The 115,343-nt window shown below is 41.6% G+C and carries 98 protein-coding genes and 4 tRNA genes (1 of these 102 running past the window's edge); 62 read left to right on the top strand and 40 right to left on the bottom strand.

Annotated features, from left to right (window positions below; translation table 11 throughout):
- Together acs and HUS61_RS15035 are read left to right on the top strand one after the other, a co-directional pair.
- On the top strand, positions 1 to 931 hold the 3' end of the coding sequence (acs, locus tag HUS61_RS15040; protein ID WP_175078418.1) for an acetate--CoA ligase. 1,010 nt of this gene lie to the left of the window's left edge; the window shows 931 of its 1,941 coding nt (coding positions 1,011-1,941); the start codon falls outside the window, past its left edge; the stop codon is at positions 929 to 931.
- Between the two features lie 96 nt (positions 932 to 1,027).
- The gene (locus tag HUS61_RS15035; RefSeq protein ID WP_054551155.1) at positions 1,028 to 1,678 is read left to right on the top strand and encodes a response regulator transcription factor; all 651 of its coding nucleotides are present in this window, start codon (positions 1,028 to 1,030) and stop codon (positions 1,676 to 1,678) included.
- Between the two features lie 52 nt (positions 1,679 to 1,730).
- On the opposite strand, the gene purU is transcribed toward HUS61_RS15035, so the two are convergent.
- The gene (gene purU / locus HUS61_RS15030; RefSeq protein WP_055021009.1) at positions 1,731 to 2,561 is read right to left on the bottom strand and encodes a formyltetrahydrofolate deformylase; all 831 of its coding nucleotides are present in this window, start codon (positions 2,559 to 2,561) and stop codon (positions 1,731 to 1,733) included.
- A 340-nt stretch (positions 2,562 to 2,901) separates the two neighbouring features.
- Here purU and HUS61_RS15025 point away from each other — a divergent pair, with 340 nt between their 5' ends.
- Together HUS61_RS15025 and HUS61_RS15020 are read left to right on the top strand one after the other, a co-directional pair.
- Complete coding sequence (locus tag HUS61_RS15025) at positions 2,902 to 4,263, top strand: hypothetical protein (RefSeq protein ID WP_175082972.1); 1,362 nt, start codon at positions 2,902 to 2,904, stop codon at positions 4,261 to 4,263.
- A 106-nt stretch (positions 4,264 to 4,369) separates the two neighbouring features.
- On the top strand, positions 4,370 to 6,973 hold the full coding sequence (locus HUS61_RS15020) for a DUF2339 domain-containing protein (RefSeq protein ID WP_175082971.1): 2,604 nt from the start codon (positions 4,370 to 4,372) through the stop codon (positions 6,971 to 6,973).
- A gap of 36 nt (positions 6,974 to 7,009) precedes the next feature.
- Here the strand turns inward: HUS61_RS15020 and HUS61_RS15015 are convergent, their stop codons facing one another.
- Positions 7,010 to 10,450 (bottom strand): PAS-domain containing protein, encoded by a 3,441-nt coding sequence (locus HUS61_RS15015; protein ID WP_175082970.1) that lies wholly within the window; start codon positions 10,448 to 10,450, stop codon positions 7,010 to 7,012.
- Between the two features lie 387 nt (positions 10,451 to 10,837).
- Between HUS61_RS15015 and HUS61_RS15010 the strand changes: the two genes are divergently transcribed.
- The 12 genes from HUS61_RS15010 to HUS61_RS14955 all read left to right on the top strand — a co-directional run bounded on the left by HUS61_RS15010 (position 10,838) and on the right by HUS61_RS14955 (position 24,234).
- Complete coding sequence (locus tag HUS61_RS15010; protein ID WP_054551160.1) at positions 10,838 to 11,101, top strand: DUF4212 domain-containing protein; 264 nt, start codon at positions 10,838 to 10,840, stop codon at positions 11,099 to 11,101.
- A 10-nt stretch (positions 11,102 to 11,111) separates the two neighbouring features.
- Positions 11,112 to 12,836 carry a sodium:solute symporter family protein gene (locus tag HUS61_RS15005; protein WP_175078414.1) on the top strand — a complete coding sequence of 575 codons (1,725 nt, stop codon included), beginning with the start codon at positions 11,112 to 11,114 and terminating at the stop codon, positions 12,834 to 12,836.
- Positions 12,837 to 12,955: 119 nt separating this feature from the next.
- Positions 12,956 to 14,794: a DUF294 nucleotidyltransferase-like domain-containing protein gene (locus tag HUS61_RS15000; protein ID WP_175082969.1), complete on the top strand. Its 1,839-nt coding sequence runs from the start codon at positions 12,956 to 12,958 to the stop codon at positions 14,792 to 14,794.
- An 8-nt stretch (positions 14,795 to 14,802) separates the two neighbouring features.
- Positions 14,803 to 15,426 (top strand): 3'-5' exonuclease, encoded by a 624-nt coding sequence (locus HUS61_RS14995; RefSeq protein ID WP_119852378.1) that lies wholly within the window; start codon positions 14,803 to 14,805, stop codon positions 15,424 to 15,426.
- Positions 15,423 to 15,884, top strand: a complete 462-nt coding sequence (locus tag HUS61_RS14990; protein ID WP_175082968.1) for an isoprenylcysteine carboxylmethyltransferase family protein — start codon at positions 15,423 to 15,425, stop codon at positions 15,882 to 15,884. Before HUS61_RS14995 ends, HUS61_RS14990 begins: the two co-directional genes overlap by 4 nt.
- 219 nt (positions 15,885 to 16,103) lie before the next feature.
- Positions 16,104 to 17,120, top strand: a complete 1,017-nt coding sequence (gene epd, locus HUS61_RS14985) for an erythrose-4-phosphate dehydrogenase (protein WP_175082967.1) — start codon at positions 16,104 to 16,106, stop codon at positions 17,118 to 17,120.
- 42 nt (positions 17,121 to 17,162) lie between these two features.
- Positions 17,163 to 18,338: a phosphoglycerate kinase gene (locus HUS61_RS14980; RefSeq protein WP_054551165.1), complete on the top strand. Its 1,176-nt coding sequence runs from the start codon at positions 17,163 to 17,165 to the stop codon at positions 18,336 to 18,338.
- Positions 18,339 to 18,535: 197 nt separating this feature from the next.
- Positions 18,536 to 19,600: a class II fructose-bisphosphate aldolase gene (fba, locus tag HUS61_RS14975; protein ID WP_054560883.1), complete on the top strand. Its 1,065-nt coding sequence runs from the start codon at positions 18,536 to 18,538 to the stop codon at positions 19,598 to 19,600.
- A gap of 399 nt (positions 19,601 to 19,999) precedes the next feature.
- A complete protein-coding gene (locus HUS61_RS14970) occupies positions 20,000 to 20,950 on the top strand; it encodes a porin (RefSeq protein WP_175082966.1) in 951 nt (316 codons plus the stop codon).
- 146 nt (positions 20,951 to 21,096) lie between these two features.
- A complete protein-coding gene (gene phoB, locus HUS61_RS14965; RefSeq protein WP_054551169.1) occupies positions 21,097 to 21,786 on the top strand; it encodes a phosphate regulon transcriptional regulator PhoB in 690 nt (229 codons plus the stop codon).
- Between the two features lie 56 nt (positions 21,787 to 21,842).
- On the top strand, positions 21,843 to 23,174 hold the full coding sequence (gene phoR / locus HUS61_RS14960) for a phosphate regulon sensor histidine kinase PhoR (protein WP_175082965.1): 1,332 nt from the start codon (positions 21,843 to 21,845) through the stop codon (positions 23,172 to 23,174).
- 91 nt (positions 23,175 to 23,265) lie between these two features.
- The gene (locus HUS61_RS14955; protein WP_054560880.1) at positions 23,266 to 24,234 is read left to right on the top strand and encodes a PstS family phosphate ABC transporter substrate-binding protein; all 969 of its coding nucleotides are present in this window, start codon (positions 23,266 to 23,268) and stop codon (positions 24,232 to 24,234) included.
- Between the two features lie 52 nt (positions 24,235 to 24,286).
- Here the strand turns inward: HUS61_RS14955 and mdoH are convergent, their stop codons facing one another.
- From mdoH to sfsA, 10 genes are all read right to left on the bottom strand, one after another.
- Complete coding sequence (gene mdoH / locus HUS61_RS14950) at positions 24,287 to 26,269, bottom strand: glucans biosynthesis glucosyltransferase MdoH (RefSeq protein WP_175082964.1); 1,983 nt, start codon at positions 26,267 to 26,269, stop codon at positions 24,287 to 24,289.
- On the bottom strand, positions 26,241 to 27,959 hold the full coding sequence (locus HUS61_RS14945; RefSeq protein ID WP_175082963.1) for a glucan biosynthesis protein: 1,719 nt from the start codon (positions 27,957 to 27,959) through the stop codon (positions 26,241 to 26,243). The genes mdoH and HUS61_RS14945 overlap by 29 nt, the downstream gene beginning before the upstream one ends.
- 346 nt (positions 27,960 to 28,305) lie before the next feature.
- The gene (locus tag HUS61_RS14940; RefSeq protein WP_058585751.1) at positions 28,306 to 28,545 is read right to left on the bottom strand and encodes a hypothetical protein; all 240 of its coding nucleotides are present in this window, start codon (positions 28,543 to 28,545) and stop codon (positions 28,306 to 28,308) included.
- Positions 28,546 to 28,602: 57 nt separating this feature from the next.
- Positions 28,603 to 29,454, bottom strand: coding sequence for a pantoate--beta-alanine ligase (gene panC / locus HUS61_RS14935; RefSeq protein ID WP_175082962.1), 852 nt, complete (start codon positions 29,452 to 29,454; stop codon positions 28,603 to 28,605).
- Positions 29,455 to 30,249 (bottom strand): 3-methyl-2-oxobutanoate hydroxymethyltransferase, encoded by a 795-nt coding sequence (gene panB, locus HUS61_RS14930; RefSeq protein ID WP_063530220.1) that lies wholly within the window; start codon positions 30,247 to 30,249, stop codon positions 29,455 to 29,457.
- A gap of 29 nt (positions 30,250 to 30,278) precedes the next feature.
- A complete protein-coding gene (gene folK / locus HUS61_RS14925; RefSeq protein WP_175082961.1) occupies positions 30,279 to 30,767 on the bottom strand; it encodes a 2-amino-4-hydroxy-6-hydroxymethyldihydropteridine diphosphokinase in 489 nt (162 codons plus the stop codon).
- A gap of 2 nt (positions 30,768 to 30,769) precedes the next feature.
- Positions 30,770 to 32,056, bottom strand: a complete 1,287-nt coding sequence (gene pcnB / locus HUS61_RS14920) for a polynucleotide adenylyltransferase PcnB (RefSeq protein ID WP_282658811.1) — start codon at positions 32,054 to 32,056, stop codon at positions 30,770 to 30,772.
- Between the two features lie 292 nt (positions 32,057 to 32,348).
- Complete coding sequence (gluQRS, locus tag HUS61_RS14915) at positions 32,349 to 33,293, bottom strand: tRNA glutamyl-Q(34) synthetase GluQRS (protein ID WP_175082960.1); 945 nt, start codon at positions 33,291 to 33,293, stop codon at positions 32,349 to 32,351.
- 20 nt (positions 33,294 to 33,313) lie between these two features.
- Positions 33,314 to 33,757, bottom strand: a complete 444-nt coding sequence (gene dksA, locus HUS61_RS14910; protein WP_054551179.1) for an RNA polymerase-binding protein DksA — start codon at positions 33,755 to 33,757, stop codon at positions 33,314 to 33,316.
- A gap of 252 nt (positions 33,758 to 34,009) precedes the next feature.
- On the bottom strand, positions 34,010 to 34,729 hold the full coding sequence (gene sfsA, locus HUS61_RS14905; protein ID WP_175082976.1) for a DNA/RNA nuclease SfsA: 720 nt from the start codon (positions 34,727 to 34,729) through the stop codon (positions 34,010 to 34,012).
- Positions 34,730 to 34,878: 149 nt separating this feature from the next.
- Here sfsA and pepB point away from each other — a divergent pair, with 149 nt between their 5' ends.
- Entirely contained in the window at positions 34,879 to 36,174 is a 1,296-nt protein-coding gene (gene pepB, locus HUS61_RS14900; protein ID WP_175082959.1) for an aminopeptidase PepB, read from the top strand.
- A 462-nt stretch (positions 36,175 to 36,636) separates the two neighbouring features.
- Entirely contained in the window at positions 36,637 to 37,203 is a 567-nt protein-coding gene (locus HUS61_RS14895; protein WP_054560872.1) for a phosphoribosyltransferase, read from the top strand.
- Between the two features lie 214 nt (positions 37,204 to 37,417).
- Here the strand turns inward: HUS61_RS14895 and HUS61_RS14890 are convergent, their stop codons facing one another.
- Together HUS61_RS14890 and HUS61_RS14885 are read right to left on the bottom strand one after the other, a co-directional pair.
- A complete protein-coding gene (locus tag HUS61_RS14890; protein ID WP_175082958.1) occupies positions 37,418 to 39,337 on the bottom strand; it encodes a hypothetical protein in 1,920 nt (639 codons plus the stop codon).
- Between the two features lie 361 nt (positions 39,338 to 39,698).
- Complete coding sequence (locus HUS61_RS14885; RefSeq protein WP_054560870.1) at positions 39,699 to 40,355, bottom strand: Crp/Fnr family transcriptional regulator; 657 nt, start codon at positions 40,353 to 40,355, stop codon at positions 39,699 to 39,701.
- A gap of 268 nt (positions 40,356 to 40,623) precedes the next feature.
- On the opposite strand from HUS61_RS14885, the gene HUS61_RS14880 reads away from it, so the two are divergent.
- The gene (locus tag HUS61_RS14880; protein WP_054560869.1) at positions 40,624 to 40,854 is read left to right on the top strand and encodes a YgjV family protein; all 231 of its coding nucleotides are present in this window, start codon (positions 40,624 to 40,626) and stop codon (positions 40,852 to 40,854) included.
- 2 nt (positions 40,855 to 40,856) lie between these two features.
- Here HUS61_RS14880 and HUS61_RS14875 read toward each other — a convergent pair whose 3' ends face one another.
- From HUS61_RS14875 to HUS61_RS14855, 5 genes are all read right to left on the bottom strand, one after another.
- The gene (locus HUS61_RS14875; RefSeq protein WP_175082957.1) at positions 40,857 to 42,497 is read right to left on the bottom strand and encodes an amidohydrolase; all 1,641 of its coding nucleotides are present in this window, start codon (positions 42,495 to 42,497) and stop codon (positions 40,857 to 40,859) included.
- Positions 42,498 to 42,590: 93 nt separating this feature from the next.
- On the bottom strand, positions 42,591 to 42,824 hold the full coding sequence (locus tag HUS61_RS14870) for an EF-hand domain-containing protein (RefSeq protein WP_054560867.1): 234 nt from the start codon (positions 42,822 to 42,824) through the stop codon (positions 42,591 to 42,593).
- 4 nt (positions 42,825 to 42,828) lie between these two features.
- Positions 42,829 to 43,062, bottom strand: a complete 234-nt coding sequence (locus HUS61_RS14865) for an EF-hand domain-containing protein (protein WP_175082956.1) — start codon at positions 43,060 to 43,062, stop codon at positions 42,829 to 42,831.
- 129 nt (positions 43,063 to 43,191) lie between these two features.
- Positions 43,192 to 43,419: a hypothetical protein gene (locus HUS61_RS14860; RefSeq protein ID WP_175082955.1), complete on the bottom strand. Its 228-nt coding sequence runs from the start codon at positions 43,417 to 43,419 to the stop codon at positions 43,192 to 43,194.
- A gap of 9 nt (positions 43,420 to 43,428) precedes the next feature.
- Entirely contained in the window at positions 43,429 to 43,656 is a 228-nt protein-coding gene (locus HUS61_RS14855; protein WP_175082954.1) for an EF-hand domain-containing protein, read from the bottom strand.
- A gap of 312 nt (positions 43,657 to 43,968) precedes the next feature.
- Between HUS61_RS14855 and HUS61_RS14850 the strand changes: the two genes are divergently transcribed.
- From HUS61_RS14850 to HUS61_RS14835, 4 genes are read left to right on the top strand one after another with little or no spacing between them, the layout of a single operon-like run.
- On the top strand, positions 43,969 to 45,426 hold the full coding sequence (locus tag HUS61_RS14850; RefSeq protein ID WP_175082953.1) for a HAMP domain-containing sensor histidine kinase: 1,458 nt from the start codon (positions 43,969 to 43,971) through the stop codon (positions 45,424 to 45,426).
- Position 45,427: 1 nt separating this feature from the next.
- Positions 45,428 to 45,955: a hypothetical protein gene (locus HUS61_RS14845; protein ID WP_175082952.1), complete on the top strand. Its 528-nt coding sequence runs from the start codon at positions 45,428 to 45,430 to the stop codon at positions 45,953 to 45,955.
- 2 nt (positions 45,956 to 45,957) lie between these two features.
- Complete coding sequence (locus HUS61_RS14840) at positions 45,958 to 47,301, top strand: sigma 54-interacting transcriptional regulator (protein WP_175082951.1); 1,344 nt, start codon at positions 45,958 to 45,960, stop codon at positions 47,299 to 47,301.
- Between the two features lie 8 nt (positions 47,302 to 47,309).
- A complete protein-coding gene (locus tag HUS61_RS14835; protein WP_054560861.1) occupies positions 47,310 to 47,810 on the top strand; it encodes a DUF1543 domain-containing protein in 501 nt (166 codons plus the stop codon).
- Position 47,811: 1 nt separating this feature from the next.
- On the opposite strand, the gene HUS61_RS14830 is transcribed toward HUS61_RS14835, so the two are convergent.
- The 4 genes from HUS61_RS14830 to pdsR all read right to left on the bottom strand — a co-directional run bounded on the left by HUS61_RS14830 (position 47,812) and on the right by pdsR (position 51,171).
- Positions 47,812 to 48,021, bottom strand: a complete 210-nt coding sequence (locus HUS61_RS14830) for a hypothetical protein (RefSeq protein ID WP_054551195.1) — start codon at positions 48,019 to 48,021, stop codon at positions 47,812 to 47,814.
- A 50-nt stretch (positions 48,022 to 48,071) separates the two neighbouring features.
- Entirely contained in the window at positions 48,072 to 48,242 is a 171-nt protein-coding gene (locus tag HUS61_RS14825; RefSeq protein ID WP_156426462.1) for a hypothetical protein, read from the bottom strand.
- A 113-nt stretch (positions 48,243 to 48,355) separates the two neighbouring features.
- Positions 48,356 to 50,482 (bottom strand): proteobacterial dedicated sortase system histidine kinase, encoded by a 2,127-nt coding sequence (pdsS, locus tag HUS61_RS14820; RefSeq protein WP_175082950.1) that lies wholly within the window; start codon positions 50,480 to 50,482, stop codon positions 48,356 to 48,358.
- The gene (gene pdsR / locus HUS61_RS14815) at positions 50,482 to 51,171 is read right to left on the bottom strand and encodes a proteobacterial dedicated sortase system response regulator (RefSeq protein ID WP_063527939.1); all 690 of its coding nucleotides are present in this window, start codon (positions 51,169 to 51,171) and stop codon (positions 50,482 to 50,484) included. Before pdsR ends, pdsS begins: the two co-directional genes overlap by 1 nt.
- A 219-nt stretch (positions 51,172 to 51,390) precedes the next feature.
- On the opposite strand from pdsR, the gene pdsO reads away from it, so the two are divergent.
- Genes pdsO through HUS61_RS14800 form a run of 3 tightly spaced genes read left to right on the top strand, consistent with a single transcriptional unit; the run spans position 51,391 to position 54,730 of the window.
- Positions 51,391 to 52,128: a sortase-associated OmpA-like protein PdsO gene (pdsO, locus tag HUS61_RS14810; RefSeq protein ID WP_175082949.1), complete on the top strand. Its 738-nt coding sequence runs from the start codon at positions 51,391 to 51,393 to the stop codon at positions 52,126 to 52,128.
- 26 nt (positions 52,129 to 52,154) lie between these two features.
- Complete coding sequence (locus HUS61_RS14805) at positions 52,155 to 54,155, top strand: marine proteobacterial sortase target protein (protein ID WP_175082948.1); 2,001 nt, start codon at positions 52,155 to 52,157, stop codon at positions 54,153 to 54,155.
- The gene (locus HUS61_RS14800) at positions 54,143 to 54,730 is read left to right on the top strand and encodes a class GN sortase (protein ID WP_175082947.1); all 588 of its coding nucleotides are present in this window, start codon (positions 54,143 to 54,145) and stop codon (positions 54,728 to 54,730) included. Before HUS61_RS14805 ends, HUS61_RS14800 begins: the two co-directional genes overlap by 13 nt.
- On the opposite strand, the gene HUS61_RS14795 is transcribed toward HUS61_RS14800, so the two are convergent.
- Positions 54,637 to 55,584, bottom strand: coding sequence for a DMT family transporter (locus HUS61_RS14795; protein WP_175082946.1), 948 nt, complete (start codon positions 55,582 to 55,584; stop codon positions 54,637 to 54,639). The two genes, HUS61_RS14800 and HUS61_RS14795, sit on opposite strands and share 94 nt — an antisense overlap.
- 125 nt (positions 55,585 to 55,709) lie before the next feature.
- Between HUS61_RS14795 and proB the strand changes: the two genes are divergently transcribed.
- From proB to HUS61_RS14760, 7 genes are all read left to right on the top strand, one after another.
- Entirely contained in the window at positions 55,710 to 56,813 is a 1,104-nt protein-coding gene (gene proB / locus HUS61_RS14790) for a glutamate 5-kinase (protein ID WP_054560854.1), read from the top strand.
- 64 nt (positions 56,814 to 56,877) lie between these two features.
- Positions 56,878 to 57,849 carry a GGDEF domain-containing protein gene (locus tag HUS61_RS14785; protein WP_175082945.1) on the top strand — a complete coding sequence of 324 codons (972 nt, stop codon included), beginning with the start codon at positions 56,878 to 56,880 and terminating at the stop codon, positions 57,847 to 57,849.
- A 67-nt stretch (positions 57,850 to 57,916) separates the two neighbouring features.
- A complete protein-coding gene (locus HUS61_RS14780; protein WP_054560852.1) occupies positions 57,917 to 58,276 on the top strand; it encodes a glutathione S-transferase N-terminal domain-containing protein in 360 nt (119 codons plus the stop codon).
- An 80-nt stretch (positions 58,277 to 58,356) separates the two neighbouring features.
- The gene (gene gltX, locus HUS61_RS14775) at positions 58,357 to 59,841 is read left to right on the top strand and encodes a glutamate--tRNA ligase (protein WP_175082944.1); all 1,485 of its coding nucleotides are present in this window, start codon (positions 58,357 to 58,359) and stop codon (positions 59,839 to 59,841) included.
- Positions 59,842 to 60,064: 223 nt separating this feature from the next.
- Positions 60,065 to 61,591: an arylsulfatase gene (locus HUS61_RS14770; RefSeq protein WP_175082943.1), complete on the top strand. Its 1,527-nt coding sequence runs from the start codon at positions 60,065 to 60,067 to the stop codon at positions 61,589 to 61,591.
- A 431-nt stretch (positions 61,592 to 62,022) separates the two neighbouring features.
- Positions 62,023 to 67,344, top strand: coding sequence for a S8 family serine peptidase (locus HUS61_RS14765; protein WP_175082942.1), 5,322 nt, complete (start codon positions 62,023 to 62,025; stop codon positions 67,342 to 67,344).
- A gap of 320 nt (positions 67,345 to 67,664) precedes the next feature.
- Positions 67,665 to 68,507: a MipA/OmpV family protein gene (locus HUS61_RS14760; protein ID WP_175082941.1), complete on the top strand. Its 843-nt coding sequence runs from the start codon at positions 67,665 to 67,667 to the stop codon at positions 68,505 to 68,507.
- On the opposite strand, the gene HUS61_RS14755 is transcribed toward HUS61_RS14760, so the two are convergent.
- Genes HUS61_RS14755 through HUS61_RS14745 form a run of 3 tightly spaced genes read right to left on the bottom strand, consistent with a single transcriptional unit; the run spans position 68,491 to position 70,768 of the window.
- The gene (locus tag HUS61_RS14755) at positions 68,491 to 69,681 is read right to left on the bottom strand and encodes an ATP-binding protein (protein WP_175082940.1); all 1,191 of its coding nucleotides are present in this window, start codon (positions 69,679 to 69,681) and stop codon (positions 68,491 to 68,493) included. The two genes, HUS61_RS14760 and HUS61_RS14755, sit on opposite strands and share 17 nt — an antisense overlap.
- Complete coding sequence (locus HUS61_RS14750) at positions 69,678 to 70,367, bottom strand: response regulator transcription factor (RefSeq protein ID WP_054560845.1); 690 nt, start codon at positions 70,365 to 70,367, stop codon at positions 69,678 to 69,680. Before HUS61_RS14750 ends, HUS61_RS14755 begins: the two co-directional genes overlap by 4 nt.
- A complete protein-coding gene (locus tag HUS61_RS14745; RefSeq protein ID WP_062564876.1) occupies positions 70,367 to 70,768 on the bottom strand; it encodes a DUF3019 domain-containing protein in 402 nt (133 codons plus the stop codon). Before HUS61_RS14745 ends, HUS61_RS14750 begins: the two co-directional genes overlap by 1 nt.
- Before the next feature lie 538 nt (positions 70,769 to 71,306).
- Here HUS61_RS14745 and HUS61_RS14740 point away from each other — a divergent pair.
- The 3 genes from HUS61_RS14740 (at position 71,307) to HUS61_RS14730 (ending at position 74,356) form a co-directional block, all read left to right on the top strand.
- Entirely contained in the window at positions 71,307 to 72,008 is a 702-nt protein-coding gene (locus tag HUS61_RS14740; protein ID WP_175082939.1) for a DUF3581 domain-containing protein, read from the top strand.
- Positions 72,009 to 72,103: 95 nt separating this feature from the next.
- A complete protein-coding gene (locus tag HUS61_RS14735; RefSeq protein WP_175082938.1) occupies positions 72,104 to 73,339 on the top strand; it encodes a DEAD/DEAH box helicase in 1,236 nt (411 codons plus the stop codon).
- A 48-nt stretch (positions 73,340 to 73,387) separates the two neighbouring features.
- Positions 73,388 to 74,356 (top strand): sensor domain-containing diguanylate cyclase, encoded by a 969-nt coding sequence (locus tag HUS61_RS14730; RefSeq protein WP_175082937.1) that lies wholly within the window; start codon positions 73,388 to 73,390, stop codon positions 74,354 to 74,356.
- Here the strand turns inward: HUS61_RS14730 and HUS61_RS14725 are convergent.
- Positions 74,353 to 75,309 (bottom strand): methylenetetrahydrofolate reductase, encoded by a 957-nt coding sequence (locus HUS61_RS14725; RefSeq protein WP_175082936.1) that lies wholly within the window; start codon positions 75,307 to 75,309, stop codon positions 74,353 to 74,355. The two genes, HUS61_RS14730 and HUS61_RS14725, sit on opposite strands and share 4 nt — an antisense overlap.
- A gap of 247 nt (positions 75,310 to 75,556) precedes the next feature.
- Here HUS61_RS14725 and HUS61_RS14720 point away from each other — a divergent pair, with 247 nt between their 5' ends.
- Positions 75,557 to 78,442 (top strand): pitrilysin family protein, encoded by a 2,886-nt coding sequence (locus HUS61_RS14720; RefSeq protein ID WP_175082935.1) that lies wholly within the window; start codon positions 75,557 to 75,559, stop codon positions 78,440 to 78,442.
- Between the two features lie 35 nt (positions 78,443 to 78,477).
- Here HUS61_RS14720 and HUS61_RS14715 read toward each other — a convergent pair whose 3' ends face one another.
- The 3 genes from HUS61_RS14715 to HUS61_RS14705 form a co-directional block, all read right to left on the bottom strand.
- Positions 78,478 to 79,419 (bottom strand): sensor domain-containing diguanylate cyclase, encoded by a 942-nt coding sequence (locus tag HUS61_RS14715; RefSeq protein WP_175082934.1) that lies wholly within the window; start codon positions 79,417 to 79,419, stop codon positions 78,478 to 78,480.
- A gap of 330 nt (positions 79,420 to 79,749) precedes the next feature.
- Positions 79,750 to 80,067, bottom strand: coding sequence for a helix-turn-helix transcriptional regulator (locus HUS61_RS14710; RefSeq protein ID WP_063527559.1), 318 nt, complete (start codon positions 80,065 to 80,067; stop codon positions 79,750 to 79,752).
- Positions 80,068 to 80,070: 3 nt separating this feature from the next.
- Entirely contained in the window at positions 80,071 to 80,475 is a 405-nt protein-coding gene (locus HUS61_RS14705; RefSeq protein WP_306464837.1) for a hypothetical protein, read from the bottom strand.
- Positions 80,476 to 80,813: 338 nt separating this feature from the next.
- On the opposite strand from HUS61_RS14705, the gene cysE reads away from it, so the two are divergent.
- Positions 80,814 to 81,638 carry a serine O-acetyltransferase gene (gene cysE, locus HUS61_RS14700; RefSeq protein ID WP_054560835.1) on the top strand — a complete coding sequence of 275 codons (825 nt, stop codon included), beginning with the start codon at positions 80,814 to 80,816 and terminating at the stop codon, positions 81,636 to 81,638.
- Between the two features lie 86 nt (positions 81,639 to 81,724).
- On the top strand, positions 81,725 to 82,315 hold the full coding sequence (locus HUS61_RS14695) for a hypothetical protein (protein WP_175080302.1): 591 nt from the start codon (positions 81,725 to 81,727) through the stop codon (positions 82,313 to 82,315).
- An 11-nt stretch (positions 82,316 to 82,326) separates the two neighbouring features.
- Here the strand turns inward: HUS61_RS14695 and xseA are convergent, their stop codons facing one another.
- Positions 82,327 to 83,661: an exodeoxyribonuclease VII large subunit gene (xseA, locus tag HUS61_RS14690; protein WP_175082933.1), complete on the bottom strand. Its 1,335-nt coding sequence runs from the start codon at positions 83,659 to 83,661 to the stop codon at positions 82,327 to 82,329.
- Positions 83,662 to 83,795: 134 nt separating this feature from the next.
- Here xseA and guaB point away from each other — a divergent pair, with 134 nt between their 5' ends.
- The 5 genes from guaB (at position 83,796) to rimI (ending at position 87,970) form a co-directional block, all read left to right on the top strand.
- Positions 83,796 to 85,265, top strand: coding sequence for an IMP dehydrogenase (gene guaB, locus HUS61_RS14685; RefSeq protein ID WP_054551225.1), 1,470 nt, complete (start codon positions 83,796 to 83,798; stop codon positions 85,263 to 85,265).
- Between the two features lie 100 nt (positions 85,266 to 85,365).
- Complete coding sequence (guaA, locus tag HUS61_RS14680) at positions 85,366 to 86,943, top strand: glutamine-hydrolyzing GMP synthase (protein WP_058585715.1); 1,578 nt, start codon at positions 85,366 to 85,368, stop codon at positions 86,941 to 86,943.
- A 146-nt stretch (positions 86,944 to 87,089) separates the two neighbouring features.
- Positions 87,090 to 87,166: transfer RNA gene (locus HUS61_RS14675), tRNA-Trp, on the top strand.
- A gap of 68 nt (positions 87,167 to 87,234) precedes the next feature.
- Positions 87,235 to 87,537, top strand: coding sequence for a hypothetical protein (locus HUS61_RS14670; protein WP_175080297.1), 303 nt, complete (start codon positions 87,235 to 87,237; stop codon positions 87,535 to 87,537).
- Positions 87,524 to 87,970 carry a ribosomal protein S18-alanine N-acetyltransferase gene (gene rimI / locus HUS61_RS14665; protein ID WP_175082932.1) on the top strand — a complete coding sequence of 149 codons (447 nt, stop codon included), beginning with the start codon at positions 87,524 to 87,526 and terminating at the stop codon, positions 87,968 to 87,970. Before HUS61_RS14670 ends, rimI begins: the two co-directional genes overlap by 14 nt.
- Here the strand turns inward: rimI and HUS61_RS14660 are convergent.
- Positions 87,967 to 90,621 carry a hybrid sensor histidine kinase/response regulator gene (locus HUS61_RS14660; RefSeq protein ID WP_175082931.1) on the bottom strand — a complete coding sequence of 885 codons (2,655 nt, stop codon included), beginning with the start codon at positions 90,619 to 90,621 and terminating at the stop codon, positions 87,967 to 87,969. The two genes, rimI and HUS61_RS14660, sit on opposite strands and share 4 nt — an antisense overlap.
- Positions 90,622 to 90,872: 251 nt before the next feature.
- On the opposite strand from HUS61_RS14660, the gene prfC reads away from it, so the two are divergent.
- From prfC to HUS61_RS14640, 4 genes are all read left to right on the top strand, one after another.
- The gene (gene prfC, locus HUS61_RS14655; RefSeq protein ID WP_175082930.1) at positions 90,873 to 92,456 is read left to right on the top strand and encodes a peptide chain release factor 3; all 1,584 of its coding nucleotides are present in this window, start codon (positions 90,873 to 90,875) and stop codon (positions 92,454 to 92,456) included.
- A 61-nt stretch (positions 92,457 to 92,517) separates the two neighbouring features.
- Entirely contained in the window at positions 92,518 to 94,260 is a 1,743-nt protein-coding gene (gene argS, locus HUS61_RS14650; RefSeq protein WP_138599630.1) for an arginine--tRNA ligase, read from the top strand.
- A gap of 458 nt (positions 94,261 to 94,718) precedes the next feature.
- A complete protein-coding gene (pdxH, locus tag HUS61_RS14645) occupies positions 94,719 to 95,357 on the top strand; it encodes a pyridoxamine 5'-phosphate oxidase (protein ID WP_055020972.1) in 639 nt (212 codons plus the stop codon).
- Positions 95,358 to 96,131 (top strand): TatD family hydrolase, encoded by a 774-nt coding sequence (locus tag HUS61_RS14640; protein ID WP_175082929.1) that lies wholly within the window; start codon positions 95,358 to 95,360, stop codon positions 96,129 to 96,131.
- Here HUS61_RS14640 and HUS61_RS14635 read toward each other — a convergent pair.
- Entirely contained in the window at positions 96,098 to 96,718 is a 621-nt protein-coding gene (locus tag HUS61_RS14635) for an AhpA/YtjB family protein (protein WP_054560826.1), read from the bottom strand. The genes HUS61_RS14640 and HUS61_RS14635 overlap by 34 nt on opposite strands.
- 125 nt (positions 96,719 to 96,843) lie before the next feature.
- On the opposite strand from HUS61_RS14635, the gene serB reads away from it, so the two are divergent.
- Entirely contained in the window at positions 96,844 to 97,863 is a 1,020-nt protein-coding gene (serB, locus tag HUS61_RS14630; protein WP_175082928.1) for a phosphoserine phosphatase SerB, read from the top strand.
- On the opposite strand, the gene HUS61_RS14625 is transcribed toward serB, so the two are convergent.
- The gene (locus HUS61_RS14625; RefSeq protein WP_175082927.1) at positions 97,846 to 100,326 is read right to left on the bottom strand and encodes a PilZ domain-containing protein; all 2,481 of its coding nucleotides are present in this window, start codon (positions 100,324 to 100,326) and stop codon (positions 97,846 to 97,848) included. The genes serB and HUS61_RS14625 overlap by 18 nt on opposite strands.
- 353 nt (positions 100,327 to 100,679) lie before the next feature.
- Between HUS61_RS14625 and radA the strand changes: the two genes are divergently transcribed.
- Both radA and HUS61_RS14615 read left to right on the top strand, forming a co-directional pair.
- Complete coding sequence (gene radA / locus HUS61_RS14620; RefSeq protein ID WP_175081021.1) at positions 100,680 to 102,065, top strand: DNA repair protein RadA; 1,386 nt, start codon at positions 100,680 to 100,682, stop codon at positions 102,063 to 102,065.
- 50 nt (positions 102,066 to 102,115) lie between these two features.
- On the top strand, positions 102,116 to 103,048 hold the full coding sequence (locus tag HUS61_RS14615) for a hypothetical protein (protein WP_175081022.1): 933 nt from the start codon (positions 102,116 to 102,118) through the stop codon (positions 103,046 to 103,048).
- A 27-nt stretch (positions 103,049 to 103,075) separates the two neighbouring features.
- Here HUS61_RS14615 and HUS61_RS14610 read toward each other — a convergent pair whose 3' ends face one another.
- Complete coding sequence (locus tag HUS61_RS14610) at positions 103,076 to 103,414, bottom strand: BON domain-containing protein (RefSeq protein WP_175081023.1); 339 nt, start codon at positions 103,412 to 103,414, stop codon at positions 103,076 to 103,078.
- A 221-nt stretch (positions 103,415 to 103,635) separates the two neighbouring features.
- Positions 103,636 to 104,868, bottom strand: coding sequence for an ATP-dependent RNA helicase SrmB (srmB, locus tag HUS61_RS14605; RefSeq protein WP_175082926.1), 1,233 nt, complete (start codon positions 104,866 to 104,868; stop codon positions 103,636 to 103,638).
- A 76-nt stretch (positions 104,869 to 104,944) separates the two neighbouring features.
- On the opposite strand from srmB, the gene HUS61_RS14600 reads away from it, so the two are divergent.
- On the top strand, positions 104,945 to 105,643 hold the full coding sequence (locus HUS61_RS14600) for a tRNA1(Val) (adenine(37)-N6)-methyltransferase (RefSeq protein ID WP_175082925.1): 699 nt from the start codon (positions 104,945 to 104,947) through the stop codon (positions 105,641 to 105,643).
- 3 nt (positions 105,644 to 105,646) lie between these two features.
- Here the strand turns inward: HUS61_RS14600 and HUS61_RS14595 are convergent, their stop codons facing one another.
- Positions 105,647 to 106,330 (bottom strand): hypothetical protein, encoded by a 684-nt coding sequence (locus HUS61_RS14595; protein ID WP_175082924.1) that lies wholly within the window; start codon positions 106,328 to 106,330, stop codon positions 105,647 to 105,649.
- Between the two features lie 57 nt (positions 106,331 to 106,387).
- Positions 106,388 to 106,822: a hypothetical protein gene (locus HUS61_RS14590; RefSeq protein ID WP_175082923.1), complete on the bottom strand. Its 435-nt coding sequence runs from the start codon at positions 106,820 to 106,822 to the stop codon at positions 106,388 to 106,390.
- 104 nt (positions 106,823 to 106,926) lie between these two features.
- On the opposite strand from HUS61_RS14590, the gene HUS61_RS14585 reads away from it, so the two are divergent.
- Complete coding sequence (locus HUS61_RS14585) at positions 106,927 to 107,355, top strand: DUF2147 domain-containing protein (RefSeq protein WP_175081026.1); 429 nt, start codon at positions 106,927 to 106,929, stop codon at positions 107,353 to 107,355.
- Positions 107,356 to 107,397: 42 nt separating this feature from the next.
- Here HUS61_RS14585 and fldB read toward each other — a convergent pair whose 3' ends face one another.
- Positions 107,398 to 107,919 (bottom strand): flavodoxin FldB, encoded by a 522-nt coding sequence (gene fldB, locus HUS61_RS14580; RefSeq protein ID WP_054551247.1) that lies wholly within the window; start codon positions 107,917 to 107,919, stop codon positions 107,398 to 107,400.
- Positions 107,920 to 108,047: 128 nt separating this feature from the next.
- Between fldB and xerD the strand changes: the two genes are divergently transcribed.
- From xerD to HUS61_RS14535, 9 genes are all read left to right on the top strand, one after another.
- Complete coding sequence (gene xerD / locus HUS61_RS14575) at positions 108,048 to 108,935, top strand: site-specific tyrosine recombinase XerD (protein WP_371319662.1); 888 nt, start codon at positions 108,048 to 108,050, stop codon at positions 108,933 to 108,935.
- Between the two features lie 59 nt (positions 108,936 to 108,994).
- A complete protein-coding gene (gene dsbC / locus HUS61_RS14570) occupies positions 108,995 to 109,729 on the top strand; it encodes a bifunctional protein-disulfide isomerase/oxidoreductase DsbC (protein ID WP_054560813.1) in 735 nt (244 codons plus the stop codon).
- A 77-nt stretch (positions 109,730 to 109,806) separates the two neighbouring features.
- Positions 109,807 to 111,528, top strand: coding sequence for a single-stranded-DNA-specific exonuclease RecJ (recJ, locus tag HUS61_RS14565; protein ID WP_175082921.1), 1,722 nt, complete (start codon positions 109,807 to 109,809; stop codon positions 111,526 to 111,528).
- 143 nt (positions 111,529 to 111,671) lie between these two features.
- Positions 111,672 to 112,770, top strand: a protein-coding gene (prfB, locus tag HUS61_RS14560) for a peptide chain release factor 2 (RefSeq protein ID WP_105181232.1) whose coding sequence is annotated in 2 segments (ribosomal slippage) — positions 111,672 to 111,746 and positions 111,748 to 112,770 — 1,098 coding nt in all. Because the reading frame shifts where the segments join, the coding sequence is not laid out codon by codon here.
- Positions 112,771 to 112,796: 26 nt separating this feature from the next.
- Positions 112,797 to 114,332 (top strand): lysine--tRNA ligase, encoded by a 1,536-nt coding sequence (lysS, locus tag HUS61_RS14555; protein WP_175082920.1) that lies wholly within the window; start codon positions 112,797 to 112,799, stop codon positions 114,330 to 114,332.
- 252 nt (positions 114,333 to 114,584) lie between these two features.
- Positions 114,585 to 114,782: a hypothetical protein gene (locus HUS61_RS14550; protein ID WP_055020963.1), complete on the top strand. Its 198-nt coding sequence runs from the start codon at positions 114,585 to 114,587 to the stop codon at positions 114,780 to 114,782.
- Between the two features lie 112 nt (positions 114,783 to 114,894).
- Positions 114,895 to 114,987, top strand: a tRNA-Ser gene (locus tag HUS61_RS14545).
- 38 nt (positions 114,988 to 115,025) lie between these two features.
- Positions 115,026 to 115,102, top strand: a tRNA-Arg gene (locus HUS61_RS14540).
- A 168-nt stretch (positions 115,103 to 115,270) separates the two neighbouring features.
- Positions 115,271 to 115,343: transfer RNA gene (locus HUS61_RS14535), tRNA-Arg, on the top strand.

Below are 115,343 nucleotides of genomic sequence, written 5' to 3'. Positions count from 1 at the left end.
GGGCCGTATGGGTGAAGTAATTGACAAGCACAACGTGACTATCCTTTACACAGCACCAACTGCTATTCGTGCTCTAATGGCGAAAGGCGATGAGCCTACAGCGACTTCAACTCGTAAAAGTCTTCGTGTTATGGGTTCTGTAGGTGAGCCAATTAACCCAGAAGCGTGGGCATGGTATTACGAGCATATTGGTAACGAAAACTGCCCAATCGTAGATACCTGGTGGCAAACAGAGACTGGCGGCATCATGATCACACCATTACCAGGTGCGACAGATATGAAGCCAGGCTCAGCAACACGTCCATTCTTTGGTATTGCACCAGCACTATTTGATGCTGAGGGTAATACACTAGAAGGTGCGGTTGACGGTAACCTTGTTATTTTAGATAGCTGGCCATCACAAGCACGAACAGTTTATGGCGACCATGAACGCTTTGAACAAACCTATTTCTCAGCATACCCAGGCGTGTACTTCACAGGTGATGGTTGTCGTCGTGATGAAGATGGCTACTACTGGATCACAGGCCGTGTAGATGACGTACTTAACGTATCAGGTCACCGCCTAGGTACTGCAGAAATCGAAAGTGCATTGGTTGCTCACGAAGCAGTAGCAGAAGCTGCAGTCGTAGGTTACCCACATGATATTAAAGGTCAGGGCATCTATGTTTACATCACTCCAAATGAGGGGATTGTAGTAAGCGATGAACTAACAAAAGAGGTACGTAACTGGGTTCGTAAAGAATTAAGCCCAATTGCTTCACCTGATATGATCCAATGGTCTCCAGGTTTACCGAAAACTCGTTCTGGTAAGATCATGCGTCGAATTTTACGTAAAATTGCGGCAAATGAGCACCAACAGCTTGGAGATACTTCTACACTAGCCGATCCGAGCGTTGTTGATGAGCTAATCGAAAACCGATTAAATCGTTAAAATCGCGTTAAAAACTTGATTAGAAGTTGATTCTAAACGTAGTATATCGGCTGTCACTTAGAAATAGGTGTCAGCCGAATTTATTAGGAGTGAACCATGAGTCAGTTTTTAATAGCGGACGATCATCCGTTATTTCGTGAAGCGCTGAAAGGGGCATTGAGTGCTAAGTTCGCTGATTTAGAAGTGTTTGAATCGGAAAACTTTGATACCACCTTGCAGGTGCTGAGCGAACAAGAAGATCTTGATATCTTACTACTAGACCTTCACATGCCAGGCAATGGCGATTTATACGGCCTTATTCGCATTCGCGAAGACTATCCAAGCTTACCAATAGCTGTTGTTTCTGGCAGCGAAGACATCAATGTAGTTTCTAAAGTAATGGGTTATGGTGCGATGGGATTTATTCCTAAATCATCTTCATCAGATGATATTGCGCTGGCAATTAACCACATTCTTGAAGGCGATGTTTGGCTTCCACTTGAGCTTAAAGATAAAGTGGCTGCCGTAGATGGCGAAGACAAGGAAATTGCAGCGCAAGTGGCTTCACTGACGCCGCAGCAATACAAGGTGTTGCAATACTTGCACGAAGGCTTGCTAAACAAACAGATTGCTTACGAGTTACATATTTCTGAAGCAACAGTCAAAGCACACATTACAGCAATTTTTAGAAAGCTAGGTGTGTATAACCGTACTCAAGCGGTATTAATTGCCTCTAAGTTACAATTAGAGCCTATTGAGTCGGCATAACAAACGATAATAAAAACAATAAAGAGGCCACTCAGCCTCTTCATTTTATTGCCTAAGCGAACACCACGGTTCGATTTCCATTGATAAACAGTTTATGTTCAGATGCGAGTTGCAACGCTTTGCAGAACACTGTTTTCTCTACATCTTTACCCATTTTTGCCATCATCTCTGCGGTATCAGCATGACTGACATGCGTCACATCTTGTAAAATAATTGGCCCTTCATCGAGCTCATTATTAACAAAGTGAGCGGTCGCACCAATAATTTTTACACCGCGCTCAAATGCCTGATGGTAAGGCTTCGCACCAATAAAGGCAGGCAAAAATGAATGGTGAATATTAATAATCTTACCTTCAAAGCGCGCCACAAATTCAGGGCTTAAAATACGCATATATTTAGCAAGGCCGATGATATCAGGCTGATAGCTGGCTATTAAATCACCGACTTGTTGATCATGCTCTGCACGGCTTAAACCTTCGTGCGATACCACATGAAATGGTACACCAAAGCCTGCAGCCAGTGGCGCTAAGTCGGCGTAGTTGGCAATCACTGCCAGTACTTCGATGTTTAAGGCTTTTTCGAATTGCTTTAGTAATACCCCACCTAAACAGTGCGCTTCTTTAGTTGCAAGCAATACCACTTTCGTTTTTTCGCTGCTGTGCAGGGCAAGCTCTGCGCCATCAGGAAGTAGCTCAGCAAGGCTAGGTAAAAAGTCATCTGAAATAACGCCGCTTAACTCTGTACGCATAAAAAAGCGTTTAGCGTCTTTATCTACAAATTCGTTATTACGTGTAATGTTTAAATTATGCTGATGACAAAGGCCGGTGATCTTGGCAATTAGACCAACATCATCATCGCATTGTGTGGTTAAAATCGTGTTCATAGTCCTCATTCTAATCCCGTTTGTGTGAACACCATTATTTGCTAATTTTTTTGTGCTGCATAGCGCAAATTTAACTATCTAATAATTTATCTGATTTGATTGCATAAGCGCCTAAAATGTAATCATTATTTACTTTTCGTGTAAAAGTAAGCTGCTTTCACTATAAATGTGATTTTCTGTCCATAATTATGATTAACTAAGTGCTTTTCTACATCATTTTCTACACTTTTTAACCTTATCGTAAGTAACTGTAATTGAAGGTAATAGTTTGTAAAACATAGAATTTTTTCGCACTATTCGAGTCAGAATGGGGTATTACAAACAATAAGGAAAAAATTCCATGAAAAGCACTCTGCTTAAAACAATTGTTGCCTCAAGTTTGCTTTCGGTACTGGCTGCCTGTTCAAGCGATGACAGCAGCAGTAGCAACAGTGGCTATGTGCAACTGTACAATGGCTCTTACAACAGCCCATACACACGTTTATTTGTTGATGACACTGAACGTTCGGGCGCAGATTTTGGTGATGTATCAACTCGTCATAACTACAGTTCGGGGGAGTATGAACTCAGTTTTGAATATGTTGATGCCAATGATAGCTATATCACCATCGATGAAGAAACCATCAAAATTAAAAATGATCAAACTCAGTTGCTAGTAATGATCGGTGATTTTGCTGAGCCAATTTTTACTGAGCTCAGTGTGCCGACGTCAAGCGATGAAGATGAATTCAATGTTGGCTTTTTTAATATCGTTGGTGAAGATAACCTTTACGATGTATACGTTGCTACTGACGACGGGTTATTTGATACCGCTGAGTTATTAATGACTTCGCAATACCTCGTTGAGCCAGAATTAGCGACGCTTGAGCAAGGTTATTACACTATTTATATTACCGCTAGCGGCAGCACTGATGTGATTTTTGAATCACCAACCGTGTACTTTAATGATGAAGCAACGTACATGGCGATGATCCGCCCAAGTTATGCAACAGAAGAAGATGGCATTACGCTTGACGTCGTGACGGCAAGTAGTTCAGTAACACAACTAAACCACCAAGACGCGCAAGGTCAGCTGCGTTTTATCAATACTATTGATGATTACACACAAACCCAGTTTAAAGTAACCCGAGGCACAACGGCGACTAACACCGAAGTTGTTAGCAACGATAGTTACTCTGAATACATGAGCATGTCGCCAAATAGTTACAGCGTCGCCATGTTAGATGAAGCGGGTGACACGATTGTAGATAACTTCTTAATGACATTAGAACGTGAGCAAAGTGCGGTTGGTCTTTTCTACAATGACAAAGATTACGGGCCTCGTATGATGACCATTGAAGAAAACCTAACTCCAAGCAGCTACAGCCACGCAGTTACTGTGGTTAACTTAATTGATAGTTATGCAGGGCAAGAGATTGACGAAGTTGATGTGTACTTCACCCTCAATGGTGAAACGGTTGAAGATACTAGCAATGTTGTAGAAGGGTTAGATCAATACGACCAACAAGAGCAGGTGGTTGATAACGAAGTTTATACAACTTATGTGGTGTTTGAAGATAACGGTCAACAGATTGTGTTATTACAACAAAGCGATATGGATTTTACTGAAGAAGGTAACTATATCTTGGTGATTGAACACGATGAAACCACAGACTCAGGTTTTAAAATGACCTTAGAGCGTACGGTGACTGAACAGTCTTAACCGGCTAAAACGCAATATCGTTGTTTATTTACTCTTGCTAAGTGTTTATTGTATAAACAATTAAGGCTTTTTGCTTTTTTGTTTAAAGCGTACACAAGGAGAGGATATGGACGGCGGTATTGCGTTACTAATATTACTAGCACTAGTTGTTGTAGGTGGCTCAATTGCTGGTATTTTTGCCTTTTTTCAACTCTCTAGTTTAAAGCGAGAGGTAGCTGCTCTTCGAGTCAAACTTAACGCGACATATACCCAACATCCACAAACAAATACTGCAAACCAGTTTGATAATTCAAACGACGATCTGACTGACACAGCAAAATTTGAACCAGAGCCTGTAATCATTAGTAAGCCGATTGAGGCTATCCCTAAAAAGCCCGAGCAAACAAAACCCAAGCCTGCGACTTTAAATCCGCTAGTAAGCCAACTCGTTACACAAATCAAAGCCAATTGGCTAACTTGGGTAGGAGCGGTTGCACTTGCCTTTGGCGGTATCTTTTTAGCCCGCTATTCACTGGAGGCAGGCTTATTATCTGAAACCATGCGACTTACGCTTGGCGCTATTTTTGGTTTGAGCTTAATTGTTGCGGCGGAGGTTTTACATCGTAAAGGTATTATCTTTGATGGGTTTAGCAACTATATTCCCGCGGCGCTGGCAAGTGGCGGCTTTATTAGTTGTTTTGCATTGACCTTGCTGGCCTACAGCCATTATGGCTTACTGCAAGCTTTACCTGCATTTAGCATTTTAACCTTAGTTTCTGTAGCAGCAAGCTGGATGGCTCTACGTTTTGGTCCTGTGCTAGCAGTCATTGGCATTATTGGCGCCTACAGCGTGCCGGTTTGGGTTAATACCGGGAGCAATGACTTTATAGCACTGCTAACTTATGTTGCGTTTGTTAGTGTATCGGCTTCGCTAGTTGCTCATTACGTAAAACGGCATTGGTTGTGGTATCTGTTATGGGCGGGTCATTTAGGCTGGTATTACCTAGTTGCAATGAGTGCAGCTAAAAACCTGCATTGGTTTATTAATCTTTATGCTCTATTTAGCATCGTATTGTTAATTGCGATTCCGCGCCTAGGGCTGAGTATTAAACAAATAGAATACCGTCCACATCGCTTTAAAACACTACTTAAGCAACTGCCCGACAACCCTCTGTTGATAGCTGTTGTCGTGCCACTTTATCTTTTACTCATGAGCAGTAACCAACTGCTTACTTGGCAGCTTAGTATGTTGTCGTTAGTGGCTTTACTGCTTCTTTTGGTATTAAAAAACAGTGCATGGGATCACTGGCTGATACTAGCTGTTGTGAGTGTAATGTGTTTGCTCACAGGGCAATACAATGCTGTTGATTACTCTGAGCAGCTTTTTGTATTTCGGCAAAATTACGGAGCAGGGCTGCTTTTTATTGCTTTGTTTACGGGTTATGGGTTTTTGTTTGGTCGTAAATACTCCAAACGCTTAGGTTTTGCTTTACTCGCTTCACTTTCAAGTTTTGTTATTATTAGTTGCTTATATGTCATCACTCCTGATCATGCCTTGATGACGGCGTATCCGGTTTGGTGCTTTGTATTACTGGCACTGTCTGCTGGGTTATTTAAGTTATCACTTAATAGCACAAATCCAATGCGGGTATTTAGTTACTGGCTTGGCGGTAATGCCAATATTAGCTTAGCGTTAACCATGCTGCTTGAAGGCAGCAGCTTGACCTTAGCGCTTGCTGTGCAGGTGTTGTTGATCAGTTTTTATGTCAATAAACAGTCACTCAGCATACCTACTTGGCCGCTTAAGGGCTTAGTTGGCGCTTTACTAGTTAGGTTAAGCTTTGCACCTTGGTCAGCTGATTACAGTGGTGCGTTGCTGCTCGGTGTGCACTGGAGTTTGGTTGTATACCCAGTATGCGCTTGCTTATTTTACTTTGCAGCGAGGCACTGGCAGCAGCAATCTGTTCGGGTGTGGCTAGAAGGTGCAACGCTTCATTGTATTGCTTTATTTATTACCACAGAGACGAGCTATCAGTTGGTGGGGCACTACCCAGACTTTGAGAGCTTGTCTGTGTATGAGCATATTTTATTAACCTGTAACTGGGGTATATTAGGTTGTGTTTATTTACTGCGTTCACGCTTTACTGCGCAATTGGCAAAACTCTATCAAGTAGCAGGTTTTGCGTTATTAACACTGAGTGGCTTACTAATACTGAAAAGCTTTACTGCTGTAAATCCGTTTTTTGAGCCGATAAATATAGGCAGTTGGCCGATTATTAACTGGTTGCTATTACTTTGGTTAGTCCCCGCCTGTATTGCAATTTGGGCAAGCCAACTGACTCAATCTCAGCACTATTTACAAAAGCTGTTTACAGCACTTGCAGGTGTGATGAGTGTTTTATATATCAATGCGGAAATTCGCCATAACTGGCAAGGTGAGTTTATAAATATTGCTTTGCCAACCTCAGATGCCGAGCTTTACAGTTATTCTTTAGTTTGGCTTGTTATCGGTGCCTTGGTGGTTGTGGTGGGGCAGTTAAGAACCATTACGGTATTACAAAAGCTCGGCCTTGGCTTATTGGCGCTGGTGGTGTTAAAAGTGTTCTTGATTGATATGGCAAACTTAACCGGGTTGCTGCGGGCTATTTCGTTTATCGGCTTAGGCTTGTCGTTAGTTGGGCTTAGTTGGTTGTTCCAAAAATTTAAGGCAAAGCCTACTGCTTTGCCTTAAATCGATGTTGTTAAATACGTTGGTTAAGCACTATTGTTAAGTACTGTGGTTAAGCAGTGCTTTGAGTTTTGCGGGCTTAACGGGTTTACTAAGGTAATGAATTTGTTCTTCTTTGGTTTGCTGTTTTAGGGCTTCATCACGCACCGCTGTGATTAAAATGGCAGGCACTGGACTTTGCCAAATTTCTCTTAGGGTTTTAATAAGGGTTATGCCATCGCAATCATGACCCAGCTGGTAATCCATTAAGATCACATCGGGCGCTCGGTGCTCTTTGGCATAGGCCATCACGGTTTCAACTTGATCAAAGAGCTGATAATTTGCCTGCCACTTTTGCAATAGGCTTGCCATGGCATTAAGGTTTTCAGGGTCATCATCCACTGCAATAATGTTCATCGCACTGCGGTTCTCAACCCCTTTTTTAGGCATATCTTTTTGTTGAATAAATTGGCTTTCACCATAAGGTACTTCAATACTAAAGCGGCTACCTTTGCCAGGCGTTGAACTGACATCTAAACGTAAAGAGAGTAAGTCGGCCATTCGTTTTACAACTCCTAAGCCAAGGCCAACCCCTTTGTTATCTCCCGCTTCAATACGGTAAAAGTCATTGAAGATTTTCGCTTGCTCTACTTCTGTAATGCCGGGGCCTGTGTCCCATACTTCAATCCGTAAATGATGTTTGCGTTTGCGACAAGCAATTAAAACTCGGCCACTATCGGTGTATTTAACCGCATTTGACACCAAGTTTTGAATAATTCGTCGTAAATAAGTGATATCACTGTGAACGATAACTCCCTTTGAACGTACCGTCAGTTTTAAGCCTTTTTCGCTCGACATAATAGCGTATTCATTTTTCAGCGGGGCAAGTATGTCATCAATACTAAAGTGACGCGGAGTAGGGGTCATTGCTCCTTGTTCTAGCTTGGCAATTTCTAACAGCGCCGACATCAAATGCACCGTTGAATCTAAGCTTGCACCCAGCTTTTCAAAGTTATTTAAGTTGTTGCTCGAAAGGGTTTTATCATCAATAGCTGCAAGATATAGGCGCGCCGCATTCAGCGGTTGTAAAATATCGTGGCTAGCCAAGGCTAAAAATCGCGTTTTACTGTCATTAGCTTGCTCAGCCTCTTTTTTGGCTAAAGTAAGTGCTTGCTCAGTTTGTACTCGGCTATCGATTTGTGCTTGTAAATCTTTATTGATAGTACGGATTTCTTGAGTACGCGCTTCAATACGGTTTTCAAGATCCATGTTTACTTCTTCAAGCGCATTTTGCGTTTCGATATGCGTGGTAATATCAGAGAAACTTGTCACAAAGCCACCATCAGGCAGTGGGTTACCAATCATTTCGAACACTTGGCCATTACGGCGGTGACGAATAAAGTGATGGGGCGTGCCGTTTTTAAGATGCTGCACGCGCTTTTCTACATGGCGTTCAACTTCACCGGGGCCACATTCACCGCGCTCGGCATTGTATCTAAGCACATCTTCAATTGGTTGGCCTACTTCGAGAAAGTCATCTGGGTAAGCAAACATTTCTGCGTAGCGCTTATTCCACGCCACTAAATTAAGTTCTTTATCAACAACCGAAATACCATGGCTGAGGTTTTCGAGAGAGGTAAATAATAAGTTTTGATTAAATTGCAGGGCTTGTGTGGTTTCATCAAAAAAGTTAACCACTTCTTCAAAGGCCATACGTTTACCAGAAGCAACCGTGTGGATCAGCGCTTGTGCTGAAGAGGCGCCAAGTACACCGGTTAAGGCGCGCTCACAATAAGCAATAAACTCAGGTTCTGGGTGCGCGTTGTTGTCATCTAAGTTATGCGACAACGCAAAGTGAGCCAGCACTTGCTGCGAGCGCTGCACACCTAAGAAGGTTTGCAGCAGTACTTTAAAGTCGTAAACAGTGGCTTTTACGTTTTTATTTAAACGTCTGGCGAATACCGCTTGCTCTTTTGGATTAACAAAAGCAGCTGCTTGAATTTTATCAATTAAACGCTCATCTGCACCGAGCGAAAAACTTATGTAACAGCCAATATTGGCAAATAAGGCGATTAGGGTGCCACGAGTAATAAGTGTTTGTTGCAGCTCTGCGTTTAAGGTATTGCCTGCATCTAAAATAGGCAGCATTAAGAACAAAACCCAGCAAATAAAGCCTGCTAATAACCCAGCATAAACACCATAAGCATGGCCTTTTCGCCAGTATAAGCCGCCAACAATAGCTGGGAGTAATTGCGATACCAAAGAAAAGGCCACTAAACCCATACTAGCCAGCGCTTTACCATGGCCAAACCATTGCTGGTAGAAATACGACAAAATCAAAATGCTAGCAATTGTGAAGCGTCTCACTAACAGGATTTGCGACTTATAGCTGCTAGTAATGAGGTTACGTTTAAACTTACGACGCAGCATTAACGGCAACACTACATCGTTTGAAATCATGGTACTGAGCGTGAGTGTGGCTACAACAATCATCGCCGTAGCCGCTGATAGACCGCCGATAAATACAAAGGTCGTTAAAAAGGCGTTTTCGTGCATCAGCGGTAGGGCTAATACAAAACTATCTGGTGAGAAGCCACTGCCAATGCCTGGGTGAATAGCTGCCGTTGCAATAGGGAAAATCATTGCAGCAGTTAGTAACAAATACAGGGGGAATGCCCAGCGGGCTGTATAAAGGTGGCGTTTATCTTGGTTATCGACCACAGTTACGTGGAATTGCCTTGGCAAACAGATAATCGCCGCTGCGGCCATTAATGACTGACCGATAAAGTTAAAGCTAAAAAAGTCGAAGTTCTGCCAATGTTGCCAAATTGAGCCCGTTAGCTGCTCGGTCTGCACCGTAGTTAAATTAAATAATGTGTATAAAGCAAGCCCAGCAACGGCCACCAAAGCTAATAACTTAATCATAGATTCAAAGGCGACAGCGAGCATTAGCCCTGAGCGATATTCGGTTACATCGACTTTACGAGTACCAAAGAATATCGCAAACATCGCCATAATGAGTGTTGCCGAAAGGGCCAGCACAGAGCCAGAAATACGATCGTCGTTTTGCAGCAGTAAGAAGCTGCTACTCAGTGCTTTTAATTGCAGAGCGATATACGGAATCGTCGCCAATAAAGCGATAATTGTCACCATAATGGCGGTGGTTTGCCGTTTACCATAGCGAGCTGAAATAAAGTCGGCGATGGTCGTAATATTTTGTTTTTTACTGACCAGTACTAATTTGCGTAAAAACCCTTGGCCAAAGAAAAAAAGCAACGCAGGGCCGATTAAAATAGGTAAGTAATTCCAACTGCTGGTGGCTGCTGTACCAACTGAACCGTAGTAGGTCCAAGACGTACAGTAAATCCCTAATGAAAAAGAATAAACAAATGGGTGGTGACTAATTCTTTTAGCAAGAGGAGTGGTTTTGTCTCCCCAATTTGCCAACCAAAACAACACGCCAATATAGGCGAGTGCAACAAATAAAAGCGCAGCTGTCATGTTTAAATTCAGTAATTATTGTAATAACACTACCTTACCAGAATTATGCGCGATTTCGATGGCAAGATTTTTTGTAATAATAATTAATTAAATGCAAGTTATTGAAAATTAATGAATAGTACTGTTTTATGTATCTTTATTAGACTAATGTCGCAGATCATTCGTTTTTACTATTTTCGCTATTTCGCAAATTTATCTTTATAGGTTAAGTTGTTGTTAACTATTGTTTTTTACCATCCATTAACAAATGGTGTTTTGCAGTTTACGTAAACGTAAATCAGCTGTTACGACTATGGTCTCAATTCCATAAATCAGAACCCTTGCTAACTTAGTTAATGACAACTAATACCACTCATTACTTTCTTGTAATGCATAAGGGGATAAAAAATGGCTTTTAAAGATGAAGAACAAGCAAAAGCTTATTGGGCGGAAAACCTCGCACTGCTATTTAAATTATTAGCAATTTGGTTTGTCGTGTCATTTGGCTTCGGCATTTTACTGGTAGACGTACTTAACGAGATACGTTTCTTTGGGTTTAAACTCGGCTTCTGGTTCTCCCAGCAAGGCGCTATTTACACCTTTGTTGCTTTGATTTTTGTTTACGTTTTCAAAATGAATACGTTAGATAAAAAATATGGCGTAGACGAATAGGAGCTAAGCAATGGATGTTCAAACACTCACATTTATTATCGTCGGTTTAAGCTTCGCGCTTTATATCGGCATCGCAATCTGGGCTCGTGCTGGGTCAACAAATGAGTTCTACGTTGCAGGGGGCGGTGTACCGCCGCTAGCAAATGGTATGGCAACTGCTGCTGACTGGATGAGTGCGGCATCGTTTATCTCAATGGCGGGTATTATCTCGTTTGCGGGCTATGACGGTGGTGTATATCTAATGGGTTGGACAGGTGGTTATGTACTACTTGCACTTTGTTTAGCTCCTTATCTACGTAAGTTTGGTAAGTTCACGGTGCCAGATTTCATCGGTGACCGTTATTACTCACAAGCTGCACGTGTTGTTGCAATTTTATGTGCCATCTTTATCTGTTTCACATACATCGCAGGTCAAATGCGTGGTGTGGGCGTAGTTTTCTCTCGCTTCTTAGAAGTAGATATTGAGACCGGTGTTTACATTGGTATGGTGATTGTATTCTTCTACGCTGTATTAGGCGGTATGAAGGGGATTACATATACGCAAGTCGCTCAGTACTGTGTACTAGTATTTGCTTACCTTGTTCCAGCAATCTTCATTTCAATGATGATGACAGGTCACTTCTTCCCACAAACAGGTTTTGGTGCAACGCTTAGCGATGGCTCAGGACAGTTTGTACTCGATAAATTAGATGGGCTCAGTACTGAGCTTGGCTTTGCGCAGTACACCGAAGGCTCGAAGAGCATGATTGATGTATTCGCAATCACAGGCGCGCTAATGGTTGGTACTGCAGGTTTACCGCACGTAATCGTTCGTTTCTTCACTGTTCCACGTGTTAAAGACACGCGTATCTCAGCTGCATGGACACTTGTTTTCATTGCAGTTGTTTATACAACAGCACCTGCTGTAGCGTCATTCGCTCGTGTAAACATGATTGATACAATTAACGGTAAAGATGGTAGCGGTACAGAGTACGCAGAAGCACCAGCTTGGGTTAAAAACTGGGAAAGAACAGGCCTAATCACCTTTAACGATAAAAATGGTGACGGCAAAATGTTCTACTCAGCAGGTAAGATTGATGATCCAAACAGCGCAAACGAAGTTAAAGTTGACCGCGACATCATGGTACTTGCAAACCCTGAGATTGCAGACTTACCAGCATGGGTGATTGCATTAGTAGCAGCAGGTGGTATCGCAGCAGCGCTATCAACAACAGCAGGCTTACTATTGGTGATCTCGACCTCGGTATCGCATGACTTATTAAAACGCACCTTAAAACCAGATATAAGTGACAAACAAGAGCTACTAGCAGCGCGCCTAGCTGCGATGATAGCGATTGTAATTTCAGCTTACTTTGGTATTAACCCGCCAGGATTCGTGGCCTCGGTTGTTGCCTTTGCCTTCGGCTTAGCAGCGGCGAGCTTCTTCCCAGCCATCATTATGGGTATCTTCTCTAAGAAGATGAATAAAGAAGGTGCGATTGCGGGTATGGTGACAGGTATTACATTTACAGCGGCTTATATTATCTACTTCAAGTTCGTAAGCCCTGAATTGAATGCACCTGCAAACTGGTTATTTGGTATCTCACCAGAGGGTATCGGTCTAATTGGTATGATAGTTAACTTTGTGGTTGCAGCTATCGTACTTAAACTAACGGCTGAAACACCAGTTGAAATCCAAGAAATGGTTGAAGGTATCCGTAATCCTAAAGGTTCGAGCGCAGCACACGCGCACTAATAAAACCATTTTATAAGAACACACTCTTGAAGTTCAAAAGCCCGACTTAAGTCGGGCTTTTTATTTATTTCAAACAGGGGTAGTGTAGATATTGTCTCTATTTTATAGCGAGAATGACCATGAATACCGAGCAACAGGAAGTCGCCCAATTTGTGATGCAACAAACGCCATTTAATCAGCTTGATGGCGCTGCCAGTGAGTATTTTGTAAACCATCTCGATATTATTTATCTGACCCGTGAGAATCAAAATCAGTGGTTAAGTTCAGATAATCTCAGATTATTTTTAATTCGCTCTGGCGATTATGATTTAGTCGACCCAAAAGGCGATGTGATTACTAAGTTATCGAGTGGCGATTACTTTGGTTTTCCTTCACTGTTAACTGGCGAAGCGATTCAAAATAGCATTTCAGTGCAAAAGGAAGGCATTGTTTACATGCTAAACCAAGCGGCATTTGATTACTTACGCCGTGAGTATAAAGTGTTTGAGCAATACTTTGTTCGCGCCCACAAAAACCGTTTATTGTCTTCTCATTATAAAAGTCAAAACGACAGTTGGTCGGAGAAGAAAATTTGCGAATTGATGAATCGCAAAGCCGTCACCTTGGCGCCAGATGCAAGTATTCGTCAAACCGCTAAAAAAATGAAACAACAGGGGGTTTCGTCGATTATGCTAACTGAACATGATCGCCTCGTTGGGGTTGTCACCGACCGAGATTTACGCAATCGCGTATTGGCCGATGAGGTTGACCCTCAAGAGTCAGTAAGTAGCATCATGACGTGTAAACCCAAGTTTATTTTTGAAAATAACCGCGTGTTTTCGGCGCTACACTTAATGCTTAAGCACAATATTCACCATTTACCTGTGCTTGATGAACATCACAAACCGCTTGGTATGCTCACCAGTACTGATTTACTGCGTCAGCAAAAAAGCGACCCAGTACAATTAATTGGGCGAATTTATAAAGCGCATAGCGTGGTTGACTTAAAACGTTATTCGCAAGAGATACCCGGTTTATTAAAAGGCTTTTCGAACAATATTGATGACATCTCCTTGATTGGTAAATTATTAAGTGGTTTAACCGATGCACTGACTTCGCGTTTGATCCGTTTATTTCAAGAAGATAATGGCGCGGCACCAACCAGCTTTAGTTTTATTTGTTTTGGTTCACAAGCAAGGGAAGAACAAACGCTGCATTCAGACCAAGATAATGGCCTGTTGCTACCTGATGATTTAACAGAAGAACAACAAGATTACTTTAAACGCATGGGCGAGTATGTCTGTGAGCATTTAATTGAGTGCGGTATAAAACGTTGCCCTGGCAATATTATGGCGAGCAATGCAGCGTGTCGAATGGGCATTAACGATTGGACAGAAAAGTTTTATAAGTGGATCACCTCACCGACACCAGAGGCGATGCTCAATTGTAAGATATTTTTTGATTTACGGTTTATTGAAGGTTCCACTACCTTATATGCGCGCTTTTGTGAGCAGCTAAAACGCATTTCTAAAAATGACTTATTCTATGCAGCTATGGCGAGCGACATTAAAAATACCCCAGTGCCCATTGGTTTGTTTAATCAATTTAAATTAGAAACTGACGAAAAGCAGCATAAATACCTCGACTTAAAAAAACGTGGTGTGGTGATCATCAACGACATAGTACGTTTATATTCCCTCAAAGCGGGTATTCAGCGTGCTAATACGCAAGAGCGTATTGACGCGTTAATGAAGTTTTCGCTACTCAATAAAGATGACTTATATAACCTAAAAGACTGTTGGCGCTTTTTAACCCAGCTGCGTTTAGGCACACAAATTAACGAAGAGGGATTGCCTAGCAACTGTATTAACCCAAATGCTTTGAATTCATTGGAGCGACATCAATTAAAAGAAGCATTTTATTTGGTTAAACAGGCACAGCAAGCGGCCGCCTTTAAATTTGCTCGCGGTAGTTTATAGGAGGCGTTATGGTTAAACGCTGGTTAAGTCGGTATTTAGCGCGCAAGCAACTTTTGGCAGCCGATGCCTATAAAGAGCGCTACGTAGTGATAGACATGGAATTAACGGGCCTTGACCCTCGCCAGCACGAAATTGTCTCGGTGGCGTGGGTAATGATAGAAGATCAATGCATTAAACTCAGTGGTGCACAGCACTTAATAAATAAAGACGTGCAAAGCTTAGAGCAAAGCCCGATTTATCACGGTATTGCAAAACAAGATATAGATACAGGTGAAAGCCTCGAAAGCATTCTTGGCAAGCTGCATCAGCATTTTGGTGAGTGCATTTTAGTGTTTCATAACGCGGCACTTGATTGGGGGTTTTTAAAACAGGCTTGCAGAACGCTTGGCTTAGATGCAAAAGCGCGTTTAATTCTTGATACCTTTGTTATTGAAAAAAAACGCCTGCACCAGCAAGGCCACGAAATTGGCCACGATGATTTAACACTTAGCGAATGCCGTAAACGCTACAACTTACCGCATTACAGCTCGCACCATGCCCTTACTGATGCCATGGCAACGGCCGAATTATTCTTAGCACAGTGTCATCAAATTAGTCGTGGTAAGGCATTGAAAGTAGGGGAGCTAGTGTGAATCAGTTAGAATTAAAAGTGCCCCCAGTTTTGCTGCTGCTGATCATTGCGTTGATGATGTGGGGCATAGCAGACTTGTTTACGAGTTTTAGCTTCTCGTTTTTCGCATCATCTTTTGTAGCACTACTCATTGCATTTTTAGGTGTGGTGTTTGCTTTATTAGGTGTTTATCAATTTCGTAAACAAGGTACGACCGTTGACCCTCGAATTCCAGAAAAGTCGGCGAGTCTTGTTACAAGTGGTGTTTATCAAATTAGCCGTAACCCAATGTATGTTGGTATGTTATTAATGCTAGTCGGTTGGGGAATTTATCTTGGTAATATTGCGAGTTTTATTATGTTGCCGATATTTATTCTTTATATGAATCGATTTCAAATTATGCCAGAAGAAACGTTTATGGCAGAGAAGTTTGGGTCAGCATACCAGCAATACCAAAAATCTGTTCGTCGCTGGCTATAAAAGAAAAAAGTAAGATTGAGCTCGCTAACGCAGTTTTACTTACCTTGCCCTCTTATAAAAACTTCAAAGGTCGATTACCAAAACAGCGCCATCTAAAACATGCTAAGCAATTTTTATTTTGGCTTACCTCTTATAATAATGTGTAAGGTCGATTACAATACCGCCATCTAAAAGGCAGCTGCCTTTATCTGCAAGCAAATAGAGTGGATTTTCTTCTTCATGGCAATCAAACTTGCAATTAATGGTTTTGGTCGAATCGGGCGCAATATCGTCCGTGCACTGTATGAATCAGGGCTTGAAGATCAAATCAAAATTGTCGCTATTAACGAATTAGCCGACCCTAAGGGCATTGCCCATCTCCTTAAATACGATACATCTCACGGCCGCTTTTCATTTCCAGTTAATCTTGGCGAAGATACTTTAACGGTTGCAAACGACTCTATAGCCTTATTTGCAGAAGAAAACTCTGCAGAACTACCTTGGCAAACTCTTGATGTTGATGTAGTTCTTGAATGTACTGGGGTGTATCACTCTCGTGAACATGCAGAACTACACTTAGCTGCTGGTGCAAAAAAAGTATTGTTTTCACAGCCTGCAGATGCTGATGTTGATGCCACAATTGTGTATGGTATTAACGATGATGAGCTAAAAGCTGAACATACGATTGTTTCAAACGGTTCATGTACCACAAACTGTATTGTGCCAGTAATTAAAGTGCTGGATGACGCATTTTCGATTGAATCTGGGGCTATTACAACGATTCATGCCTCGATGCATGATCAGCAAGTGATTGATGCGTATCATCATGATTTACGTCGTACTCGCGCTGCAAGCCAGTCTATTATTCCGGTAGATACAAAGCTTGCTCGTGGTATTGAGCGTATTTTGCCTAAGTTTCATAGTCGCTTCGAAGCCATTGCTGTTAGGGTACCAACTATCAATGTGACGGCGATGGATTTAAGTGTAACAGTGAATACCGATGTGAATTTAGCGACTGTCAATCAGGCACTTAAGTTAGCTGCAAAAGACCGCCTTGACGGTATTTTAAGCTACACAGAAGAGCCATTGGTATCGGTAGATTTTAATCATGACCCACATTCTTGTATCATAGATGGCACTCAGACACGTGTTAGTCATAAACGGCTGATAAAGTTGTTAGTGTGGTGCGATAATGAGTGGGGCTTTGCGAATCGTATGCTCGACACTGCGCGTGCGATGATGGCTGTAAGCCAATAATTTATAAATATAATATTAGTATCGTTAACTAAGGAGAAGTCCATGTCGGTCATTAAAATGGCAGATTTAGATTTAAACGGCAAACGCGTGTTAATTCGTGAAGATTTAAATGTGCCTGTAAAAGAAGGTAAAGTGACCTCTGATGCACGTATTCGTGCAGCATTACCAACTATCAAATTAGCGTTAGAAAAAGGCGCTAAAGTAATGGTGATGTCACACCTTGGCCGCCCTACGGAAGGGGAATATGATGAAGCGTTTTCGCTTGCCCCTGTGGTTAATTATTTAAATGATGCCCTTGAGCAAACAGTTCGTCTTGAAAAAGACTACCTAGAAGGCGTAGACGTTGCTGATAACGAAGTGGTTGTTTTCGAAAACGTGCGTTTTAACGCTGGCGAAAAGAAAAACGACGAAGCACTGTCTAAAAAACTAGCTGCATTATGTGATGTTTACGTAATGGACGCATTTGGTACGGCTCACCGTGCACAAGCATCGACTCACGGTGTAGGTTTATTTGCTGATGTTGCATGTGCAGGTCCACTACTTGCGGCAGAGCTAGACGCACTAGGTAAAGCGCTTGATAACCCAGCTCGTCCTTTGGTTGCTATCGTTGGTGGCTCTAAAGTATCGACTAAGTTAACTGTACTTGATTCACTTTCTAAAGTGGTTGATCAACTTGTAACGGGTGGTGGTATCGCTAATACCTTCATCGCAGCGGCAGGTCACCCAGTAGGTAAATCTTTATTTGAAGCTGATTTAATTGATGAAGCAAACAAATTAAGTGCTGCGGCAAAAGCTAATAACGGTGAAATACCGGTACCAACTGATGTTGTTGTAGGTAATGAGTTCTCAGAATCTGCAGTGGCAACATTAAAAGATGTGAATGAAGTAACAGACGAAGACATGATCTTCGATATTGGTCCTGATACAGCAAACCAATTAGCAAAAATCATTGCTAATGCGGGCACTGTTGTATGGAATGGTCCAGTTGGTGTATTTGAATTTGACCAATTTGGTAATGGCACACGTGCTATTGCTGATGCGATTGCTAACTCAAGTGCATTCTCGATTGCTGGTGGCGGTGATACGCTTGCAGCGATTGATAAATACGGCATTGCCGATAAAGTTTCTTACATTTCAACCGGTGGTGGTGCTTTCCTTGAATTTTTAGAAGGGAAAAAATTACCAGCAGTTGCTATGCTTGAAGAACGTGCTAAGTAATTAGTGCGTATGCCAGCGTAGTTATTAGGTAATTACGCTGGTTTAGCTGTTAATAAAATACCTCTCACCCTCGTTTTATTTACAGCTGTTACGGTAGGCGCGAGCTTTTCGTGATGCAGTGATGCATCAAAAAAATAACTTATCCGTTCAAACTAGATAGTAGGGAACTACTGTCGATACAATTTGGAGAATACCAAATGGCTTTAATCAGTATGCGACAACTTCTTGATCATGCAGCTGAAAATGGTTACGGCGTACCTGCGTTTAACGTTAATAACCAAGAGCAAATGCGTGCAATTATGGAAGCGGCTGACAAAACAAACAGCCCGGTAATTGTACAAGGTTCAGCAGGCGCACGTGCCTATGCTGGTGCCCCTTTTATTCGTCATATGATTTTAGCAGCCGTTGAAGAATGGCCTCATATCCCAGTTGTAATGCACCAAGACCACGGAACTTCACCAGGTGTATGTCAGCGCTCAATCCAGTTAGGCTTTTCATCAGTTATGATGGATGGCTCATTAATGTCTGATGGTAAAACTCCTTCAAGCTACGAATATAATGTTGATGTAACTCGTCAAACCGTTGAAATGGCTCATGCTTGTGGTGTGTCTGTTGAAGGCGAGTTAGGTGTTTTAGGTTCACTGGAAACAGGTGAAGCAGGTGAAGAAGACGGCGTGGGTGCAGAAGGTAAATTGTCTACTGATCAAATGCTAACAGATCCTGAAGAAGCCGCTGATTTCGTTAGTAAAACTAAGGTTGATGCACTTGCTATTGCTTGTGGTACATCACATGGTGCGTACAAATTTACTCGTCCACCAACAGACGATATCTTAGCGATTGATCGCATTAAAGAAATCCACGCGCGTATTCCTAACACACACTTAGTAATGCATGGTTCTTCTTCTGTTCCACAAGAGTGGTTAGAAGTGATTAACCAATACGGTGGCGAAATTCCTGAAACGTATGGCGTGCCAGTAGAGCAGATCATCGAAGGTATTAAGTACGGTGTTCGTAAAGTTAATATCGATACCGATCTTCGTTTAGCATCAACAGGTGCAATTCGTCGTCACTTAGCTTTAAACCCAGCTAACTTTGATCCACGTAAATACTTAGCTGAAGCAACGAAAGCAATGACAGAGATCTGTGTTGCTCGCTACGAAGCATTTGGTACGGCAGGTCAAGCTGGTAAGATCAAGCCTATCTCTTTAGATGATATGCATCTTAAATACTTATCAGGTGAACTTGATCCACAAATTAAGTAATTGATAGTAAGTTGAAAAAGCCGGCTTTATGCCGGTTTTTTTATGATTCGATCAAGGCGGATCAGCGATATACTTACTCGTGTTTTTCAGGATCACTGTTTTACTAACCTTCGCTTTCACGGATCATTATTTTACTAGTTGTATACTGATCACAGGCTTTTCTTTGCTCATCTTTTAAACGAAATGCTGAGCGCCTTAACATTAAATCAACAAGTTATCTTATTCTCTAAGTAAAAAACTGATCTGAAGTTGATCTTCTTAGTAAAAATCTGATCCTGATCTGATTAAGTTGGTAGATCAGTGATCCGTGATTTTTATTTGAAATATCTCCTCCTCGCCTTGACCAAAAGCCCTTTATGTTCGATTTTTAAGTTATTGCTTAAATTGAGGATCGCTACCATGAATAAACCTGCCATGATGTTGTCGAGCTTTGCAATGTGCATTATTTCTTTTCATAGTGCTGCCGAAGCTGTAGATGTGTATGGTCGGGCCCATTTAGGGGTTGCTAATAGCGACACTGGCGATGGCAGTGAAACGTCTATTGAGAGCTATAACTCACGTATGGGGATCAAAGGCAGCGGTGAAATAAGCGATGGGTTAAAAGCCGTATATAAGTTTGAATTTGCAGTAAATGCGGCAGATCAAGATAGCGATGGTAAAACTGAAGAGAATATTACCGCGCGTAATCAATATGTTGGTCTACAAGGCAGTTATGGGCAGGTAGTGCTTGGTCGTCACGATACTGCGTTAAAAGTATCGCAGGGTAAAATTGATTTAATGAACGACTTTGATGGTGATGTTAAAGCCTTGTTCAATGGTGAAAATCGCCTTGGTGATGTGGTTCATTACAGTTCGCCAATTGTTGGCAATATGCAATTTGTGGTCACCTATATTGCTGAAGATAACTCCAAACAAGATGAAGAAACCGGTGTTTCTGCGGCATTTATGTATGGTGATAGTAAATTTAAAAAAGCGCCTTATTTTGTAAGTGTTGCCCACGACAGTAAAGTAGCCGGTTATGATACAACACGGTTTACGGCGCAAGGCAAATTAGGCGATTTAACCTTAGGCGGTATGTATCAACAAAGCGAAAAAGTTACAGGTTCTGACAAAGAAGATGGGTTTTTAGTGAGCGCATCTTACAAAATAGATAAATATAAGTTGCTGGCGCAATATCAAGATACTGATGGCAGCTTTGGTAAATTGAAAGATTCGGGTAGTGGTACTTCTATTGGGGTTGAACGAAGCCTGTCAAAACAAGCACGTATGTACATGTGGTATACGCAATTTTCACTAGATAATAATGCTGATGAAGATCATCTTGCAGTCACTTTAAGGTATGACTTTTAATCCGAAATTTACTATTTAAGCGTAAAAAATGGCTATTTTTGCATTGATTTTTTTGCGCTTTTTCAATTACTCGTTAGACTTTCATAAAAATGTCATACTTAGTCATAATAATGAAACCAGTTCGCTAACGAAAGAGATAAATTGGAATGTCACGTAAAGTACTAGTCGTCGATGACGAAGCGCCTATCAGAGAGATGCTGGTTTTTGTTTTAGAGCAAAATGGTTTTCAAGCAATTGAAGCAGAAGATTATGACTCTGCGATTGAAGCTATGGTTGAACCATACCCAGATATGGTTTTATTAGATTGGATGTTACCTGGTGGTAGCGGTATTCAAATTGCTAAGAAATTTAAGCAAAACGAATATACTCGTCAGATCCCTATCATTATGCTGACTGCTCGCGGTGAAGAAGAAGACAAAGTACGCGGCCTTGAAGTAGGTGCTGATGATTACGTAACCAAACCATTTTCTCCTAAAGAATTAATGGCGCGCATTAAAGCGGTTATTCGCCGTGTTTCACCAACCTCATTAGAAGAAGCCATTGAAGTTCATGGCTTACGCCTTGACCCAATCTCACACCGTGTAACATCAGAAGGTAGTGAATTAGATATGGGGCCTACTGAATTTAGATTACTACATTTCTTCATGACGCATCCTGAACGTGTTTACAGCCGTGAACAATTACTTGATCATGTATGGGGAACAAATGTATATGTAGAAGACCGTACTGTTGATGTACATATTCGTCGTCTACGTAAAGCGATTGCACCATTAGGGCATGACCGTTTAGTGCAAACCGTTCGCGGTGCAGGCTATCGTTTTTCAAGTAAATTATAAGTGTCATTGCAATGACCTTAACAAGCTAATTTACATACTTAAGGTAAAGTGAGTGTATGTATCGAGTAGTGAATAAACAGGCGTTAGCAAAACGCCTGTTTATGTATTTCTTACCCTTGTTATTAGTTGGCGTACTTGTAGGTGCGCCTTTTTTGCTTTTATTTTTAGGCTCTTTTGCACTTTTAATTTGGCATTATCATCAATTATATCGCCTCAGCGATTGGCTTCTTAATCAACGTAGTTTTAACCCACCCGAAGGGGAGGGAGCATGGGAGCAAGTCTTTGAAGGGATCTATCATTTACAGCATCGAAACCGTAAAAAACGCAATGAATTGGCAGACTTAATACGCCGCTTTCGTGACGGCGCCGAGGCTGTGCCTGATGCGGTTGTCGTATTACAAAAAGATCTTAGCATCATTTGGTGTAACCAATTGGCTTTAAAAGTTTTAGGGTTACAGTGGCCTACTGATCATGGGCAACGCTTAGATAATCTTATTCGCGATCCTAAGTTTGCAAAGTACATGCATAAAGCCTGTTTCGATGAACCGCTCGAGCTTGATGGTGGCCACAGCTACGATCAAACCTTAGAGTTTCGTGTTATGCCCTATGCAAGTTCACAGTTGATGATGGTGGTGCGTGATGTTACTCGCTTAAAGCAACTTGAGCAGATGCGTAAAGACTTTGTGGCCAATGTTTCTCATGAGCTGAGAACACCACTTACGGTGGTAACCGGTTACTTAGAAATGCTTGATTCAGATAGCTTACCACCTCCTGCAATGTGGCAAAAAGCGCAAACAACCATGCTTGAACAATGTAAGCGTATGGATAGCTTGGTCAATCAATTACTTTCGTTGTCGCGTATTGAAGGGGCACGTCGTCAAGATAACGATAAACCTGTCAATGTGCCGCAGCTTCTTACCTATATTCAAACCGAAGCACAGTCATTGAACCAAGACAAAGGCCATGAGCTTATATTTAATGTTGATACGAGTTTAGATATTAAAGGGGCCGAAGACGAATTACGTAGTGCCTTTTCTAACCTTGTTTTTAATGCCATTCATTACACCAAGCCAGGTGGCAAAATTGTGGTTGATTGGCAGCTTAAAGATAACCAAGCCGCATTTAGTGTGACCGATAATGGTGATGGTATTGCCGCAGAGCATATTAACCGTTTAACCGAGCGTTTTTATCGTGTCGATAAAGCTCGTAGCCGTACGACAGGTGGGTCTGGGCTAGGTTTAGCAATTACAAAACACGTACTTACAAGGCATGATAGTCGTTTAGATATCAGCAGTAAATTAGGACAAGGCTCGACCTTTGCGTTTGCATTTGGTAGCGAAAAAGTCGTGCGTATTGCAGAAAAAATTGAAAAAACTGCAAAGTCATAAAAATGTCATTTAAGGGTAATCTAACTGTCATCTAGTGTCATTAGAGTAGACCGCAGTTAGGAAATGGGACGAACAAATCGGAGTAACCCCTATGAAATTCAAAAATCTCGTTGCCGCAATGGGTGTGGCTGTAACAACATTTGTATCAGCACAAGCAGCTGCAGTTGATAAAGATATGCCTGAGTACACTAAAACAAGTGGTATCTCTGGTAACTTCTCATCTGTTGGTTCTGACACTCTTGCAAACATGATGACGTTCTGGGCAGAAGAGTACAAACGCTTCTATCCAAACGTAAACATTCAAATCCAAGCAGCGGGTTCTTCAACTGCTCCTCCAGCATTAACTGAAGGTACAGCAAACTTCGGCCCAATGAGCCGTCGTATGAAGTCAAAAGAAATCGAAGCATTCGAAAAGCGTTACGGCTACAAGCCAACTGAAGTTCGCGTTGCAATCGATGCTCTAGCTGTATTCGTACACAAAGATAACCCAATCAAAGGTTTACGTATTGACCAAGTTGATGCGATTTTCTCTTCTACACGTAAATGTGGTGCAAGTGAACAAGTTAATCGTTGGAGCGAAGTAGGTCTTGAGGGTGATTGGGCTGCAAAAGATATCCAGCTTTACGGTCGTAACTCAGTATCAGGTACTTACGGTTACTTCAAGAAGAAAGCACTTTGTAAAGGTGACTTCCGTAACAACGTAAACGAACAACCTGGTTCTGCATCTGTAGTACAGTCAATCTCTTCTTCAGTGAACGCGATTGGTTACTCAGGTATCGGTTATAAAACATCAGGTGTACGCACAGTTCCACTTTCTAAGAAAGGTGACAACTTTGTTGATGCAACATTAGAAAACGTAGCAACAGGTAAATACCCACTATCTCGTTTCTTATACGTTTATGTGAACAAGCACCCTAATAAGCCACTTTCACCAATCGATGCAGAGTTCTTAAAAATGGTTCTTTCTGTAGACGGTCAAAAAATTGTTGAGAAAGATGGTTATGTGCCACTTTCAGGTAAAATGGCAATGGCTGAACTTAAAAAGCTAGGCCTTCTGTAACAACCATACAGACATAGATGAAAAAACCGCTCATTGAGCGGTTTTTTTTCGTTTAGCTTTTGGCAAAGAGCTTGGCTTTAATACGTTGCTGAGCAATACGTACTTGCTTGCGCTTTTTACCCGAGGGTGCCTTAAAGCTTTGAATAGGCATTACCGTTGGGTATTCATTGGGTAATGCTGGTACATTAAAGTCAGCGTGTTCATCTTTTGGCAAGCCAATTTCTTGTTGATGTACACGAAGTGCCGCTAAGGTATCATCGTTTTCAACTTCACTTGGGCATAAAAATAAACCCACTTTACGCATTTTCACTCCTAAGCCGATGCTGCTTGAATAGCGTACAATTGGCGCTGCTAAAATAAGGCCTACTAAAATTGGTGATAACCACCAAAAGAAGGTCGGTGTGTAATAGTAAGCAACCGAGCCCCAGATAATCGCGGTAATAGTCGAAAATAACGTATAACCAATCGCTTCTTTCCACGGTACCATTCTGCCTTCGCGAGGCTGTGCATCCCAGCTAACTTTTTTACCTAAAAATACGCACACTACAAAGTAGCTATGAAACACCATCATTAAAGGGGCAATCACAATCGCAAAAATAGTTTCGATGAGTGAACCGGCAATTAACTTCATCGTACCGCCAAAGGCTTTATTACGATGCACTAAAGTCACAATTACGCCCATTAATTTAGGCAGTAACAACAATACAGCTGTAATAAATAACAACGAATCAATTAAATCCGTTTTGGCAATTTGCCAGGTTGGGAAAAGTTGATAAGCATGGTTAAAGTACACGTCGCTATTAAGTGCACGAGTTACTGCATCTAAGGTACTTAATGCCAGCATAGATAACCAAATTAACGATGAAATATATGCTGTGGCACCAAATAAAAAATGCATTTTACTCATTAGCTTAAGACCTGATTTAGGCAGTAAACCTAAATGCTGGATATTACCTTGCACCCAGCGTCTATCACGAATCGCGTAATCGAGAATGTTACTTGGTACTTCTTCGTAACTGCCTTCAACATCGCTAAGCAGTAACACATCCCAACCACTGCGGTGTAGCAGAGAAGCTTCTACAAAGTCATGACTTAAGATCTCACCACCAAATGGGGCATTACCTTTTAGAACAGGTAGGCCGCAGCACTTTGTGAATGCTTCAACGCGAATAATCGCATTGTGGCCCCAGTAGTTTGCTTGGTTTGTTTGCCAAAAAGCAGAACCAGTTGCCAGCATTGGGCTATATAAAATTGATGCAAACTGTAAAAAACGACCAAAAAACGTGTCTTGGCGAACCGGAATCGGGATCGTTTGGATCAAGCCTGATTTTGGATTGCTGATCATGCTAGAAGTCAGTTCAAGCATACATTGACCCGTCATAATGCTATCGGCATCAAGCACAATCATGTGATCGTATTGGCTGCCCCAACGTTCACAAAAATCAGTTAAGTTACCCACTTTACGGTGTTTATTATCTTCACGGCGACGATAAAAAGTATGCTTTGCTAAATCACCTAAGCGCTCAGTAAGTGCATTCCACGCTTTAAGTTCATTACGTGCAATTTCAGGGTCTTGCGTATCACTTAGCAAGTAAAAGTCGTAATGCGGCATTTGCCCTGTTTTAGCCAGCGAGCGTAAACTTACTTCAAAACCGGCGATGACACGCTCTGTATCTTCGTTGTAGATAGGCATAACAATGGCTGTTTTAGTTTGACTCAAGGCATGCTGATTAATCTCGATTGGCTTTTGACGTTTTAAGGTCAACGGGTCAATACGAAATAATTGCAGGATGAAGCCCATACAGCCACTACAAAAGGCTGTAACAATCCACGCGAAGGTAACTGTAAATAATGCCAGTAAAGCGTACTCAAGCGGTGTCATGCCGTTAGAATTTAAAATATCGAACATGATCCACACGCCATAGGCAGTAATGGTAAGCGCTAGGCTTGAAAAAAGCCAAGCGCGGGTCTTCTTAAATGGCATTGTTGTTGCCTTTAATGCTTTACTATTGGACGTCGTTTGGATACCAGACATAGCTCCATACCTCGCTGATTTCTTTATCACGTAGTTTTAACGATAAGCGCATATCAACAGGCTTATCTCCCTCTGGCGCCACTTTAAATGCTACGCGCCATCCTTGATTGTTTGGTAACTGCTGTACCGTTTTATCGCTTATTTGCCCAGCAGAGAGTGTAAGATCCGCCTGCATGGCAAAATTAGCTGATAGTTGATTAATGGTTTCGCCACTAAAATCAACGGTAAATTGGCGGTGGCTTTTTGGTGGTGGATTGTCTTCACCAGGTAATGCTGCACTACCAATTCGGGTTCTTAACACACTCGCTTTATCTTGAGTTGCAAGCGTGGCATTGAAAGTCGAAAGCTTGTAACTAAAGCTTAAGCTGTCACCAGCTTTCATAGGCTGCTCTGGCACCCAATAGCTAACAATATTGTCGTTAGTTTCGGTATCTGTAGGGATTTCTACTAACTCAACACGCCCTTTACCCCAATTACCCACTGGCTCAATCCACATGCTTGGACGATTGTGATAATGCGCTTCGGTATCAAGGTAGTTATTAAAGTCTCGGTCTCGCTGTGCAAGGCCAAAGCCTTTAGGGTTCTCGTAGCTAAACGAAGTGACACTTAATTTTTTTGGGTTATTCAGTGCACGCCAAATCCATTGACCTTGTTCTGATTGCATTAATAGGCCATCAGAATCATGTACTTCAGGGCGGTAATCATCAAAAAACTTAGTACTATTTTCACCGTGGTAAAACATACTTGTTAGCGGGGCTATGCCGAGCTTTTTAATGTCTTTACGGGCAAAAATTTGCATCTCGGTTTTTACTTCAGTGTTAGTAGAAGGTGTTAGTTCAAAACGATAGGCTCCCGACACTGAAGGGCTATCTAATAATGCATAAAGCACGATGGTAGTATCTTCGGGTGCAGGTTTTACTAACCAGAACTCTTTGAAAACAGGAAATTCTTCGCCTGAGCTCAGTGCTGTATCAACTGCAAGACCTCGAGCTGACAGACCATATACTTGATGCGGGCCAACTAAACGAAAGTACGAAGCACCTTGGAACACAGCCACTTCGTCTTTGTACTCATTGTTATTTAGTGGGAAATGCAAACGAAAACCTGCATGGCCAAGTTGTGTATTGGCAATCGCGGTACTGATCTCTTGCTCTAACGGGGCTGCAGTTGCATCGTAACGATAGTAATCTGTTTTAAAAGGTAAACTTTTTACTTCGGCATTTTGCTCAAGAGTATTAATTGCAACCGGTGAGCGATATAAAAAGCCAGGGTGGAATAACTGCACTTCATACAGGCTTTGATCTTTCCAAATTGCTTGCTCAGTACGAAAACGAATCGCACGGTAGTCCTGATAACCAATATTAGTTAATGCTTCAAGCTCTAACTCTTTAGGCGCTACATACGGCTCAGAGGCTAATTTTTTCGCACGTGCAGTGATAACTTCAAATAGCTTTTCTTCTGGAATCGTGATCATTGCAGGCTTAAGCTCAACAGCAGCAGTATCCTCTATTTGCTGTTTTTCATTTGCGGTTGCTTGAACCTCAGCGGCTGTTTGTTCTGTTTCAGTTGCTTTTGGCTGCTCTGGGTCTTCAACTGCGTAACTATGACCTGCGCTGATGGCTAATAATACGCCCAAGAAGGTCTTCTTTTTAATAGCGCTGAAGAGCTTAGTTCGGGTTTCTGGTTTCATTCAATTTTCCTTTAGCCGTAAATCACGTTAATTCTTTCATATCTCATAGCAATTGCTGGGCCCAAAATAAAAACTAATAATCTCAATGGCTTTGAGTTGGTGCAGCTAAATGCGAAGAGTAAAATTTTGAAATTAGTGAGAAACAATTACACAGTTGCAGTTGTTTATTCGTCACCAATATGGAGAAGTTTAATGAACGAAAGCTTGCCCTAATATGAATAGCTTAAAGGGTAAACAAAAATATGAACAAAATTACCAGAGGCTTAATTGTGAAAGCGAAATTGTTATCGGGAGGGGGAGTGCAGGCACCGAATAGGTTATCAGTGCCTTAAAAAGCGAGCTGTTGTTATTTAACTTCGCCTAACTTTTCTGCATTAGCTTTACATTGGTTGTAAGCTTCAATGCACTTGTTGCTACAGACTTTATGAACTAAGCCATCAGCAGTGCTTTGTTGCTCACAGCTTGCTTCGCATTGATAGTTTTGCTGAGCACATTGCTGCATTTCTGGGTTGTCAATTTTGCTTGAGCAGGCAGACAGTAATGTCATAGCAAACAATGTTGCTGCAATTGCTGGTAGTTTTTTCATGCTTATCCCTAGTTTATGTCTTTTCTTTGCAATCCATCTTACCCAGATTGTTGCTATTTAATCCAGCTCAACTTGTAAATTGTCAATTAATCGTACTGAGCCCAAATAAGCAGCAGCTAAAATAACAAGTTGTTTATCAGCCGCGGTGGCTGGTTTTAGTGTTGAGCGCTCTGCAATCGAATAATAGTCAGGTTTTAGTCCAGCCTTTTCAAGCTGTACTTTTGCATCTGCCTCAAGTGCTGCAATGTCTGCGCTGCCTTGTTTAAGTGCAGTTGCAGTATTATTTAGTGTGGCAAACAGTACTTTTGCGGTGTCTTTTTGCTCATCAGATAAATAGCCATTACGAGAGCTCATTGCTAAACCAGAGATTTCGCGGCAAGTAGGTACGCCAATAATTTCAACTGGAATAGATAGGTCGCGCGTCATGGTTTTAATAACCTGTAGCTGCTGAAAATCTTTTTCACCAAAACAAGCAAAGTCAGGTTGAACCAAATTAAATAGCTTAGTGACAACGGTTGCAACGCCTTTGAAGTGGCCAGGTCGCGAGCCTCCACAGTAACCCATAGAAACACCCGGTACATCGACAAAGCTTTGCTCGCCTAAACCATTTGGGTAAATCGTTTCAACGGATGGGGTAAACACGATATCAGTACCAAGATCTGCTAAACCTTGTTTATCTTCGTTTAGTGTGCGCGGGTAACTATCAAGGTCTTCATTGGCACCAAATTGCATCGGATTTACAAAGATACTCACAACCACTTTATCAGCCAATGTTTTGGCTTTTTCAACAAGTGAAAAGTGACCTTGGTGTAAATTGCCCATGGTAGGCACTAGTGCAATGCTCAGGCCCGCTTGACGCCAAGCTTTGATTTGGCTGCGTAACGATTTAATTTCAGTGATTGATTGCATTTATTTAAACTCGTGTTCGGTACTTGGGAAAGCACCACTTTTTACATCTTCACAATACTTTTGCACTGCTGCTGGCATATTGCCGGTTTCTAATAAAAAGTTCTTTGAAAACTTAGGAATATAGCCTGCCGAAATACCAACTAGGTCGTGCATTACTAAGATTTGCCCATCAGTTTGATTACCTGCACCAATACCAATGGTAGGAATGTTTAGCTCATCAGTAATACGTTTAGCAAGCTCACTTGGAATACATTCTAAAACAAGTAACTGTGCACCTGCCGCTTCAAGTGCTTTCGCATCGCTGACCATTTTATCGGCTTGAGATTGCTCACGACCTTGAATTTTAAAACCGCCAAAAACATGCACTGACTGAGGTGTTAAGCCTAGGTGGCCACATACTGGAATACCTTGTTGGGTCATCGCACGAATGCTGTCGTGCAGCCATTCGCCACCTTCAAGCTTAACCATGTTTGCCCCCGCACGCATCAGCTCTGCTGCATTTTTACAGGCATCAGTTGGGTTGGCATAGGTCATAAATGGTAAGTCAGCAATCACAAATAATTCGCGGCTACCGGCACGCACACAGCGAGTATGGTATGCAATATCTGTGTTGGTTACAGCAAGGGTGTCATCAGCACCTTGTAGTACCATGCCTAGTGAGTCACCGACTAAAATCACCTCGACGCCATTATCATGAAACAATTTTGCAAAACTGGCATCGTAGGCCGTTAATGCGGTGATTTTTTGTTGTTCTTGTTTCATTTTATTGAGAGTTGAAACGGTGATTTTAGACATAATTTCCTCTAAGGCTTAGCCTTGGTTGATTACTGCTGAGGGAGTTGTTGTAAATCGTTTAAAGGCAACGTTTTTTTTATATCAGCAAGTGATTGATTATTCGGTAGTACAAGCGTTGGTGCTATCTCAAATAATGGATAAACAACAAATTCTCGCTCTGTTAAGCCATAATGAGGCACAGTTAAGCGAGGGGTGTCTATCACGTCATTACCGAACAATAAAATATCTATATCAAGGGTACGCGGACCCCAGCGTTCTTCTTTTCTAACACGGCCATGTTCAAGTTCAATGGCTTGAGTTAAAACAAGCAATTGTTCAGGCTCAAGTGCAGTTTTAACACACGCGACCGCATTTACATAATCGGGTTGATCTTGCGGTCCCATGGGTTTGCTTGCGTAATCATGAGATACACAAACAAACTCAACATCTTTTAATGCTTTTAGGGCAGCAACAGCAGCATGAATTTGTTTACGTGGCGCGTTTAAATTGGCACCTAAACCTAAATAAACGGTATGCATACTTAGTCTACTTTTTTCTTGCGTGGGCGACGACGGCGCTTAGGGCCACCTTGGTGTCCTAAATTTTTAACCATCTCTTTTTGGCCATTGATGTCTTGGCTTAGGTAGGCTGTCCACCAATCAGCAAGCTCTTTTTGTTGCTCTTCGCCAGCTTGCACACGCAGTAATAAGAAATCATAAGCGGCTTTGAATCGAGGCTGTTGAGTGAGCCTATAAGCGCGCTGACCACCTCGTTTATCAAGGCGTTGCTGAATATGCCAAATATCGCGTGCACCCAAGGTGAAGCGTTTTGGTACTGCTACCTGTTGCGCGTTTTCACTCAGTACTTTGTTCATTGCTTGTGCAAATGCATCGTACTCTGAAAGTTGATCGCGTTGTTGTAACTTCTTCGCAATGCTCTGCAATGGGAACCACAATAAGGCTGCAAAAATAAAGGCTGGGGTGACTTTTTTATCAGCATTAATACGTTTATCGGTGTTTTTAAACATTTGCAGAATAAACGTATGCTCAAAGCCTTCAGGGTTGGCATCTAAGATTTTATCCAGCGCAGGGAATAATGCTTTGAATAAACCATACTGGCGTAGCATTAAGTAGTTTTCTTCTGCTTTGCCGTTTAAGAACAATTTGAGTGATTCTTCAAATAAACGAGCAGGCGGGATATGATCAAGTAAGTTAGCAAGGCCTTTAATTGGCTTTTCGGTGCCAGGTGCAATGCTCATTCCCAGTTTGGTGGCAAAACGCACTGCACGTAACATGCGCACAGGATCTTCACGGTAACGTGTTTCTGGGTCGCCAATTAGCTCAATTTGTTTTGCTTTTATCGCGCTAATGCCATTGGCATAGTCATAAATACAAAAGTCATTAATTGAGTAATAAAGTGCATTAATCGAAAAGTCGCGGCGCTCAGCATCTTCTTCAATACTGCCATAAACATTGTCGCGCAGGAGTTGGCCGTGTTCACTTGATTGGCTAATTTGATTTTTGCTTTCTTCAGCTTCGTGATGGCCACGCATGGTCGCCACTTCAATAATTTCTCGACCAAACACGATATGGGCTAAACGAAACCGACGACCAATTAAGCGACAGTTACGAAATAGCTTTTTGATTTGCTCTGGGGTTGCGTTTGTTACAACGTCGAAGTCTTTGGGTTGTTGGCCTAACAATATATCTCGAATACAACCACCTACAAGGTAGGCATCAAAACCACCTTCTTTAAGGCGGTACAATACTTTGATTGCATTTGGGCTAAATTGTTTGCGCGAAATACCATGTTCACTGCGTTCGATCACCAAAGGTAACTCGCTCGCTGGCAAAGCACCACTTGATGTCGTGGCATTTGGGCCAATAATCTGCCGACAAAATTGAAAAAGCTTAGAAATAATAATCTGTCTCCTACGACGCGGACTTTGCGACTCATCAAGTATAGCGTTTGTTTGATACTTCGCCGATGTGAGATTGACGTGTAATCAGTGTGTTTTAAATGGCGCTAAATTAAGGTGTTGATGATTCGCACACTTTGGGTCGCTATCATATACCAGCAGGGCTGAAAAATTAAGTTACTCGGCCTTTAAAATTGGCAATTTATTTTTCAATAGTAACAAAGTTACAAAAAGGAGAGTTTGGATCCTCGCTAACTTGTATTTCTTGCACCTTTGGTATGTGTTCAAGGCGGTAAGTTTCAATAGCCCAAGCTAACATCTGTTCGATATTTAATGATAAAAGTGAGCTTTCTGGCTTTAAGCCTAAAAAGCGCAAGGCATCGAACATCGCGGGCTTTGGATCTGATTTTGCTATTGCCGGAGCGTAATTTTGTTTTGATAGCTTAAAACCGGGTTTAGCTACTGCTAAAGGTAGGTGGGCGTATTCTGGGGCCGGTTTATTTAGCTGCTTAAACAAACTGAGTTGTCGTGCGGTCGGTTCGAGTAAATCAGCTCCGCGAACGACTCTTGTAATACCTTGTGCAATATCATCGGCGACTACGACCAGTTGGTAAGCAAATAAACCATCGCTGCGCTTTATTAAGTAATCTTCTTTGGCAAGTTGGCTATCAACATAGACTTCACCTTGAATTAAATCATGGTAGTGACTGGTTGCAAATTGCTGGGTTAAACGTAGCGCTGAATCAGTTAAAGCGTGGTTTTTATACCGGCAGTGGCCTTGGTATATTCCACCGATTGCTTTAATTTCTTTGCGCGTGCAATGACATGCATAAACAAGGTTTTGCGAAATTAACTCGTCAACAATGGCTTGGTATTGCTCATGACGCTGGGTTTGGTATATGACAGGCTCGTCCCAGTAAAGACCGTAAGCCTCTAAGGTATGTAATATATCGTCGCTAGCACCGCTTACAACACGCGTTGTGTCGATATCTTCAATGCGTACTAACCATTTTCCTTGATTGGCTTTTGCATCAAGGAAGCTACCCACAGCCGCTATAAGTGAGCCAAAATGTAATGGCCCTGAAGGGGATGGCGCAAAGCGGCCACGATATTCACGCATTGGCGTGTTAACGGCTGTGGTAGACATGGGCTAATTAAAGGATGTAATTAACCGCGTCCAGATTGCTTTTCTTTAATTTCCGCAAGCGTTTTACAGTCTACACATAAATCAGCTGTAGGACGCGCTTCTAGGCGGCGGATACCAATTTCGATACCACATGATTCACAGAAACCAAAATCGTCTTCTTTGATTAATTGAATCGTTTTTTCAATTTTCTTGATCAGTTTACGCTCACGGTCACGAGTACGAAGTTCTAATGAGAATTCTTCTTCTTGTGCTGCACGGTCTACTGGATCCGGAAAGTTAGCTGCTTCGTCTTGCATATGCGATTTAGTACGGTCTACTTCGTTACGTAAATCGTTACGCCAAGCTTCTAAAATTGTTTTGAAATGAGCACGTTGTGCTTCATTCATATACTCTTCACCTGGCTGTTCCTGATATGGTTCTAACCCGGCCTGAGCCAATAACCCTAGTCTTTTTTGGTCTGGCATAACTTTCTCCTAAATCCTTAATATTTTGCCCAGCGTTAGCCGGCGGCTATAAATAGCAGAATCATTAGACTGAGGCAAATTTATTTTTAATTAATCCTCTTGACCTTGCGCTAATGATTGCTCAAATAATTATGGGCGGTTTTGTAAGCCCTTAACTATCCATAAATTTTTTAAATTTGCTAAGTTATATGGGCAAAAAAAAATAATACAACTAAAATAGTGCTTTTATTGTCGTTTTCGTAAAAGAGTAGCTTAGTTCAGAAAATCACATTTTTCTTGCAACTTAATTTCTTCTGCCGAAATTTTTGCTTTATAAGCAATCACTTCAACACCATTATCTATAGCTTCAGTTAAAAGTTGGGCGTATTTTGAGTCGATATGTTTTGCCGCACTCACTTGATTGATACCTTCATGTAAAACTGCAAAAAATAGCACTGCACGATGCCCTTGTTGCACCATCTCTATTAGCTCTCGCAGATGTTTTTGGCCTCGCTCAGTTTTTGCATCCGGAAAATACCCTTGCCCAGATTGTGGGTCTGTTTGCGAAAGCAATGTCACTGATTTTACTTCTACATAGCAATGGGGTTTGTGTTCACCTGTTAATAAAAAATCGATACGGCTATTTTCTTGGCCGTATTTTACTTCTGCAGCAATGGTTTGATAGTCAACAAGTTCAGTAATCGCGCCTTCATTTAAGGCTTCTTGTACAACATTGTTTGCAATCGCGGTATTAACACATATTAAGTGATCGAATTGGTTCTGAGTTAATTGCAAGGATTGAGGGAACTTACGTTTGGCGTTATCACTGGTTGAATAAAACGCTTTAAATCCAGGCTCTGCACAGCCCGTCATTTTGCCGGTATTAGCACAGTGAGCTGTAAACTCTACGCCATCGACAGTTTTTAAGTCGGCTAAAAAACGTTTGTAGCGTTTAATTAAGGTAGCTGTTTGTAATGCGGGAGTAAACTTCATGGCTTTTATAAATTCGTTTTTCTTTATTGTAAGTGATTCATTACGAGGATTGAACCACATCTCATAATGCTATTTATCGCAAGCTGTTGGGAACTGACGTTGGCTGTAGTAAACTCGAGCAACATTTTTAGCGCAAAGAGTATTCTAACATGTCAGAAAAATTTCTAGTTCAACTTAGCGAGCAGGGCGCTGCCGCACATTGGGGCGAAAAAGCCGCTCTTTCTTTTACTGAACAAGGCGCAACTGTTCATTTAACTGAGCAAGATACACTTAAAAACGTACAGAAAGCAGCACGTACGTTAGCTAATCAAGGCATAAAAAATATTGCCTTAGTGGGCGATGTTTGGTGTACAGAAACACAATGGGCTTTCTACCAAGGCTTTGTTTCACCAAAGAATTTAGATGCTATTGAGTTTGTTGAAAATGCAAAAACAGACGGCAAAGAATTGGCTTCTTTAAAGCAAGCTGCGACGTGGGCTCGTCAAATGATCAATGGCACAGCTGATGATATTTTCCCAGAGAGCCTAGCTGGTAAAGCAGCTGAGTTTATTCAGTCACTAGCACCTGAGCACGTAAGCTACCAAATTATTAAAGGTGATGCTTTATTAGAGCAACAGTGGATTGGTATCCATGCGGTAGGCCGTGGTAGTGAACGTCCACCAGTATTATTAGCATTAGATTACAACCCAACTGGTGATGAAAACGCGCCTGTTGCAGCCGCTTTAGTTGGTAAAGGCATTACGTTTGACTCAGGTGGTTACTCAATCAAAGCAAGTGAAGGCATGTTAGGCATGAAATGCGACATGGGTGGTGCAGCAACTGTGACTGCAGGCTTAGCACTTGCTATTAGCCGTGGTATCAACAAACGCATTAAGTTGTTCTTATGCTGTGCTGAAAACTTAATTTCAGGTCATGCCTACAAACTTGGTGATATCTTAACGTATAAAAATGGCACCACAGTTGAAATCGTTAATACCGACGCTGAAGGTCGTTTAGTGCTAGCTGATGGCTTAATGGCTGCAGGTGAGTCTGGCGCGCCATTAATCATTGATGCAGCAACGCTAACAGGCGCTGCGCTTGTTGCTGTTGGTCAAGAGTACAACGCATTGTTCGGTCTTGATAAAGAGCTTGTACGTGACGTACAAGACTTTGCAGAGCAAGAAATGGAAGCTGCATGGCCATTACCACTTGAAAAATGGCACCAACAAAATTGCCCGTCGCCATATGCTGACACAGCAAATAGCCGCCCACAAAAAGGCGGTGGTTACGGTGGTGCTTCTAATGCGGCTGGTTTCTTATCACGCTTTGTGCCAAATGAAGGCAAAGGCTGGGTGCACATTGACCTTGCTGCTGCATTTAACATGGGCAGCACAAGCGAGTGGGCTGCTGGCGCAACAACTCAAGGTATGCGTACCGTTGCAAGAACATTACTAGAAAAAGCATAAGCAAATATCTATAGGGCGTGTTGACCCTTTATGATTAACTTTGCAGCAGTGTGTTTGGTATTTAGGCAAGGCAGAGCCTATGTAGTGCGGTTGTTCCACATAAATAGGCGATAACGCAGCATTAATGCCAAACACGTGCTGCCCTTCGGGTTCTTCCTAGGGGCGATTAACTCTTTGTTGCTCGATTTTTACTTAGCCCACTAGGTTACAAATCTCGCGCCGTGATTAAATCGCCCCTAGAGTGAACAAATTTAATCCACAAAGGTCAACACGCCCTTATTAAGCCCCTTAACTTTATCTAAGTTAAGGGGCTTTTTTGATCTAAAGGGGAATTTTACAAACTGATACAAGCTTTTTTGAGTAAATTAGTATAAAATCACGCCCCACATTTTCTCATCCTGTGGTTAGTTTTTATTAAATTAGCTACACTTGAATGATCAATTCACACTGGGGTCTCTATTTATGTCAGATAAGTGCTATATCACTGCGCAGCAGCTTCTTGAAGATTCATTTCGTGTTGCGGCACAAGTTTATGAAGATGGTTTCCGTCCTGATTTCATCATTGGTATTTGGCGTGGTGGTGCTCCAATTGGTATCGCAGTTCAAGAATATTACGATTACAAAGGTATAGAAACTGACCATATCGCAGTGCGTACTTCTTCGTATTACGGTATTAACCAGCAATCTAAAGAGATTAAAGTTCACGGTTTGCATTACATCATTGAAAATGCCAATGCAGACAATTCATTACTAATCGTTGATGACGTGTTCGATTCTGGCCGCAGTATTTTTGCATTAAAAGAAAAGCTTTCGGAGTTAATGCGTTTAAACCTACCACGTGATATTCGCGTTGCATGCCCATACTACAAGCCGAAGAACTCAAAGGTAGACATGGTGCCAGATTACTTCATTCATGAGTCTGAAGAGTGGTTAGTGTTCCCTCATGAACTTTCAGGCCTAACGCCAGACGAAATTATCGAAGGTAAATCTGATTTAGCGAACATCCACGACATTTTACTTGAAAAGTAACCTTGTCCAAATTTTTCATAAAGGCTCTTAGTGAGCCTTTTTTATTGCCTTTAATTAAGTGCGTAAAACTCCCCATTGATAATAGGGTAGTTTAAGCAGCGAAAATGCATTGATGCTTATCACAAAAGAGAAACTTGGTGTTTATGTATATTTTTTAAAGGCAATAAAAAACCGCGCATAAGCGCGGTTTTAAAAGCTTTATTAGCGTTGTGGACTAGCCACCGTTACCGCCTGAGCCAGATGAACCTGTACCACCAGTGATTGGTTGCTCAACAACTTCACAAACTGTAGGAATATCAAGAGTTACAGGTGTTGTGTTTACCTCTAAATCTTGAGAAAGCCATTGTCTATTACCATAGTCATAATATCTAATTGAATAGCTTGAACCTTCTTCTAAAGCAACATTAAATGTAGCACCTTCTCCATAGTAAGTATTTACAAGTGCATTACCTGAGAATAGACGAGAATATGTAGGTGTAGGAACTGGATCAGCGTTAACATCAAAGTCTTCAGTGTTACTACAAACTAACTGAGTAGTAACTTGCTTAGAAATAATGCCAGGGTTTGAAGTAGTTAGCTTTAAAGTTTCGCCATCTAAATCACAAATATTACTAACGCTCAATTTCGTAGCAGTAGTACCCGCATCACTTGCTAAACCGGCTAAAACGTTTGCACCCTTTTGACGTATTTTCAATGTTACAGGGAAGCCAGGAGGATTAGCTATATTAGCTTGTGAATAATCGCCTCTATTAGCTCTTAAATTACGAACATTACGGCGGAAACCGTTATTCTCAATTACTAGACTATATCGGCCTGCATTTGGTTGGTCGTTACTGTCAACAATATCGAATGATACGCTAGAACATTGGTTATTGTTGAAGTAATCTAAGTTCCAATAAGATAAGTGATTAACGTCTACAGAAACGTCAAACGTGTCTGCACTATCATTGTCTGTAACTTCACCATAGCTTTCAAAAGACCACTTACCAGCGTCTTCATCATAACTCCAAACTGGGAATACATCACCTACAGCGATTTTACGAGCTGTTGGAGAAGTTAACGTACAAACACCCATGCTGTAGCCATTAGCTTCTGCATATGCCGAAAGGTCAGTTGTACCAGCCGGAACTGAAACTGGACATGGGTTTGAAGTATTCTGATCTACCTGCATTGCAACAGTAAGAGAGTTTCCTTCACCGAATGTTTTTACTTTATTACCAGCATCATCAGTAAGCTCGATTGCAACGAAACCACCTGATGTAAATGAACCAGAAACATTTGAATCTGAGCCATCAGGGTTTGCAACAGAAAGGGCTAAACCACCAGGAAATGCATCAAGAGATGAATTTTCAACTGTAGCGCTATCAGCTTCAGTTTCATTACGTGTTGCTTCGTTAGCAAAGTAAGCCACAGTGATTTCAGGCACTGTTTCTAAAGCTGTACCGTCAGCAGTTAAAAACTGAGTACCGTTTTTAATTTTAACAGTAGTACCACCAACAGCAACGCCGGCTTTGTTTACAGATTGAGGAAGTTCAATTTCGTCTTTATCACCAGAAACACTTAAGCCGGTTGTTGGATCATAGGCTACAGTTGTATTTTCACCTTCAGGTACTAAAGATTCTAATGACTTTGTTTCCGCAACAATAGGAACATCAGAATCAGCTAAATTACGTGGCGTTAGTCGGATTTCATCAGCTGCTACGTTTTCAGTAGTTGTTACTGTGAATGAGCCAGAATTATTTAAGTATCCTTCAGCAGAAACAACATAATCGTAAGTTACGCCGTCAGCAGGGATCGACTCAAGAGTAAAGCTGAAAGCTCCATCTGTAGTTGACTTGTCTTCATCAGAAAGTGCATCACCAGCAACACTTAGTAAGCCATCTTCAGAAGATGTAAATGTGATGGTTGCCGTCACTGATTCATCAAGCAATTCGCCTGTAGCATCAATTAAGCTAACAGAGATAGCACCTGCTTGAGTCTCAGCTGCCGTAGGTGGAACTGCTACATCTTGTGTTGGAACTGGTGGCTCAGGCACTGTGTCGTTTTTGTCGTCATCACTCAAACAACCACTTAAGCTTAAAGTGACACCTAACGCTAGCGCTAGCTTGGTTAGTTTAAATTCATTGTTTCCCATAATCGTTACCTTTCTTTCCTTTCTCGTAAAGTAATCAGACTTTTATTAGAGCAAATAGTACCGGTTTGTGCACCGAAAAAACGCCACACATGGTTATCTGTTATTGAAGGATAAGCGTACATTATATATACGTCAAGTGAACATTATATATACTTTCATTAATAAAATAAGAAAGTTCTGTCTTATCTTTCAAGTGCAACTGCTGATAACACACCGCTTTGCAAAATTATAATATAGAGCTTTGCAGTAAAGAAGCTTAACTCTATGAATATTTATAGATTATCCAACTGAACTTGTGCTGACTTTGCTTTTCAGTTTGGTAATATTATTTTAAAGCATTTAAGAAAAATTTGTAACACATTTATAACTGTGCAAAGCTTTCGACGTAGTCGCTAAGCTTGTCAATATCTACCACTTGTAAACCTTGATTACTTCTCTGCACTAAACCTTTTTCAACTAGTTCTGTAACTACGCGTCTATAAGCTCTTTCTGTGGTGGCAAAGCGCTCTGCTTCAGCATTTACGGTAGGGTAGGCACGCAGTAGTGTTGGGTTGCTGTTTTCAGCTCTTAATAAGCAATCTTTAGCTATATTGTAGCTAAGTGGTAATAGCAGCTTATCTAAGTTTATTTTTTGGTTTTCTTGGAATTTAGCGGCAATTGTTTGCGCCGTGTATAAGCTTAACTCAGGCTTTTCTAATAGTAGTGCGCGCCAATGTTTAAGTTCAATTAGGTTATAACTTACATCGCTAAAGCACGTAACTGTATAAATACAGGGGTAGTTATTCAGTGCTTCAATCTCACCAATCAATGTGTTGTTACAATCAAGCTGGCCCAAAAGAAGGCGTCGGCCATTACCCACGTCATAGCTGAACGACACTGTGCCGCTTCTAACTAATACGAGTTTTGACAAGGGTTGATCTTGATGGATCAGCACTTCTTTTTTAGCTTGTTGAAAACTGCTGCCAGCAAATGTCAGCAATTGGTCAACAAGATAGCTTGAAAAATGATATTGAAACATTAACGCCGCTCTTCGGACAATTGTCCTATTTATTACATCTTAATGACGCTAGCATTAAGATTCTAAGAATTTACGCTAACTTGCTAGTAAGGTGATTCACGTTACTGATACCTTCATTTCCCGTGTAATGATTTTAAAGCTAAGATTATTCTTAAGCTTTACAAGGTTTTTAGTAAGTTAGCTTTTTTATTTTATTGTCAAACTAGCACTGAGTGCGTCAAAAAAAATGACAAGCTCCAATGCTAACCTAAAGCCTAGGAGAGAACAATTGAGTTGGGAATATTTAGGCTATTTAGCGTCAGCACTTTTGGTTGCTTCTTTGACAATGAGCGATGTAGTAAAACTACGCTGGCTCAACCTAGCAGGATGTATTGCATTTACCTTCTACGGGCTGGCAATTGGTGCCGTTCCGGTGGCCTTCACCAATGGTTTACTGGCGTTTGTGAATATTTACCACATCATTAAATTAAAGCGTCAGCAAAAAGCTGACGCCGAGTAATATTATTCCTCTTTTTTATATTTTAGCTCGCCCGCAATCCAAGTTTGTGTCACGTTTATATCGTGGATCTCAGAAACTGGGGCTTTGTAATAGTCTTTATCAATCAAAATAAAGTCAGCCCACTTTCCTTGCTCTAAACTACCTACCTTAAACTCTTGATGTGCAGCATAAGCACCACCTAAAGTAAACGCACGCAAAGCTTCATCACGTGATAGCAGCTCTTGTGGTCGCCAGCCACCTTCAGGAAGTTGATTATGATCCATTCGTGTAATGGCTGAATATAAGCCATCAAACGGATCAGCAAGCTCTACAGGAAAGTCAGAACCTGCGGCAATTACTGAGCCTTGTGCTAAAAAGGTTTTCCAAGCATACGCCCCTTCAAGTTGTTTTTCAGTTAGGCGTTGCTCTGCCATATGCATATCAGAGGTTACATGAACAGGCTGCATTGATGGAATAATTTTTAACGTTTTAAAACGAGGGATATCTTCAGGAGTCACAATTTGTGCGTGTTCAATTCGATTACGCAGTAAAATCCCACCGGTTTTTTTAAACACATTTTCATAGGCATCGAGTACAACATGATTGGCTTTATCACCAATGGCGTGGGTGTTCGCACTAAAACCATGAGCAAAACTTAGGTTAAATAGTTGCTCAAGTTTTTCTTGGGTTTCAAGCATTAAGCCGTGGTGATTTTTACGATCTGCGTACTCCTCGATAAGGGCTGCGCCTCGACTTCCTAAAGCACCATCCGCATACACTTTGACACTTCGAATCGACAGCATGTCATTCATGTCTTTATATTTGCCCGCTTTGAGCATGGTTTCTAGCTGAGGGTCAGCTGCACTTAGCATGGCAACGATTCTAACCGGAAGGGACTTTTGCTCAGAGCGCTGCTTGTACACTTGCCACGTGTCGTAATCAATACCGGCATCATGGGTTGATGTAATACCCAAACTTAGTAGATGTTTACCTGCATTATCTAATGCCGTATTAATGCTGGCATGGCTTGCTTTTGGTACATGTTGGGTAACAAGCGTTTCGGCTTTATCAATGAATACCCCAGAAGGTAACCCTGAATCTAACTTTAAAATTTCACCGCCGGCAGGAGAGGGAGTTTGTTTATCAATACCTGCAAGTTCCATGGCTTTTGAGTTAACCCACACAGCATGGCCATCAACGCGAGAAAGTACCACTGGTTTGTCTTTTACATATTTGTCTAAATCAGCGGCAGTTGGAAACTCACCGCCAGGCCATTGCTCTTGATTCCAACCGCGACCAATGATCCAACCTTGTTTATCTTTGGCAAACTCAGCCAGCATTTTGCCAACCTCACCTGCCGAGCGCGTGTTCCTGACATCAAGTTGTGAGAGGTTATTCCCTAAACCAATTACATGGCCATGAGCATCGACTAAACCAGGTAATAACGTGGCTTGCTTACCATCAATAGAGGTGGCGTCAGGGAAGCTGTTTTTAATTGAGTCATTGCCTGTTTTTACGACTTTACCGTCTTTAAAAACCAGTGCTGAAAAGTGTTGGGTTTCGCCCTTGTAGGTAGGCGTGTAGCCATTTACATTGTAAATAACTGTGGTGTTGGCAAAACAGCTAAGCGAAGCTGTTGCTAGTAGGCTGATGATAAGTTTCATAATCTTCTAATAGTTTTTATTGATTTATGAAAACAGTATCAGAGTTGCAGTAAACTGCAACTCAGCAGCAATTAAATAGTTAACCTGGACTGTTTATTTGCTTGCGTAGACCTTAAATTCACTGAGCGATAATTTATTGTCTTTATCGCTGTCGTAGTTTTTGAAACGTGACCACAGAGCTGGGTCTCTCGCTGACTCTGAACGAGTCAGGTAGCCATCGTCATTACGATCAAGTTGTTTAAATTTTTCACCAATACTATCTGCAGCAAAACTTATTGTGCTAAATACACCACATAAAATTAAGCTGGCAAAGGTTAATTTTGACATTACTTTAACTCTTGTTTGTTAAATAGTGTTTAAATTCAAGGAGCGAGATTTGTTGATCTCTATCTGTATCCCACTGCGCCATGCGTTTTTGCAAGTGCGGTTGCGATGACAGTTCCTGCACAGATAAAAAGCCATTTTTATCTTTATCAAGGTGATCAAATCTTTGTTTTACATCCAATGCTAAGCTATTGAAGCTTATAGTAATTAAGGTACATGAAGCAAGCCAGAAAATTCTCATAGTTACACTCCTTTATTCATACTCATAATTACACCCCTTTATAAATAAAAGTGCTTGCCATAATTTAACTCCCAAAATTTAAATCCGTTTACACATTCCCTCTGGGATTATGGCAAGCACTTTAAGCCGTTAAGGTTTAAATTTTTCAAACTCTTGTTCAGACAGAACCTGATCGCCGTTTTCATCCAGATCGGCAAATTGCTTGAGTAATTTATCGTGTTTGGTTGCTTCAGTTAATGAAATCTCGCCGTCGGCGTTAATATCAAATTTAGCAAATCGAACATCCATTTGTGATGCTAAAACGGTGGCGCTGATAACTAAAAACATCAGCGAGAATGCAGATAAAAGTTGTTTCATTACAATCTCCTATTGAATAAACGACTGAAACTCAGAAAATGAAATTTGGCCATCTTGGTTACTATCAATTTGAGTAAAGTTGCCATGTAATAATGCATCTTCAGATGCTTCTGCTTCATTCAAAAAACCATTACTGTCTTTATCAAGCTCGTTAAACGTTGTTTGCAAATCTAGTGCATAACTACTTACCGAGAAGAGACTTATAAGCAGGGTGGCTACCCGGGCCTTTACTTTCATTTTGTGTCCTAAGTAACTAATTTGCTTAGTACCAATCAAAATCAGTGCCAATATTAAAAAACCTTAATTATCAACAGTTTATGGTTTTGATGTGGTTTTGAATGCGAAATAGTTACAGGGTGTTGTGTCTTTTTTGCAACGATTTTCAGGTGTTAAAACTTTATCCATTTTATTTCAATGAGTTAGCCTGTTGCCAAATAGCAACTTTGTATCGGTTTTTGGGTAAAAATCAGTACTTTTTAAGGTCGGATTCAGCGAGTGTCTAAGTTTGTTCACTAATAATCAGCATCTGAAATTATGTTGAGAGTGAATATGCAAAATACAGTAGCGATAAAAATAAAACAGTTACTTAATTGGCGACCGAGTCTTATTGGCCAGTTCGTCTGTAGCATTTTGCTGTCTTTACTACCGTTATCCTTGGTGGTGATTTTATTTTTAAATGCGCTTAATAAGCAGCTAGCGGTGACTCAAGAAATCGTCGGTGACAATTACGAAATCACTAAAGCATTTAATAACCTCAAACAAGACTTAAATAGCTTAGAAAGGGCAACTCGACAAAATTGGGTGCTTAAAAGTGAATCCCTCGATAGCTTGATTGCCAATAAGTGGCAATCTTCACTGCAAAGTATTGATGAGCTAATATTTTTAAGCCCAACCGCTGATTATGTCTCACAGTGGCGGCAACTGGCTGAGGTATTACAATTTGCACAACAGCACTTGTTGATAGAGCAAAAGCAAGACGGTGAGTTATTTGCTCCTGCCAGCAAGCTTATCAGTGAGCAAACAAATTGGCTCAAAGAGCAAAATGAATTACGCATCACAAAAAATCAGCAGCAATTAAAAGCACTTCAAACTTCATTCATTAATTGGTTAGTTGCGTTAATTCCTCTCACGTTATTGGTTGGAGGCGGGTTTCTTTGGCGGATCAGCGGACGTCTGAGAGAGCTTACACATGTGATTGATAAACTAGGGCAAGGCCATTGGCAGCAAAAAATTCAAGTTCGCGGCTCGTCAGAGTTAGTTGAATTAGGTAATAAATTAGAGTGGGTTCAAGCACAGCTACATATGCTTGAGCAGCAAAAAGATACGTTTTTACGCCATGTGACACATGAGTTAAAAACCCCCCTAGCTTCGATGGTTGAAGGCACAGATTTACTTGCAGATGAAATTGTTGGCCCAATCAATAGCGAGCAACAAGCTGTCCTCGAGTTAATAACACAAAGTATGGTGCGACTCAGAGCCATGATTGAAAGCTTATTGAGTTACAACGCCATTCGAACGAGTAAGCAAAGCCTAAGCGAGCTTAACTTTAACTTGATGATGAATAAAATTGAGCGTCATTTTGAGCACCGATTATCAGCCCGTGATTTATCCATTGTGTGGGTGAATGAATTACCAAATAAAGCCTTGTTTACCTCAATTGAGCTACTTGAAATGGTGCTCATTCAGTTGACTTCAAATGCGTTAAAGTTTTCGCCGGAACACGAGTCAGTGACAATAAAAGCAAGCTTAAAACAGGGGCAGTTAATTTTGAGTGTCAGCGACTTAGGATTGGGGATAGAAGATACTGAAAAAGCCGCTGTGTTTGGGGCTTTTTATCAAGGCAAGAATGCAAAACAACATACTGAAATGGGCAGCGGACTTGGTTTAACTATCGTTAAAGAAACTGTTGAACAATTAAACGGTAAGCTCTCTATTACAGATAATGAGCCACAAGGGTGTGTATTTACAGCCATTTTACCAATTCAATTAACCCAAGGAGTTAACTGATATGGGCTTAGCGAATAAAGCCAGTTTTATGCTTGTTATAGGCACGCTTTTTATAACAGGGTGCACGATCACGCAAAAGCATGTTGAGCCAAAGCAAGTAGAGCCGACAACAGGTGTGAAACCTCAAGGGCAACCTAATCCAAAGCCTCGGCCGAAAAGTGAGCCGCTATACCCGCCTGCAAGTACAGTCATTGCTTGGCATGCTGCTAAGTGTGGTGGCTTTAAAGCAAGCTCTGATAAAGCAAATTATGTTGGTGAAAATGAGCTAAAACGTCTGTTTGAGTCGATTTGTTTACTCGGTGCTTCTGAGCCAGAAAAAGCCCTTAATCAGCTTGAAAAAAGTGACCATGCTTTTTATTGGCCAGATGATATTAAGCAGTATCTTTGGTTACAAAAGCAATATTTACAACAGAATTTAGCGGCAAAACAAGCTAAGCAAGCGCTAAGTGATGAAATGGAAAAAACCTTATCGTCGCTTGCTACTATCGAACAACAACTTCTGCTACGTGAAGAAACCAAGGAGCAGTAACCATGAATGAAGTAACAAAACCACGGGTTTTATTAGTAGATGATGATGCGAGTTTATTAAAGCTACTGGCAATTAGAATTGAGTCTAAAGGCTATTTGGTTAGTACCGTTGAAAGTGGCATTGAGGCACTACAAACGCTAAAAAACCAAACCTATGATGCGGTGATCACCGACTTAAGGATGGATGAAATGGACGGCATGGCTCTACATCGCCAGTTACAAAGTCGTTATCCTTCAATGCCGGTGATTATGATGACAGCCCATGGTTCGATACCTGATGCCGTGGAAGCGACGAAGCAAGGTATATTTGCATTTATTACCAAACCGGTTGATAAAGATGAGCTGTTCGACAGCCTTGCTAAAGCTATCGAGATCCATGGTGTACACGGTGATGAAACACCTACACAAACGAATATTGTCACCCGTAGCGGTGCGATGTTGCATCTACTTGAGCAAGTTAAATTGCTTGGTCCAACGCAAGTGAATGTATTGATCTCCGGTGCTAGTGGCACAGGTAAAGAACTGCTTGCACAAGCAATACATCAACACAGCCATGTTAGTGATGGGCCATTTGTGGCAATTAACTGCGGCGCAGTGCCGGGAGAGCTTTTAGAGTCTGAATTATTTGGGCATAAAAAAGGCGCATTTACAGGTGCAGTCAAAGACCATCAAGGTTTGTTTCAACAAGCACAAGGTGGTACCCTTTTTCTAGACGAAATTGGTGATATGCCGCTAAATTTACAAGTAAAACTGCTGAGGGTTTTACAAGAGAAAACCATTCGCCCTGTAGGCTTTCAAGAAGAGATCCCAATTGATGTGCGGGTGGTGTCGGCGACTCATAAGAATCTTCCTGAGGCAATCAATAATCAGCAGTTCCGTGAAGATTTATATTACCGATTAAACGTGGTGAACTTAAAATTGCCTCCGCTTTGTGAACGCCGAGAAGATATCAGTTTGCTAGCGCAGCATTTTGCAGGTCTAATTGCTAAACGTATGGGGCAAGATCAAAAGCAGTTTGCCAATGATGCAATGCATGCTTTGGTTCGCTATGACTGGCCGGGTAATATCCGTCAATTACAAAATGTGATAGAGCAGGTAGTAGCCCTTACACCTGGTAAAGTGATTGCTGCTCAGTTAGTTGAGAGTGCATTAAATAGTAATGTTAGTATTGCTGAGCCACTTTCGTTAAATGATGCAAAAAAAGAATTTGAGCGAGATTATTTAATTAATACGCTGAAAATGTCAGCAGGTAATGTTGCCGAAGCCGCAAAGCTTGCGAAACGTAATCGCTCAGATTTTTATAAATTAATCAAAAAGCACAACATTAATGTTGAAAGCTTAATATAAGGAAAAACATGGCGCTTTTTTTAGTCTATCTGGGCGGTCGTATTCAAGGTTGCCACATTGAAATGCACGACGTTCGATTTGTCGTAGGTGATAACATTGAACAAACCTATTCAAAATTAAAAGCACAATGGGTGGGTGATAAAAGCAATGTGCACATGGATAGCTACATGCAAATTCAGCACATCGATGGCTATCAGGTCGAAGTGGTTGATACTGCGCATCACCAAGCCGAAAAACTATACTTTGTAAATTTAGGTGCTTACCGAGCTGATAGTCTTGCAGAGCAACATGATTTTGCATTGTACGTTGCCCGTAGCAGTGAAGAAGCAAAGCAACGCGCTAAAGAGTCTTTATTGGCGGGAATGACTCATCTTCATAAAGATGACTTACACGATGTAGACGATTGTTTTGCGATTGATTTGTTAGATAGCAACTTATCAATCAAATTAACGCCAAGCGGGCAAGCTCAAGCAATGAAACCCGATTGGTTTGGCTATTACGTTCTTTGATCTATTCTTGGTTATCGTTTTTACTGGCAACTTTAAAGGCGATAATCACCAATCCAAACAAAGCAAATGGCAGTGCAGCGAGTAAATACTCAACGGTATGGCTGTCTTGGTAGTTGGGCTGGAGTAGGAAGTGACCTGCAACACAAAGTAAAATAGCCACGAATAAAACGGGCAGTAAAATCAGTTCTTTTTTAGGTGAGTGTTTTTTCATTACAAGGCGTTATATTCCAAAGGTGCGCCATTGTAATGATCTCAGCTTACTCAGGTCAAATAAGTTGCTTTGTAGTTTGCTTTATATTGCGCTGTATCAACTTTTTTAGTGTCAGCTTTTACAGGCTGCTTTTTTGGAGCCGCTGGTTTATCGGTTGCTTCATTATAGCTAAATAGCCCCATAATGAATTCAATCTCTTCACGTTGTAATCCAGATCGCATGATGCCCTCCAAAGAATAATTTGCCTTTTGTATTACAAATATTACGTCCTGTAATCTGAATTATCGGTGAATACCCAGTCATTAAACTGTAATCATATGTAACGCAAATGTGCTTATTTAATAGGCAACTCCACAGTAAACACAACACCTGTGCCATCATCTAAATTTTCTGCCAATACTTTACCGTGATGGTAATCGCAAATAAGCCTTACAATATAAAGACCTAAACCCAAGTGTGGCTGCTGCTGATGTTGCTGACTTCTCACCGAGACCATTGAGTCGAAAATGTGTTCAACTAAACCGTCAGGGAGCAGAGGTCCTTGGTTGCTAATTGTTAATAATGCATGGTGCTCTTGCTTGGTTAAGCTGACTGAAATTGTGCTTTGCGAGGTTTTAAACTCAAGTGCGTTGTTGATGAGCTTATCGAGTAATTGGGCAATAAATTCTGGTGCGCCACTAACATTTAACGGCTCTTTATATAGCGACAAGGTAAATAGGCTTTCACCATAGGTTATTTGATAGCCCTGCATGCAGCCGGTGATCACCTTGGTCAGGTCAAACTCTTCAGCCTCGGCACTTTGAATACTTTGTTCAAGGCGCGTTGCTTCACTCATGGTGGTAATAATTTTACCTAACCGCTCAACCCCTTCACTGGCACGGTCGAGGTATTTTTGACTCAGTTCAGATTGCGGCTGCATTTGTAAATTTTCAAGCGATGAGCGCACAACAGCCACGGGCGTACGCAGCTCATGGGAGAGTCGTGATGACATATTTTCTAAGTAATCAGTATAACCACTTAAACGGCTAACAATGTTGGCAAAGCTGCGAGAAAGGTCGCCAATTTCGTCATTCGAATCGGCATAAGTAATTTTGCCGGTGATGCGCCCTTGGGCATCAATGGCTTGCTCGGCGTTGTCACGTAAGCGGCGAATACGGCTGGAAATTCTTGAAGCAAAAAAGAATAGCGTCACAGTGCCTACAAGCATCACTGCTAAAATGACATTAAAGAGCTTCTCTAACGATTTATTACGTAGGGTGCGCACGCCATTGGTGGTTTCTTCTGCGATTACTGCACCAATGACTTTGTCTTGGATCCAAATAGGGTAGGCCGCCGATAAAATAACGGCTTTGTTATCTGGAGTTAAGCGCCATGATGATGCAGGTTTCCCATTTAAAGCACTGGCTATGTGAGTACCTTGCATCGCTGCGACATCATGTAAGGTATCAATAAACTCATTTTCTGGGCGAGTTAAAATTTTATAGTAAAGTGGGTGTAAGTAATCTTGCTCAAAGCGTTGCCACCAAGTTGTTGCGGGCTCCTCTTTTAGGCCGTCTGCCCAAACGCCATCGGCATGATGAATTGAGCCTGATTGTGCAAGTACGCGATGATGGTTATCGACGACCCAAATTCGGCTGCCACTGTGGCCCATGCCTTTCAAAATACGGTTAATTTCTGGCGAAGGTACTAAAACAGAGCCGATATCATTAGGATTTTGTAGGTTTGAGGTCGACATAAGCTGAGGCTCAACCTTGTCTTCATCCCAATCTTCAATGGCAAAACCAAGCTTATTACCTAGCATCGAAAGCGGAAAACGCAGTTCTATGTTGTAACCCGTGTCGGTGCTTTTAAAATAGCCTTGGATTTTAGTGATAGGCTCTTGTGTCGAAGCGTCAAAGGCATTAACCCAGCCATCTTGGCGGGCGGCCACCACATAACTTTTAAACTCACCTTCAGGTGTTTTTAACATGATCTGTAAGTGATCATTACGGGTAAAGCTGAGCACATTTTTAGCGCGATACACCAGTGAGCTGTCAGTGACTTTAAATGCCGCATAAAGGTAGTTTTCGTATTTGCCTACCATGTGATCAAAACTTAGATCACTCTCTTGATGATCATTACTTAACCCCTGTAAGTAGCGCTTGTCGTAATGCCAAAATAAGCTTTGATAAGGCTGCCATTCCGACAATTTACCATCAAGTTGAATCGGGTTATTCAGATTATAGGCATATAAATCTCGGCCTTTTACAACTTGATCTAAAAAGTTGGTTTGCGAGTCAAACAAAGCAGGGCGCTCATGTAATGCCGTTGCAAGTGCGCGGGTGGTGCCCACTAAGGTTTTTTCTTGCCCTTGTCTTAAGAACTTTTCCATTTCCCAAACATATTCATAGCCAAGCCAAGGCAATAAAAATAAAAAGCAGGATAAGAAAATAAACTTAGTTCTAAGCCCCAAACGCAGCATTAAGCTTGCTCCCAGCGATAACCCATACCGTAAACGGTATCAATGCAATCAAATGCATCATCTAAAGCAATAAACTTTTTACGAATGCGTTTTACGTGTGAGGTAATAGTACTGTCATCAACATAAATTTTCGCATCACTCATTAATTCGTTGCGGCTTTTTACATGGCCTGGACGTTGTGCAAGTGAATGTACCATCCAAAATTCTGTCACAGTTAAATCAACCAGTTGCTCTTGCCAAAAAACCTGCATGCGCTGAGTATCTAACTTTAACGGGCCGCGATGCAAAAGAGCGGTTTGATCGGCGGGTTGATCGAAGGCATCAAGGCGTCTAAACAAGGCACCAATGCGGGCAGCAAGGTGCGCCATACTGATGTCTTTGGTTAAGTAGTCGTCTGCTCCCATGCGCAGGCCACATACGGTATCAATTTCGCTATCGCGGGCGGTTAAAAATATAATCGGTAAGGTTTTTGAAAGACTGCGTAATGTTTGGCAAAGTAAAAAACCACCATCCACTTCATGGCCAAGGCCAATATCAACAATGGCTAAATCTGGTAAAGATTGACTAAATGCCAATTCAGCACTGGCTCTGTCGGCAAAGCCTACAACCTGATAGCCCTGAGCGCTGAGCATTTCTGTGTAGTTTTCGCGGATTGCTGTTTCATCTTCAACGATTGCTATTTTCTTCATTGTTAATACTTACTTAAATTCTTTCTATAGCGAACTATACCTAATTTTTTGCCTTGCGTACTGGCAAAAACGCGATTGCCATTTTTCTGCCACAATTGCTCAGCAGTTTGCCTTTTTTGATCCCCTTTATTGCCATTTCGACTTGTTTTAATAGCTCCATACCAAGTTTGCAACACCAACCAATGTTGCCAAGTAATTAAGTAGAAAAAGGATTAAACCATGAAAAAATTAATTATTGCCGCTTTCATTACATCTGCTGTATCTGTAGCTCCTTTTGCAGACGCTGCGAGTCAAACTAAACAAGAAACACCAAAAGAAACAGCTATTGGCTTAGGTGCAGGTGCCCTTGTTGGCGGCATAGTTGGCGGCCCAGTTGGTGCATTTATTGGCGCGTTTGCTGGTGGCTTAATTGGCGAAAAAGAAGCGGCAGACAACACCATTGATGAACAAGCTCACGCATTAGTTGTAATGAAAGAGCAAAGCGCAGATTACCAACAAGTGATCGCCGATAACGCAGCGCTAAGTGAGCAGCTTGAATTATTAGCTGACGAAAAAGAGCAGTTACTACAAGCCCAATTAAACACCTTACTGGCGATGACGGTGCAGTTTAAAACCGGCTCTAGCGAAATAGCCCCGCACTTTGCTAATCAACTCGACAAAGTCGCACAGTTACTGATCGCTCAGCCAAATCTGGCTATCGACTTAAATGGCTTTGCAGATCAGCGTGGTGATGAGTTGGCTAATTTAATGCTTTCAAAACAACGTGTAAATGCAGTGCAAAGCTACTTAATTAAACAAGGTGTGCCTCATACGCGCTTAACCGCAACTGCCTTTGGTGAGCAGCAAAGTGTTGCCGATTCAAATAACTACGAAGACAACGTGTTTGACCGCCGCGTAACCTTAACGACACGCCCTGTGTCACAAAGCAGCTTACGTACAGCACAAAGTAACCACTAATTCATCGGTCGATGGAGTGACATATTATGTTGAGTAACCGTACCAAAAGGCTCCTTTTTGGGAGCCTTTTTATCCTCTTATTAGGTTATGCAGTTAACCCTGCATTTGCAGCTAATGCCAGTGCCGAACTGCGATTTTATGATGATTCAAATAGCCAAGTGTCGTCGGGCTTATTAGTGAAAAATGATGTCACTATGACGCTCACTGGGCTTATTAATCATGTTGTTGTTAAACAACGTTATCAAAACCCGCACCCGTTTGCGGTTAATGCCCGTTATGTGTTTCCGTTACCTGATGAAAGCGCAGTTCATGCCATGCAAATGCAAATTGGTGAGCGTATTATCACCGGTAACATTGCCCTTAAGCAGCAGGCAGAGCAGCAATTTGAGCAAGCTCAAAAACAGGGTAAACGCGCCGCTTTAGTTCGTCAGCAGCGTGCGAACATTTTCTCAACTGATGTGGCAAACCTTGGAGCAGGGGAAGAGATTGAAATTACCTTGCAATACCAAGAGATAATCGGTTTTCGAGATGGTGTGTTTTCACTGCGCTTTCCAACCACTATTACGCCGCGCTACGAACCTTTAACGGCAGAACTGCAGCAAAAAGCGAATCTAGAAACAACAGACACAGAACAACAAAACGACGCAACAGCTAACACAGCGCAAGTGGCATCAGCGTGGCTAAAGCCTGTTTTTCATCGTGCACAAAGCCAAGAGTCTGATGCGAGCCTAAACCTTGCTATTTCGATGGATATTGGCCTTGAGCTCAGTGATATCAACGCTAATTTAGTGGGCATGCAAATCGATAATCCAAGTTTTGGGCGCTATCAATTATCACTTAATCGTGATGTCCCAATGGATAGAGACTTTGAGCTGACATTTAAACCCCTTGATAAAGCCCACTCTCAGGCTGCATTTTTTACCGAAACAGTAGCAGGACAAGAATATGGTTTACTGATGTTAGTACCGCCAAGCAATCACTTTACCTCGCAAGCTCGACTTCCTCGTGAAATGGTGTTTGTTGTTGATACCTCCGGCTCAATGCATGGTCAATCAATGGAGCAGGCCAAACAAGCCTTGTTTTATGCTTTATCGTTATTGGATGAAAATGACAGTTTTAACATCATTGGCTTTGATAACGAAGTGTCGGTATTAAGTGACACGCCAATGATTGCCAATGACTTTAACATTCGCCGTGCAGAGCGCTTTATTTATGGTTTACAAGCTGATGGCGGCACCGAAATAGCAAAAGCACTGACTCAGGTACTTGATGGTAAACAGCATGATGGTTTTGTACGCCAAGTGGTGTTTTTAACCGATGGCAGTGTGGGTAACGAAACGCAGCTATTTAAACAAATTCAAACAGATTTAGGTGACAGCCGACTCTTTACCGTCGGTATTGGTAGCGCGCCTAATAGCTTTTTTATGACCAGAGCTGCTGACATTGGTCGTGGTACATTTACTTTTATTAGTAGCACCAACCAAGTACAGCCAAAAATGCAGCTACTTTTTGATAAGCTGGCGCATCCAGCTGTTACTGAGCTTGCTCTTGAAGGCGACAAAGCAGCCCTTGAGTATTGGCCATCGCCATTACCTGACTTGTATTTTTCAGAGCCGGTTTTGGTTGCCGTGAAGCTTGATGGCAGTCAGCACTTAACATTAAAGGGGCAGACAAACACAGGGCCAATGACGATTAATTTAGCAACTGCCAATGCTGCACACGGCGAAGGTATCGCTAGACTCTGGGCCAGACAAAAAATTAAGTCATTGCTGCTTTATAACGAAAAACAAACGGTACGCGCAGAAGTCGAAGCATTAGCACTTCAGCATCATTTACTTAGCCCTTTTACGGCCTTTATTGCAGTTGATAACTACGCGGGTAATGAGATTGCAGAGCGTTCAATGCAAGTACGAAACAAACTCCCTAACGGCATGACACTGCCACAAACCGACGGACAAAGTCGAGTGTTTATGCTACTTGGGTTGTTGCTGCTTACATTCTCATGGTTATGGCAATGGCGACGTTAAAAAAAGCGCTGCCAGTTTGCAGCGCCTTACTTGGCATCGCATTGTTTGTTAATGGTGGATATATGCAGGCGAAAGCGTGGCTGGCACAGGCGTTGATTGAATCTGCTTGGCAGCAAGCTTTGCAAAGTCCTAATGAACAAGTAAGGCCTTGGTTTTACGCCGATGGTTATGTCACTGCACACATAAATTGGCCAAGCCAGCAGCAAGAATTGACTGTACTTGCTGGTGCATCGGGGCGAAACCTCGCGTTTGCCCCTGGGCATTTTTTGCCAAGCGGTGAACTTGGCAGCTCAAAAGGGGTGTTAATAGCTGGCCATAACGACACCCACTTTGCATTTCTAAAACATGTCGCAGTGGGTGAGCAATTCAGTATGCAGTTGCAAAATGGCCAGATTGAGCACTATCAAGTTCGTAGCATTGATGTTATTCATCAAAGCGAACAGGGCTTTTTAGCACAATCAGGCCTTTATTTATTAACCTGTTACCCTTTTGACTCGTTAGCTTCAGGGACAGAGTTTAGGCTATTGGTGTCGGCTGATAAATTATCGTCGTCTACGTCAACTTTGAGCTCTTGATGACGTTGGCTAACAATAACACCAGCGAATACCACCGCAATACTCACCCATTGCCAAAGTGTGAGTACTTCGCCAAGTAGAATGGCTGACAAAATTAACGCAAAAATTGGAATGAGGTTTGAGTAAGCCGCAGCAGTTAATACCGACACCTTACTAATTGCGTAGTTGTACATGCCATAGCCGCCTAAAGTGACACATGAGCCTAAATATAAAATGCTCAGTAGGGCACTTAAATCATGCTGATTTTCGCTGGGTAGTTCGATGAAAAATAAAAAAGGCGCAAAGAATAAGCTACCGCTAAGTCCTTGAATTGCAATTAAAGTAAGTGGTGAGTAACGAGCTACTAGGTGTTTTACGCTCACGGTATAAAACGCCGCGCACACCATCGCCATCAACTCTAAAAAGTTACCAAGCAGTGGGTTTGGGGCTTGTTCAGTGCTTGGTGATAATAGCGTTAATAAAATACTGCCACCAATACATAAGGTAAAACCAACGACGATGGCTTTACTGATGTACTCTTTTAATATTAAGAAAGCCAAAATAGCGACGATAATAGGTAAACAAGAGACTATTACCCCAGCTTGCGATGCCGAAGTGTATTCAAGAGCATGCCCTTCAAATAAATAATAAAAGCAAGGCTCAGCCAGTGACATACCAATTAAGTACTTCCAGTCACCTTGTTTAAACTCAAAGCGGATTATATAGCGCCATAAACATAAGCTAATCAATAGGGTGGTTAGCATTCTTAAAAAAATCACTAACACAGGATCATAAACATTGATTGCATGCTTTAGAGCAATGTAGGAGCTACCCCATAAAAAGGTCGCGATAATTAAGCATAAACTGGCTGGCATAGGCGTCGCTATTGAGTAAAAAAACGAGAGCGCGATCCTAGCATGAATTTTTTTAACTTGTTCAAAAATTGTTAGCTGGTATATATATACCCAAACTACCTCAAGATGCAGAATATAAGAATCAAATGCAAAGGCCACACGTCGTTGTTGTAAAGCTGGGTACAAGCGTGCTGACAGGCGGTACCGACAAATTAGATAAAGCACACATGGTTGAACTTGTTCGCCAATGTTGTGAATTAAAAAAACAGGGTTATCAGGTTGTTTTAGTATCAAGCGGCGCAGTTGCTGCAGGTCGCGAGCAACTTATTACCCCCTGTGGTCGTTCTTTGATTGAAAAACAAATGCTTGCCGCAATCGGTCAAGGGCAACTTATTCATATTTGGCAGAGCTTGTTTGCTTTGTATGGTGTGAATGTTGGACAAATGCTACTGACCCGCGCCGATGTAGAAGACCGTGAACGTTACTTAAATGCCCGCGATACCTTAAATGCACTACTTGCGCACAATGTAGTACCAATTATTAACGAGAACGACGCCGTGGCAACTGCCGAAATTAAAGTCGGCGATAACGATAACTTATCTGCTTTAGTCGCAATATTAGCGAATGCAGAAAAGCTGTTACTATTAACTGACCAAGAAGGCCTATTTACAGGCGATCCTCGCTCTGATGCCAATGCAACACTTATCAATGAAGTTGAGCATATTAATGATGAGCTAAGAGAGCTCGCTGGTGGCAGTGGCACTACCCTAGGTACCGGTGGTATGGCAACCAAACTGCAAGCAGCCGATATTGCACGTCGCGCCGGTGTTGAGGTCATTATTGCCAAAGGCGCAGGCAAAAATGTGATTTTAAATTGCATGGCCGACAAGCTCCCTGGTACACGCTTTTTAAAACTCACCGCACCAAAAGATGGCCGCAAAAAATGGTTACTTGCAGGACCTAAAAGCACGGGGCAATTAGTGATTGATGATGGCGCAAGCCTTGCACTTAAAGAGCGTGGTGCAAGCTTACTGGCAAAAGGCGTAAAAACTGTGCGAGGGCAATTTGAGCGCGGTGATGTGATTGAAGTGGTGACGTGCCAAGGGCAATGTATAGCCAAAGGCCTTGTTAATTTTAACCATCAAGAAATTGATCAAATTAAGGGCTGTCATTCGTCGCAAATTACCCAGTTGCTTGCATTTGCACCAAGCAGTGAAGTAATCCATCGAGATGATATGATTTTGTTATAGTTTTTTAGTAATTCTGATAAAGTTAACTAAACTAAAGTAATAAGCAGTTTTGGGGGCTTTTTAGATGGCGGCTAACGCTTGCGGACATGACTGGGTTGTAGAAATCACCCAACAAGAAGAAGAGCCTGAGCTCGATCAGGCGCTTATTAATGCCGTGAGTGAATTAGATGAGTTTTCTCGTTTCGCTATTTACATCAATAAGTTTTTTAAACCTGGCCTGCCTGCAAGACTGCTAAATAAAGATTCGGTTATCGAAGAGCTCAGTGAACACGAAGTCAATGAGCTCATCGAAAAAGTCAGCCGCAATAAAATTCGCATCAGTCGCAACTACGGCTTTATTTCTACTTATGTGCCGATTTATTACATGGGCAATGTGGTCGGTGTACTGGTCATTGAGTCTGAAAAAGAGCTTTCAGAGCGTTGTAGCATGCTCGCCATCTACATGCTAAATATCTACGCGAATCAACTTTCGTTACTATATAAGTCGCAACTTGACCCTTTAACTGAGCTTTTAAACAGGCAAACCTTTGATAAAAAGGTGATTGAAATTGCAGCCGATGCCGCTGTAGATCATGAAAGCCATGACTCAAAGCAACGTCATTGGTATTTGGCGATGGTCGATATTGATCATTTTAAAAGCGTAAATGACAACTATGGCCACGTTATTGGCGATGAAGTGATCTTGTTAGTAGCGCAGCTATTAAAAAATAATTTTCGAATAGAAGATTACGTTTTTCGCTACGGCGGCGAAGAGTTTGCTGTGTTATTTCAAGCAAGTGACGAGCTCGATGCACGTAATGCCCTCAATCGTTTCCGTGGCTGTGTGGCAGAATACCCTTTTCCTCAAGTCGGTAACTTAACTGTGAGTAGTGGTTTTATGCCAATTTACGAGTTTGAAATGGTTGCCAGCCTAGTCCAAAAAGCCGATCAGGCCTTGTACCATTCTAAAAACAGTGGTCGTAATTGCGTGACTGCCTATTCAGAGTTAGATATTCAACAAAGCCAACCTCAAGATGATTCAATAGAGCTGTTTTAAGGTGTTGCAGCGCGCTCAGCTGTGTTAAAATTGCCCACTATTTTTTAGAGCCACATGAGAAGGTAAGATGAAGTTTGTTCGTTGGTTACTAGGCCGCATCATTTTGTTTTTTGATTTTGTATTCACACCACGCAGTAAAAAGCGTCCGGCAGCAGAGCAAGCAGCGCTTGACTCAGTGACGTCACAATTTAAGCTTTATCAATTTAAAGCCTGTCCATTTTGCGTGAAGGTACGTCGTGCAATTAAACGCCAAGGTCTATCAGTTGAAACCCGTGACGCTAAAGGTAACGAGCAATTTCGCCAAGAGCTTTTAGAGCAGGGCGGCAAAGTGAAAGTACCTTGTTTACGTATTGAAGAAAACGGCCAAGTAACTTGGTTGTATGAATCAAACGATATCATTGCTTATTTAGATAAAGTCGCGGCATAAAGCGGCTTTTCACTTCGATTATAGCCCGTGCTGTGCTAGCATTTGGGCAAATTTTTAATTGTCTTTTGAGAGATATAACCATGACAATTCGCACCCGTGTTGCTCCGTCACCGACTGGTGACCCGCACCTAGGTACTGCATACATCGCATTATTTAACTACTGTTTTGCTAAGCAGCAAGGCGGTGAGTTTGTGTTACGTATTGAAGATACAGACCAAGTTCGTAGTACGCCAGAATCAGAGCAAGCTATTATGGATAGCTTACAATGGTTAGGCTTAAACTGGGATCACGGTCCAGATGTAGGCGGTGAGTTTGGTCCATACCGTCAATCTGAGCGTAGCGATTTATATAAGAAATTCGCGCATCAGTTAGTTGAACAGGGTAAAGCTTTTTACTGTTTTGCTACAAGCGAAGAACTAGACCAAATGCGTGAAGAGCAAATGGCCGAAGGCCTAAGACCAAAATACGATGGTCGTGGTTTAAATCTTTCTGAAGATGAAATTAAAGCAAACCTTGAAGCAGGTAAGCCTTACGTAATCCGCATGAAGATCCCAAGCGAAGGCACGTTCAAGTTTAACGACTACCTACGTGGCGAAATTGAGATCCCATGGGAAAATGTAGACATGCAAGTGCTACTTAAAGCTGACGGTTTCCCAACTTACTTCCTTGCCAACGTTGTTGATGATCATCACATGCAAATTAGCCACATTTTCCGTGGTGAAGAGTGGATCAATTCAGCGCCTAAGCTATTAAAATTATACGAAGATTTCGGTTGGGAAGCGCCAGTGCTAGGTCACTTACCATTACTTCGTAACCCAGATAAGTCAAAATTATCGAAGCGTAAAAACCCAACTTCAATCAACTACTACAAAGAAATGGGTTACCTACCAGAGGCACTATTAAACTATTTAGGCCGTATGGGTTGGTCAATGCCTGATGAGCGTGAAAAGTTCACGTTAGCAGAGATGATTGAACACTTCGACATGAAGCGTGTGTCGCTTGGTGGCCCTATTTTCGACATCGATAAGCTGAGCTGGTTAAACGGTATGTGGATCCGTGAAAACTTATCTGATGCAGAACTAATGCAACGTTTTGTCGATTGGAAATTTAATACTGAGCTATTCGCTAAAGTATTACCAGAAGCAAAAACGCGTATTAATACGCTTTCTGACATGGTTGACCTTGCAGGTCACTTTGTCGGTGGTATTCCAAGCTATGATCCTGCGCTATTAACGGCAGGTAAAGCTGATGAAGATGTAATCCGTCAAGCATTACAGTTTTTCATCTGGCAATTAGAAGGTTTACGCAGTTGGGAAAAACCAGACATTTTTGCTATCGCAAAAGAAGTGGCGACTTTCCATGAATTGAAGATTAAAGACTTCCTTGAGCCAATCTTTGTGGCTATCACAGGTAAGACATCTTCAACTTCAGTACTTGATGCGATGGAAATTTTAGGTTCTGACTTATCACGTGCTCGTTTACGTGTTGCACTAGCGCACCTTGGTGTGTCTAAAAAGCAAGCGAAAAAAATTGAGCGTGCATATCGCGATTATCCACAAGCTTAATCGTAATGTTAGTTTTAAAAACCGAGCTTATATGCTCGGTTTTTTTATATTTAAATCAAAGTTAATGCAGATTTAACTTGTAAATAGGGACTGCTCTAATAGTATTAAACATGCACAATTTATCACTTGTAGATATATCTTAATGAAGCAGTATGAGGTAACTGCAAGCGAGGGATTATTGAAGCTGAGGCGAATGCTTTAGTTAGTTTTCAAGGAGAAAGTGATGTTTAAATACGTATTGGTCTGTTTGACCATTTTAGGCTTTAGTTTGCCAAGTTTCGCGGCTGATAAACCCAATGTACTTGTTATTTGGGGTGATGATGTTGGTATGTGGAACATTAGTGCCTATCATCGAGGCATGATGGGAGGCAGTACCCCAAACATAGATAGAATTGCTAATGATGGCATGATTTTTATGGACCATTATGCACAGGCCTCGTGTACTGCTGGCCGCGCTGCATTTATCACAGGTCAGTATCCAATGCGAACTGGTCTCAGTACGGTAGGGCTTCCTGGCGCGAAGCAAGGCTTGCAAGAGAAAGATCCCACCTTAGCAACTATGCTCAAATCAAAGGGTTATGTCACAGGCCAGTTTGGTAAAAACCATTTAGGTGATCGTGATGAACACTTACCTACAAATCATGGCTTTGATGAATTTTTTGGTATTTTATATCACCTCAATGCCGGTGAGTATCCAGAACAACAAGACTATCCTCAAGATGCCAAAACACAAGAAAAGTTTGGTTTAAAAATGCGTGGGGTCATTCATTCAAAAGCGCTTGGAAATGGCAAGCAAGAGATTAAAGATCTTGGTCCATTTGGGAAAGAGCGTCAACGCAATTTAGACCAAGAAGTACTTGTAGAGTCAAAACGCTTTATCCATGATGCAGTAAAAAAAAATAAACCTTTCTTTGTTTGGCATAATACAACTCGTATGCATTACCAAACTAACCTTAATAAAGCTTATGACGGCAAAACTGGCTTTGGTTTATATGCTGATGGTATGGCCGAAATGGATGATGATGTAGGTGAGTTACTTAACTTACTTGATGAACTTAAAGTAGCAGATAACACAATAGTGATGTTTTCTACCGATAACGGTGCCGCATCAAACTCATGGCCAGATGGTGGCAACCAGCCATTTCATGGTGAAAAAGGCGTTGGTGGCTGGGAAGGTGGCTTCAGAGTACCTATGGTTGTTAAATGGCCAGGCCATATTCCTAAAGGCGTGAGCACCGGTGAGTTCATGACAATGGAAGATTGGATGCCAACGATTATGTCGTGGGTTGGCGATAAAGATTTAAAAGCTAATTTATTAAAAGGCACCAAGATTAATGGTCAAAAGTATAAGGTTCATTTAGATGGATTCGATCAAAGTGATATCTTACTAAACAATGGTAAAACAAAGCGTAAAGAGTTTTATTATTTCACTGAAACTACCTTTCATGGAATGCGTTACGGTGACTGGAAGTTAATCTTTACAGAACAAAATCATTGGTTTAGGTCTACACAGCAAGCCCTTACTTCACCTTACATTATTAACCTAAAAATGGATCCATTTGAGCGATTCATTGATGCTAGGGGTTATGATGAGTGGGCAGAAAACCGTAGTTGGATTTTAGGCCCAGCAGGTAATCAAATTGCAGAGTTTGTAAAAACTTTTAAGGCTTTTCCACCTAGCCAAGAGAGTATGTCAGTACAAGTGGGTAGTGTTGCTGAAATGATTTCACAGCAAGCGTTAAACCGCTAAAAACTATAGGCTTTACCAGAACACAAGGTTGCAACATCATAGCTTTGGTAGTCACTGGTAAAGTCTTTACAACTCTCAACTAAGTAACCATTGCCACCTATATTTACTACTTCAAGTTTTAGCTGCTCAATAGCAATACTATTTATCTCTGTAGTGCTATAACCACCAGATTGTACTGAACGCTTACCAAGACAACTAAGCCCTTCAACTTCACCTAAATAATATGCGCCACCTCTCTTTTCTATTTATTGTAAAGAAAAACTAAATATTGATGCTTCCCTGGTAATTTAAATGTTAACAGTGTGTACAAAACGCTACACGAATGTACGTCATTTTTAAAACTTCTTGTGGTTATATTGTAGTCGCAAGCAGTGAAATGGATGTTCACATAGCTTGAATAATTACTCTAACTAACTATCCAGGGGATACTTATGCAAGTGAAAACACTTTCGATTGCTGTTGCCGCAGCTCTCTATAGTGCCAGTGCTGCTCATGCGGCGGGTGTAGATAACAACCAAGTTAAACACCAATTAAAAGCACCTAATATCACATTTGAAGAAGTAAAAGCGTTTAGCAAAGAGTTTAACCAAGGTGACTCTTCAAGCATGCTACAAAACGATGGTCTAAATGTTCAGCTAAATAGTAAAGCAAATAAATTTGCTGAAGAAGGCATTGATGGTGAACATATTTATATTATTCGTTTACGTGATAACTCAGTGGCTCTTGAAGCCCGCGATTTAACCTCGCCATTATCACAAACACTTCAAGCGCAAGGCGTTTCAAAAGTATTTGAAAAAGGTCAAGCGGCGGTCTCAGCCGTAACTGACTATCAAAACAAATTACTTTCAAAACAACGTACTGTAATGCAAAGCGTGACAGCAGTAACGGGCCGCACAGAGATGCGCCGTCAATTCACTAAAGCATTAAATGGTTTCTCTGTAAAAATGACAGAGCAAGAAGCGATGCGCGTTGCAGAGCTTGGTGCAGTTGTTTCTGTAATGCGTTCGAAGAATTATGATCTTCTTTCTGATGAAGGTCCTAAGCATATCGGTGCTGATCAAATTTGGGATGGCTCAAGCGTTCCAAGTGGCATCAAAGGTAAAGGTGAAGATCAAATCATTGGTATCATCGATACTGGTATTAACTCAGATCACCCTTCATTTGCAGCTGTAGGTGGTGATGGTTACGAGCATGAAAACCCTTTTGGTTCAGGTGTTTATGTAGGTGACTGTGTTGAAGAGCCTGAAGAAATTCAATGTAATAATAAATTGATCGGTGTGCGTTCTTATGATGTGATCACAGATGCATTTGATGCCATGATCCCAGGCTGGCCTGCAATTGGTGAAGACTACCAAGGTCACGGTTCGCACGTTGCTTCAACAGCAGCGGGTAACGTCGTTAAAGACGTGCCATTTATGCTAGCAAGCTACGGTGAAAATACCGATGGTAATATCTTAAAAGAAGACTTATTCCCTGAAATCTCAGGTGTTGCACCGCACGCAAATATTATTGCTTATCAAGTATGTTACCCATCAAGTGAAGAATACGCAGGCTGTCCTGGCGAAGCGCTTGTAGCGGGTATTGAAGATGCAATTTCTGATGGTGTTGATGTAATCAACTTCTCAATTGGTGGAGCCGATTCAAATGTGTGGGCCGATCCAGTACAACTCGCATTCTTAGCAGCGCGTGAAGCGGGTATTAACGTTGCCGCGGCTGCAGGTAACAGTGGTCAAGCATGTGGCGCAGCAGAGTGTTTTGGTTATTTAGATAATTCATCGCCTTGGCTTGCACAAGTTGCAGCAACAACGCATGGTCGTACTGTAGCAGTTGAAACTGCCGTTGAGTTTGCTGGCTTTGCTGACGAAACACTGGGTTCAGAAGTACCTAGTTGGTCAGAAACAGGCCTTGTTGGTGGTTCAATTAATAGCGAAGAAATTACCGGTGTCGTTGTTTGGGCTAAAGACTATGAAGACGTCAATGGTTTTAAAGATTACAACGGTTACTGTACTGCAGATTATCCAGAAAACACCTTCAACTTCTACAAAGATGGTACTGAAATCGCAGGTGCGGCTGATGGTAGCACCAATGTTATTGTAATCTGTCAACGTCACGATCCAAACGATTCAGCAGCCAATGCGCGTACTGCAAAAGTTGATCACGTAAAAGCCGGTGGTGCAGATGGTTTCATCATGTTTAACCGTGTCCGTGACCAAGGTACTGTAGCTGAAGGTTACTCATTACCAGGTGTTCACTTTACTTATGAGCAATGGAATGGTGTTTATCCAGAAGATGGTTTAGAGGATTGGGTAGATAGTTACTCAGAACTTGGTCATATGATCACTATCAAACCAACAGTAATTGAGCGCCGTGTTGATGCTGAAGATGCTGATTGGTTGGCAAAATTCTCATCACGCGGCCCGTCTTATTCTAATGTTGAAGTACTTGCTCCTACGCTAGCTGCTCCAGGTGTTGATATTTACGCGGCATACTCTGATGAGCATCCGTTTGTGACTCCGCATGGTCAAGATTACGCTGCAATTAGCGGCACATCGATGGCATCACCACATGTTGCAGGTTCTATGGCGTTACTACGTCAAATTCACCCAGAGTGGACTGCTGCTGAAATTCAATCTGCATTATCAATGACTGCTGAAAACGTGGTTAAATATCACCGCCTAAACAGCGAAAGTGATGTTGTTGCAGATGCGAAAATCTATCGCTCTGGCGCGGGTCGCATTAATGTGGGATTAGCTGCAAAAGCTGGATTTGTAATGGATGAAACGGCTGATAACTTCTTAGCAGCAGATCCATACAATGGCGGTACACCACATAAACTTAACTTACCAAATCTAGTTAACTTCTCATGTGCGCCTGAATGTCAGTGGGTTCGTACCATTAAAGCAACAGAAGATGGCACTTGGACTGTAAGTCACGAAGACGTTGAAAACTGGGCATTTGATGTAAACACACAAACAGCACAAAATGGTGTGAACATTGATATCTTCCCGAAAACTTTCACACTGAAAAAAGGTGAAACACAAACAATCATTGTTAAAGCATCAATCATGGATACTCAAGATTGGTTCAGTAACTCTGAAGTTGAGCTTCATACAAACCTTGTTTTCCAAGCTGAAGAAGCGGATATCCCTGATGCACATTGGCCTGTGGCATTTAAATATGACCGTGGTAATCTACCATCATCATTAGAAACGACAGCTCACTCAAATGTAGGTACTTATGTTGCTAAAGGTATTGTGTTACCAAGCGTTGAAGCACCTGTAGCTCGCGCATATGAGCCAGTTAAAGCAGATATCACTACGGTAACTTTACCAAAAGACGATGACCGTACTTTCCCTTGGGATATGAACAGAGCTGATGATGTTGATGCGGCTGATATTTTAGATGAAGCAACATTTACTAAGTTTGTTACTGTGCCAGCTAACTCAAAACGTTTTATTGCAGAAACAGTCGGTGTTGAGTCAGAACTTGAAGGCACCTTGAACGTAGGTAACCCTGTTTTATATGTAGGTAAAGACTACAATGGTGACGGTATTGTTCAGCCACAAGACGAAATCTTGTGTGTATCTAACCATAAGATTTATAAAAACTTCTGTAATATAAACAACCCTGAAGAAGGTGAGTATTGGGTTGTAGCTTATAATACGAATAAATCATCTGTTGATGCAGTTGAAGAAACCTTTGAACTTGCTACAGCAGTTGTGTCTGACCAAGTTGCATCAGGTATGACTGCAAGCCTGCCGGGAAGTGATGGTCAAAACACAGTTGAAATGACTGTAGATTGGGACATGGACCTTGATGCAGATAGCGTGTACTACTCACTACTAGATGTAGGTACATCGGCTGTAAACCATGGTAACTTAGGTTCAATTCCATTTAAGCTTAACCGTGGTAATGATGTTGCTCACCTTGATGCGCCATACACAGGTGCAAAAGTAGGTGATATGGTGCCTTACACATTTGAAGTGTTAGCGAACAACTCAGGTGTAGACCGTGAGTTCTCATTAGAGCTTGATATCCCTGCAGGTCTTGATGTTAAAGCAGAAAATGTAATGGTTTCAACTGCATCAGAAATCAACGTTGAAATTGCTGACGGTAAAGTCATTGTAACGGGTACGCAAGCGGATACTCGCGATGTTGAACCTGATTATATCGTGACAGATAACATCACTGATGAAATGTGTCGTACGCCTGATTTTGGTAACTCAAATCCAGGTGGTTATGTCGATTTATCAGAGTTTGGTATTACGCCAATTCTTTCTGGTTTCGATGAAAACAACCTTTACAACTCACAAAGTGGTTACTCGTTACCTATCGCAAGCTTTTACAATGGTGCTTATGACACATTCAGCCTGTACAACAATGCTGAAAATACTAATATCCAAAACTCGATAATCCAAATTCGTGGTATGGGTACAGTGAATACTAATGGTAGCCGTTACTTCTACCCTGTTCATAATCCGTTCCCTTATAACTCATTCCCATATGAGAACATGGGTCCATTATGGCGTGGTTGGGAGTTCACTGATAATGGCTTATTACGCTCTGTAATGTCAGTTGGCTTATCGTCTAACGAAGGTATTTCACTTGCAAGTACGACAACTGGTTGGGGTATTATTGAGTGGGATAATGCATCAGACTACGATGATCCAGTGTATGATCGTACTACAGGTAAATACACTTACACTAAACGTGATAACTCATTTGACTTCCAAGTGTTGTTTAATGCAAATACACGCTTTGGTAAAGGTGAGCATGAAATTTACTATGCATACGATAACCTAGACTATGGGTCGACACGTCCTGCCGGTAGTATCGGTCTACAAGGCTTCCGTGGTGCGCAGTATGAGTATGGTCCACTAGAGAATTACCGTGGCATCCAAATCGCTTATAACAATCTAGATGAAGTGATCAGCGATGGTTACGTGGTGTGTATGGACTATGTAGGTCCAGAGTCATCACAATTTGAAGTAACAGCATGGGCCGAAGTTATGCCATCAGCTACAGGTCAAACACTTGAAGTTGCAGCTAAAGCAGCAATCTCAGGTCTGAATGACATGACTTCAACAGCAACACTGGCCATTCCTGGCAACATCACTGTGGTAGCGCTTGATGACATGGTAACAACAGAAGAAACACCGATTAGCTTTGATGTTCATCACATTGATGAAAAGAACTCGAAGAATGAAATTTCGGTAATTTCTGACGACGTAACCTATGAAGTTGATGGCGATACAGTAACGATTACACCAAATGAGAACTTCTCTGGTGAGACCGAAGTAACTGTAATGGTATCTGATATTGAATACCCATCAGATGCTGCAAGCACGACCTTTATGCTAACAGTTGAAGCTGTTAATGATGCACCAGTAGTTGCCGTTGAGGCGAGTGCTCAACAAGTGACTGAAGGCAGCGTTATTACTTTAGATGCATCAGCATCACATGATTTAGATAATGACGAGCTAACTTTCTTATGGGAAGGCCCTGGTACAATCGCAAGCCCAACATCAGCAATTACTGAAGTATCAGGTTTAACAGCTGGTGAGCATCAGTTTACTGTAACGGTAAGTGATGGTGTTGAACCGATGGAACTAGGTGTAGCAGTGACGGTAACGGCACAAGAGACAACCGTTGTTCCTGAAGAAAAAGCGAAATCATCAAGTGGTTCACTTGCTTGGTTAACAGTTCTATTAGCTGGTTTTGCAGGTGTTCGTCGCCGCGTAAAACGAGGCTAAGTACTCCCTAAGTATGTTATGTGACAAAGGGCCTTCGGGCCCTTTTTTTTGGTCTATAAAATTTTAATAACCAAAAAGAATAACTAACAACTGAAAACCTATGTAGCAAAATGTACAGGCTATTTTATATTTTTTTCAGTGTGTTAGTTTGGAAGTAGGGCATAAATTAACAGTCTACGCCGCTTTGTTGGTCAAAAAAATTATACAATAAAGCGCGCAAACGATATGATCGTCCCGGATTAAGTAAAGACTAAAGACTTTTTGGTAGTATTAAGCTGTCATAGTAATTGTTATTTATGACATAAAGGTGAATTGCGTTAATGAAGAAATTGTTTGGCTTAGTATGTTGTTTAACTGCATCAACTGCGTTTGCGCAGGCTGATGTTAAACAACCACAATTAATTAAAAAGTCGACAATACATGCCAGTATCACTGTGGGTTACGGGGGCATTGAAAACCCGGTACTTGATGCTGACGATGTCACTTCGCCAATTCTGCCAAGCTTTGCTTATTACGGTGATAACTGGTATTTCGATGATTTCTCTGTTGGCTACAGCCTATATGAAACTGAGAACTTCTACGTTGATTTACTAGGGCGCTTTAATGACGATGGTTTTTTCTTTGAGTTGGATGGGGTAGATAAACTCTATGCCACCGGTGTTATTCGTTCGAGCTCTGGGCGACCGACACTACCGACTGCATCACCGATTAATTTAACACCTATAGAGCGTGACCTTTCTTATATGGCAGGGCTGTCATCTGCGGTAAACGTCTACGATGGCATGTGGTTAAGTGCTGCGTATGTGCACGATGTAACCAATGTTCATAATGGTTATGAAATAATGTTCAACGGCTATCATGTATTTGAATTGTTTTCTGGTACTGCAGGTCTTGAAGCGGGTGTTAATTACAAAAATGAAGAGCTGATCGATTATTACTACACGGTTAATCCATCAGAAAGCAAAACGCGTTTACTAAGCTACAATTTAGAAAGTGCCACGAACTACTACTTAAAAGTAAGTTACGAATATCCGATCAGCGATAGTTTCAGCCTTGATTTTAAACTTAAACATACATGGCTTGATAGCAACTTAGCTAACTCACATATGATCAATAAAAACGGTTATTTCTCAGGTTTTACGGGAATTACTTACCACTTTTAGGCCAACGAATGGTGATCTCTGCACCGCCTGTTTGCGAACTGTTAGCCAAGCTAATTTTACCGCCATGCCAGCTGGCAATACGATGCACGATATAAAGTCCTAATCCATACCCACTCGCTAGTTTATCGCCTTCACCTTGTTTAAAAGGCTCAATCAACGCATCCGCATTAATTGGTAAGCCAGGTCCATCGTCTGTAATGCTTATACTGTAATAGCCCGCTTGTTCTGTGCTACTTATATGGATAGTGTGTTTTGCGTATTTTGTGGCGTTGATCAGTAAGTTTTGTACCGCGATTGCCATAAAGCTTGCTTCGCAATAGGCTGTGTCTACTTCAAGGGCTGGAATGAATTCGAGCTCTTTGTATAAATCGAATTTAGCAATTTCTGTGTTGATCAGTTTAGCTAAGTTAACTTTCTCCTGATTAAATACACTTTGTTGGTGCTCTAAGCGAGCGAACGATAAGTACTGCTCTAGACGTAATTCAATCTCATCAATATCGCGTTCTATTTGGCTACTTTCTTGAGATTCCAAATCGGCAATCGACAAAGCAAATCGCATACGAGTAAGGGGAGTGCGAATTTCATGAGAAATAATACGCGATAAGTCATTATGTAGCTGAACAAACTTATTGATGCGCTCAGACATATGGGTGAAGGTGCTGGCTAATGGCGCAATAGATGAGTTTGGTTTTATATCAAGCTCTATACGTTGCGGTTTTTTACTAAAGCGATGAGCTGCGCGTTGTAATAAGCTCAAATCGCGAAATACTGGGCGAATAAATAATAAGATCATCACACCAAGTAAAAAGTAAAATGCAAAAAATGCAAGCCAGTCAGTTTTTGCTTGCGAAATCAAAGATATGGGGCCAACTTTTTGGATGTTACCGTTATTGCCTTTGAGGTATATATACTGCTGATTATTTTCGGTGACGCTGATAATGCCATCTTTATCGAATTTGCTTTGTAATGAATCAGGTAAAACAAGCTCGTTTTGGTTTAATGAGCTGATCCTAGATTCTTTTTGCTCAGCTATTTGAGCTAGTTCAGCAACGCTTATTTGCACACTCGGTATGTGCTCAGAAAAAAACTGATTATAAAGCTGGCCAAAAGCTAAAACTAAGGCAATTAAGCTTACTGTGATAATTAAGTAAAGCTTAAAAAATTGCTGCTTCATATTTTTGAAATATCCAAGCTGTATCCTTTGCCTCGTACAGACTTGATATCTAGCGTTTCTTTTTGCTCGCTAATGGTTTCTTTAAGCTTTTTACGTAAACGGCTAATTTTTAAATCAATAGCTCGGTCAAGTCCGTCATACTCACGGCCAATAACATGCTTGAATAATACCTCGCGAGAAACCGGTTCAGGGGTGTTTTTCGCAAGGTAGGCAATGATCTCAAATTCACTTTCATTGAGATTCAATGCTGTGTTATGAAAATAGATATCGCGTTTTTTACTATCGATACGCAAGATATCAATTTGGTGTGAAAAGTTATCTTGGCCAACAGTGTGGGCGATAATCGTTTTAACTTTGGCGAGTAACAGTTCAGGCTTAATGGGTTTTACAAGGTAGTCGTAAGCACCTAGGTTTAAGCCCTTAATTTGTGATTGCACGGAATCCAGTGCCGTTAGAAAAATAACAGGGCAACTGTACTTTTCTTTCAATTGAGATATTAACTCAAAGCCATTGCCATCCGGTAGCATCACATCACAGATGATCAATGAAGGCATAAAGGTGATTTCACTGCTACGGTACGCCTCGGCAGTATTAAATACATCTATGGTATAGCCATGCTTTAACAAAAACGTTTGTATTAAGCTTGCTAATTTCACATCATCTTCAATTAAAAAAATATGCTGCATTATAAACTCCAGCCAAAGCGCCGTTTTATTCGGTAATCTTTAGCTTCATAGCTTGCTATTGACAGTAGTTGTTGCTTAACAACTTGATTGCTCAATGGATCAATTAATTTCACTGTAAGCGGATGCTCAGTCTTAACCGTTAATTTCTCGATAATTAAACCACCTTGTTTGTAACACTGCGTATACTGAGGACGCTGAGTTATTTCTAAACAAAGTTCTTTAAAGGGAGCAACACGAAAATGAATCTGTATATTAAACTCACAGGCTTTTTGTTTTGCATCTGTCACACACACAGTGGGTGAGACTTTAAAAAAAGGTTGCTCGGGACTGTCATCGCTTAAACAAAGCGACGAAAAACAAAGACAAAAAAACAGTAATAGCCAACTAAATCGGTTTATCATTTAACCAAGTCTCTGTTTTTTAGAAGTCTTTTCTTCAAAGTAACAATAACCATCGAAAGCTGATGTAACCTGCCCAACTCACTTTGAGTACTCATTTTTTTGCCGTTTATTATAATTATTATTTATGCAGCCTATGAGTGGCGATTACACGATAAAAAAGCGGGTCTATCATACCTCATTTATCGTTATAGCTACAAATAGGTGCTATGCAAAGCCAGTAATTTCAACCTATTGGCGTATTTTCTTTATATTCTAAAGTTAGCTTGTTGTTTTAAAAGGGAAACTGAATTTATATTTAGTTTTAGCTAATAATTTTTCACTAAATTTAGTTGGGCCTTAGTCTTTACTATTCTGCGTTATTTGTTAATTGTTTCGTACAAATTGATACAATTTAAATTTAGCCTATCAAAGCCACTATTTTAGCAGGTGCATTTAAACACATGCTGAGCACGTGATTAATAATTAACAGATTCGACCTCTATTTTCATTTTATCTGGTAGTATAGTCAGGTTATAAGTAGTTTAAGCAGTGAACAATTATGTTAAGTCCTTATTATCAGCAACATGCTGATTACGTTTCTATCTCACGTGAGCAAGGCTGTCGTTTTGCCAAGTTAGTGGCTGATGATTTCAATCCGTTACATGATAAAGATGCCAAAAAGTTTTGTGTGCCGGGCGATTTACTTTTTTCGCTGGTTTTAAACCGCTATGGCATCAGTGAAAAAATGGAATTCACGTTTGCAGGCATGGTTGATGAAAATTCAAAGCTGACTTTCCCAGAAGGTGCTGATGAGTTTGCGATCACCGATGGCGAAAAAGTCATGCTAAAAGTGAAACGCGAAGGGGCTGTTAGCCAATGTCCTGAGTTAACAAATAGCTTAATCAAAAACTATGTTGAGTTCTCTGGCACGACCTTCCCGCATGTGATTATTCCATTGATGGGTAAGCAAGATGTAATGATCAATCCAGCGCGTCCAATGGTGATTTACGAATCAATGCTGATTAACCTTGATCGCCTTGATATCAGCGCACCTGAATTACAATTTGCTGAGCCTGATTTTGAGTTTACTGGCAAACGCGGCAAAATCACGCTTCGCTTCAACCTGTTAGAAAATGGCGAAAAAGTAGGGGCGGGTGAAAAACACATGCTTGTGTCTGGCATTCGTGATTATTGCCAAGCAACAGTTGATGACCTAATTAGTTTTTATAATCAACGTAAAGAATCACTTAAACCAGCGTAATCTTTACAATTGCTACAAAGGGCGCTCATTGCGCCTTTTTTGTTGCTGATGTTCCGCGTACAATAGCGCTTTTATAGCCAAATGTACTTCAGACTATGTCAGTAGCGACCTTTTCAGAATTAAATCTTGCCCCTGCATTGCTAACAGCCTTGCAAGAAGAGAATTATCACACACCTACAGCAATTCAAGCGCAAACAATCCCACTTATTTTAGCGGGCGCTGATGTAATGGGTAGTGCGCAAACGGGAACGGGCAAAACCGCCGCGTTTGTTTTACCACTACTGCACAATTTGCTATCTGCTGAAGTACTCCCAGATGCCGTTAAAGTCCTAATTTTAACGCCGACCCGAGAGCTCGCTCAGCAAGTATTTGCAAGTGTAGAGCGTTATGCTGCGCATACTGAAATAAAAGCTGCACTGGCTTATGGTGGTGCTAGTATAGGCCCTCAAATTAAAGCCATAAAAGGGGCGCAGATTGTGGTAGCAACACCCGGGCGCTTACTTGATCATGTGATCAAAGGCAGTATTAAACTTTCCAGCATTAATGCCTTGGTATTTGACGAAGCTGATCGCATGCTTGATATGGGCTTTATTGACGAAATTAAACGCATCTTGCGCCATGTGCCAAAAGAACGCCAAACCTTACTTTTTTCAGCCACATTTGACGACAGCATCTTTAAACTCAGTAAGCAGTTATTAAATGATCCTAAATTAGTTGAAGTGAATAAACGCAACTCAGCAGCGGTTGAAGTTGAGCAGCTAGTATATGCGGTTGATGAAGACCGTAAACGCGAGCTGGTATCACACATGATTGGCATGAAAAATTGGCAGCAAGTACTTATATTCACTCGTACTAAACAAACCGCCGATGTGCTTGCTAAAGAAATGTGTAAAGACGGCTTAAAAACCGAATCTATTCATGGCGATAAAAGCCAAGGTGCGCGTGATAAAGCACTGCAAAATTTTAAATCAGGTGCGACAAGAGTGTTGGTTGCGACAGATGTTGCTGCGCGTGGTCTTGATATTGCCTCACTCAAGTATGTGATTAACTATGAGTTGCCTTATGTGGCTGAGGACTACGTACACCGTATTGGTCGAACAGGACGTGCTGGCGAGAAAGGGATGGCGATGTCGCTGGTTAGCATCGATGAGCAGTGGCTATTGGACGAAATAGATATCTTACTCGACACAAGACTCACGCCGCAGTGGTTACCAGGGTATGAGCCTGATTTAACCAAAGAGCCAAAGCAAGTTCGTAAAAATACTAATAAGGCACGCCGCTCTCGTGATAAAAAACGTATTTTAGGGCAAAAAAGTAGGAGACGTTCCTAAATCTGGCATATATTTATACTATCCTCCGGCTAAAGTTGAGAGTTTAGTATGTTAGAAGAGAATAAATGGACGTTCCGCCGCGCTGATAAACAGTTCTCCTTAGAAAAATGGCAGAAAACAATAGATCTCATGACCGAGTTGTTTTCTGCTCCCGCAGGTTTTATCGTTCATAAAACAGATGATGTCTATCGTATTATTGTTTCCAGTGAGCAACAAGAAAATCCCTATGATGCCGGGGCTGAATTAAGCGCCGACGATAATATCTTCTGCAAAAAAGTACTGCGTGACATGGCACCGCTTTATGTTGATCACGCCAGTCAAGATAGTCAATGGGATGACAGCCCACTGGTAAAAGATGGTTTTGAGTCTTATCTTGGGGTGCCAATTAGCTGGCCAAGTGGCGAGCCCTTTGGCACCTTTTGTGTTATGGATTTTAAACAAACCCATTATCAACAGAGCTTTTTAGAACTAATCGAGCAGCTTCGCGATATGGTTGAAGATGACCTTGCACTGTTAGACAACTTTACGCAGATGCGTGAAATTGCCATGCTCGATTCACTCACTAATATTTATAACCGCCGTGCAATAGATCTGCTTTGCCAACATAAATTAAATATATCGAAACGACTTGGTTTTGATATTAGTTGTCTATTTATCGATATAAATAGCTTTAAGCCACTCAATGATACGTATGGCCATGAAGTGGGCGATCTCGCGCTGATTTGTTTAGCTGACACCATGAAAGAATGCCTACGTGAAACCGATATTATCGGCCGCTTAGGGGGTGATGAGTTTATTGCGTTATTGCAAGTTCAGCCCGGTGATTGCATAGACAGCATCACTGATAAGCTCAACACCACTTATCAATCTAATTTAGAGAAGCGGGGCATTCCTGTTACGAGCTTAAGTATTGGTACAGGGGTAATAGCTCAGCCAAAAGAAAACTTTGCTGAGCTATTAAAACGAGCAGATGAAGATATGTATGAGAAAAAGCAAGCCTCTAAGGCTGCACGTTAAGCTATTTGCTTCTCAGCTAGGTTTAATTCCATGGTTGCTTTAAGTAAACGGTAAAGGTTAATTGACGCATCAATTTCTTCTTTACGATTGGTTAAGCTCTCAATATTTAAACCTAGTGGTACATCTAAATGTGCGCAGCTTTGTAAAATTAAATCGAGATTTTCGCGGCAAATACGCACTGATTCACTCAATGTATTTGCCGAATCTAACATACGGTACTTAGTTGCTTCTGGTACTGAGATACCTAACCATTCCATAAATTCCAAGGTCTTTTCACCACCACACGGGGTAAACGTTAGAATAATGCGTTTTGGTGTTGTGCCTTGTGCTTTACAGCTACGCGCATAGCTAGTGATTAAATCAATCGTTGCTTGAGCATTGTAAACCGCTTGCGAGATGAAAAACTTACAACCTTGTGCTGTTTTTTCAACTAAACGCTCATGTTCATTGCGTTTGCTGGCATGACGCTCTGCAATCGTAACGCCACCTAAAAATACATCACTGTTCTGTTTTGCCAGCGTTTTATATGCATCAGGTAGGCTTAATTTGATGTCGCCATGAGATGATGGACTACCCACCAACACTAAGTTTTTTAGTTCAAAGTCGTTACGTGTTTCGTTTAACCACTCGGTAAATTCTGCTTCACCACGCTGGGCTACGCTCTTATATGTGATCACATCAAGTTGCGACAAGCTGCGAAGTAATTGACTGTATTCACGTGGATCTACCGTTTCTTTAAACGGAAAAGGACGCGGCTTTGCAATGCGGCTACTTTCATCTTGAATGTCGTAGATGATTACACCGTCGTATTCAATTTCGTGTAAACGACCGAGTAGCTTCTGAGCAATGGTCTCAAGCTGTGCTTTATCAGTACCTGACTTTGGTGGTGTGGTACCAATTAGGTAGACACCTTGATTTGTGTCTTCAATTTTCTCTTGTAATGATAAAGCCATAATCCTCATTCCAGCTCGTGCTAATGTCTATGCCAAACAATATAGCAGCCATTTAGACGTCTAGATAGATTTTTTTCTTGAAAGTTTTTCAATCACTATGAATTTTACTCAAGTTTAAAGCTGAGCGTTTCGCAAAATTGACACACCTGTTTACATAAATTATTGCTCTGACCCTCATATTTTCTGGTGCTTTGATGCATAATCAAGCAGCAATGATTATGAGAAAAATAACTAACAAGGGAACATTATGAAATTTAGATTATTAGCAACCAGTGTTGCTGTAACACTTGCTTTAAGTGGCTGCGCAAGTAACTCACAGTCAACTATGGTTAAAGAAATCGAAATTGAGCAGCTAGTAAGCCAAGATGATAACCGTGTATTTAGCCAAGATTATCTATTAGAAGAGCTTGAGAATGGCCTTCGCGTGATGGTAGTTAAAACAGATTACCCTGATGTTGTGTCACTGCAAATTCCGGTATCGGTTGGTTCACGTAATGAGGTTGAAGCAGGTAAAACCGGTTTTGCACACTTCTTTGAGCATATGATGTTTAAAGGCTCTGAAAAATTCCCACAAGATGTGTATTCAGATATTTTAAAAAACTCGGGTGTTGATAATCGCGCGTATACGACCAACGATTACACTAACTATCACTTAAACTTCTCAAAAGAGCACTTAGATAAAGTACTCGAAATTGAAGCTGATATTTTCCAAAACCTGACTTACAGCGAAGAGCAGTTCCGCACCGAAGCGCTGACTGTAAAAGGTGAGTATTTAAAGAATAATGCTAGCCCAATTCGTAAGTTACTTTCTGCGGTTCGTAACGAAGCATTCGAAAAGCATACCTATAAGCACACCACCATGGGCTTTTTCGAAGACATTGAAGCCATGCCTGATCAAATGGCCTATGGTAAAGAGTTTTTCGCTAAATTTTATAAGCCTGAGTATGTATCTTTAGTCATTGTTGGTGATGTTGATCCACAAGAGACCATGGCAATGGTGAAAAAGCATTGGGGTAATTGGAAAAAAGGCGATTACCAAGCAGATATTCCTGTTGAACCAAAGCAACAAGCCGCAAAATATGTACATGAAAAAAATGATGGTTTACCAGGCCACTGGTTGCTTGTGTCTTATAAAGGCACTGCATGGGATCCTACTCAAAAAGACCGTGCCGCTCTTGATTTGATCTCACAGCTGTATTTCTCTAACAACTCGGCACTTTATCAAGAACTTGTTGTTGATAAACAAATTGCCAGCCAAATGTTTACTTATAACCCAGATACTAAAGATCCGGGTTTACTACATGTTTTTGTAAAAGTCGAAAACGAAGCGGACCTGGCTAAAGCTCGTGATGCGATTAACCGTACTTATGCGCAAGCACGTACTGAGTTAGTTGATGCACAAAAGTTAGCGGATCTAAAATCAAACTTAAAGTATAGCTTTATCAATGGCCTTGATTCATCGCAGTCAATCGCTTCAACACTTGCAAGCTACATGCACTTTGAGCGTGACCCTGAAGTGATTAATCAACTTTATGCCACTGCTGACAGCATCACGCCAGAAGATATCAAAGCGGTAGCAAACAAGTACTTTGTTGATCCAAGCCGTACTACGGTGACAATGTCGGCGCTTGATAAAGTAGCTGGTTTTGAGCAAGAAGTTGATTTAAATGCCTTGGTTGCCAGTATCGAGCAAGCCCCAACAGAGCGTCATTTTAAAGTACTTGATAAAACAAATAGCTCACCACTGGTTGATGTTAACTGGTTATTTAATACCGGCGCAGCGGCTGATCCACATGGTAAAAAAGGTTTAGCAGCACTCACTGCAGCGATGCTAGCGCAAGGTGGCTCAGAAACTATGAGCTACAAAGATATTCAAAAAGCGTTATATCCACTAGCGGGAAGCTTTGGCTATCAAATCGATAAAGAGATGATTTCACTACGCGGCCGTGTACATAAAGACAATGCCGCGCAGTGGTATGCACTTGTTAGCGACCAGTTGTTAAACCCTGGCTTTAGAGAAGATGATTTTAAACGCCTGAAAAAAGAGCTTATTGATAGCATTAAAGCAGGTCTGAAAGCGTCAAATGACGAAGAGCTAGGTAAAGAAGTGCTATATCATCAGCTTTATAAAGGCCATCCGTATGAAAGCTATAACTATGGCGATTTATCAGATCTTGAAGCACTGACACTTGACGATGTAAAAGCGTTTTATGCTAACCAGTTTACTCAATCTAAGTTAACAGTGGGTCTAATTGGTGCGATCCCGGGTGATGTTAAATCGACTATGCTGAAAGATTTAACATCGCTTCCACAAGGTAAAGAAAGCCGCTTAACGATCCCTGATGCGCCAGAACTTAAAGGTCATCATGCAACGATTGTTGAAAAATCAGCGCAATCTACCGCTGTGTCATTTGGTTTCCCAATCGATACAATTCGTAGTAGCGATGACTGGACAGCGCTTTGGTTGGTGCGCTCTTACTTTGGTGAACACCGCAGCTCAAACAGCTTCTTGTATCAGCGCATTCGTCAAACCCGTGGTATGAACTATGGTGATTATGCATACATTGAGTACTTCCCACGCGGTATGTTCCAAACTAAACCTGATGCTAACTTAGGTCGTTCAGAGCAAATTTTCCAAGTGTGGTTACGTCCGCTTCGTTCAAATAACGATGCGCACTTTGCAACGCGTACGGCATTATTTGAGCTTGATAAGCTAATTAAAAATGGCATCAGCAAAGAAGACTTTGAAGCGACTCGTAACTTCTTAATTAACTTTGTGCCACAAATGGTTGCAAGCCAAGATCGCCAGTTAGGCTATGCACTTGATAGTGAGTTCTATAACACTGAGAGCTTTGTTGACTATGTGCGCGGCAAGCTTGAAAAGCTAACCCTTGATGATGTTAACCGTGTTATTCGCGATAACCTGCAAACAGAGAATATTCACTATGTGTTTATTACAGGTGATGGCAAAGACATGCAAAAACGCCTAGCTTCAGAGCAAACATCACCAATGGTGTATAACGCTGAAAAACCAGCAGAACTTGTTGCTGAAGATAAAGTGATTGCAGACTATAAGCTTGCAATACCAGCGAAAAATATTTCAGTACTTGATGTCGAAAAAGTATTTCAGTAATAACTGAGTAAACAAGCTCTAATCAATGCCCCTTATTAGGGGCATTTTTCTATGTTTAATGGCTCGATGTTATCTGCAACCACAAGCTGATTTCGGCCAGCTTCTTTTGCTTGATAAAGCGCACTATCAGCCATTTCAATAAGTAACATGGCATCATCACTGCTATTTGGGTAAATAGTTGCTAAACCAATACTAACCGTCAAGGGATAACCGGCAAGCTCTGGTAGTTGAATCGTGTTCAGCGTTGCCATAAAACGCGTCATGAGTTTTTGTGCTTGATGGCTTTGCGTATTACCAAGTACCAGTACAAATTCTTCACCGCCGTATCTAGCGCACAAGTCACCAGGTCTGCGAGTATAATCAGGTAATCGTTTTGCCACTTCTTTCAAGCAAATATCACCCACCAGATGACCAAAGTTGTCATTAAGAGACTTAAAGTTATCAAGGTCGATCATGGCTAACGACAAGGGGTGTTTTAAGCGGGCACAGCGGCTCCATTCTTGCTTATAAAAATCATCAAAATGACGTCGGTTAGCTATTTGTGTGAGACCATCGATACGAGCAAGTTCTTGTACTTGCTGCTCGGCGATTTTACGTTCGGTAATATTTATATGGCTAATGACGATAAAGCGTTTTGATGCATGCTCGAAGGGCACTGCTCGCATTAAAAACCAACGCTTGTCGGTATTGCTATGACATGGATATTCTAGGTAATACTCGGTTAGTTGTTGGTTTATAACCTGACTAATACCAGATAAAGCTTGTGCACCAAACTCATCACCTTGCTGTGCAGCTGATTGACATATTGCGAGGTAGTTTTGCTCTTCCCACTGGGTATTACACTGGCAATTATTTTCATCGCCAAAAGTTTGCCAACTACGATTCACAAATTGAATATCACCTTTCTCATCAATTACAACAATATGTTTTGAGATCGTATCGAGTATTGATTTTAGAAACTCTTTTGATTCAACCACATTAGTTCCTAGCCATTATCACTTTTTTAAGATTAGCAATAAATGCTGGGTTTTCACCGTGGTTTACATAAAAAACAATTAATAAGGTATTGTCTTTTACTTATAGCTTGGCTATTAGAAAGTAGATATCTACAGGTATTTGTAGGTGCTGATATGAAAAAACTGCCAGCACCTAGCTCAACGCTCAGTTCTGACAGTTATATTTTATTTATATGCTTAGAAATGCTAAAGCATTGCGCCAATTTTAACTGCTATCGCAAATAGCATGGTTGCTATTACAAAGCCTATAAGTGTAGCGTAGCCGCGTTGTTCTTTAGTCATCTATCACTCCTAAAAAATAACAAATACCGTTGCCATACCAAGGGCAAAACTGACAAACGAAGAAGCCGCTACTATTGCAGCGAGATTTTGCTTACTCACTGCATGTGTTGTGCTTTGTTCTGATACTTCGTCATCGAGCTTAATAAGCTCACCTTGGCGCACTTCAAAAACTGCGCATAGGCTCATGGTGGTTTCTTTTGATGCCGCACCTTCTTTTTCAACTCGTTGAATGGTACGTAGGCTTACATCACAGGCATCGGCCAATTGCTGCTGCGTCCAATCGAATTTAAGTCTAAGTGCTTTTATTGTATTGGGGTTCAGTTGCATTACTTACTTCCCAAGAAATGGTTCAATAAAAGTAACAACTGCATAACCCGATATTGCCCCACCAAGAAAACAGCCTAAGGTAACCAAAGCTACTTGTTTTGGATTATCAGTAAGTGAGGTTTGTGTGCTCTGTTTAACTAATTTGTCAGCTTTATAAAACGAACATTCAAGCTTGCCTGTGAGTATATTTTTCATCTCGAATTTGATTGCATAAGTATTACCTTGGTAGCTAAAGTCATGATGACTTTTAAAACCGAAGCTGCGTTTTTCACTTACCAATTCGTCGTTTACATATACTTTTTCTTTACCGCTCATGATGTGACCAAAGCAAGCGATTTGGTTGTCACCATCTTGAAAGTAAAATTTATAACCTAGCTTGTGTGAGTTTAGTACGTCGTTTTTCATCATCGTTTCCTTGTTAAGTTGATGATGTAAATTTAATGATTATTTTTGTTTTTTACGCCGTCAGCGATATGCCAGTTCCTATTTTGGCATATGACAGGCAAGATGTCATATCTGTTTTGTCATTGAAAAATAAGCACTTTAATTAAGTTGCTCGGCTAGAGTTAGAATTTGCTACTGTCATATGCGATTGGCAAAAAAGCACAGCAAAAAGAGTAAAAATAGGTATTGTTACTCTGGTTATTAGATATAACCAGAACAAATAAACAACGGGTTAGTACATCTTGCTACAAATCCGTTAAACTTAAGGCTTAGCAGTTAGGTACAACCAGAAAGGCAATATTATGCGTCATGAAATTTGGCAAAAGCTTCGAGATGAAGCAAACGAAGTCGTTTCCCGTGAACCGCTTTTAGCAAGTCACGTTTATTCGTGCGTGTTAAATCATGAATGCTTAGGTTCGGCGCTGAGCTTTATTGTGGCAAATAAACTTGCAGATGCGGTGGTATCAGCATTTACTATCCGTGAATTGTTCGACCAAGCCTTTGTTAAATGTGATCTAATGCTGACGCATGTGGCTCATGACATAAAAGCAGTTAAAGATCGCGACCCTGCGGCCGATAGTTACTTAACTGTTATTTTGAACCTTAAAGGCTTCCATGCAATACAAGCACACCGACTCGCAAATTGTTTATGGCAACAAAACCGAAAAGAGCTTGCTCGCTTCATTCAGAGCAGAACCTCAGAAGTATTTGGCGTTGACATCCATCCTGCTTGTAAAGTTGGTCATGGTATTATGTTTGACCATGCAACTGGGATTGTAATAGGTGAAACAGCAGTTATTGAAGATAACGTATCGATTCTACAATCTGTAACCTTAGGTGGTACAGGTAATGAGCAAGGTGACCGTCATCCAAAAATTCGCGCCGGTGTATTGATTGGTGCGGGTGCAAAAGTACTAGGTAACATCGAAGTGGGAGAGGGGGCACGTATTGGTGCAAACTCTGTCGTGTTAAGTGCGGTTCCAGCACACACAACTGTGGTTGGGGTACCTGCTAAAGTGGTCGGCAAACCGAGCTGTCCCTGTCCAGCAGAGAGCATGAACCAAAACTTTTTAGATGATGGTACGACTACCGCTAGTAATGCCTCCCACACCAGTGCTATGTTGTAGTTTTACACTTTAAAAGAGCAATGGAATTGTCTAAATTATCCTTCGGATTAGCTGTTACAGCGTCATTTATTTGTGGCGCTGTCGCTATGTCACTTTTTCAATCAGACCCACAACAACAGCCGCAAACTTATCAGCAACAACTTGTTGAAGAGCAAATAGCTCAAGCACCAGAGCAGCAAGCCACTGCTATAGCGCCTGTTATTAATAAACAAGTCGCTGAAGTCAATTCAAATAGTTCAGCAGCTGTTAGCAAAAGCGAGCTTGAGCAACAAGTAGCAGAGCTGAAGTTACAAGTCGAAAACCAACAAGCAGTGATTGCCAGTTACCGATCAAGCGCGATACCTCCGCAGCAAATCGACTCACACCTGGATGAACTTTATACCTTGTTAGAAGAGCAATCTCGGGATGAGGCTTGGGCCTACCAAGTTGAAACAGCTATGAGTGATTTTTTAATCATGGCCGATTTACCAGTGCAACCACAGCTTAGTGTCTCAACATGCAAAAGCTCTGTGTGTCAGTTTAAGCTATTGCAACCAGAGGATGTTGATGATTTGCCAAGCCATTATTGGCGCAACATGACCGATAAAATGATGGAGCAAAGCTGGTGGAAGCAATTCAAATTTACCTCCACCACCTCAAGTGACGATAGTCTAACAATCATCGCAAGCACGCAGTGATATCAAAGATATCAAAAAACTTTTGATTGTAGCTGCCCATCAGCAAGCTCGGTGGTTATAAGCTCACCTACGCTTACATCGTTAACCGATTTTACTACGCCACCTTGTTGGTTTTTAGTAATGCTGTAACCACGTGCTAACACACTGAGTGGGCTCACAGAATCTAAACGACTCGCTTGTAAAGAAAGCTGGTTTCGAGAACTTGAAAGTTGCTGTTGCATCGCTTGTGTAAGACGGGCATGTAATTGCGTGAGCTGATGCTCGCTTTTCGCTAACTGCTTTTCGGGTGAGCGTTGCATCAAACGTGGTGTTAGGTTAGCAAGTACTCGCTCATATCGCTGGATTTTGCCACTCATTGCGCTGTGTAAGGCCAAACTAAGTTCATCTAGTTTTTGCGCTTGTTGATTGAGCTGATTACGGGGATGGCATAGCTGCAAGCGATGCTCAAATTGAGTGGCAGTACTGCGTTTTACAGCTAAAGCGTGTTTAAAGGCATGATTTAAGTGCCTAACTAACTGCGTAACTTTGTTATGTAGCTCTTCGGTATTTGGACTAACTAGCTCGGCGGCTGCAGAAGGTGTTGCGGCGCGAATATCGGCAACATAATCACTAATTGTGGTATCGACCTCGTGACCAACGGCGCTAACAATAGGTAAGCGACTTTCAAAAATAGCGCGAGCTAGTTGCTCATGGTTAAAACACCACAAATCTTCGAGTGAACCACCACCGCGACCTAATATAAGCACATCTACTTCGTTACGCTGATTGGCGATGTTTATTTTTTCTATTAATTGGCTGTGTGCATCTGCGCCTTGCACCATAGCTGGGTAAATCACGACTTCTAGCTGCGGAGCACGGCGTTTAAGTACCGTTAGAATATCGCGTATAGCTGCACCAGTGGCTGAGGTGATCACCCCAACGCGATTAATATTGGTTGGTAATGGTTTTTTATGGGCTGAGCTAAATAGGCCTTCGGCAGCTAAGCGCATTTTTAGCGCATCGAATTCTTGCTTTAATAAGCCTTCGCCAGCAGGGGCCATATGCTCAACAATCAGCTGATAATCACCACGAGGTTCATATAAAGATACGCGGGCACGCACAGTTACTTGTGCACCATTGCTCGGGCGAAAAGTTTGGCCGCGATTATTGCCGCGCCACATTGCCGCTTTTACCTGTGCTCGGTCGTCTTTTAAAGTGAAGTACCAGTGTCCAGATGCAGGGGCTATAAAGTTAGAAATTTCACCATTTAAGATAAGCGATGAAAAGCCTTGTTCTAAAACATGGCGAATTTCCTTATTTAGGCGCGAGACCGTGTAAACAGGCTGTGTTGATTGCGTAAAAGCCATTAAAAACCCCAGTAAAAAATTCTCTGTGTACTTTAACACAAATAAATGAATAATTTTATTTACTCGTGCTCACAACGCTGATAAAATTTGGCCGCAATTCCTTATACTCAGATCCACATGTGAGAAGTTGCACTATGCTAAGAATCGCTAAAGAAGCTCTTACCTTTGACGACGTACTTTTAGTACCAGGTCATTCTACTGTTTTGCCACACACGGCAAATATTTCAACTCGCTTAACGCGTGGTATCAATCTTAACTTGCCGCTAGTTTCAGCATCTATGGATACTGTAACAGAAGCACGCTTAGCGATTGCTTTAGCGCAAGAGGGCGGTTTAGGTTTCATCCACAAAAACATGACAATTGAAGAGCAAGCTAAAAACGTTCGTAAAGTTAAAACTTACGAAGCGGGCATTGTTTCTTTCCCTGTTACTGTGACTGCGGATCTTACAATTGCTGATGCTATCGCGCTTTCAGAAGACAAAGGTTTTTCAGGTTTCCCTGTAACCGACGCTGACAATAACCTTGTTGGTATTGTGACAAGCCGTGATATGCGTTTTGAAACGAAACTTGAGCAACCTGTTTCTACAGTAATGACGAAAAAAGAATCGTTAGTGACTGTTAAAGAAGGTGCAGACCGTGATGAAATTTTAGGTCTAATGCACGAGCACCGTATCGAAAAAATTCTCGTAGTTGATGATGCATTTAAACTGAAAGGCATGATCACTGTAAAAGATTATCAAAAAGCACAAGACAAGCCGCATGCATGTAAAGACGAGCAAGGTCGTCTACGTGTAGGTGCAGCTGTTGGTGTTGGCGCGGGTACTGATGAGCGTATCGCAGCACTTGTTGAAGCAGGTGTTGACGTATTACTTATCGATACATCACATGGCCACTCACAAGGTGTTATCGACCGTGTTGCACAAACACGTCAAGCATACCCAGATCTACAAATCGTAGCAGGTAACGTTGCAACAGCTGAAGGCGCGATTGCTCTTGCTGATGCGGGTGTTGATGCTGTTAAAGTTGGTATCGGCCCTGGTTCTATCTGTACTACTCGCATCGTAACAGGTTGTGGTGTTCCACAAATTACTGCTATTTCTGACGCAGTTGAAGGCTTAAAAGGCCGTGATATTCCTGTTATTGCTGACGGTGGTATCCGTTTCTCTGGTGACATCGTAAAAGCACTTGTTGCTGGTGCATCATGTGTAATGGTGGGTTCAATGTTAGCCGGTACTGAAGAAGCACCGGGTGAAGTTGAGCTATATCAAGGTCGTTACTACAAATCATACCGTGGTATGGGTAGCCTTGGTGCTATGGACCAAAAAGAAGGTTCATCAGACCGTTACTTCCAAAAATCGAACGAAGCAGACAAGCTTGTTCCTGAAGGTATCGAAGGCCGTGTTGCTTATAAAGGTCCTATCGCGACAATCATTCACCAACAGGTGGGCGGTCTTCGCAGTGCAATGGGCTTAACAGGCTGTGCAACAATTGAAGAGTTAAATACTAAACCTCAATTTGTTCGCGTAACTTCAGCTGGTATGGGTGAGTCACACGTTCACGACGTGCAAATCACTAAAGAAGCGCCAAACTACCGCTTAGGTTAATTACCTTAAGGTATTGAAATTACATGGGCTAGCATCTGCTAGCCCTAATTTATTGATCATCTCCCTTTGGGAGAGCAGTTCCTGACTAACGAGATACTCCATGAGCAAAGACATTCACGATTCACGAATTCTCATTTTAGATTTTGGTTCGCAATACACACAGTTAATCGCACGTCGTATACGTGAGATTGGTGTTTACTGTGAGCTATGGGCATGGGATGTAACTGAAGAGCAAATCCGCGAATTTAATCCACAAGGTATTATTTTGTCGGGTGGCCCTGAGTCTACAACACTTGAAAACAGCCCACGTGCTCCTGAGTATGTATTTAACGCAGGCGTTCCAGTACTTGGTATCTGTTACGGCATGCAAACAATGGCAACGCAACTAGGTGGTAGCGTACACAGCTCTGATAAGAAAGAGTTTGGTTATGCGCAAGTTGAAAAAGTAGGTAACTGTGCGTTATTCGATGCTATCGAAGACCACATTACTGACGGCGGTGCAGGCGTACTAGACGTTTGGATGAGCCACGGCGATAAAGTGATGGAAGTACCAGAGACTTTCAAAACAACTGCTAAAACTTCAACATGTCCACATGCAGCAATGTCTTGGGAAGAAAAACGTTTTTACGGCGTACAGTTCCACCCAGAAGTAACTCATACTCACCAAGGTTTGCGCTTACTAGAGCGCTTCGCGATTGATATCTGTGGCTGTGAAAAGCTATGGACACCAGCTAAAATTATCGACGATGCTATTGAGCGTATTAAGGAAACTGTAGGTGATGACGAAGTTATCTTAGGTTTATCAGGTGGTGTTGATTCATCTGTTGTTGCCATGCTTATTCACCGTGCAATCGGCGACAAGCTAACGTGTGTATTCGTTGATAACGGTCTTCTTCGTTTAAACGAAGGTCAGCAAGTTATGGACATGTTCGGCAATAAGTTTGGCCTAAACATTGTTAAAGTAGATGCTGAAGATCAATTCTTAGCAGATCTTGCTGGTAAACATGACCCAGAAGATAAGCGTAAAGCGATTGGTCATACCTTCATTAAAGTTTTTGACGAGCAAGCTAAAAAGCTGAAAAGCGCTAAATGGTTAGGTCAAGGTACTATCTACCCAGACGTAATCGAATCTGCTGCATCAGCAACAGGTAAAGCACACGTAATCAAGTCTCACCACAACGTAGGTGGTTTACCAGACGATATGGAAATGGGTCTTGTTGAGCCTTTACGTGAGCTATTCAAAGATGAAGTACGTAAAATTGGTCTTGAGCTTGGTCTACCATACGACATGCTTTACCGTCACCCATTCCCGGGGCCTGGTTTAGGTGTTCGTGTACTTGGTGAAATCAAGAAAGAGTACTGTGACTTACTACGTCGCGCAGATGCTATCTTCATTGAAGAGCTACACAAAGCAGAGCTTTATCACAAAGTAAGTCAAGCCTTCACTGTATTCTTACCAGTTAAATCGGTAGGTGTAATGGGTGATGCGCGTAAATATGACTGGGTTGTATCGCTACGTTGTGTAGAAACAATCGACTTTATGACGGCACGTTGGTCACACTTACCTTATGAGTTCTTAGGTGTGGTTTCTAACCGTATCATCAACGAAATCGATGGTATCTCACGTGTTGTTTATGATATTTCAGGTAAGCCACCGGCAACAATCGAGTGGGAATAATTTTATTATTTTGACCTGAATTGGTACAAAAACGGCGAATTAGCTTGCTAATTCGCCGTTTTGTTTATTTAAGAAGCAGTTAAACTAAAAACTGTGTTTTTTTACTTTACCTTTGAAAAAAGCTCTATATAATGCGTCGTCATTGCAGGGGCGTAGTTCCAATTGGTAGAACAGCGGTCTCCAAAACCGACGGTTGGGAGTTCGAATCTCTCCGCCCCTGCCATTTCTTCCTTCTTTACTTTAATCGCAAATCTCCCTATATTACTTGCTCTTAATCATGATTGAGTTGTTATGAATCCAAGTTACGCTGCGATATTCTCTGTACAATCTTTAGAGTTGAATCAACACTATCGAACTGCGCCTGATACTTCTGGCGAACAGATACCAAACACTCAACAAGAAACACTGACGCTTCCGTTACAGTTTCACCAAGACCTCGAAAAAGCATTTGCACCGTTAGTTATTACCCAAATCGTTAAAACAGCAAATATTAGCTGGCAAGAGGGCTGCTTAGGCTTACCAAGCGATAAGCTCAATGGCGAACAGAAAAAACAACTTTGGTCTTTAATCGGTGAACAACTTGATAAGCTTTAAACCTGTAGATGCAACCTATATTAGCCAGTTAATGGCTATCGAGAACGCCTGCCATAGTCACCCGTGGACAGAGAAAACTATGCTGTCGTGTTTAGCTGGGCGTTATTTTAACCTAGCCGCTTTTCAAGGTGATGAGATGCTAGGTTTTTATATTGGTGAACAAGCGGGCCCAGATTACACTTTAATGGATATTTGTGTTGCGCCGAAGTACCAAGGGCAGGGCATTGCTAAGCAGTTGTTAAATGCCTTTATTGAGCACGGCGAGCAGTACCAAGCTGAAAACCTATTCTTAGAAGTGCGTGAGTCGAATGCACCCGCTATTGGCCTGTATGAAAACGCTGGCTTTGCACATATGTCGGTGCGTAAGAACTATTACCCAACCGCGACAGGCAACGAAGACGCTATTTTGATGGGTATGAGCTTTAGCCTTTAAGATGCCTCTTCAAGGGCATCGATAAGTGCGGTGTAACATTGTTCAACTTGCTCTGTTTGATTACTGCGTAATGCATTTTCAAGTTGGCCTGCGGTCTTATGAATTGCTTCAAAACTAAAACACCCCGCACTGCCTTTTAGGCTGTGCGCCAATGACCGGAGTGCTTCCCACTCTTTAGCACGATACAACTGCACGACTTGAGATAAGTAATCAGGTAGTTTTGAACGGTAGTTGTCGTTAATTTGTTGGAACTTCTCACTTTTTAGTAAGTTTTCCCACTTGTTTTGACTGTCTTTTTCAATGTGTAGGTAGCTTACAAGAACTTGCTCTAGAGCATCTTTGTCGATTGGTTTGGCGAGTGCTTCATCACAGCCAGCCTCTATGTAGGTATCGACATCGGTTTTCATTACATTGGCCGTAAGCGCAATGATAGGGCCATCATAGGCTGCGTGACGTAGCATTTGCGTTGCTTCTAAGCCGCCCATGACAGGCATCTGCATATCCATGATGATCAGCTGATAATCATTTACCAATGCCATTTCTACTGCTTCAGCCCCATTTTTCGCGATGTCAGGCTCAAGCCCCCAAGTTTGTAACAGTAGTTTGATCAGTAACTGGTTATCTGGGTTATCTTCGGCTACCAGAATATTGGCATCAAAGCTATTCGCTGCGAATGACAGCTGAACGTCTTTACTTGGTGAGAGCTGCTCATAGCTATGAATAAAGCCTTCATTTTGTAACTGCTCGGCATTTAAATGAGCAGCAACTTGTATGGTAAAACAACTGCCGTTTCCAGGTTCACTAATAAGCTGTACATCACCACCCAATAACTGGGCTAAGTTCTTCGATATACACAAGCCAAGACCCGTACCACCAAAGCGGCGAGTTGTCGTCGCATCGGCTTGTTCAAACGGTTTAAATACCCGCTCAACTTCGCGCTCAGACATACCGATACCGGTATCTTGAATCGCAAATTGTAAATGTTGTTTTTCGCTGTTGTAACTAATATCAATCGAGATACTGCCTTTCTCAGTGAACTTAACTGCATTACTGGCAATATTGATCAAGATTTGTTTTAAACGTGTGGTATCGCTATTAATAGTTTTGGGTATTGGTAGCTTGTAGTTGATATTAAACGCCAGTTGCTTCTCATTAGCCAGTGGTCGAATAATCGAATCAATATCATGAATAAGCTGCACTACATTACATGGCCCGCGCTCAACGGCGAGTTTTTCAGCTTCAATTTTTGATAAATCAAGAATGTTATTGATGAGCTCAAGCAAGTGCTTAGAGTTACGTAAAATAGTGCTTAAATGCTGCTCATCATTCACCGCATCTTTGTTGTGCAGAAGTTGCTCTGTGAAGCCCATAATTGCGGTAAGTGGAGTACGAATTTCATGACTCATATTCGCTAAAAAGCGGCTTTTCAGTTGGTTTGCTTGCTCAGCTTGCGCAATTGCTACTTCTAGCTTGCTATTCATTGCTTCGAGGGCTTTAGTACGGCTTTCAACTTTTTCTTCTAGGTGATGTTTATATTCTTCAAGCTCGTCTTGGTAATGACGAATTTGGTTCACCATGTGGTTAAAGTCGTTGAAAAGCACACCTACTTCATCATTTGTATGGGCGGGCAAATACACCGATAAATCACCATCACCAACTCGGTGACTTGCAGCCCCTAATAATTCGACTGGGGTAAGTAGTAAGTTGCGCACCACAATGTAGATCAAAATAGGCAGTGAAATTACTGAAATAATAACAATTAATGCAGTAATTAAACTGATGGCTTTACCAGACTGATATAGCAAATCTTTGGGAGTGGTAGAGATAAAATAATCACCGTCGGTCATTTGTACCGCGTAGATGATGCGCTCTTCTTTATCGATACTCGACAGCTCAATACTGGCTAGTTTGCCGTAATCGGCCAAACTCTTAATTTGTTCAAGCTCGTATTCACTTAGGTAACTGCCGCGTAGGTCATAGTCCGAGCTAAATAAAATTTGCCCTTTAGTGGTCAAAAACAAATTTAGAGTGTTATTAAATGGCGCTTCTAAAATACTGGCATTTAATATCGATGGTTCAACATGAACAACAATAAACCCAAGTTGCTGCGGCTGTTTTAAGTAGTAATCGATATTATAAATTGGGTGCACAAAGTACAGGCTAGTTGAGCCATCTTCTTTGGAGATCATAAATTGCTGTTGGCGCAAATTTGATTGCAGTACTTGATCAAAAAACGGGTAACTTTTCGGCGCAGGGGTTAATTGGCTTGAATAAAATGCATCGCTTTTACCGTCTGGGGCAACATAGTTAATACTTACAATGTCAGGATAAGCTTCTGAATAGCTTGCAAATACATTCATTAACTCGCCAAGGCGTTCAATGTATTGGTTTTTTGATTCAGGTTCGCGGGCTAAAAAGTCTGCCAATACAGGGGAAGTCGAAAGCAACCGGGTAATCGAGTGAAATGAGTCAATGTAATTGAAGATTTTTTGCTGCTGTTGCTCAACAAAGCGACTGACAATCAGCTCAGCTTGTTTTTTTGTTGAATTGGTCACATTGGTTAACGTAAAGCCACCTAAAAACAACAAAGGTAAGATCACTAATGGTGTGATATACCATAATAATCGAATACTGAGCTTACTGGTTTTCATGACCTAAATTGATATCCCTCCGTGCAATTTATCAATAGTATGCGTTACAACTTGATTACACAAGCTTAGCAAAAAAGTGAACAACGAAAATCCTCAACGAAAGGTGAATAATTACTTACAATCGCTGCTTTTTTGGCTAAGACAAACAAGGTATAATGCTCGGCAATTCTATTTTATTTTTACAGTGCGCACCGAGCTTTATAATTTATAAGGCAGTTAAGTGCGCTTTGTTATGACTAAAAGCAGCTTACATGTCTAATTTAACTACCGAAATTAATAAACGACGCACCTTTGCGATCATCTCGCACCCGGATGCGGGTAAAACCACTATTACAGAAAAAGTTCTGTTATTCGGACAAGCGCTTCAAAAAGCGGGTACCGTAAAGGGTCGTGGCTCAAACCAGCACGCAAAATCAGACTGGATGGAAATGGAAAAAGAACGTGGTATCTCGGTAACCACGTCTGTTATGCAATTTCCTTACAACGAGCGTCTAGTTAACTTACTTGATACTCCAGGACACGAAGACTTCTCTGAAGATACTTACCGTACACTGACTGCGGTTGACTCATGTCTAATGGTCATCGACGCAGCGAAAGGTGTTGAGGATCGTACTCGTAAATTAATGGAAGTAACACGCTTACGTACCACACCTATCGTAACTTTTATGAATAAGTGTGACCGTGATATTCGTGACCCAATGGAGTTATTAGACGAAGTTGAAACTGAGCTAAACATTGCCTGTGCGCCGGTAACTTGGCCTATTGGTTGTGGTAAAGAGTTTAAAGGTGTGTACCACATTCACCGTGAAGAAACGATTTTGTACAGCACAGGTCAAGGCCACACAATTCAAGAAGTGCGCGTTATTAAAGGTTTAGATAACCCTGAGCTTGATACTGCGATTGGTAGCGAACTTGCTGAGCAGCTTCGTGAAGAGCTAGAGCTTGTCATTGGTGCATCGCACGAGTTTGATTTAGATCTGTTCTTAGCTGGCGAATTATCACCAGTCTACTTTGGTACAGCACTTGGTAACTTTGGTGTTGACCATGTTCTTGATGGCTTAACTGAGTGGGCTCCTGCGCCATTACCTCGCGAAACAGAAGACCGCCAAGTTGCGGCAACAGAAGATAACTTCTCTGGTTTCGTATTTAAAATCCAAGCGAACATGGACCCTAAACACCGTGACCGTATCGCCTTTATGCGTATTGTATCTGGCAAATATAGCCAAGGTATGAAGATGAACCATGTGCGTATTGGTAAGCAAGTCAGTATTTCTGATGCGGTAACCTTCATGGCCGGTGACCGTGAGCGAGCGCAAGATGCTTACGCAGGTGACATCATTGGTTTACACAACCACGGTACAATTCAAATTGGTGATACCTTCACGCAAGGTGAAAAAATGAAGTTTGGTGGTATTCCTAACTTCGCGCCAGAATTATTCCGTCGTATTCGCTTAAAAGATCCATTAAAACAAAAGCAATTATTAAAAGGCTTAGTTCAGCTATCTGAAGAAGGTGCTGTGCAAGTATTTAGACCGCTTATCAATAACGACCTTATCGTAGGTGCGGTCGGTGTACTACAGTTTGATGTGGTTGTTGCGCGCTTAAAAGCAGAATACAACGTTGATGCGATTTACGAAGGTGTGAGTGTTAACACTGCACGTTGGGTAAGCTCAGACGATACCAAAAAGCTTGAAGAGTTTAAGCGTAAGTGCGAAAGCAACTTAGCGCTTGATGGTGGCGATAACCTTACTTATATCGCGCCAAGCCGTGTAAACCTAAACTTGTCGATGGAACGCTATCCAGATATCAAGTTTAACCATACGCGCGAAAACTAATACGCTAAGTCTGCTTCAAATTTAAGTGCCCGTACAGCGGGCCATAAAGGTAAAAATTACAATGAATATTCGTACTCTTTTAATCGACAAAGCAATTGCTGCTATGGTTGCAGCCGGGTTACCTGAAGACACTAATCCAGCGGTAACACAAAGCACACGTCCACAGTTTGGTGATTACCAAATCAATGGCGCAATGGGCGCAGCTAAAAAATTAAAATCAAACCCGCGTGAACTTGCACAAAAAATTATCGATAACCTAGACCTTGCAGATATCGCAGAAAAAACTGAAATCGCGGGCCCTGGTTTTATCAATATTCACCTAAAGCCTGAGTTTTTATCAGCTAGCTTAAAAGCAGCAAACGAAGACGAAAAGCTAGCAGTTGCGCCTCATGCAACAGCGCAAAAAGTGGTTGTTGATTACTCATCACCTAACCTTGCTAAAGAAATGCACGTAGGCCACTTACGTTCAACCATCATTGGTGATGCAGTTGTTCGTGCTCTTGAGTTCCGTGGTGATGAAGTTGTTCGTCAAAACCACATGGGTGACTGGGGTACTCAGTTTGGTATGTTAATCGCGCACTTAGAAGATCAAATCAATCAAGGTGTAGATTTAGAGTCTGTAGCGCTGGCCGATCTTGAAACCTTCTACCGTGATGCGAAAAAACGCTTTGATGATGAAGAAGGGTTTGCCGACAAAGCCCGTAATTACGTTGTTAAATTACAAAGCGGCGATGCACACTGTGAAAAACTGTGGAAGTTATTCATCGCGACTTCTGTAAAGCACTCTGAAGAAGTTTACAAGCGTCTAAACGTCACACTTACGCAAGATGACATCATGGCAGAAAGTGCTTACAACAGCGAACTTGCAAACATCATCGCACTATTAAAAGACAAAAACATTGCCGTTGAGTCTGACGGTGCGCAAGTGGTGTTCTTAGACGAGCTTGCTAACAAAGACGGCGAGCCTTCAGTGTTTATAGTACAGAAATCGGGTGGTGGTTTCTTATATGCGACAACTGACTTAGCTGCTTGTGATTACCGCTCAAATAAACTGGGTGCTGATCGCATCTTAATCTTTGTAGATGCACGTCAAAGCTTACACTTCAATCAAGTTGAGCTAACAGCACGTAAAGCAGGTTTATTACGTGATGAAACAAGTTATGAGTTCTGCCCATTCGGCACCATGATGGGTGAAGACGGTAAGCCATTCAAAACACGTACAGGCGGTACCGTTAAGCTTGCTGATTTACTTGAAGAGTCTATCACTCGTGCCGCAGCTAAGCTTGCTGAGCGTGAGTCAGATTTAAGCGACGAAGAGCGTAGCGAAATTGCCCGTAAAGTAGGTATTGGCGCAGTGAAATATGCGGATCTCTCTAAGCACCGTACTAGCGACTATATCTTCAACTGGGACACTATGCTGAGCTTTGAAGGTGCGACAGCGCCTTACCTACAATATGCATACACACGTGTTCGCAGTATTTTCCGTAAGTCAGGTATCGATGCAGCGTCATTAACAGCCGACGTTGCAATCAACGAGCCACAAGAAAAAGCGCTGGCGCTTAAACTGCTTCAGTTAGAAGAAGTACTTGATCTAATGATCAGCGAAGCGACACCGCACGTATTATGTGGATACCTATACGAACTAGCAAGCCTATACATGACGTTCTACGAAGCATGCCCAGTTCTAAAAGAAGGCGTAGAGCCAAGTGTTCGTGACAGCCGTTTAGTACTGTGTAATTTGGTTGCTAAGACACTGAAGTCAGGATTGGATCTTTTAGGTATCGAAGTCATGGAGCAAATGTAATCTGCTTCGTGTAGTTCGCTTTGACTACGTTGTCGTGCTTTTTTAACCGAAGTCACATACAAAACACGTATGCTCTTTGGTATAAAAAAGCACTTCGCCTTGTCAGCACTCCTACACTTGCAGAACGTTTAAGAACCCTTAGGGATAAGTCGGTTTTCCGCCTTGTCTTAGGCTAAACTACTTAGGTGAATTCTGCTTCGTAGGTTGGGTAGAGCGCAGCGAAACCCAACATAAATCGAAGGCCTTAGACTCTAGGCGCTAGGGGAGTAGCTTGTAGAACCTAGAACCTAGAACCTAGCTTCGTAGGTTGGGTAGAGCGTAGCGAAACCCAACAAAATTGACAGCTCAATAACCTTGATTAATCTTTAGCTGATAGCTGATAGCTGATAGCTGATAGCTGATAGCTGATAGCTGATAGCTGATAGCTGATAGCTGATAGTAGCGATAGAGGGAATTTTATGAAACTTGAAGATATTCGCCGTGAATATTTACAGGATGGTTTATCTGAAGACATGCTTGATGCGTCTCCAATCAAGCAGTTTGAAAAATGGCTTGAGCAAGCTGTTGCCACTAATTTGCCTGATCCTACGGCGATGGTCGTCGCAACGGTTGATGAGCATGGTCAGCCTTCGCAGCGTATTGTGCTGTTAAAGCATCTTGATGAAAATGGCTTTGTGTTTTTTACCAATACCGGCTCGCGCAAGGCGCAAGAGCTTAAAGGTAATAACAAAATTTCTCTGCACTTTCCGTGGCACCACATGGAGCGACAAGTCATTGTCTATGGTGAAGCTAAACCATTACCAACAACGGCTGTGGCTAAGTACTTTTTATCGCGTCCTAAAGAAAGCCAGTTAGCTGCATGGGCATCTCAGCAAAGCCGTCCTGTGTCATCGCGTAAGGTGCTAATGGAAACATTTGCGAAAATGAAGCAAAAGTTTTCTGAGGGTGAAATTCCACTGCCTGATTTTTGGGGAGGCTATTGTGTTGAGCCTACAAAAATCGAATTTTGGCAAGGTGGGGCACACCGCTTACACGATCGCTTTATGTATCAACGCCAAGCCGACGGTAGTTGGCAGTTTGGTCGTTTAAATCCGTAAATGCGTTTTATCGATTCCCACTGCCACCTTGATTTTAGCGAATTTGATGAAACTCGCACAGAGCTCATCAAAGCATGCAAGCAAGTAGGGATTGAGCATTTTATTGTGCCGGGTGTGAGCTTGGCACAATCTACAAAACTATTCTCTTTTGCTAAATCAGAGCCAAGTATTTCAGTGGCTTTAGGCTTACATCCTTATTTTTTATCTGATCACCAAACTCATCATCTCGCTGAACTAGAGCAATTAGCAAAAGCCAATTCAGGCCAGTTTATTGCCATCGGTGAGTGCGGTCTTGATCGCAGTATCGACAACCTCGATAAACAAACGCAGCTTTTTGAAGGGCAGATAGAGCTTGCCAACCAACTCGCTTTACCACTGATTGTACATCACAGACAAAGCCATGACTTAATTGCTCGCTCATTTAAGCGCTGCAAGCCAAAGTATGGAGGTGTTATTCATGCCTTTTCAGGTTCAGAGCAACAAGCTCAGAGTTATATTAAACAAGGGTTTAAGCTTGGTGTTGGGGGCGTGATTAGTTACCCGCGCGCTGCTAAAACTCGTAAAGTTATCAGCACAATTGAACCGCAGTATTTAGTGCTTGAAACCGACTCGCCATCAATGCCGCTAGCTGGTTTTCAAGGGCTGATTAATACACCACTTAAGGTGCGCGATGTGTTTGCTCATCTATGTGAGCTTAAAGGCGTTACAGGCGATACAAAGCAGAAATTGGCTGCTGAACTTTATGATTCTTGCTCTGCGCTTTTTTTGATGTAACGGTTGATTTGCCAGTGTTTTAACCCACGGCCTAACTGCCAAGTAAAAATACAAGTGATCACTAACATTAATAATACTTGGCGGCCCAAATCATGAAAACTACTGTGGCTGGTTGCAATAGAAGCCTGCGTTAAATAGGTAATCGACACAAAGCCAATTGGCCTTTCATCATCACTTATCACCGGCTCTACAAATGGGGTTTTAAGCTTGCTGATACCCGGCGTTGAATCGGGTAATAAACCAAAAGTGTGGTGGCTTTGCCAATTATCGCTGGCCGCAATTTGAATACCTTGCTGATCGTAAATCGTTGCCGCTAACACATATTCATCTTCAGCAATATGATTACATAGTGCATTTAACTCGGGTTTGTTTTTTTCTTGCAGCGGGGTTTTGGCATTCAGTGCCATAAACTTGGTTAAGCTTATCGCTGTACTATCAGCGCTATCATAAAGTAATTGGTGGCTTTGAAAGCTACTATTCATGGCAACCCAACTTAACAGCACAAAACAGGCTGCAGCCAAGCTTAAGCGCACAACACGTTGGCGATAAGTGGCTGAAAAGGGAATTTTAAGTTGGTTATTTTTCATAGTCACCGTATACGTTACTGACAGCTTTTAAATTTGATGGTACAACATGATAACTTTAACAGCCCCTTGAGTGCGAGTAGCAAATGCACGACCAAGGACAGACATAAGTCTAATGTGGAGCCACTATGTCACAGCTTAGCTTAGCTGCTACACCTTCAGCAAATTTAGCAGAACAAATCAGCCTAAATTGCTGGTATAAAATTGAAAACAAACACCTTATTACAACAGACTTTACGCCAAAAGCAAACCAAGGCGTGTTCAGTGTTGCCTTTGGTAATGAGCTTAATGCTGAGCAATTACTAGCGATTAGCGATTTTTTAGCGGCGCAAGGGTTTAGTAATTTATCGCTTTGTTGTTATCAGCCAATCGCAGACATGCCAGTAGCGTGGAGCTTTCATAGCGATACAACAACTGCACTAAGTCCATTGGTATTAGTTGAGTTTGCTAAGCAATTGGGTATTCAACTGGTGCAATTAACTAATCCACCCACGGTGAATGAACCAGGTTTATTGCTGATGGATATGGACTCAACAGCCATTACTATCGAGTGTATCGACGAAATTGCGCGTCTTGCCGATGTGTATGATGAAGTTGCCGCTGTAACCGCGCAAGCAATGGCCGGTCAGCTGGACTTTGCACAAAGTTTAAAGCAGCGTGTCGCAAAACTAGAAGGTATCGATGTAGACTTAATTGATGGCTTAAAAGCGCGTTTACCGCTTATGCCGGGCGTGAGTGAATTATGCCAATACTTAAAAGCGCATAACTGGCATTTAGCAATAGCATCAGGTGGTTTTGTGCCATTTGCTGAGCAAGTACAGTCACTGCTTGATTTAGATGAAGTGCATGCCAATACCCTTGAATTTAAAGATAACCGTTTAACAGGCAAGGTCATAGGCACGATTGTTGATGCTGAAGAAAAAGCCCGTGTACTTAAACGAATCGAACAAAAGCTTACCTTAAACAATCGCCAAACTGTTGCTATGGGTGATGGTGCGAACGATTTGAAAATGATGGCTGCGGCAGGGCTTGGTGTTGCTGTGCATGGTAAACCTAAAGTAGTTGAGCAAGCACAAACTGCAATTAATGAAGGCTCATTACTGCAAGTTGCTTACTTACTCTCTCTACCGTTAGATTACTCGCTTTAACCAAGTTGCTTTGCGTTTACTCATTTCATTGATCAGCCTTTGGTCAATATCAAAATGGGTAAGCGCTTCTTCGGTTATATCAATTAAATCACCCACACCAGCTACTGCCCATAGTGCTTCTTCTAAGTCTTTTGCTTTATGTAATGCGTACTGACTAATGTATTTGAGTTCATTCGCTAAGTAATCAATATCTGGGCGACCAGTTCGTGATACATATAAACGAAATACAAAGACTAAATCGTTTTTCAGCGCTTTTTTCACAAACAAAGTTTGTGGTATGTAATCATCTTCACTAATACAGCGGCTGGTAATTGCATCGCTTATTTCGGCTTGGCGCGGATCAAAGCGAACAAATAGGGTAAATGGCAGAGGTGGATCTTGGCGACTACGGTCTTTGATCAACGGGGTGATCACTTCTGTAATTTGATCCGTTGATAAGAATCCGTCGATGCTGGTTGTTTCGTTCAATAACGCAAAATTTTGTAGTAGTACATGAAGTGGGCTTGGATATAAGCCTTGGCCAATAGCGCCAGCTTTAAAGTGGGCAGCTTCTTTATGTAAATAAAACGGGAATTGGCATACGCTTTTGGTCACCATATTTCTGAGTGCAGTTGATAGCCCCGGAATTTTAGGGGTTTCTTCACAAACACGTAATTTGTCTTTGTTGTTATCGATTAATACGGTGAAAAACTTAATCGCCATATGCGGTAAGTCACCAACTTTATGCACTTTTAAATTTACCGTTGTCAGTGATTTACTTATAGCCATTACTTCATAAGCCAGATTTGTTAAATCGTGCTTTTTGGTAATTTTTTGCAAATCAGGCAAGTTTAGTTTGATGATATCGCCTTTTTTGAACTCAACCGGTTGGTCGCATTCAATTTGCAAGCCCATCACAGATAAATCACGAGTATGGCCTGTAATTGATTGCTCATGATGTTCAATGCTGATAGCTGTTTTGTATAAATAGCGTTTATGAGCACGAAGGTTCACATACTCAAGCGCCACAGGCTCTAAATGAGGAGGCGTTTTATGCTTACTGTGACCAAACTGTTTAAGTTGGTTTACCGCATCTTTATTATAATCAAGCTGTTGGTATGTTTGTTGTTCAAACTTAGTACCCACCGAGGTCAAAATCAGTAGATATTTAACATCTTTAATCAACCCCTGCACCCGTGGTGTCGGTGGCTTATTTAGTTTTTCGATGTTTTTACCAGCACTACTAGGTAGAGATAGCGGAATATACGAATCTTCCGGGTGGCTTGGCATCAACTGAAGCTTAAAGCATTGCCAACTGTCTTTTTGGCTACCAAAGCCGAGGAATAAATCTCTCAGTTGTGGTTGGCTATCAAGCTCAGTTCGCGTAGCTGAGTAGTAATAAATTTTGCCAGCAACGGTATGAGTGAAGGTGTACAGGTATTCTTCTTTTACCGCATCTGGTGAACTGAGCAAGTGACCTAGGCGTTGCTGATTTATAATGCTATATAAGCATGACAACTTACGCTCATCACAAAAATAGCGCTGAATAAAAATGTTATTTTCTGTGGTTAACGCAAGGCTAGGATAAAGCTTGTCGCCTTGTAAGCTCAAAAAAGTATAAAGCGAGGTAACACGTGGAATGTAGTATTGCTCGTAGCCTTTCGATACAACCGCATCTAAGGTATTGTCTAAGTTCACTTTATAGCGACGTTTATTACCGTGAATAAAGCTTTCTAAGAACTCATCAAACTTATCATTATTTTCAATAAAGGTGCGTTTTAAGCGTACATGGTTGTATTCACGGGATACTTTTTCTACCGCAACTACTTCATATTGAATTCCGTTTTTTAAGCCCAGTTCAAAATCTTGCTCTAGGCCAACTAAGCGCAGACCAATTAATTGGCCTTTTTTAACTTTATACCGTGGTGCTAACTTGATTTTAGCGCCACTTAAAGAGATATCAGAGGTAGAAGCGGCAACCTTATTGTCTTTATCTAGTTCAACGGTAATTTTAATTGAGTAGTTCATCCGCTCTTCGCGGCGACTTTCATAAGATGCAAACTTAATGACCTTAGCAGACTGCTCTGTCGTGCTACTATCGTCAGTTAAAGCTTGTTCAGCGGCTTTTTTTTGCATTACGCGGTGATTGTTTTCGGTATTCATTACCGCTTCGTAAACGGCAAGGGTGTAACCACCGTGGCGCTTTATAGCATCTTCAAACACTTCAATGGCTGTATCGTCCATAAAGTGTTGCTTACCATCATATTCGTAGGGTTTGACTTGGCCGGTTACCTGGCCACGTAAATCAATAAAGCGTGCTACAGGCTGAGATAAGCGCGACATTTCCATTTTGATCAGAAACTGCTCTGGCTTTGTTAAGCTAGCTGTTTTTGATTTAAACAGTTTGTCGAACTGGGGAGTGCCTAAATGTGCCTTTAGTTCTTCAACTAGGCTTTCATATTTAAGCAGTATGTCTTCAGCCATTTATAAAACCATCACCGTCTATCTAAAAAAGTAGGTATACTAGCTGGCTATTGAAAGCCAAAGCAGTGTAACTAGTTTTTTATTTTATTAGTTATTGTTATATGTATTCGCCAATTAAATGGCAAGCACTGTAAAGTTTTATTTGTAAGCAAGAACTGTGCCCTTAACCATTTCTTAATTAAGCACTTAGCATGATTAAGCGTTTTTCATGGGGCAAGTTACAGCATATTATCTTTTGTGACTACAAAAGTGACTCTAGTTTAATTACCTGAGTCATATGTTTTACTTTAGCTATTATATGCTTAAAAATACAGAAATAATCACAAAACAGCGACCAAAATAGGTAAGGCCGAATGGCAAAATCAGCAAAAATCGAATTTGTCTGCACTGAGTGCGGCATGAACTATCAGCGCTGGCAAGGTCAGTGTAAGTGTGGAGCGTGGAATACGCTGGCAGAATTTAAGCCTTCAGCGGGGCAATCAAAGCAAGCGGCAAGCCGTGCGGCAGTGGCAGGTTATGCTGGTATCGCAAGCGGTGGTTCAAAGAAAATCAATGAAGTGGCGACCACTGAGGCCGAAAAACGCCTCACGGAAATTGGTGAGCTAGACAGAGTATTGAGCGGTGGTGTAACCACAGGCTCTGTTAACATTATCTCAGGCGACCCTGGTGCCGGTAAAACCACCTTGCTATCAGATTTAGTCGCACGTATGTCAAAGCTAATGCCTTCTTTATACTGTACAGCTGAAGAGTCTCTATCGCAGTTTAAAAATCGTGTGAATCGCTTACGTTTAGATTACAACGAAGATGAGCTTTACTTGCTGTCTGAAACCAGTGTTGAAGCCATCATTGAAGAGCTTGATAAAAACAAAATTAAGTTCGCGGTTATTGACTCAATTCAGGCTGTGGTAACAGAAACGGCAAATGGTAGCCCAGGCTCGCCATCACAGGTTAAAAGTGCAGCGCAAGCTTTAACACAATACTGTAAGCAAAATGATGTCACTATGTTCATCATTGCTCATGTAAACAAAAATAACGAAATTGCTGGGCCGCAAACACTTGTGCATATCGTTGATGCTTTATTGCATATCGATACCAATGATGGGCAAATTAGAACCTTACGTGCTAATAAAAACCGTTTTGGCGATATCGACACTGTGGGTATTTTTAGAATGTGCGAGCGCGGAATGCTGAGTGTTGATAACCCAAGCGAAATCTTTTTATCTGGTTCTAGTACCGAGTCTCCGGGCTCAGCTATTACCTGTATTCGTAAGGGTAACCGTAACTTATTACTCGAAATACAATGTTTAACCACTGAAACCGAAGCTGAATTCCCGCAGCGCGTGTGTGTTGGTCTAAATATGAACCGTATCAAGATGCTAACGGGTATTTTACGTAAGCACACAAAAACAAAAATCTTCCACGATACTTTTTTCAACATTGTTGGTGGTTTAAAAATCGATGAGTCAGAGACTTGTATCGATTTAGCATTGGTTACAGCACTTTTAAGCAGCTTGAACGAATTTGTTGTACCGCGTACCACCTGTATTATGGGTGAGCTAAGTTTAAATGGTGATGTAAGACCAATCGACAGCGGCGTACCTCGAGTTAAAGAAGCTGCGCAACACGGTTTTACTGAGATCTTTATTCCATATCGTAATTACCATAAATCAATGGAAGGCCTTGGGGCTAAGATCACCCCAGTAAAAACCGTGCATGAGCTATTGTCGTTAATAAACTAAATACAATTTGATACACTGATAAAAAATTTACACCAATTAAAGGAAATAAAATGAAGAAGTTAATTATTGCAGCGGTTGTTGCTGCGGCTGTCGGTGGCGTAGCTTACGCAAATTACGCAGCTACACAGGAAGTGAAAAAGGTGGTTGATAAGCAAATCAGTGCGTTATCAATCCAAAGCGGTGTAGAAATTAAATACAGCGATATCTCAGCTAGTATTTTTGATAGCAGCATGCAGTTATCTGATATCACGGTTTCAAATAGTTTAAGCAATGAGCCTGTCGCAACAATCGATAGCATTGATGTGTCGGGTTACGAAGTAGATGCCGTGCCGCCTCATACTGGTTTTGTTATGAAGAACTTTCGTTTTAGCGATGAATTTTTAGCGCAGCTGCCAGAAAACTCTAATAACAAGCTAGCATCAACAAGCTATAACGTTGACTCATCGCTTGATTATAATAAAGCTTCAGGCGACAGCGACTTTGCTCTTAAAGTGACTGCAAATGAGGTGGCTGACGTTAACTTTAATCTTGGTTTAGCTAAAACCACAGCGCTGATGGAAGCATCACTCGCTGTGAGCCAGATGCAAAATGAAGCAACTGATGGTCAGCTTACTTTAGAGCAGCAGCTACAACAGCAATCAAAGATGATGGCAGCACTCACGCAGTTAGAGCCACGTAGCATCAATATGTCGATTGCTGATGAAGGTGAGCTTAAAGCGGTTGTTGATAGCTTCTTAACTGCGCAAGGCATGACTCATGAGCAATTTAAGCAAGTCGTTGCTATGCAGTTACAACAAGTGCCAGTAAGCGAAGAACTTACAACAGCGATTAATAACTTTGTGAATGGTTTATCGTCTTTCTCAGTGTCAGCTAAATTACCAGAAGGTAAGACTATGATGGAGATTAATCAGCAAATTCAAATGCTGATGGGTCAACCTGAAGAGCTTGCGAAATTCATCAACCTACAAGCAAGTGGCGAATAATCTCAAGCCTCTTTTGTAAACCTAACCTTAAAGTGACGAGTGATTTAACTTACTCACTTTAAGGTTGTTTTTTATCTGCATCACACCTTGGCTGTGTTCTAAAAATTTCTGTGCTAAAGCGCGTTGAAAGCCTGTTTCTGCAGTACCTTTTAGTTCAACAGTTTCACCTTCAACAATCACTTGTAAGTTTTCAATGTGAAAGTTAGGGTTACGAGTTAACTTCTGCAATGCCATTTGCTGTAAGCGCGGTTGCGCAGATGTGCTTGTTGTTAGCACACTAGTATTGGCGCTCACAGTCGTTGCGCAAGCAAGTAAAAACATACAACTCAATAAAGTAAGTACTACGGTTAATTTGAAGCGGCTCATACAATTCCCTCGTTAATCTAGTCTGCTGTGAACTATTGCTGAACCTGTTACAATTATTATTCCAATATTTAAGTTGCTGAATTTTATTGTTTTATTTTTATTGGTGTGATGGGTGGGTAATAAAGTGTGAACTAATTACACAGTTAATAAGTAAAAAGGGTATGGCACAAAAATGCCGAGACAAGCTCGGCATTTTCACAGTAATGATGTTAAAGTTAAAACTACTTTTTCTTCTTCGTTTTAGCTTTGGCTTTTTTCTTTGCCTTCATTTTTACTGGATCTTTTTTCTTTTTAGATGGGATCTTCGCTTCTTTGTGCTGTGGCTCAAGCCCTTTAATTACTCGGCGTTTCAATTTTTGCTCAATGTAGCGCTCAACCTTACCAACAATTGCCACGTCATGAGCTTCAATAAATGAAATCGCAATGCCTTTTTTACCTGCACGACCAGTACGTCCAATACGGTGTACGTATACGTCTGCGGTACGTGGCATATCAAAGTTGATAACATGGCTGATATCAGCAACATCAATACCACGAGCAGCAACATCCGTTGCAACTAAGATATTGTTGCGACCAGAGTGAAAGTTCTCCATCGCTTTCATGCGCTTGTCTTGTGGCATTTCACCGCGTAACCAAGCAACACGAAGGCCTTCGTTGTTTAACTCACCAACTAATGTTTCTAGGCGCTCACGGGTTTTTACAAACACAATTGCTTTATGAATGTCGTCACCATTTAATGTTTCAACCAACATTTTTAGTTTGTGATCGTAGTTATCCGCAAGGTGAACCCATTGGTGGATTTTGCCTTTCTCTTTGCGTGAAGATTCGGCTTCAAGCAGTGCAGGGTCGTTTAAGATACGTTCTGCAAATAACTCAACGCTGTCACCTTCAAGGGTCGCTGAGAATAAGAAACATTGGCGGCGGTTACGTGCTTCATCACAAATGCGTAGCATTTCTTTACGAAAGCCCATGTCTAGCATGCGGTCAGCTTCATCAAGAATAAGCATTTCAACGTTTTCAGCATGGAAGTTCTCTGTTTCAAGGTACTCCATTAAACGCCCAGGTGTGGCAATGAGAATATCGTTATTGCTTTCGAAAATTTCTCTGTGTGTCCCGTAGTTTATACCACCTGTTACAACTCCAATTTTAAGATGAGTTTGTGCTGCGAGTAATTCACATTGCTCATGAATTTGATAAGCAAGCTCACGGGTTGGTGTCATGATCAATACGCGCGCAAAGCCAGGATCGCGACGTGGGAAATCAAGCAAGTATTGAATTGCAGGGATCAAAAACGCGGCTGTTTTACCCGTACCAGTAGGGGCAGATGCCAAAATATCACGACCTTGAAGAGCTTCTGGGATCGCTTGTTGTTGAATACTGGTTGGCGTATCAAAACCCATTTTATTAATGGCATTTAACAGCTTGTTATCGATATCAAATTCAGAAAATTGCATAGAGTGACATAAATAGAGGACAATTGAGCCTAATTATACGCGTTAACGCGGCTGTGGTGAATGAAAAGGTGAAAAAATGTCAGGCTTTGTGTTTAAACAATTTACGGTAACGCAAACGCGCACGGCGATGAAAGTATCGACTGATGGTATTTTGTTAGGGGCGTGGGCTGATGTAAGTGGTGCTAAGGGCATTTTAGACATTGGCACAGGCACAGGGTTGTTGGCGTTAATGGCAAAACAAAGAGCGCCTGAAGCAAAAGTAAGTGCCATCGAAATTGACGCGGGTGCCTGTAATGATGCTCGAGAAAACTTTGCGGCTAGCCCATGGCCTGATATAAACCTTTTCGAAGGTGCTTTGCAGTCGTTCAACGCAGCAGAGTCTTTTGATGCGATCATCACCAATCCACCGTATTTTAATGCGAGCCTAAAAGGTGAAAACGATGCTCGAAATACTGCCCGCCATACTGATGGCCTGAGCTTCAGCGAATTAATAGCAGCGTGTACTAGGCTTAGCCACGGCAAAACGCTTTTGAATGTGATTCTGCCTTGCGTAGAGGCAAAACAATTCATTGCTGTAGCAGAGCAAGCAGGCTGGTACTTAAATCGCCATTGCTTGGTACGTACAACCGAGAAAAAACAACCAAGTCGTAGCTTGTTGTTACTCAGCCAAATCAACGGCGAATGTGATACATCATCGTTAACCATACATGCAGCTGATGGCAGCTATAGCCAAGATTACAAAGAGCTCTGTAAAGCTTTTTACCTAAAGATGTAATCGTTATTCAGCAATGCTCGCTTCAAGGCCGCCTTCACTTAAAAGTAAAGTGTATGACTGCCCATAAGATGCGTTGCAGATTGAGATAGGTTCATAAACTCGCTTATCTTCATCATTGAGCTTTGATACTTTTAAATCATCAGCGCAGTCATCAATGTGGTACCAATAACTTAATTGATTTTGATATAAATTGACGATTTGCTTTTCAACTTTTAAGCGAAGATTTTCAGTTGCGAGAATACGTATAGCAAAAAAGTCATCTTTATCATCATTAGCTTTTTTTACTAGAGTTAAACGAAGCTTTTCTTCATTTTGCCAAGCCACAAAATGATAAGGTTGATTTTGCTCTACCTGATACATCTGTGTGGCTGAGTTAGTTATGTCGCTGTGATCGACTACATAAAATGAAATACGGCTACGTTCATTGTGAGCATGTGTTACATCAACGGGAAGTGATTGCGATGCAAGCGTATCAACATAGTATTGAGAGTCTTTAACTTCTTGAGCATCACCAAACAGGTCAGTGTTTGCCATGTAATAGTCCACTTCTAAATCAGTGGTATTGACGAGTGTGTAATTGTTCTCATACATTTCATCGCCAAAGTTATGAGTTTCTTCAACTTCTAATTCATCACAACCAGTTAGCAAAATACTTGCGGCAATCATTATATGTAGCGCACTTTTCATTGTTATTCCTTTTACAAATGAAGGAGCTGATTAGCATACTTATAAGTTATTGTACCTTTATTGGTTGTTAAATTGTACCGGTGGCTGTAATTGCATGACTTCATCAAGCTGAATTTGTTGCACATATTCAAGCTCTAATAGGGCGTCTAACACGGCTTTACTGTGCGACTTTTCTATTTCGGCACTGCAAAAGTCAATAATGCTAAAGCGGCGTTTTATCAGCAGACCGTTGATTTCAGGTAAAGGATGTGTGGTTTCAATTAGCACGCGGGTCGTAGGGCAGGGGTCGGCATAGCCTGAACGTAATAACTTTTTTAAATTAAACAAGTTATCATCGAGCCGACCCAGCTCAATGGCGGCTTTAGCGCTATCAGGAATAAATAATGGCTCAGCAAAGCGATTTATTTTTATTTCGCCCGTGGCGTTAATTGTAGCTACCTGATTACTGTCGTAACTGACAATATCACCGGTAATTAATGTGAATTGACTCATTGTGTTCCCTCGCAATGTTGTGTCGATTTCGGAGCTTAGCAAAATGGTGTGTTTGGTTAAGCCCTGATATAGTGCCAAAGTCTTAAGTTTTATACGAGTTTTTTATGTTCCGTTTATCAATTGTTTTATCTACCTTATTATTTTCTCAGTTGAGTTTTGCTGCATTGACGCCTGTGGGTCTTTGGAAAACTATTGACGAAGAAACGAATGAAGCGAAATCTTTAGTACGTATTAGTGAGCAAGATGGTGTGTTGGTTGGCAGTGTTGAAAAAATCCTTAACCCAGCCAAGCAAGACGCAATCTGCGAAGAGTGTAAAGGTGATAAGAAAAATCAGCCTATTTTAGGGTTAAAAATTATAGAAGGCGCTACAGATGCTGGCGATGGTAGCTGGCAAGAGGGTGAAATTCTAGACCCAAACAATGGTAAAACCTATACCCTTAAACTAACACCACAAGAACAAGGTAAGGTGCTTGAAGTACGCGGCTATATTGCATTTTTCTATCGTAATCAATATTGGCAACGTGTTGAATAACCATTAAAAAGCCAAGCGATGCTTGGCTTTTTTATTCATGACTTACAAGCTTTCGCTGTACTCAGTCATGACTTGTTCAACCCAGCTTGCGATACGCTCATCGCTAAGCTCGTATTGACTGTCCTCATCAAGGGCTAAGCCAACAAATTGTTTGCCATCTTCAGTGAGTGCTTTTGAAGCCTCAAATTCATAACTTGCATCGTTAGGCCATTTGCCTAGCAAGGTAATGCTTTGATCACAAATTTCATCGTGTAACATGCCAAGTGCGTCTTGGAACCACTGACCATAACCTTGTTGATCGCCCATACCAAACAGAGCCACGGTTTTGCCGTTTAGGTTAACATCTTTAATGTCGTCCCAGATTGATTCCCAATCTTCTTGCAACTCACCAAAATCCCAAGTTGAAATGCCGAAGATCACGAAATCAAATTGCTCTGCATTTTTTAATGGCTCATCTTTGATATTGTGAAGGCTCACGATGTCGTGACCAATAATATCGCGAATTTTCTCTGCCGCTATTTCTGTGTAGCAGGTTGTAGAACCATAAAATAAACCAATCTGCATCGTATTTATCACTGTGTATTTGCCTGATATGATAGGCGTAAGTTTACCGTAAGGTATAATCAATTGATACCTTGATAAGGATGAGAGTACGCGTGGCTGATAATAATTCACAAGCCCAAAAAGGTGTAATAACAGCAAATAACGTCGAACATTTAGAGTTATTTTTAGATACGCTGTATCTTGAGCAAGGAGTCAGCGAAAATACACTCGCAGCTTATCGCAGTGACCTTGAAAAGTTTTGCCAATTTTTAAAAGATAAAGACCTACTAGCCGTTCGATCTGATGATATTGAAGCGTATTTAGCATACCGTGTTGATTTAGGGCTGAAGTCGCGCAGCACCGCGCGAAGCATCAGTGCACTTAAGCGTTTTTATCAGTATTTTGTACGCGAAAAAGCCATTGCCGATTCGCCGATGGTCAATATTGCTCAGCCAAAAGCAGGGCAGTCATTACCAAAAACGCTGTCAGAAGCCGAAGTCGAAGCTCTGCTTGCAGCCCCAGACATAGAAGATCCTATGGGGCTTCGCGATAAAGCCATGCTTGAGCTGTTATATGCCACAGGGCTTCGTGTTACTGAGCTGGTGGGACTCAGAATGGAGCAAATTAATTTGCGCCAAGCGGTGGTCTTTGTAAAAGGTAAGGGTAATAAAGAGCGTTTAGTTCCCCTAGGCGAAGAAGCTATGTACTGGCTTGAGCAGTTTTTAAAAGTGGGTCGTTCGCAAATGATTAAACATGCCACTGACTTTGTGTTCCCATCAAAGCGCGGGATTGGCATGACACGACAAACTTTTTGGCATCGCATCAAACACTATGCTATTTTGGCATCAGTTGAATCGCCGTTATCACCGCATACGCTTAGACACGCGTTTGCAACGCATTTGCTTAATCATGGGGCGGACCTTAGAGTCGTGCAAATGATGTTAGGTCACAGTGACTTATCAACAACACAAATTTATACCCATGTAGCGAATGAAAGATTGAAGTCGGTACACGAGCAACATCATCCACGTGCTTAGTGCAAGATTTTTAAAGATGTACCGGTCTATATAAAAAATGATCAGGATATAGGATATTTATGAAAAAGTTAGTTTTAGCCACAGCACTACTAGGCACAAGCTTAAATGTGTTTGCCAATGGCGTATCAACAACAGATGCTGCTGATGCCCCTATTATTGCTAAGTTTGCTGAATTAGGCGTAACCGTTAAGCAAATCAACCCAAGCCCAGTGGCAGGCCTTAAAGAACTAATTACTGATAAGGGTGTACTGTACGCAAGCCCTGACGGTCAATTTCTAATGCAAGGAACACTGATTGACCTTAATAACCGAGTTAATCTAACAGAGCATGCACTGAGCGATGTACGTAAAGAAGGCATTGCTGAGTACGAAGACTCAATGATCGTTTACAAAGCGAAAAACGAAAAGCATTCAATCACAGTTTTTACCGATATTACCTGTGGTTACTGCCGTAAGTTACACCGTGAACTTGATGATTTCTTAGATGCGGGTATCACGGTTAAATACCTTGCTTTCCCACGTGGTGGTTTACGTGGTAAAGGTTACCAAGATCTAATGAATGTATGGTGTGCTAAAGACCCTGCTGAAGCGTTAACTGAAGCAAAAGCGGGTGCAGAAGTCGCAGACGTGCCAGGTTGTAACGCACCAATTGCTGAGCATTACCAACTAGGTCAAAGCTTTGGTATGTCGGGTACTCCAGCAATTATTTTAGAAGATGGCACCATGATCCCAGGTTATCAATCAGCTGCGCAGATCAGCCAAGCGCTTGATGCCTTACCAAAAACATCTTCATAATTGATTTTTTAAACGAAAAGGCCTATTTGTCGTAGGCCTTTTTTATTTGTCTTAAGCAAAGAAGTACCATTTCCGACATGGAAAAAATAATTCAAGCTCGTCCTCATGTTGATGATTCGCATCTACCACACCATTTACACCCTGTAATTAAGCAAATATATGCGACTCGACAGGTGCAAAGTGCCACCGAACTCGATAATAGCGCTGCGACATTACATGACTTTAAGTTGTTTAAAGATATCGACAAAGCTGTGGTGCTATTACAACAAGCCCTCGCGGCTCAAAGTCGCGTGTTAATCGTCGGTGACTTTGATGCCGATGGTGCAACCAGCACAGCAACCTTAATGCAAGGTCTTGCGATGTTTGGCTTAAAGAATCTTGATTACTTGGTACCTGACAGATTCAGCCTAGGTTATGGCTTAAGTCCTGCGCTTGCTGAGCAAATAGTGACTATGCAACCCGAGCTGGTGATCACTGTTGATAACGGTATTTCATGTATAGATGGCATTGCAATTGTTAAGCAAGCAGGTATTAAGGTGCTGGTAACTGACCACCATTTACAAGGTGAAGCCCTGCCAGATGCTGATGCCATCGTGAACCCGAATCGTCATGACTGTCAGTTTCCATCGAAATCAATAGCAGGGGTTGGGGTAGCTTTTTATCTGCTCATTGCTTTACGTAGCCACTTACGTGAACAAGGGTATTTTCAGCATCAGCCAATGCCAAATTTGGCTGAGTTACTTGATATTGTAGCCCTTGGTACCGTTGCCGATGTGGTCGCTCTTGATGCCAATAACCGTACCTTAGTTCATCAAGGTTTAGCACGTATTCGCAGTGGTAAAACACGCCCAGGTATTAGTGCCCTTATCGAAGTGGCAAATCGCAATGCAGCCCGTTTAAGTGCCAGTGACTTTGGCTTTTCATTGGCGCCACGCTTAAATGCAGCAGGGCGTTTAGATGATATGAGTTTAGGTATAGCCTGTTTGTTATCAAGCGATATAAACCAAGCACGCCGAATTGCCGGTGAGCTCGACAGCCTCAATCATGAGCGCCGTGAAATAGAGCAGGGCATGCAAACGGAGGCACAAGCTGTGCTTGACCGTTTAGCATTTAAAACTGAGTCAGTGCCTGATGCCATTTGTTTATATCAAGCTGATTGGCACCAAGGTGTGATTGGTATTTTGGCTGGTCGCTTAAAAGAAAAGTATCACCGTCCGACGATTATTTTCGCAGCGGGCGATAACGGCGAAATAAAAGGCTCTTGCCGGTCCATTGAAGGGCTGCATATGCGTGACTTACTAGAGCGAGTAAATACGCTCTATCCGCACTTGATCAGTAAATTTGGTGGTCATGCTATGGCGGCCGGGCTGAGTATCAATGAGCAATGTTTTACTGAATTTAAAACCGTGTTTGAGCAAATGGTGACAGACACACTCACTGAAGAGCATAAGCAAAGTATTTTACTTACCGACGGTGAATTACCTAATGAGTGCTTTTCGATGGAGTTTGCCAACTTACTAAAAAATGCCGGCCCCTGGGGGCAGCAATTTCCAGAGCCAGTGTTTGAGCATGTTTTTGAGGTAATACAGCAGCGCATTGTTGGTGAAAAACACTTAAAACTGGTTTTAAAACATCAATCTGGACGATTAGTTGACGGTATTGCATTTGGTGTTGATGTGCGTGCATGGCCAGATACCGAAGTGCGTTATGTGAAAGCTGCTTATCAACTCGATATAAATGAATTCCGTGGTAAATTCTCGTTACAGTTGATTATTCGAGAGCTACAAAAAGCGACATAAAAATATCGTTATAATCGACATAAAAGGCTAATAAAACGCTCGGTTTTTTGTTAAAATCGGGCGTTTTTAATATTTGTAGATAATTTACCGTAATTATTGTCGATATCGGTGCGCGGTAAATCAGCCATTTTGGAGTAATGTACATGTTTGAAGTGAATCCTGTGATTAACCAAATCAAGGAAATTCGCGAACGTACTGAACTGCTTCGGGGGTACCTTTGACTACCCTCTTAAGAAAGAGCGGTTAGAAGAAGTTAACGCAGAACTTGAAGATTCAGCAGTGTGGAATGAGCCAGAGCGAGCTCAAGCACTTGGCCGTGAAAAGTCGGCACTCGAAGCTATCGTTGAGACCATTGATAATCTAGTGTCAGGTACCGAAGATGTTGAAGGTTTAGTCGAGCTTGCTGTTGAAGCAGAAGATGAAGAAACCTTCGCTGAAGCCGAAGCTGAATTAGGCGATTTAAACGCACAGCTTGAAAAGCTAGAGTTCCGTCGTATGTTCTCAGGCGACCATGACCAAAACGATGCTTACCTTGATTTACAATCAGGTTCTGGTGGTACCGAAGCCCAAGACTGGTGCAACATGCTACTGCGTATGTATTTACGTTGGGGTGAAGCAAAAGGCTTTAAAGTTGAACTGGTTGAAGCAACTGATGGTGATGTGGCTGGTATCAAAGGTGCAACAGTGCGCTTTGTTGGCGAATATGCATACGGTTGGTTACGTACAGAAACAGGTGTTCACCGTTTAGTGCGTAAGAGCCCGTTCGACTCAAGTGGTCGTCGTCATACCTCATTTGCATCGGCATTCGTTTACCCAGAAATCGACGATAATATTGAAATTGATATTAATCCGGCAGACTTACGTATTGACGTTTACCGCGCATCAGGCGCCGGTGGTCAGCACGTAAATACAACAGAATCTGCGGTTCGTATTACTCACATACCAACTAACACTGTTGTACAGTGCCAAAATGAGCGTTCACAGCACAAGAATAAAGACCAAGCAATGAAGCAGTTAAAAGCGAAATTGTTTGAGCTTGAAATTCAAAAGCAAAATGCTGAGAAACAAAGCCAAGAAGATGCTAAATCTGATATTGGCTGGGGTAGTCAAATTCGTTCATACGTACTTGATGACTCGCGCATTAAAGACTTACGTACTGGCGTTGAAAACCGTAATACACAAGCGGTTCTTGACGGCGACTTAGATAAATTTATTGAAGCCAGCCTTAAATCTGGCCTATAACCACCAAGCTAAAAAAGAGCTAAAAAATGACTGATCAAATCCAAGACGAAAATAAGTTAATCGCTGAGCGTCGTGGCAAATTAGACGCAATCCGCGAAAATTGCCCAGCCAACGGTCATCCAAACCAATTCCGTCGTGAACATTACACGGCTGATTTGCAAGCTGAGTTTGGTGATAAATCGAAAGAAGAATTAGTTGCTGAGCAGCACGTTGTATCAGTAGCAGGTCGTATTCTTGCAAAACGTGGTCCTTTCCTTGCGTTACAAGACATGAAAGGCCAAATTCAAGCGTACGCATCAAAAGACGTACAAAAAGAATTAAAAGCAAAATACGGTCAACTTGATATCGGTGACATCATCGGTGTTAAAGGTGCACTTAATAAGTCAGGTAAAGGTGACCTATACGTAGAAATGACAGAGTACGAGTTACTGACAAAGTCATTACGCCCGTTACCAGAAAAATTCCATGGTTTATCTGATCAAGAAACTAAATATCGTCAACGTTATGTTGATTTAATTACTAATGAAGCGACACGTGAAACTTTCCGTATTCGCTCAAAAGTTGTTGAAGGTATCCGTCGTTTCTTAGCTGATCGTGACTTCATGGAAGTTGAAACGCCGATGCTACAAGTGATCCCAGGTGGTGCGTCTGCTCGTCCATTCGTAACACACCACAATGCACTTGATATCGACATGTACTTACGTATTGCACCTGAACTTTACTTAAAACGTTTAGTTGTGGGTGGCTTTGAGCGTGTATTCGAAATTAACCGTAATTTCCGTAACGAAGGTTTATCAACGCGTCATAACCCAGAATTCACAATGATCGAATTCTACCAAGCATACGCTGATTACATTGACCTAATGAACATTACTGAAGACATGTTACGTACTGTTGCGACAGACGTACTTGGTTCACCAATTGTTGTAAACACAACGAAAGATGAAAATGGTGAAGTGGTTGATTCAGTAGAGTACGACTTTGGACAACCGTTTACTCGTTTAACAATGAGCGAAGCTATCCTTAAGTACAACCCAGACTTTGATGCTGCGGTATTTAATGACCCTGAAAACCATTTTGAAGAACTTAAAGCGTACGCGAAGAAAGTACACGTTAAGATCCCAGAAAACTGCGTATGGGGCCCGGGTAAATTCTTATGTGAAATCTTCGAAGAGACAGCTGAGCATAAGCTAATTCAACCGACTTTCATCACCGCTTACCCGTGGGAAGTATCTCCACTTGCACGTCGTAATGATGAAAACCCATTTGTAACTGACCGCTTCGAATTCTTCGTTGGCGGCCGTGAACTAGCAAATGGCTTCTCTGAGCTTAACGATGCACAAGACCAAGCAGAGCGCTTTACTCGTCAAGTTGAAGAAAAAGACGCTGGTGATGATGAAGCGATGCACTACGATGATGACTATATCCGTGCATTAGAATACGGCTTACCACCAACAGCGGGTGAGGGTATTGGTATCGATCGTCTAGTGATGTTATTCACTGACTCACCAACAATTAAAGACGTGATCCTATTCCCACACATGCGTCCTCAAGCTGATTAATCAGCTAAAAGTCTTGAAAACGCCGCTTTTTAGCGGCGTTTTTGTTATCAGAAATTTCTGATTTTTATTGCTGTCAATTTTAATACTCAATTGTAATTAGCTGATCTAAAAAGAAATGCTGAATTAGTCTTCCAACAAAGTTACTAAGTTGTAAAATTTTTCTACAAATACAAAGGCCAATAGTATTATTTTTAGCCAAGATATGACATCATTGCGCAATTCTCGTTCAATGTATAAATGGACTTAATAATAATGACTAAAAAGCCTTCGCCGTTGCCTACAGATACGAACAAAAGCGAGCATCAACGTGAAGATTTTTATCGTGCTTGCATAGCCGAATTTCAACAATTGGGTTATCAAGATCAATACCTCGCAGAGTTAACTGATGAATTGATCCCATTGACGGGTCTTGAACCGTTGAGTGATAAAGAAAAAACGGCGAAAGGATAAACAAAAACAAGCTGTTTAGGCTCGTTATGGACAATCTATAACCATCTATGCGATTTTCCTTGAAAAGTGTTTGACATATTTCCTGAAATCTTTATCATACGCCCCACAAGACGGAGAGGTGGCCGAGTGGCCGAAGGCGCTCCCCTGCTAAGGGAGTATAGGGTTTGTAGCTCTATCGAGGGTTCGAATCCCTCCTTCTCCACCATTTTTCCTAAAATGGCATGTCTTGAAAGTAATATGTGTGGACGCGTAGCTCAGCTGGATAGAGTACCTGGCTACGAACCAGGCGGTCGGAGGTTCGAATCCTCCCGCGTCCGCCACTTTTTACTTTAACTCTGCATCGAGTATAAGATGTTAGTAAATTTGGTCGGAGGTTCACTCTTTCAAGAGACGTCCCGCAACCGCCACTTTTTACTTTAACTCTGCATCGAGTATAAACTTGAGTCTCTTGCTAAGAGAATAAATTAGCAATGTTCAAATGTGAGTGTGGACGCGTAGCTCAGCTGGATAGAGTACCTGGCTACGAACCAGGCGGTCGGAGGTTCGAATCCTCCCGCGTCC

Source organism: Pseudoalteromonas sp. 0802 (assembly GCF_013350085.1).
Lineage (GTDB): Bacteria > Pseudomonadota > Gammaproteobacteria > Enterobacterales > Alteromonadaceae > Pseudoalteromonas.
Note: the sequence above shows the minus strand (reverse complement) of the source record. Positions and strands in the feature narration are given on the sequence as shown.

What these genes read in the sequence shown, in the direction of transcription:
- HUS61_RS15035 (WP_054551155.1), top strand. Translation starts at nt 1,028, where the DNA reads ATGAGTCAGTTTTTAATAGCGGACGATCATCCGTTATTTCGTGAAGCG.
- purU (WP_055021009.1), bottom strand. Translation starts at nt 2,561, where the DNA reads ATGAACACGATTTTAACCACACAATGCGATGATGATGTTGGTCTAATT.
- HUS61_RS15025 (WP_175082972.1), top strand. Translation starts at nt 2,902, where the DNA reads ATGAAAAGCACTCTGCTTAAAACAATTGTTGCCTCAAGTTTGCTTTCG.
- HUS61_RS15020 (WP_175082971.1), top strand. Translation starts at nt 4,370, where the DNA reads ATGGACGGCGGTATTGCGTTACTAATATTACTAGCACTAGTTGTTGTA.
- HUS61_RS15015 (WP_175082970.1), bottom strand. Translation starts at nt 10,450, where the DNA reads ATGACAGCTGCGCTTTTATTTGTTGCACTCGCCTATATTGGCGTGTTG.
- HUS61_RS15010 (WP_054551160.1), top strand. Translation starts at nt 10,838, where the DNA reads ATGGCTTTTAAAGATGAAGAACAAGCAAAAGCTTATTGGGCGGAAAAC.
- HUS61_RS15005 (WP_175078414.1), top strand. Translation starts at nt 11,112, where the DNA reads ATGGATGTTCAAACACTCACATTTATTATCGTCGGTTTAAGCTTCGCG.
- HUS61_RS15000 (WP_175082969.1), top strand. Translation starts at nt 12,956, where the DNA reads ATGAATACCGAGCAACAGGAAGTCGCCCAATTTGTGATGCAACAAACG.
- HUS61_RS14995 (WP_119852378.1), top strand. Translation starts at nt 14,803, where the DNA reads ATGGTTAAACGCTGGTTAAGTCGGTATTTAGCGCGCAAGCAACTTTTG.
- epd (WP_175082967.1), top strand. Translation starts at nt 16,104, where the DNA reads ATGGCAATCAAACTTGCAATTAATGGTTTTGGTCGAATCGGGCGCAAT.
- HUS61_RS14980 (WP_054551165.1), top strand. Translation starts at nt 17,163, where the DNA reads ATGTCGGTCATTAAAATGGCAGATTTAGATTTAAACGGCAAACGCGTG.
- fba (WP_054560883.1), top strand. Translation starts at nt 18,536, where the DNA reads ATGGCTTTAATCAGTATGCGACAACTTCTTGATCATGCAGCTGAAAAT.
- HUS61_RS14970 (WP_175082966.1), top strand. Translation starts at nt 20,000, where the DNA reads ATGAATAAACCTGCCATGATGTTGTCGAGCTTTGCAATGTGCATTATT.
- phoB (WP_054551169.1), top strand. Translation starts at nt 21,097, where the DNA reads ATGTCACGTAAAGTACTAGTCGTCGATGACGAAGCGCCTATCAGAGAG.
- phoR (WP_175082965.1), top strand. Translation starts at nt 21,843, where the DNA reads ATGTATCGAGTAGTGAATAAACAGGCGTTAGCAAAACGCCTGTTTATG.
- HUS61_RS14955 (WP_054560880.1), top strand. Translation starts at nt 23,266, where the DNA reads ATGAAATTCAAAAATCTCGTTGCCGCAATGGGTGTGGCTGTAACAACA.
- mdoH (WP_175082964.1), bottom strand. Translation starts at nt 26,269, where the DNA reads ATGTCTGGTATCCAAACGACGTCCAATAGTAAAGCATTAAAGGCAACA.
- HUS61_RS14945 (WP_175082963.1), bottom strand. Translation starts at nt 27,959, where the DNA reads ATGAAACCAGAAACCCGAACTAAGCTCTTCAGCGCTATTAAAAAGAAG.
- HUS61_RS14940 (WP_058585751.1), bottom strand. Translation starts at nt 28,545, where the DNA reads ATGAAAAAACTACCAGCAATTGCAGCAACATTGTTTGCTATGACATTA.
- panC (WP_175082962.1), bottom strand. Translation starts at nt 29,454, where the DNA reads ATGCAATCAATCACTGAAATTAAATCGTTACGCAGCCAAATCAAAGCT.
- panB (WP_063530220.1), bottom strand. Translation starts at nt 30,249, where the DNA reads ATGTCTAAAATCACCGTTTCAACTCTCAATAAAATGAAACAAGAACAA.
- folK (WP_175082961.1), bottom strand. Translation starts at nt 30,767, where the DNA reads ATGCATACCGTTTATTTAGGTTTAGGTGCCAATTTAAACGCGCCACGT.
- gluQRS (WP_175082960.1), bottom strand. Translation starts at nt 33,293, where the DNA reads ATGTCTACCACAGCCGTTAACACGCCAATGCGTGAATATCGTGGCCGC.
- dksA (WP_054551179.1), bottom strand. Translation starts at nt 33,757, where the DNA reads ATGCCAGACCAAAAAAGACTAGGGTTATTGGCTCAGGCCGGGTTAGAA.
- sfsA (WP_175082976.1), bottom strand. Translation starts at nt 34,729, where the DNA reads ATGAAGTTTACTCCCGCATTACAAACAGCTACCTTAATTAAACGCTAC.
- pepB (WP_175082959.1), top strand. Translation starts at nt 34,879, where the DNA reads ATGTCAGAAAAATTTCTAGTTCAACTTAGCGAGCAGGGCGCTGCCGCA.
- HUS61_RS14895 (WP_054560872.1), top strand. Translation starts at nt 36,637, where the DNA reads ATGTCAGATAAGTGCTATATCACTGCGCAGCAGCTTCTTGAAGATTCA.
- HUS61_RS14890 (WP_175082958.1), bottom strand. Translation starts at nt 39,337, where the DNA reads ATGGGAAACAATGAATTTAAACTAACCAAGCTAGCGCTAGCGTTAGGT.
- HUS61_RS14885 (WP_054560870.1), bottom strand. Translation starts at nt 40,355, where the DNA reads ATGTTTCAATATCATTTTTCAAGCTATCTTGTTGACCAATTGCTGACA.
- HUS61_RS14875 (WP_175082957.1), bottom strand. Translation starts at nt 42,497, where the DNA reads ATGAAACTTATCATCAGCCTACTAGCAACAGCTTCGCTTAGCTGTTTT.
- HUS61_RS14870 (WP_054560867.1), bottom strand. Translation starts at nt 42,824, where the DNA reads ATGTCAAAATTAACCTTTGCCAGCTTAATTTTATGTGGTGTATTTAGC.
- HUS61_RS14865 (WP_175082956.1), bottom strand. Translation starts at nt 43,062, where the DNA reads ATGAGAATTTTCTGGCTTGCTTCATGTACCTTAATTACTATAAGCTTC.
- HUS61_RS14860 (WP_175082955.1), bottom strand. Translation starts at nt 43,419, where the DNA reads ATGAAACAACTTTTATCTGCATTCTCGCTGATGTTTTTAGTTATCAGC.
- HUS61_RS14855 (WP_175082954.1), bottom strand. Translation starts at nt 43,656, where the DNA reads ATGAAAGTAAAGGCCCGGGTAGCCACCCTGCTTATAAGTCTCTTCTCG.
- HUS61_RS14850 (WP_175082953.1), top strand. Translation starts at nt 43,969, where the DNA reads ATGCAAAATACAGTAGCGATAAAAATAAAACAGTTACTTAATTGGCGA.
- HUS61_RS14845 (WP_175082952.1), top strand. Translation starts at nt 45,428, where the DNA reads ATGGGCTTAGCGAATAAAGCCAGTTTTATGCTTGTTATAGGCACGCTT.
- HUS61_RS14840 (WP_175082951.1), top strand. Translation starts at nt 45,958, where the DNA reads ATGAATGAAGTAACAAAACCACGGGTTTTATTAGTAGATGATGATGCG.
- HUS61_RS14835 (WP_054560861.1), top strand. Translation starts at nt 47,310, where the DNA reads ATGGCGCTTTTTTTAGTCTATCTGGGCGGTCGTATTCAAGGTTGCCAC.
- HUS61_RS14830 (WP_054551195.1), bottom strand. Translation starts at nt 48,021, where the DNA reads ATGAAAAAACACTCACCTAAAAAAGAACTGATTTTACTGCCCGTTTTA.
- HUS61_RS14825 (WP_156426462.1), bottom strand. Translation starts at nt 48,242, where the DNA reads ATGCGATCTGGATTACAACGTGAAGAGATTGAATTCATTATGGGGCTA.
- pdsS (WP_175082950.1), bottom strand. Translation starts at nt 50,482, where the DNA reads ATGCTGCGTTTGGGGCTTAGAACTAAGTTTATTTTCTTATCCTGCTTT.
- pdsR (WP_063527939.1), bottom strand. Translation starts at nt 51,171, where the DNA reads ATGAAGAAAATAGCAATCGTTGAAGATGAAACAGCAATCCGCGAAAAC.
- pdsO (WP_175082949.1), top strand. Translation starts at nt 51,391, where the DNA reads ATGAAAAAATTAATTATTGCCGCTTTCATTACATCTGCTGTATCTGTA.
- HUS61_RS14805 (WP_175082948.1), top strand. Translation starts at nt 52,155, where the DNA reads ATGTTGAGTAACCGTACCAAAAGGCTCCTTTTTGGGAGCCTTTTTATC.
- HUS61_RS14800 (WP_175082947.1), top strand. Translation starts at nt 54,143, where the DNA reads ATGGCGACGTTAAAAAAAGCGCTGCCAGTTTGCAGCGCCTTACTTGGC.
- HUS61_RS14795 (WP_175082946.1), bottom strand. Translation starts at nt 55,584, where the DNA reads ATGCCAGCCAGTTTATGCTTAATTATCGCGACCTTTTTATGGGGTAGC.
- proB (WP_054560854.1), top strand. Translation starts at nt 55,710, where the DNA reads ATGCAAAGGCCACACGTCGTTGTTGTAAAGCTGGGTACAAGCGTGCTG.
- HUS61_RS14785 (WP_175082945.1), top strand. Translation starts at nt 56,878, where the DNA reads ATGGCGGCTAACGCTTGCGGACATGACTGGGTTGTAGAAATCACCCAA.
- HUS61_RS14780 (WP_054560852.1), top strand. Translation starts at nt 57,917, where the DNA reads ATGAAGTTTGTTCGTTGGTTACTAGGCCGCATCATTTTGTTTTTTGAT.
- gltX (WP_175082944.1), top strand. Translation starts at nt 58,357, where the DNA reads ATGACAATTCGCACCCGTGTTGCTCCGTCACCGACTGGTGACCCGCAC.
- HUS61_RS14770 (WP_175082943.1), top strand. Translation starts at nt 60,065, where the DNA reads ATGTTTAAATACGTATTGGTCTGTTTGACCATTTTAGGCTTTAGTTTG.
- HUS61_RS14765 (WP_175082942.1), top strand. Translation starts at nt 62,023, where the DNA reads ATGCAAGTGAAAACACTTTCGATTGCTGTTGCCGCAGCTCTCTATAGT.
- HUS61_RS14760 (WP_175082941.1), top strand. Translation starts at nt 67,665, where the DNA reads ATGAAGAAATTGTTTGGCTTAGTATGTTGTTTAACTGCATCAACTGCG.
- HUS61_RS14755 (WP_175082940.1), bottom strand. Translation starts at nt 69,681, where the DNA reads ATGAAGCAGCAATTTTTTAAGCTTTACTTAATTATCACAGTAAGCTTA.
- HUS61_RS14750 (WP_054560845.1), bottom strand. Translation starts at nt 70,367, where the DNA reads ATGCAGCATATTTTTTTAATTGAAGATGATGTGAAATTAGCAAGCTTA.
- HUS61_RS14745 (WP_062564876.1), bottom strand. Translation starts at nt 70,768, where the DNA reads ATGATAAACCGATTTAGTTGGCTATTACTGTTTTTTTGTCTTTGTTTT.
- HUS61_RS14740 (WP_175082939.1), top strand. Translation starts at nt 71,307, where the DNA reads ATGTTAAGTCCTTATTATCAGCAACATGCTGATTACGTTTCTATCTCA.
- HUS61_RS14735 (WP_175082938.1), top strand. Translation starts at nt 72,104, where the DNA reads ATGTCAGTAGCGACCTTTTCAGAATTAAATCTTGCCCCTGCATTGCTA.
- HUS61_RS14730 (WP_175082937.1), top strand. Translation starts at nt 73,388, where the DNA reads ATGTTAGAAGAGAATAAATGGACGTTCCGCCGCGCTGATAAACAGTTC.
- HUS61_RS14725 (WP_175082936.1), bottom strand. Translation starts at nt 75,309, where the DNA reads ATGGCTTTATCATTACAAGAGAAAATTGAAGACACAAATCAAGGTGTC.
- HUS61_RS14720 (WP_175082935.1), top strand. Translation starts at nt 75,557, where the DNA reads ATGAAATTTAGATTATTAGCAACCAGTGTTGCTGTAACACTTGCTTTA.
- HUS61_RS14710 (WP_063527559.1), bottom strand. Translation starts at nt 80,067, where the DNA reads ATGCAACTGAACCCCAATACAATAAAAGCACTTAGACTTAAATTCGAT.
- HUS61_RS14705 (WP_306464837.1), bottom strand. Translation starts at nt 80,475, where the DNA reads ATGATGAAAAACGACGTACTAAACTCACACAAGCTAGGTTATAAATTT.
- cysE (WP_054560835.1), top strand. Translation starts at nt 80,814, where the DNA reads ATGCGTCATGAAATTTGGCAAAAGCTTCGAGATGAAGCAAACGAAGTC.
- HUS61_RS14695 (WP_175080302.1), top strand. Translation starts at nt 81,725, where the DNA reads ATGTCACTTTTTCAATCAGACCCACAACAACAGCCGCAAACTTATCAG.
- xseA (WP_175082933.1), bottom strand. Translation starts at nt 83,661, where the DNA reads ATGGCTTTTACGCAATCAACACAGCCTGTTTACACGGTCTCGCGCCTA.
- guaB (WP_054551225.1), top strand. Translation starts at nt 83,796, where the DNA reads ATGCTAAGAATCGCTAAAGAAGCTCTTACCTTTGACGACGTACTTTTA.
- guaA (WP_058585715.1), top strand. Translation starts at nt 85,366, where the DNA reads ATGAGCAAAGACATTCACGATTCACGAATTCTCATTTTAGATTTTGGT.
- HUS61_RS14670 (WP_175080297.1), top strand. Translation starts at nt 87,235, where the DNA reads ATGAATCCAAGTTACGCTGCGATATTCTCTGTACAATCTTTAGAGTTG.
- HUS61_RS14660 (WP_175082931.1), bottom strand. Translation starts at nt 90,621, where the DNA reads ATGAAAACCAGTAAGCTCAGTATTCGATTATTATGGTATATCACACCA.
- prfC (WP_175082930.1), top strand. Translation starts at nt 90,873, where the DNA reads ATGTCTAATTTAACTACCGAAATTAATAAACGACGCACCTTTGCGATC.
- argS (WP_138599630.1), top strand. Translation starts at nt 92,518, where the DNA reads ATGAATATTCGTACTCTTTTAATCGACAAAGCAATTGCTGCTATGGTT.
- pdxH (WP_055020972.1), top strand. Translation starts at nt 94,719, where the DNA reads ATGAAACTTGAAGATATTCGCCGTGAATATTTACAGGATGGTTTATCT.
- HUS61_RS14640 (WP_175082929.1), top strand. Translation starts at nt 95,358, where the DNA reads ATGCGTTTTATCGATTCCCACTGCCACCTTGATTTTAGCGAATTTGAT.
- HUS61_RS14635 (WP_054560826.1), bottom strand. Translation starts at nt 96,718, where the DNA reads ATGAAAAATAACCAACTTAAAATTCCCTTTTCAGCCACTTATCGCCAA.
- serB (WP_175082928.1), top strand. Translation starts at nt 96,844, where the DNA reads ATGTCACAGCTTAGCTTAGCTGCTACACCTTCAGCAAATTTAGCAGAA.
- HUS61_RS14625 (WP_175082927.1), bottom strand. Translation starts at nt 100,326, where the DNA reads ATGGCTGAAGACATACTGCTTAAATATGAAAGCCTAGTTGAAGAACTA.
- radA (WP_175081021.1), top strand. Translation starts at nt 100,680, where the DNA reads ATGGCAAAATCAGCAAAAATCGAATTTGTCTGCACTGAGTGCGGCATG.
- HUS61_RS14615 (WP_175081022.1), top strand. Translation starts at nt 102,116, where the DNA reads ATGAAGAAGTTAATTATTGCAGCGGTTGTTGCTGCGGCTGTCGGTGGC.
- HUS61_RS14610 (WP_175081023.1), bottom strand. Translation starts at nt 103,414, where the DNA reads ATGAGCCGCTTCAAATTAACCGTAGTACTTACTTTATTGAGTTGTATG.
- srmB (WP_175082926.1), bottom strand. Translation starts at nt 104,868, where the DNA reads ATGCAATTTTCTGAATTTGATATCGATAACAAGCTGTTAAATGCCATT.
- HUS61_RS14600 (WP_175082925.1), top strand. Translation starts at nt 104,945, where the DNA reads ATGTCAGGCTTTGTGTTTAAACAATTTACGGTAACGCAAACGCGCACG.
- HUS61_RS14595 (WP_175082924.1), bottom strand. Translation starts at nt 106,330, where the DNA reads ATGAAAAGTGCGCTACATATAATGATTGCCGCAAGTATTTTGCTAACT.
- HUS61_RS14590 (WP_175082923.1), bottom strand. Translation starts at nt 106,822, where the DNA reads ATGAGTCAATTCACATTAATTACCGGTGATATTGTCAGTTACGACAGT.
- HUS61_RS14585 (WP_175081026.1), top strand. Translation starts at nt 106,927, where the DNA reads ATGTTCCGTTTATCAATTGTTTTATCTACCTTATTATTTTCTCAGTTG.
- fldB (WP_054551247.1), bottom strand. Translation starts at nt 107,919, where the DNA reads ATGCAGATTGGTTTATTTTATGGTTCTACAACCTGCTACACAGAAATA.
- dsbC (WP_054560813.1), top strand. Translation starts at nt 108,995, where the DNA reads ATGAAAAAGTTAGTTTTAGCCACAGCACTACTAGGCACAAGCTTAAAT.
- recJ (WP_175082921.1), top strand. Translation starts at nt 109,807, where the DNA reads ATGGAAAAAATAATTCAAGCTCGTCCTCATGTTGATGATTCGCATCTA.
- lysS (WP_175082920.1), top strand. Translation starts at nt 112,797, where the DNA reads ATGACTGATCAAATCCAAGACGAAAATAAGTTAATCGCTGAGCGTCGT.
- HUS61_RS14550 (WP_055020963.1), top strand. Translation starts at nt 114,585, where the DNA reads ATGACTAAAAAGCCTTCGCCGTTGCCTACAGATACGAACAAAAGCGAG.